This window comes from Borreliella mayonii (genome assembly GCF_001945665.1).
Classification (GTDB): domain Bacteria; phylum Spirochaetota; class Spirochaetia; order Borreliales; family Borreliaceae; genus Borreliella; species Borreliella mayonii.
The window spans coordinates 346,029-461,371 of record NZ_CP015780.1; the positions used below are offsets into that span (position 1 = coordinate 346,029).

The window sequence follows — 115,343 nt, forward strand, 5'->3', positions numbered from 1 at the left end:
TAAGTCTGTATATATGGGAAAAGGAGTTTTAAAAGCAGTCGAAAATATAAAAAACATAATTGCCCCAGAACTTGAAGGCATGAGCGCCTTAAATCAGGTTGCAATCGACAGAAAAATGCTTGAACTTGATGGCACCCCTACAAAAGAAAAGCTTGGCGCTAATGCAATCTTAGCAGTTTCAATGGCTACAGCTAAAGCTGCTGCAAAGTACCTTGGACTTAAACTTTATCAATATCTTGGGGCGTACAAAGCCAACATTTTGCCTACCCCTATGTGTAATATTATTAATGGCGGCGCACACTCTGATAACTCTGTTGACTTTCAGGAGTTCATGATAATGCCAATAGGAGCAAAAACATTCAGCGAAGCAATAAGAATGGCAGCAGAAGTTTTTCATACGCTAAAGGGCATTCTAAGTTGTAAAGGGTATGCAACTTCTGTTGGAGATGAAGGAGGATTTGCTCCAAATTTAAAATCAAATGAAGAAGCTTGTGAGGTGATTATAGAGGCAATAAAGAAGGCAGGATATGAGCCTGGAAAAGACATTGCAATAGCCCTTGATCCAGCAACATCTGAGCTTTACGATCCAAAAACAAAAAAATATGTACTTAAATGGTCAACAAAAGAAGAACTTACTTCCGAACAAATGGTTGAATATTGGGCAAAGTGGGTAGAAAAATATCCAATTATTTCAATTGAAGATGGCATGGCAGAAGAAGATTGGGATGGATGGAAAAAACTTACAGACAAAATTGGGAACAAAATACAACTTGTTGGGGACGATTTGTTTGTAACAAATACCTCATTTCTTAAAAAAGGAATTGAAATGAAGGTTGCTAATTCAATTCTTATTAAGGTTAATCAAATTGGAACACTAACAGAAACATTTGAAGCTGTAGAAATGGCCAAAAAAGCAGGATACACAGCAATAGTCTCCCACAGATCAGGAGAAACAGAAGATACAACAATAGCTGATCTTGTAGTAGCTCTTGGAACAGGACAAATCAAAACTGGCTCACTCTCAAGAACAGACAGAATAGCAAAATACAATCAGCTTATACGAATAGAAGAAGAATTGGAAACAACTGCTGAATACCACGGCAAAAACGTCTTTTATTCTATTAAACAAAATTAAAAAAATCCCTTCAAAAGGGATTTTTTTAATTAAATAAAAATGTAAAATGTATAAAAAAGTAAAATTATCTTTTGGAAAATTGAAAACTTTTTCGTGCTTTTTTCTGTCCAAATTTTTTACGTTCAACCTTCCTTGAATCTCTTGTTAAAAACCCATTAGATCTCAAAATCATCTTATTAGATTCATCTAGTTCAAAAAGAGCCCTTGAGATACCATGCCTTATTGCCCCTGATTGACCTGAAATTCCTCCCCCATAAACATTAATATAAAGATCATATTTACCAAGTGTATTTGTCAAAACCAAAGGCGATAGCGCCATTGTTCTTAAATTTTCAAGTTGGATGTAAGAGTCAAAGTCTCTATTATTTACTTTGATATTGCCACTACCCTCTCTAATATAAACTCTAGCAACAGAAGATTTCCTCCTACCAGTTCCCATTGATAAATTAATATTGCTAAAATTTGATTTTTTCATTTTACCCCTCTTAAATTAGCTTCCAGCTTTATAGGATTTTGAGCTTGAAGAGTATGCTCTGAACCAGGAAAGACTTTTAAATTTCTAAAAAGATCCCGCCCCAAAGGCCCTTTTGGCAACATCCCCTTAATAGCAATCTCAAGAGGCGCACAAGGCTTTCTCTCTGACAATGTTCTAAAAGTGTCAGAATAAAGACCCCCTGGATATCTTGAATGTCTATAATAAAGTTTTTGTTGATATTTTTTCCCCGTCAGCCTAACTTTAGAAGCATTAATAATAATAACATTGTCACCTAAATCTTGATGGGGAGTATAATAAGCTTTATGTTTACCTCTTAAAATTTTAACAACATCCACAGCAACTTTACCTAAAATTCTATCTGCTGCATCAATTACATACCATTTTTTTTCAACAGTCTTTGGCTTGATCCAAATCGTAACATTATTCGTTATTTTATTCATAATAGCGCATTACCCTTACTATAATTTTATGCATAAATCTCATTCATTGTATTATTTGTAAGGCTCACTGTCAAGTCTGTCAATAAACTTATTTTTAAGAGCAAAGCAAATTTTTTTGAAATTATCCAGATCTCCTTTAGAAAACTTCAAGGGAACAATAGAGGGAATACTAAAATTTGGACTAATTAAATAACCAAATTTTAGAAATTCATTAAAAATTTCAACATGATAACAAGCATCATAAAGAGGAAACATATACCTATCAGTTACTCTAAATAAAGATGTGGCAAAAGAATTAAAATCAACATCGATATTTTTTCTATAAAATAAAAGTTTGCTTAATGTATGTCTAGCTAAAGATAAAGTTACAGCATCAAAATTATCTTTAAATTCTATTTTTCTGGAAAGATTATCCATAACAACAATACTAACAGACATAAAATCGGGCAAAGGAATGTTGAAAATCATAGGATATTTAATGTTACTAAATCCTACTTTAAACTCATATATTCCCTCTTCTTTTTCCCAAGGCATAAAAAATTTATTCTTACCAGTTAAAGATAATAAAAATTCTTTTGCATCTTTTTCTAGCTTAAAAATATAAACAGACCCAGCCTCTTTAAAAAAAGTAAATACCAAATTGACAAACTGATTTTTAAAAACAGAAGGATAAGGAGATATCAAGCCCCTTGACACAGTTTGCTTAAAAAGGCGATTTAAACCTTGAGCCCTATAACCTAAAAAATTCTTTCCACCATTTAAATATAAATCCAAATATCTCTTACCGTGAATATCATAAAGATAAAAAAATCTTGCCCTTTTAATTACTGGCAAGTTGTCTATTAAGGACAAATTATGCATTTGATAAACTTTCTAAAAGAATTTCATTTGCAAGTATAGGATTAATCTTTCCTGAAGATTTTTTCATTATTTGCCCCATCATAAATTTGATAGCATGATCTTTGCCCTTTTTGTAAAGTTCAATTGATTTAGGATTTTCATCTAAAACTTCAAGCACAATCTGCTTGATAAAAAACTTATCACTTATTTGTTCTAATTGATTTTCGTTTATAACAACAGAAGCAGAAACTCCTCTAGCCATCATATCTGAAAACACCCTTTTTGCCATTTTACCACTTATTTTGCCAGAAACAATAAATTCAACAAGCTCTGTAATATGGCTTGGGGGCAAATTAAATTCAAGAACACTAATTCCTTTGTCATTAAGAACGCCTAAAACTTCGGACAATATCCAATTGGCTACTTTTTTAGGATCGCTTGAATTAATAACAGCCTCTTCAAAATATCTAAGCAGGTGCTTATCTGCTGTTAAAGTAATAACATCAAAATCGCTTAGCCCATATTGGTCTTTAAGCCTAACTCTTGCATCAAATGGAAGTTCAATTAACTTTAAATTTTTAATATTATCAATATAAGAATCATCAATCTCTATTAAAGGCAAATCAGGTTCTTGAAAATAACGATAATCAGATACTGTCTCTTTGTTTCTTTGAATCACTGTTATCCCACTCTTATCATCAAATCCTCTAGTATGCTTACCGCAACTATTAAGAGTCTTCCTAAATTGAACCCATTCCTGTTGCTGTCTTAATTCTTCATATTCAATGGCAGCTTTAATAGATTTAAAAGAATTTAAATTCTTTATTTCAGCTATAGGAGTTTTATACTCAACACTACTCTCTTTAACAATCAAATTAACATTTACATCACATCTAAAAGAACCATTCTCCATATTGCATTCGGACAAATCAAGATACCTAAAAATTTCTCTTAAAGAACTTAAAAAAGCAACTGCCTCATCCCCACTACTAATATCTGGAGCAGAAACAATCTCAAGCAAAGGAGCACCCGAACGATTAAAATCAATATAACTTTGATTTTCACTATCTAACAAATGCAGACTCTTACCAGAATCTTCTTCCATATGAATTCTAATAATGTTAATTTTTTTAGACCCAGAAGAGGTTTCAATTAATAAGCTTCCCCCCTCACAAATCGGCTTATCATTTTGCGAGATTTGATATCCTTTTGGCAAATCTGGATAATAATAATGTTTTCTATCAAATTTAACAACATTTCTAATCTTTGAATTTGTGGCATGCCCTGCTAAAATTGCACTATTAATAAGCTCTACATTCACACTTGGCAATGAACCAGGCAACCCAAGGCAAATTGGACAAACACGAGAATTGGGAACTCCTCCAAACTCATTCTTGCATCCACAAAAAGCCTTTGTTTTTAAGCCTAACTGAATATGAATTTCTAATCCAATAACTAATTTATATTCCATTAAATCCTAATTCCCTAATCAAATTTTTTGAAAAACTTAAAAGTTCAAAATCTTTCTTGTTGCGCCCAATAATTTGCATTCCTATTGACAATCCTTCTTCATCCTTAGAATACGGAAGCGAAATAGCAGGAGCTCCAATAAGATTTGCAATCACAGTACAAATATCTGAATAATACATTTTAACAGGATCATCAAAATCCAAACCAACTCTAAAAGGTTTAACAAAACTTGTTGGGGTAATAATAAAATCATAGTTTTCAAAAAGATTATTAAACTTAGGAATAATCAAATTTTGAAGAATTTCACAAGCTTTTGAATAATATTTAACATCATATCCTTTTGATAATAAATAATTTCCAAGAACAATTCGCCTTTTAACTTCTTCTGACAAGAAATTGCTCCTATGTTTAAAATAAAAATCATTAAGATTTAAGCTTTCTGACATTCTCTTTCCATAACAAATTCCAGTATAACGAGCAAGATTGGAGGATGCTTCAACAGGAGAAATTGCATAATAAATTGATAAAATAAAATTAATCTCTTCTATTGAAACTTCTTTTATATTAATACCTTTTGACAAAAGATCTAATTTGAATTTGGCAAAACTACTTGCAACATTTTTATCCATTAGATCTTCGCTAAGTTCTTTAATTACAGCTAAATTTTTACCTTGCAACGACTCAATTTTTAAAGGATAAAAATCATCAAATATATCTACACTAGTAGAATCCATTTTATCAGCTCCACAAGTATGCTTTAAAATTAAAGCAATATCTTCAATAGAATGAGAAAAAAATCCTATTTGATCAAAAGACGAAGCATAAGATGCAAGCCCATAACGAGAAAGACCTCCATAAGAAGGCTTGAAGCCTAAAATTCCTGAAAAAGATGCAGGAAGCCTAACAGAGCCCCCAGTATCACTACCAAGCGAAAAAGGTGCTTGAAAAGCTGCAACTACAGCTGCAGAGCCCCCAGAACTACCACCTATAACATATTCTCTATTTAAAGGATTTAAAGTTGCACCATAATAAGAAAATTCACAGGTAGAACCCATGGCAAATTCATCCATATTGGTTCTACCAATTAAAATTGCCCCTTTATTCTTAAGTCTTTTAATCACAGTCGCATCATAAGGAGAAATATAGCCTTTTAAAATTTCAGAAGCACAAGTTAAAGATTTATCTTGAATTGAAATATTATCTTTAACTGCAATAAGCATACCAATTAAAGGCAAATCTTCTAATTCACAATTTCTTAAACAGTCGTCATACCTTTTTGCAATTTCCAAAGAATCATCAAAAAATTCAATATATCCATTAATATCTTTATTTAATTCATAATTACTTTTATAAGCAAGTAAAATATCATAAATTTTACATTTTTTAGTTAAAATTAATTCTTGAATTTTGGTTAAAGTTAAATTGCTTAAGTCCAATGCCTTATCCTTATTCCAATATTTTAGGAGATGAAAAATATCCATCTAAAAAAGAGTTACTAAGCTTTTTAATTGATTCAATAGGAAGAGAAAATCTTACTTTATCCTCACGCAATGTAGAAATCTTTTTCTTATTAGCATTAAAATTAATTTGAACTTCAAAATTTGAAATTTCATTAACTAACCTAATAACTTTCTCAAATTTCGAAATAAATTTATCTTCACTATCTCTACTAAGAGTCACCAAACTTAATTTTAAACTATTTTCTAAATGTATATCTTTCAAAACAAACCTCTAAACTTTGACAATTTTTTTAACATACTCAGGACTCAAAATAGCCTTCTTCCCATTTCTCAAACTAATTTTAACAAACTGCAGGTTGCTTTGGTACCAGCTATCAACAACTATTCCCTTTTCTCCATTATAAATTATATAGTCTCCAATATTAAATCTAATATCCCTTTTACTATCAATAAAAAAATTATTAAAATTCTCTTTTAAATACTCGGGAATAAAGATAATATCATAAGAGCTTTTGTCAATATCTTGGAAAAAAACGGAAGGCAAAGTGCCTTTATAAGAACCCCTAAAAGCTCGCCTTAAATTTAAGGTAATAATAAGCTCTGATTTAGCTCTTGTAATTGCAACATAAAAAAGCCTTCTCTCCTCTTCAAGTCTATCTTTTGTTAATTCTTCAATTTCAGCCGGTAAAAGACCTTTCTCAAGTCCAGAAATTATGACTCTATCAAATTCAAGCCCCTTAACACCATGAATTGAAGACAAAAGTATATTGGACTTAAAATCTCCAGAAATCAAAGGAGAAAGTGAAGAATTTTCTAAAAATATAGCAAGACCTTCAAATGTACCTGAATATTCAATTCCACTATTAATAAGTTCATCAATATTTCTTAATTTCTCGTCCTTATCAAATTTTTTATAATAATCTAAAAGACCAAACTTAATTACAACATTCTCAATAAAAGCAGATAAATTAATATAATTATCCTCAAAAAGTTTTTTACCCAACTCATCATAAACATTTAAAAACAACAAAAGAGACTCTTTGGATCTATTTTTAAGCGAACTCAAAACCTTTTTGCTCGCACAAAACAAATTAGAATTAACATCATCATCGTTTAAAGCACTAATTATTTTATCTATAGCAGTTTTTCCAATTCCCCTAGAAGGCTTGTTTATCATCCTTAAAAAAGCTATTTTATCTTTCTTGTTTATAAAAAGCCTAAGCAAACAAATAATATCCTTTATTTCCTCTCTATCATAAAATTTAATTGATCCTAAAACCTTGTATGGGATATTCTTCTTTAAAAAAGATGTTTCAAAATGAAAAGATTGAGAATTAAATCTATAAAGTATTGCTGTCTGAATATCATTGGGAATAAGCAAATTAGAAAAATATTCAGCCTCATCTGAAGTGCTTTGAAAAACTAAAAATTTCATCCTTTTATCAGAACTATTTTGAGTTGTTATTTGTTTTTCGTATCTATTTTTATTTTTTGAGATAACCTCATTTGCAATGCCCACTATATTTGAATTTGAGCGATAATTTTGCACTAAATAAAATTTAATAACATTATCGAAAGTTTTTTCAAATTCAAGAATATTTTCAATTCTGGCTCCTCTAAAAGAATATATCGACTGATCTTCATCTCCTACGACCATAAAATACATACCATCTAAATAAAGTTCTTTCAAAAATAAAAATTGCGAATAATTTGTATCTTGATATTCATCCACAAAAATAACTTTAAATCTAGATTGAATAAATTCTTTTAGAGATTTAGACTGCCTAAGCATTAAAATAGGCTTAATAATAAGATCTGAAAAATCAAAAGCATTATTTTTGGCTTTCTCTTCCTCATAAATTTTGATATACTCATGTTCCTTTTCTGTAAATTTAATAAATTTTTCTAAGAAAAAATTTTCTTTGTCTTTTAAAATCAAAGCTGCAATATGTTTCGCCATTTCAAGACTTGGAGCAAGAGCAATTTGTTTAACAAATTTAACAACATCATTAGTATCCCAAATTGTAAAATTTGAATCGTAATTTTTGTCAAAATCCTTATAGTAAGCTCTCAAAAGCCAAGATCCAAAAGAATGAAAAGTTTGAATATGAAGTTTTTTGTCAAATTTTAAAAGATCATTTACCCTATCATTCATTTCATTTGCAGCTTTGTTAGTAAAAGTTAAAGCCAAAATTTCATTAGGATCTATATTCATATGCTTGATTAAATACACAATTTTTGCAATTATAACTCTTGTTTTACCACTTCCAGGCCCCGCTAAAACAAGCATTGGATTTTTACTTTTACTAAAAACAATTTTTTCTTGAGAAGTATTTAAGCTAGAAAAAAATTTTTTTATTTTATCCATTACTAATAAACTTCAGAAACCTTAAGATCAAACCCTGAAGGTGTCTTCACCCAAAAGAATTGAACAGCAAAAATTTCTTTTCCCTGCTCTTTTAAAAAAGGAGTAATGTCTCTGTCATTAAGAATAATATTAACATCAGAAAGTCTTGAAAAAAATAGTATCAAAGATTTTTCAAAAGCTAAATTAATAGGAACGCCCTTGGATGCAAAAAAAGACTTGCCATGAAGATTATTTTCATCAGCATATCTAAAAAACGTATCATTTAAAAAATCTATTTTTAAATCAACATTTGAAAGTTTTTGAGAAGAATATAAGGTAAGATAATCGCTACTTGGTAATTTTTCAGTTCCCTTAACATCAAACTGCCAATTTAAAATATTAAATCTATTATCGATATTAGTTTCAGATACATATTTAACATTTAAAGCAAAAGACTCTAAACTTATATGAGCTATTTTCAACTTATCATAATAATAATTCTCATAAATAATTTTGACTCTAATATTATCATCAAGGTTTATCTCTTTGAACTCTCCTAAATTTAAAATATTTTTACTTTTTTTATACTCATCAACAATAACTAAATCGTCGCTAATAAACGATGCCCTATATTTTACAATATCATCGCCATATGCTAAAGATAAAAAATCTCCCTCTTTAAGAGAAACATTCCAAAAATTCTTTTTATCAAAAGAAACTTCATGAACATTTGAAATTATCTTTTCATCCTGACTAAGCTTGAAAAATTTTTTAAAATAAACTTCCACTTCTCTAAAATAAAAAAACACAAATAATAAAATAACGCCAACAATTCCTAACAGGATTTTTAACGTGCTTAAAGATTCTAAGCTAAAAAAAAACAATTTTTTGTCTGGGACTTTATTGTCAACTAAAAATCCTAAATTTGAAATTTTATCTTCAGATCTAATCCCAATATAACTATTGTTAAGTCTGTTTTTATAATCCTTAAAAAGTGTTGATATCAATCTAGAATCAATATCTAAATATTCGCTATAAGTTCTTAAAAATCCAACAGCCAAAACTTCGTTTGGGAAAATTTCAATATTAGAATCCTCAAGAGCTTTAAGATACTTAACAGAAATTTTAATATCATCAGCTACCATTTCAAGAGTCAAATTTTTACCATTTCTAACTTTTCTCAAATAACTCCCAAATTTAATAAAATCATTTTCTTCCATAGATTTAAACCTTAATTTTTTTTAATATCATATAAAAAATTATCTACTTTATTTGAAGACTTTGGGGGATCATATTTAAATTTGCTATCAAGAATTCCAACATTAAACTTCACGGCGGTTAAATCAATAACTATTTCGCGCCCACCACTAGTAGGAAAAGCAGTAATTCTTCTAATTATTCCATCCGGAGCAAAAGCAATAATAAAAGAATTAATAGTAGCAGCCCCCTTGTAAAGCTTTCTAGAAAAGGTTAATTTAATATATTTTCCAGGCTCAGATGAATCTAAATCTTCTAGATTTGGAGAATTCGTATAAGACACACTGTACTCACTATTTAAAACTCTCATAAGCCCCCCCCCGCTACTACCTTTTACTAATTGCTGATTAAAAGAGGTCCCAAGAGACGGAACATAAACTGTCAAAAATTCACCATCGCTTACAAAAACTTGATTATTTGAATCTAGATTAATAATAAACTTGTCTGGAAACTTATAAAGCAAAACACCTGTTTGCTTTAATCCCTTTAAAGTGAAATTAATTGTTGCTTGCATATCCTCTATATTTTGATATTTAGCATAAATTCCTTCAAAATATTGATTTGCAGATATTTGAGTAAACGCAGCAACAGGATACAAAACTAATAAAAGCATTATTTTTATCATTCTATGAACTCTTATTATTATTAAGCTTAAGTTATTAACAAAACTACATCTAACTATTTATTGTCAATAAACTTTATTTCCATAATACTACATATCCTGGAAATAAACTATTATTAATAGTAATAGTTTAATACATAAAATAAAAATTTAAAGTTTGGGTATAAACACCTTTAAAGAATTAGGATTTGATAACAATGTCTTTGAATTACGTTGAAATAAATACTTTGATTAAAGAAATTCCTCTCGCAAACTCTTTAATAAAAAAAATAATACAACCGGATTACAAAAGTTTGATTTTAGAGATTTACAATAAAATTGACAATAAAAAATTTAAAATACTAATCTCTTTAAATCCAAACACTACCAGATTCCATGTAACAAAAAAAAAATTAAAAAAGAATACTTTAAAATTAAGATTTTCTGACTTCTTAAAATCAAAAATTCAAAATGGTAAAATTATAAAAGCTTTCCAAATGAAAAATGAAAGAATCATTTCTATTGAGATTTTAAAAAAGGAAATAATTATCTTATTTATCAAATTGTGGCCATCTTCTCCAAATATAATAGCTACAAACTCAAACTTGAAAATACTAGATGCATATTACAGAAGGCCAAAAATAAAAGAAATAACAGGTGAAATCTTTTTTAAAGCCAAAGAAATACATGAAAACAATAAAATGTCTGATAAAAAAATCATGTATCTAAAAGAAGAATATAATAATACCAGCTATACATCTTATTCTGAATTTCTTGAAAATTACTACGAATCGCTTAGTAATCAAATTAAAAAAACTAATATAAAAGAATTGCTTATTGAAAAATATAAAAAAGAGTTAATTGTTTTAGAAAAAAGAATAGACTCTTTAAAACAACAAATTAAACTGATTGAAAATATCGAAAACGAAAAGGAAAAAGGCGAGTTGATTTTATTAAATATTAATAAAATACAAAAAGGGATCAAAGAAATAAACCTCTTAAATTACAAAGAGGAAAAAATAAAAATATCCTTAAACCAATCATTATCACCAAAAGAAAATGCCTTGCAATATTTTAAAGCATATAAAAAGGGTAAAAATTCTTTTAAAACTATACAAAATCAATTAAAAGACAATCTAGATAAATTTAATTTAATCCAATCAAAAATAAACATGTTAAAAGTCGAAAATTTCATTCCAGAAGAAGAATATAATCAAGAAGAAACTGCTATTAAAGAAAAAGAAAAAACGCCAAAAATAGGCTTACATTTTGCCTCTTGTGGATTTGAAATCATTGTTGGAAGAAACGCAAAAGAAAACGATGAACTTTTAAGACATTGCGTTAAAGGAAATGACTATTGGCTTCATACAAGAGATTATCCGGGAGCTTATGTTTTTATTAAAAGTCAAAAAAATAAAACTCCCTGCCTTGATGTCCTTTTGGCTGCTGGCAATTTATGCGTATTTTACACAAAATTAGCAAAAAAATCGGGAAAAGCAGATCTTTACTACACTCAAGTTAAAAATTTAAGAAAAGTTAAAAACAAAAAGCTAGGCCTTGTAATTCCAAAAGCAGAAAAGAATTTACATATTAAGCTAGATGAAAATCTAATAAAAAAATTAAAAAATCAAGTCTAAGAACTAATTATAAAAAAGTAAAGTTTTGATTTTTTTACAAAATATTGTTATTCAAAGACAAAAAGCATAAACTTTATAAAAGTGGAGGAAGAACTTTATGATTTCAAAGTTAACAAAAATTGTGGCAACAATATCTGATCTTAGATGCGAACCAGAACATATAAAAGATTTATACGATGCAGGAGTAAATGTTATAAGGCTAAATACTGCTCATCAATCACACGAAGATACAATAAAAGTAATAGAGAATGTTAGAAAAATTTCAAATAAAATAGCCCTAATGATTGATACAAAAGGGCCAGAAGTTAGAACAGCAAATATTGAAAATCCTATTATTGTAAAAACTGGAGACAAAGTAATTATCTCAACTTCGCCTATTAATGAGCCTAACAACTTTCAAACCAATTATGATGGATTTGTTAAAGAAGTGCCCGAAGGATCTAAAGTGTTAATTGATGACGGCGAGCTTGAAATGACCGTTGTTAACAAACTGCCTGACCGATTAATTTGTGAAATTAAAAACGATGGTCAAATTAAAAATAAAAAATCAATCAACACTCCAGGAATTTCTCTTAAACTACAATCAGTAACCGAAAAAGACAAAGGTTTTATTGAGCTTGCAGCAAAATATAATATTGATTTTATTGCCCATTCGTTTGTAAGACATTCCAAAGACGTTCAAGATGTTCAAAAAATTTTAAATGCTGCTGGAAATCCTGATGTAAAAATTATATCCAAAATAGAAAATCAAGAAGGAATTGACAATATTGAAGAAATTGCAAAAGCCTCTTACGGAATAATGGTTGCAAGAGGAGATATGGGAGTTGAAATTCCTGCAGAAGATGTACCCATTGCTCAACTTAAAATAACACAAACCTGCATACAATATGGAATACCCGTGATTACAGCAACTCAAATGCTTCATACAATGATTGAAAACCCAAGACCTACTAGAGCAGAAGTATCTGACATAGCTAACGCTATTTTAAACGGCACAGATGCAATTATGTTATCCGGAGAAACCGCATACGGGAAATATCCAATTGAAGCTGTAAAAATGATGACAAGCATTGCTAAAAAAGTTGAAAAACACAGAAAAAGGACTCTATATAAAGATGAACTTTTTTGCGATAAAAGCATTACAAGAAACTATATTATCAAATGTGCAATCGATGCCACAAAATTTATGGACGTAAAAGCAATTATTGTGGATTCTCTGAAAGGCAAAACAGCAAGAATAATGGCAACTTACAGAGCAAGTGTTCCATTATTCATTACAACAAATAGCGAGAGACTGGCAAGAGAATTAGCATTATCTTATGGGGTTTATTCTAATCTTGTAGACAATAATTTTAAAAGAACTACCGAATTTGTAGTAACTTCTCTTGAAATGTTAAAAGAACAAGGTATTGTTAATGATAAAGACACTGTAATAATTATTTCTGGCAACCCAAATAGAAATATTGAAAAAGGAACAGAATTTATGGAAATAAACACAGTAGAAGATGCAATCAAAGGACGAAATATATAAAACAAGTTAGAAATTCCTTGGTTGAAAACATATTTTATTCAAATAATACAAACAGCTTATCATTTAAGCTAAAAGAAAAAAAAACTCACAAAGCCATCCTAACAAGTTATGGAAGCTATGAGTTTTTTTTAAAAAATGAATGTCTATTTAAAAAAATAATATCAAATCAAACCAATAATGTATTTATAATTTCTGAAGCAAAAAGCAATTTTTTAATTAATATATCCAATCATCATGTGTGGAGAATTTTTAATAAAAATATTGAAGTAAACTTAAAGATATTAAAATCATTAAAAAATTTAAATTTTATTAATATAGACGATAAATTAATCGAAAATGATCATAAAATTGAACTTACATTAAATTTCATTAGCAACATGAAGGAAAATATAAAAATAATTCCAATAATTTTTGGGAAAACTTGCAATAAGCATTTACTAAAATTTTGCGAGTTTTTAAAACCTTTTATAAGCAAAAAAGAAAATTCATTTATTTTGCTATCTTACTTTATTTCAAAATCCACAAACATAAAAAAAGCCTTAAAGCTTGAAGAAAATTTAAAAAATATCTTACTTGAGGGAGAAACACCAACTTTTAATCTAATACTAGAAAACTATAAATCAAAAAAAATATTTCCGGAAAACATAAATGCAATCATGACTATTTCAAGCCTTTTTAAAAATTTTGAATTTACAGATTCAAAAATAACATTTAACTCCCCAGAATACTTAATATCAACCAGCATTCTAATAAAATAAAATTGTCAAAATTAAAATTTATAAAAAGTTTTCTATTCTTTTGCAGTTTTTCTTTAAAAAAGCATCAAGTCCTATCTTTGAAATACTTCTTAATGCATTAGCAGAAACCTTGACTTTAACACTTCTTCCAAGATTTGGAATAAAAAATTTTTTATTTATTAAATTGACCTTAAAGGTTCTTTTGGTTTTTACTCCAATATGTTGTCCAGCTCCTCCTTTTTTCTTGGCAAGCCCCTTCCTTGGAACATTGTTTCCAAACATAGTTTTTTTCCCTGTTATCTCGCACTTCCTAGCCATATTTAACACTCCTTCAAATTTATGATTTTTTCTCCAAATATAAATCCATTAACTTTAAAAATAAAGCCAAACTGCCTAAAATATTTTTCATTATACCTCCAAAGCTTAAATTGTTTCCATAGCTTTTAGCAAGATCCATATCAAGCTCTTTCCAATTATAAATCAACTCTCTTTCCAAAGATACCTTTGAATAATCTGAAAGACAATCTTGCAAACGCTGCTCAATAGAATAAATTTTGGAATAATATTCGCTTGATATAGTAAACGCCTTTTTATTAATATCTGCTATTATATTTAACAATAATTTTTCCGAAGATTTATCTCCCAAAGAAGCTCTATGCAATAATGCATTTATTCTATTGCCATAACCACCTTGCTCTCCCAAATTAGAATCAAAATCAATAAGACTTGCATAAATATTAATCAAAGCATGCATGTCATTAGACATTTCCCTTGAAAGCTCTATAAGCTTCCATTGTCCTTTGATAATAAGCAAATTAATAATATCATTAAGATCTTTTTTAACAAAATAAATAGTATATGTTCTCAAATAAACTAAAAGCTCACAATAAATATAGCCTGTGGTACTCATAATTTTAGATACGATCTTTTCATTCATTTTTTCATTATAATTATCTAAATTTAAAAGAGATATTCCTGGAAAAAGCTGTTCAGCTAATATTTTAGATTTGCTATTTTTTTGCAAAACTTTAATCTTTTCAATTTCAGTTGCAACATGCTTAGTAAGATCATTAAAAAATATTCTTGCTATTGGATTAGGTTTTTGCCCAATAGCAATAGGAAAATAATCTGGATCCCCACTAACATATCTTATTAGATATAAAATTTCTTTACTCTTATTTATATCCAAAATAGAAGAAATAATCTTAATCCAGGCATTCGATTTAATAGGAAAATCTTCTTTATTCCCATAAATTTCTAAAATAATATCATAAAGATTTTTCCAAATAGAAATATTCTTAATACAAGAAATACATTCTAACAAATCTTTAAGATCATCTATAATAACTCCGCAACCTATAGAGCTGAATCTAGGTCTATAGACAAAATCATCTTCTGGAAGCAAGTTGTCAAAATTTTTAAGAACCAAATGATATTGATATAAGACTAAATCAAAAAAAATATGCAAAGCTTCATAAGTTTCATCTATCAATTTAATTTGTTCTTGAGTTATGTTTTTAAACAAATAAGATAAATTATTATGCAAATTTTTAGGAAGATCTGAAGCAAAATTCATATTATCACTTGCAGAAAAAGAATAAATATAATCTAAAGACTTCTTCTGACTTTCATTTAAATATTTTTCAACAACAAAATGAACAATTTTATTAGAATTTTTATATCTTTGAGCAAATGGCCTTAAGGGAGAAAAAATTTTATAAAAATTATAAAGAAATCTAGAAAATTGAGGTAAAGCCTGAATTTTTGAAGCATTAAAAAAATTACTTACCCTGCTCAAACTAACTTTAACTTCTTTTAACCTTTTTTGCTTTATTTGTTCAGAAGTAAGTTCTTTATTAATACTAAACATAGAAAGTATAAAATCAAATAAACCCAAATTCATCATCCCCCTAAAAATCTTCAGTTCCCTTGCTCTATTTTCCAATTAAACATGGAAATTAATATAACTATAAAAATTATACATAATTTATTGTAAAATAAAAGAAAAAACTTGAATAATTTTATGAGAATAAAAAATTTAATATTAACGGCAATTTTGTCGATTAGCCCTAGCTGTTCAACAAATAAGAATATAGTTGTACTAACTGACAATAAAACAATACCATTTTATATAAATCAATTTAATATCGAAAATAAATTAAATTTTATAATTAAGTTTAGAAATAACATTGATTTGCAAACAATAGAAAAAGAAAATGCACAAATAATTATTTCTAAAAACATTGGTAACACAAATATCACCAACCATTTTAAATCTATAAAAATCAATTATAATCCAGATTATCCCATCTTAAAACACATTTCCAAACAATTTAACTATAAAATTATCCCATTAAGCTTTGACATTCCCATTTTAATCTATAAAAATACATACAACATTAAAAAATACATAAACAATAAATATTTAAAAGAAGAATACGAAAATTTCATTAAAGACGGGAAATTTTTTATATCCCCCTATGTTTCTGAAAATTTATTTTATGTGATTTCTCAAATAAATAATGTAAGATTTTCTTTTGAAAAGAATAAATTAAATTATAATGAAAATCAAATTTTAAAAATGCTAGAATATTTCTCATCATTTTTAAATACAAAACAAATGGATTTGCAAAAAGATTTCTTTAATAAATACGGCTACCTAAAGCTAAACAAAATATTGCTTAATAAAAAATCTCTTTTAATAGCAGGATTGAGTGATCTAACCTTCTATAATAGCCTAAGCGAACAAGAGAAAGCACAAATAAAATTTTCATACTTAATCAGCAATAACAATGAAATTATTATCTCAAACCCAAATTTTATTGGCATTTTAGAAACATCTGTTTTAACTAAAAAATTTATCAGCTGGATTTTAGATAAAAAAAACCAAAAAAACCTAATAGGATTTAATAATCAATCCCAATCAAATATATGTTTTGGATTTGCCAATGGCTTTACTCCTTATAAAGAATTAAATTTAAAAATAAAACATTCTATTGATGGAATATCTCCTTTTATTATTGACGAAACTCAAATCAATAGCCATTCTTATGTATTAAGCAAAAAAGCAATTGAAAAAGAAAACTTACTAATAAATGAATGGTTTTTCTCTAAAGTTAAGAATCTAAAAAAAAATAAAAATTAAATATGTCTTTCCCTGTAATTTAAAATAATTATTTTAAAAATAAGAAAAAACAATAGCGCAGAAAGAATAGCTAAAGATATGTAAACACTATTAAAAACATATATAAGAAGAGAGGCAAAAATAATTAGAAAATAATTTACAAAAAGACAAGTAATCCCTGAGAAAATAGCTATCATTAATGAAACTAGAAAAATCATAACTTTAGAATTGAAATTAAATTCTATTTTAGAAAATACAGAGATAAAAAACGCTCCCATTAAAACTAGCAAAATAGGAGAAATCAGTAAAATCAAACTTAAGGAAAAAACATTAATTAATTTCAAATTTAATATAGCAACCTTATGAAAAGCGCTTGACAAATTCTGAATTTTTAAAAAAAAGCCAAACTCAGTAAAATTTGAAAATAAAGCTAAATTTTCTACATTTTCATTAATTTTGACAACCTCTAAAACATTTGTATCAAAACTATCAATAGACACAAAGATTTTGGTAAGAGTAATTTCGCTCTGCTCATTGTCTTTATCTAAAACATTTTGATACACAAAATTACCCTTCAAAGTAGCAAATGGAATTTTAATATGCAATATAACATTTCCTGTCTTATTAAATCGAATAAGTTCAAAATTTTTTATTATTTTAGAATAATTGTTAAAGGAAACAACTTTTTGCATATAAATATAATCATAAAAACCTCCCTTAGAATCTGGCTGCAATAAAAATACATCATTTATTCCGTAATATTCAAAATATTTTTCAATCTCATCAAAAAAAAGATATCTTTTCCTAAGCTTTTCAAGAGATTTATTTTTATAATTCAAGATTTCATTATCACTGGGCAATAGTTTATGAAGATTCAAAAACCCGTAATAGGCTAATTTAAATTTTTCAGTATTAAGATATAAAAAATTTTTTTGTTTTTCTTCAGAAATCAGTTGCATTTTTTCTTTTTCAAAATTCCTGTTTTCATTAATAAACTTTAAAGTCAAATTTAAAAGCGCAACAAAATTATCGTCTTTTGTTGCAACATAAGCAATATAAGCAAAGTAATTGGCCGTATAATAATCATTTTGAGAAATAAATTCATTGACAATATTAAAAAAATCTTGCTTTTTAAGACTTTGCAAAGGATATTGTGAAAAGGTTTTTTTAACCTTTTCCAAATCAACGTCATAACTTGGAATTTTACTATATTCAGATTTCACTAAATAATAATTTGTTAAAAGCTCTTCATTATTTAAATAAATAATTCGCATTTTATCATATATTCTAATCAAATTTTCAAGATGTTTCCTCTTTTGCTTCATTGAATCTATCAAATCAGAAGATAAAAAAAATCTATTTGCAGACAAACTTATATCTATATTTTTAATTTTAAGAGATATTTCATTTGCCTCATTTTCAAGAAGATTATATCTGTCGTAACTAAACTTATACTCATTTCTCTGAGAAATTATATAAGGCAAAATTAAATTAAATATAAAAGTAAAAAAGAGCCCTATAATAAAAAATAATAGTAAAAATGCATAAAGCCTGGAAAATAAATATCCATTATACGATTTTAAATAAATCTTTACTTCTTGCTGAACAAAAAAGGCAAAGTAAATGCAAACAATGAAAATAAAAAATCCATAAAAATACTTATAAAAAAGCAAAATAGAATCAAAAAAAGTTGCTATTAATCTATGCTTTTCTAAAAAATTTTCTCCAAAAAAATATGAGTAACTAAAGAGCAGACCTAGGAAAAAACAAAGAAAAATAATAAAATTGCTCAAAAATGAATATATTTCTCTTTTCATAAGCTTTAAGAATTAACTATCCTTATATAAATCATTATCTAAATCTTTGCTAATTTTAATATATTCTGAAACAAAGCCAAATAAATAGGTAGAAAAAAAAGTTAAAACACAAAAAATAAAAGGAATAAAATCAGAGACTATACTCTTTCCTATTATTACATTGTAAATCTTAGGAAACTCAATCGAATAGACATTATAAATTTTTAAAAAAAGTATAATAAAAATAGGATAAAGAAATATTGCAAAACTATTTGAAAAAATAAGATTAAAAACATAAGAAAACCCAAATAACAATAAAGAAATTCCCAATATATTAAAAATTAAATTTAAATAATTAAGTGAGAGTAGAAAATTATTCAAAATTTTTAAATCCCTGAAAAGAAAATCAACAAAATTATTATAAATCTTTTGTTCTAAAAAATTATTTTCAATAAAATCAATCTTACTAGAATCAGAAAGATTTGCTTGATAAGAAAAGCCTTTATCCCCTTTGTCATTCTCTGAAACGATTAAAACTCCATTAAAACCATAAAACCTAGGTCTATTACTAGAAAATATTATTTTATCATTTAAAAAATGCACAACCTCATCTTTAAGTATAAAATTATAATTTCTATTACCATGAATATAGTAAGAATGAAAACTATGGCTAGCTAAAAATCCTAAATAAGAAAACAATAAAATAAGGGTAAAGATAATACAATAAAAATAGGAAGTCTCTCTAGATGATTTTAAAACCACCCCATAAAAAGGACAAGACATTCTCATAAAAGTAACAACAAGAGATAAAGGGAAAGCATAAATATAAGCATTGTAATAAAGACTATAGCTAAAAATAGAAAAATTAAAATACAAAAACTTATATTTTAAATAAAATGTACAGATAAGCATTAAGGAAAAAAGGCAAAATATTAAGATAAACCTATAAATTATTAAAAAGATAAATCTTAAAGAATTAAACACAGCAAATCCTCCCCCCCCTCGAAAATTGAAAAACCTTAAGCCTTTTTATTATCGACCAAAATATTTTTAATTTTCTTCTTAGCCTCTTCAAAGCTAATTTGCAAAGCTAAGCTAATCTCGTGCTCCAATATTAACTCAAAATCATTCAAAATCCTTTTTTCGTAAAAAGGAAGTTCTTTTTGAGTAGATTTTTTATATAAAAATTTATATAACTTTGCTGTATCCAAAATATCGCTTTTTTTATAAAATTCATGACCACCATCTTTTATTTTTTTTGAATCTATTTGACCTTCAAACTCTTTAATAACATCAAAAACTTCTTCTACTTTTTCCCTGCTAACCAAAGCTCTAATTCCAAAATCGTCAACTTTAGCAACAGGAACCATAAAAATCATATCATTAAATGGAAAATGTATTTCATAATAATCAATAATCTCACCATTAAATTCTTGAGTCCTAATATCCTTAATCGTGCCTACTCCATGCATTGGATAAACTACTGATTGATTTAGCAAAAATGCCATACTTACCTCATAAAATATAGATAGTTAAAATTTAAAAGCTCATAAAAAAACGCTTAAATTGGTTCTAATATTAAATTTATTTTCATAAAATAAATTTTCAAGATATCTATCATTACAAAAGCTTATTATCACACTAGGAGTAAGTTTATTAATATTTGCAAAAAACATTTCTTTATTTCTCTTTACAGCTTTTAAATCATAATACCCAATAAAATTAATTTCTTTATGAGATTCTTTTAACCTTAAAAACTTTTTCTTTGAAATCACTTTATCCCTATCAATAATATAGCATGTTTTATGGGCATTTTCTAGTATTTCCATTAAAATAAGAAGAACTATATTTGAATCATAACAGTCAATGTTAACTCTTTTAAAAATCTTACAAAAAAATCTTACAATCTTAGAATTTAAAAAAACAAGAGAAGAATTTCTAATGTGATTTCTAAACTTTTTAAAAATCAAAACCTTTAAAAAAGCTTTAAGCCCAATAAAAATTACTATTGAATGATAAGGATATCCTGAAAGATAGGCAAATCTGCTTATAAGCTTGCTGCGACTATCAAAAACATCTATGGGCACACCTAAAAAATAAAATCTGTCTGGTTTTGAATATATGTCTTTTAAATTAGCCATTATAATCCTCTAATAATGCCTTAAAATAAGCAAGCGAATAAACAATAGCCGTATCTGCTCGTAAAATTGGAGTATTAAACCTTACAAAATTAAAGTCTTTATCCTTGAAAAAGACAATTTCTGACTCCGAAAAGCAACCTTCAGGACCTATTATAATTCCAATTTTGCTAAAATTGTCAAAATTCTCATTCTTGCTTAAAATCATTCCGCTTGGATGAGCAACATAATATCTAGTAGTGCAAAAAGAATAAGGTAAATAAAAAAAATTATTATAAAAATTAATTTTAGGAACAATTTTATTACCACTTTGCTTTATTGCCTCATCTATTATTTTTGAAAATCTTAAAATTTTGGCAGAGGCGCTGCTTATATCTATTTTTGACACAGAACGATCCGCATTAATAATATTAATTTCTGAAACTCCAATCTCAACAACCTGTCTTAACACCAAGTCTATTTTTTTACCCTTTAAACTAGAAATAAAAATGCTTATCTCAAAATTATTTTTTTCAATTTTATCTATTTTATTGGTAGTAAACTTAATAAAGTTACTACCAATCTCCAATATTTCTGAAGCCCTTAATTCTTTATCTTTTAAAAGAATATTTAGCTTATCGCCCTTTTTAAGTCGTCTTACATTGACAAGATGATGATATGTTCTCATATCTTCAACAATAATAAAATCGCCCATTAAGCAATTCGCATCCAAAACAATTTGCTTCACGATTTAATCACCTAATTTAGACAAATACTCACAAGCTGCTTTTAAAGCCTTATCATAATGTAGATTATAAATTGGTAATTCTTTATTATTATCTTGATAGTAATTAAAAAACACATACTTGCCTAAAAATTCTTTATCAATTTTATATTTTGGATTTTCTTTAATAAGATTCTCAACAAAAAAATCAATCTCTTGTTCGGTAATGGATTTTTTACCCTTCAAAAAGCCTTCTATCAGCTTTTTGTCAAAAATTTCTTTATATATTAATGCTTCCTCCTCAGAAAAATCTGGAGATTTTATTTCCAAATCAGGCTCAATCCCAACCTTATGAATACTCTTTCCAGACGGAGTATAATACTTTGAGCTTGTAATTTTAAATCCACCAGTGTAAAAAGGAACTACATGCTGAATAAGCCCCTTGCCATAAGACTTTTCCCCTATAATATAAGCTCTTTTATTGTCTTTTAAGGCCCCTACAAAAACCTCTGATGCTGAGGCTGATGATCTGTCTATTAAAGCAACAATTTTTATATCTGAAGGCAAAACTTGTTTTGAGCTTGCCTTATAATCAACAGGCTTGCTAGAATTTCTTGATTTTGTAGAAACAATAGTTCCTTTAGATAAAATATCATCCGCCATTTTTATAGCTGCCTGAAAATATCCCCCAGTATTAAGTCTTAAATCTAAAATTAAAGATTTAATATTTTTATCCTTAAGATTGTCTAAAGCTTTTTTAAAATCTACAGAGGTGTGTGGATTGAAGCTCACTATTCTTATATAGCCAATATCTGAATTAATAACATCATACTTGATTGTTTGTATTTCTATCTTTTCTCTTGTAAGTTCAAAATCCAATGTTAAATTTTTTCCCCTAAGAATAGATACTTTAACCTTTGTACCTTCTTTACCTTTTAAAAGATCAACAACTTGATCTACTTCCATAGAATAAACACTCTTGCCATCAACAGCGGTAATACAATCTCCAGATTTAATTCCAGCTTTATAAGCTGGACCTCCTTCAAAAGGCGTGACAATAGAAACACAAGCAGTATTAGGATCAAGATCTTTTAACTTGTCTTGCTTATCTTGAGAATGCATTTTTTTTATTATAGAAATTCCAATGCCAACATAATCTCCTACTGTTGTTTTTGAAATTTCTTCTAAATCCTTTTTTGTCAAATATTGAGAATAAGGATCACCTAAGGCCTGAAATATTCCTTTTAAAGCGCCTTCAAAAATTACTTCATCGCTTACAGGATCAACATAATTTTCTTTTACAAATTCAAAAGCTTGAATCATCATCTGTTCATAATTTGATCTTGATAGCTTATTATTAGATTCATCAAAAGCAAAAATAGATTCAACAATTACTAAAGAGCTTATACCTAAAGTCAATAAAAAATACACACATATTAAAAATTTATTCTTCATTTATTTATTCCTAATGCAAAAATTAAAACTTGATTTTATTTCCATAATATAATATTTTAAAACTATGTTAAACTCACATCCTAAAAAAAAAGAAAGCCTTTATAGAGCAGGACTTATTGTTTTACAAATACTCGAAAGCCTTTTAATTTTGGCTTTATTATACCAAGCCATTAATAAATTAATTTTCATTAATAATTACTCCATAAAGTTTATGTTAACATTTATCTTATACTCACCTGAATTTTTCATGGCCAATTTAACAATCTATTACTTTATCTACGAAAAATTTAAAATTCTTCACAGCATTATAATAATAACTAAACTATTCCAAATAATATTAACATTGTTATTATTTATCTTAGGATTTACTTTTAAAATATACGTCTATCAATCCTCTCTAGCGATAATTTTAGGAATTACAGTAGTTTACTTAGTATTTAATGTAACAATATTAGCGCTAATTAAAGCAAAAATAAAAAATCTGGAGTAAAGCTTGATTACTATTCCTGTAGCCAGTGGTAAGGGAGGAGTTGGCAAATCCCTTTTCTCGACAAACATAGCAATTTGCCTGGCAAACGAAGGAAAAAGCGTATTACTTGTTGATCTTGACCTTGGAGCATCTAATTTGCATTCAATGCTAAACATTATCCCCAAAAAAAGTATAGGAACATTTTTAAAAACAAAGATTAATTTCTCAGACATTATTATTCAATCTGGAATTAAAAATCTAAACTTCATTGCAGGAGATTCTGACATTCCAGAACTTGCTAATATAGCTGCCTCTCAAAAAAAAACTATAATAAAAAATTTAAAATCCTTAAAATATGATTACTTAGTGATTGATCTTGGAGCAGGAACGGCTTTTAATATCATAGACTTTTTTTTAATGTCAAAAAGAGGAGTAATAATAACAACACCAACAGTAACAGCAACAATGAATGCATATTTATTTCTTAAAAATATAATATTTAGACTGTTATCAAGCGTGTTTAAAAGAGGTACAAAAGGAAATGAAATTCTCAGAACAATAAAACAAAATTCAATCGATCTTCAAAGGGTATATATACCTAATTTACTGTTAAAACTTGAAAGCGAAGATCCTGAAAATTATTTTAAATTTAACAAATTGTTTAAAACAATTAGTCCTTTTATGATATTTAATATGCTAAAAACTCCTAAAGACATTGAAAAAACCGAAAAAATAATAAAATCAGCAAAAAACTATTTAAGCATAAATTTACAAAGTATTGGAGCAATCTATAAAGATGAAATAGTTGATCAAGCTTTAAACAGTAAAATCCCCATAACTATATACAAACCTACAAGCTCAACCTCTAAAAGTATAAAAAAAATTGCAAAAAAATTGATCGAAATTGAAGATTTAACAAATGACGCCGAGCTTTTAAACGAAGAAGATTTAAATGAAAGTTATGATTTTATACTAAGAGAAGCTCAAGAAGAATATATTGAAAAAATTGAATACCTTGAATCGTTGATAAAAAATAAAACAATAGAAAGTAGCGAAATTATTGATATAATAAAATCTCAGAAAAGAGAAATCGAAACCTTAAGAAAGCAAAATATGTTATTTAAAAAAAAGCTTTTTGAAAAGCTTGAAAAGGCTAAGGAGGTCTAATGCCAAATTATATAAATTACCCAAGTTGGTTACATCCTGAAGTGATTCAAGGTATACCAATTACATGGTATAGCCTATCTTATATTTTAATCATATTAATCTCTTATAAGTTTATTTGGTATCAAATACAATCAGACAACATTGATATCAAAAAAGAAGACTATGAAACATTTATGTTCTCACTTGTACTTGGAGCAATTTTAGGAGGCAGATTGGCATCTACCTTGGTTTACGATAAATCGGGAATTTATTATTCTCATCCCTGGTTAATCCTTTTACCATTCGACCAACATTGGAATTTTACAGGTTTTAGAGGCATGGCCATCCATGGTGGTTTTTTAGGAGCAATAATCGCTCCTCTAATCATAATAAATACAAAGCTTAAAAATACAAATGTTCAAAAATATTTTCTAAAACTAACAGACTATGGATCAATAGCTTTTTCTTCTGGCTACATACTTGGAAGACTTGCTAATTTCGCAAATGCAGAACTTTATGGAAGAGTAATGAAAGGGGGAATAATATTTCCCAATGCAGAACCATTTGATACAAATATACCAGGTGTAAAAGAATTTGCATCATCGGTAGGACTTGAAATTTCGCCTCATGACTTGCTAATCAACCTCCCAAGAATACCTTCTCAACTTATTGAAGGATTTTTCGAAGGACCTGTAACTTTTCTGTTGCTATGGTTTTTATTTAGAAAAATCAAAAAATATGACGGATTTATTTTTGGTGTATATGTAATGCTTTATGCTTTTTTCAGATTTTTTATTGAATATTTAAGAGAACCGGATAAAGAGCTTGGATTTATAATAAACTACAGACCAATTAAAAGCCTGTCTGAATTTTCTTTTTTAAACATATCAATGGGACAAATTCTCTCACTAACACTAATGCTCTCAGGTTTAATCTGGATAATAGCCACTAAAAAAATTGAAGATAACAAAATAAAAAATAATACCAACTTGGCATACAAAAATTAAAATAAGAGCAAGCCAATAAAATGAATGGAGTTAATAATTATCAAAATATAAATTCTATTATAATCTCTAAAAACGAAATTAATGTTAGAGATCTTATAAAGCTTAAATCTATTTTTAACTTAATTCAAATCGTAAAATCTGAAAAAGCTTTATACAGTGAATATGTAAAACAAAATAATATTAAATTCGCTATTATTTATAACTATGAAAACCCAATAGATTTTTCAATAAACATTGCAAATGAACTAAAAAATAAAAACAAAATCCATTCTATTATAATTAGCAATCAAAAATTTGATGAGGAATATTTAAAATTTAATCACATAGAAATAATAAAAGATATAAGCGAATTAGAATATAAGCAAAGCTTAATACACCAAAAAAAACTATTTTGCGACAATAAAAACACAACTCTGGATTTCTTCTTAAATTTATCAGAACTCATAAAAGAAATAGTAATAATCACAAATACCAAAAATGAAATTATTTATATTAATGAAAAAGGTAGTAAAAATCTTAATATTCCAATGAAAACCTCTGGAAATATAATCAAAGTAACCGACATAGATATTAGAGATTTGGAAAAGTTAAAAAAAATAGATTTAAGTTATCATACAAATTCTATTCCTGAATTTAAAAATATATTAATAACCGATTGTCTTTTAACTTTAAAAAATAACAAAAAACTACATGTAGATATATTTATTAGCACAATCGCTCAAAATAATATTGACAAATTAATAACAATTAAAGAAATACCAAACTCCAATAAAATAGAAAACTATAAATACCTAGAAATTATTGATTCGCAAGACGAGATTCAAAATGTTTATCAAATTGAAAAATTACTAGTAAACAATATGGATATTTACAAAAAGAAAAGAATATATTTGCTTAATTTAGACGTATCCCTAACAACAGAATATGAATACAAAGAGGATAAAGAAAAGCTTAATGTAAAAATACTTAAAATAATGTATTCAAAAATAATGTCGCTGTACTCTGAATATATTTTTAAGCTAAAACACAACAATTTAATAGTAATCATATGCACAAGTGGCGGTGAAAAACAAATAATCTCAATTGCCCAAAAAATCAAAAAAACAATTGCGCTGGCATTTAAAAAAGAAGATATTATTATATTCAAATTCAATATTGGAATAATAGAGGTAAATTTAAAAGAAAACTTAGAATTCAAAATCCCCAAATTAATGATGGCTACAAAAATATCATCAGAATATAAAGAATCTAATCCTACTATATACAAAGAAGAACTGCCAGAAGCATTGATTTTAAAAAATCAAAACAAAATCTTTCAATATATACTCAAAGCAATAAAAAATGATTTTTTCACTCTTTATTATCAAAAAATAAATCCTCTTAAAAAAAACTTAAAGCCCAAAATAGAAATCTTGACAAGACTTTTTGACCATATGGGCAGACCAATTCCAAACGATCAAATTTTTAACTTAATAGACAAATACAATTTAACCGTTGAAGTTGACAAATTAGTGGTTAAAAAAGCTTTAAGAGAATATAAAAGTTTTGTATCAAAAAATGGAGTTCACATTTTCTCAATCAACATATCTCCTTATTCACTAAAATCCCAAAACTTTCGAATCTTTTTAAGAGATACTTTATTGAAAAGCCAAATCCCACTTCAAAATATATGCTTAGAAATAACAGAAAATGGAATTCTTGAAAATTTTGAGATAATAAATAAATATTTTCAAGAATTAAAAAGTTTTGGAATCAAACTAGCACTTGATGACTTTGGAAGCGGACATACATCACTCTCATATATTAAAACACTACCAATAGACTTGCTTAAAATAGACGGATCTTTCATAAAAGCAATAAACTCCAGTGAAATAGATTTTGTAATAATAAAATCTATTAAAAAAATAGCAGATACAAAAAATATAAAAATTATTGCCGAATTTGTGTATAATGAGGAAATATTAAAAAAAATAAATGAACTAGAAATAGACTACGGACAAGGATTTTTATGGCACAAACCAGAACCAATATAAATTCTAAAAAACAGTGAAATCTAAAAATATACTTATGACTAAGTTTTATTAAACTTCAACAAAAATTATTTTACATTGGAAAAGGAACAAAATTAATGGAAAAAAAAATAGCATTAATCGCGCATGATAAAAAAAAGGATGATTTGGTAAATTTTGTCAAACAAAACTATCTCTTCTTATCTAAATTCAAGCTTATTGCAACAGGAACAACAGGATCCAGAATCCAACAAGCTACTGATCTTACAATTATTAAATATAAATCAGGCCCTATGGGAGGAGATCAGCAAATTGGAGCTGAAGTAGCTGAAGGGAATATATTAGCTATATTTTTCTTTAGAGATCCCCTAACAAGCCAGCCCCACGAGCCAGATGTATCAGCTCTTATTAGGCTTTGCGATGTACATAAAATACCGCTTGCAACCAACGTAAAAACAGCAGAAATTTTAATAAAAGGACTTGAAAGCTTGATTTTTTAGGCTTTAATTTAAATTAAAGCCTAAAAAATCGCAAATATGAATTAATTCGTTAACATAGATGAAATTTTTTCAACACCGTCGATAATATAATTAACAGATTCAAGGAAAGTCTTGGCATCTGAATTATTTTCATCAACTGTTATTTCCAATTTTGAATTTTTAATATTAAGATCTTTAAAAGTACCAATAAGATCGCTTCGCACACCATGTAAATTACTATTTATAATCTTTTTTAAATCAGAGGTAATCCCAACAAAAATAAAGGCCTCTTTTCCAGAAATATTAATCGGAGCTTCTCCTGCATAAATATTGTCATAAAAATAAACTATTAACTTTGCATCCTCTTTTGAGGGTACTGTTTGAAAGTGTCCATCTTGTTCAGAAAAATAAAAAACCTTTATATTTTTACCCAAACTTTTTCGATCCTTTTTTGAATGAACTACTCCCATAGCATGAAAAACATGCCCAATAGTATGTTCATCTATTTTAGAATCATCAAGCTTAGAAGAGCTATCCGCCTCTTGCTCCTCAACATATTCATTTGAGCTGTCTTTTGAAGTACAAGCAATTATTAAAAATAAAAAAAACAATAGTAAATAGTTTTTAAAAAAACCATTTTTATACATAAAAATTCTCCCTTATATTTTTTTAATCATATTAAAATTAAAAGTAAGTTTACAATAAATAATTTATTTTGTACACACTTTAAAAGCAATTAAAATGTTAAAATGAAAAAGGAGGCATATTAATGAAAAAACAAAATCCATGGATATTTTTAAATGAAGAAGAAAAAAATCAAATTTTCAATTTTTCCGAAGGTTATAAAAAATTTATAAGTAAATTTAAAACAGAAAGAGAAGTTACAGCCTATGCCCTAAATAAAGCAAAAAAATTAGGGTTTATTAACGCTGAAGAGAAAAAAAATTTAATGCCGGGTGATAAAATTTTTTACACCTGTAGAGAAAAATCTGTTGCTTTTGCTATTATTGGCAAAAATCCTATTGAAGATGGAATGAATTTCATCGTTTCTCACACAGATTCACCAAGACTTGATGCAAAACCTTCGCCAATCTCTGAAGAAAACGAACTTACATTTATTAAAACCAACTATTATGGGGGAATAAAAAAGTATCAGTGGCTATCTATACCCCTTTCAATAAGAGGCGTGGTATTTTTAAAAAATGGAGAAAAGGTTGAAATCAACATTGGAGACAATGAAAACGATCCTATATTTGTAATTCCCGACATTTTGCCCCATCTTGATAGAAAAATACAAAGAAATAAAAAATCAGATGAAATTATTGAGGGAGAAAATCTAAAAATTTTAATTGGAAGCTTACCAATCGAAACAAAAGAAAAAGATAAAGTTAAACTAGCAACTTTGCAACTAATAAAAGAAAAATATAAAATAGAAGAAGAAGATTTCGTATCATCAGAAATTGAAATAGTGCCTGCAGGAACAGCAAAAGACGTTGGATTTGACAAAGCTTTAATTGGCGCTTACGGACAAGATGACAAAATATGCGCTTACACTTCACTAGAATCCATATTTGATCTTGAAGAAACTCCAAACAAAACAGCCATTTGCTTTCTTGTAGATAAAGAAGAAATTGGTTCAACAGGTTCAACAGGACTAGACTCAAGATATCTTGAATATTTTGTTTCTGACATGATCTTTAAAATTAAAAAATCAGAATACAACAATCTTCAAGTCCAAAAAGCTTTGTGGAATTCAAAAAGCATTTCTGCTGATGTTTGCGCAGCAATAAACCCACTATTTAGTTCAGTTCATGACGAACAAAATGCTCCACAACTTGGCTATGGAATACCTATAATGAAATACACAGGACATGGTGGGAAAAGTATGGCCAGCGATGCTGATGCTGAACTTGTTTATTACATTAGACAATTATTAAATAAAAACAATATAGCCTGGCAAGTAGCAACACTTGGAAAAGTAGAAGAAGGAGGAGGAGGAACTGTTGCTAAATTCTTAGCTAGCTACGGAATAAGAACAATAGACATGGGACCTGCTGTTATAAGCATGCATTCTCCAATGGAAATAACTTCTAAATTTGATTTATACAATGCTTACTTAGCATATAAAGCTTTCTACAAGGAATAAAATTACTATGGCAGATTTAGAAAAAACAAATAAAATCAAAGCAGCAGAGCATATTGTGGAATGTTTTGGGGGAATTAAAAATATTAAAAACATACACAAAGACCTCACAAGAATAAAAATTTTAGTAGACAGCAATTCTTTAGTCAAAAGAGACGATTTAACAAAAAATGACAACATAATAGGAACTATTAAATCTAATGAACTTACAGAAGTTGTAATGAATTTTGAAATAATTGAAGATGTTTACAATAAAATTTTATATATGATGAATGAACAAAAACAATAAAGCCTCTAAAGAGGCTTTATTTTATTGTATAACATCTCTCATATACTCAATAACAGATTCAGGCTCCAACTCTTTATTCAAAATTTTATATATAACACTTAATAAGCTATTAGGATTAAAATCACGATTTAATTGTTTAAAAAAAGAAAAAATTGATTTAGCAGCTAAAACTCCCTCTGGCAAATATCCAATTTTTTCAATATTACTTATCAAATCATCTATATCAAAAAAGCTTTCTAAAATGTTTTTACTAACAATTTCATTACCAAATCGTCTATTTCTTCCAAACATGCTTCTACAAGTAACATCCAAATCGCCAGAACCAGACAAAAATAAAAACGTTTCAATATTTTTCCCCCCAAGCTCAATTGCAATATCTTTTATATTATTCAAGGATACTGAAAATAAAAATGATTCTGTATTACTACCTATCAAATTAGGATAATTTAATTTATAAGCATCCAAAATTCCAAATGCAATTGCAAACACATTTTTTAAAGCTGCTGCTATTTGCACTCCAAAAACATCGTTGCTATAAAATAAAGAAATTGAAGTTTTGCTAAATAAATTAATAAACAAATATGCATTTTCTCTGTTATTACTAGCCGCAACAAGTCCTGTTATCACACCAAGCCCAACTTCCTCAGCATGACTTGGGCCAACAATATAAGTAATCTCATCTTTATATCTTTTCATAACTCTCTCAGCAGCTTCAATAACTGTCTGAGTTTTACCACCAAAAGTAATAAATCCTTTTGTAAGTATTGCTATCTTTGGCTTTATCTCCAAAGATAGCAAAAATTGATCCAATTTTTTTAAAATATCAACAGTAAAAAGAGAGGGCGTTACAATAAAAATATAATCAGACATTGATACAACTTCCAACAAATCTGAACTTGCAACTAAATTTTTTGGCAATTTAATTCCCTTTAAATATTTGGAATTAACATTATCATTATTGATACCATTCTTAACATCTTCTTCAAAAGACCATAAAAAAATATTAAAATCAAATTTATCTGCCAAAGACTTCGCGATAGCCGTTCCCCAAGCACCTGCTCCTATTACTGATATTTTCATAAATACTCCCTATAACCTTATAAAAACTCATATTTTATTGTTTTATCTAAATAGATTTTTATTTTACCAGAATTTTCAATTTTCTTAAAAAGAATTTCATCTATTAAAAGCTTTCCTAACTCTTTGAATATAAACTTTTTAACACTTTTTAAGCTGTAACCCTTTCCATAGATCTTTTCTCGAATATAATCAACAACACTTTTTTCAAAAAAAACATCGAATTTTCTATCTCTTAATATCCTTGCAAAACAATTAAGTTCATTAAAAATGATTTTTTCAAAATCTAGCTCATCAATAGATTTAAATACAAACACATGATCTATTAACTCTAAAAACTCATTAGGGAATCTCTTCTCTAATATAAGGTTAAAATCATTTCCCTCTGCCATTTTATTTTTAAAACCAATACTATTAAGCTCTTTGTTCTTAGCATTAATACTTATTATTATTAAGCTTTCCGATAAACTTACCTTTTTCCCAAGACCATCAAAAAGCTTACCTGTTTTAAACCCCTCCAAAAAAAAATCTAAAACCCTTTTACTACATTTATCAAAATCTGATAGGAAAATAATAGAATTAGAAGATTTGTTTAAAAATTTGAAAAATCTAGTAGATTCATAATACCCTTCATTACTTAAAACAGGCCCAATCAATCTATCAAGAGAATTAAAATCACTATACTCACCCATATTAAGAGTAAATTTCGGAATTCCAAACTCTTCTGATAAAATATCTGTTAATTTACATTTTCCTGCTCCAGAAGCACCAATAAAAGCAAATATGCCAATAGTACTTCTGTTGGCAAGCAAATTAAATTTTAACAATTTAATATTTAATATCAAATCAAATATCAAGCCATCATGTACAATAAGTTCTTTTTTTATTCTATTTTCTAAATTAATTAGCAATTCACTATTATACTCTTCAAAATTAAAAATGTTAGAACCAACAATAGATTTAATCAGATCACAAACATCATCTTTTGTTATGATCCTTTTTATATTTTCAAGTTTAAACTTAGAGCCTAATTCATCTAAAATATCAAAAGCTTTGTCTGGAAGAAATCTATCTTTAATATATTTTTTAGACATTACAATGCAAGCTTGTATTGCCTCGTCTGTATATTCCACATTATGATATCTCTCATAATCTCTTTTAATCTCCTGCAAAATATTATAGGTGTCTTCAAAATTAGGCTCTTTGAGCTCTATACTCTGAAACCTTCTCATTAAAGCCTTATCTTTTAAAAAAAATTTTCTATATTCATATTCTGTAGTAGCTCCAATAAATTTAATCTTCCCCAAAGTAAGAATAGGCTTCAACAAATTAGAAATATCCATGCTACCAAATGACGTAGCTCCTGCCCCTACTATCATATGGATTTCATCAATAAAAAGCATAACTTTTTTTCTTGAGTTTAAAAAATCTAAAACCCTGTTCACTCTACTCTCAAGATCCCCCCTATACTTAGTGCTCGAAACAAGCCTACCAATATCAAGAGAATAAATTTCATACCCTATTAAATCCCTTGGAACATTCTCTATTTTTATTTTATATGCAAGACCTTGAATTAATACTGTTTTTCCAACCCCAGGTTCTCCAAATAAAATAGGATTACTTTTATGCTTCCTAAGTATCACCTGAATTAACCGAGATAATTCTTGCTTTCTGCCAATTAAAGGATTGTATTTTAAATCCAAAGTATCAATAACATTTGTTAAAAAATTATCAATAGAGTCTTTACTTTCTAATAAAATATTATCTTGATCCAACTTATTACGCTTATCATCAAAAATATGAAAGCCTCCTTTCTTTTTTAGCACATTATTATGAATATATTCTGTAATTAATTCACTATCATAGCCTGAGTCAGATTTAGCATTTACAGCCAAATAATCATGAACTTCAATAAGTTTGTCAAAAATAGTCAAATTAAAACCCGAATTAAGCAGTGCATCTAAAATACTGTTTTTTCTTTTTTTGACAAGCACCCATAATAAATCTTTTTCTTGTATTTTATAAGGTTTTTTATAAAAAAAAAGAGCATTAATTATATCGTCATACAAATAATCCATACTAGAAACATGGTCTGGGATATAATTGTCTCTTAAAGGAAGTTTACTGAAAAATTCTTCTAGTTGTTTATTAAGCTTATAAAAGTCAATTGCACACAAATTAAGCAGTTCTTTAACTTTATCGCTTTTAATAAGCCCATAAAAAATGTGCTCTTCTGTAAACACAAGATGTTTAGATTCCATGAAAAACAAAAAAGTGTTAAAAAACAAACAATTTAAAGCTCTTCTATCATACATCCAAAATCAACTATAAAACAATTCGTAAAAATTTTTTTTTACCTAATCTTAATTCAACTTCATTATTATTAAAATCCTTTTTAGTAAGACAGTGGTTCTGATTTTCTACCCTTTTACCATTAATATAAACCCCTCCAGAATTAATCAATCTTCTGCCTTCTGATTTGCTAGGCACAATTTTTGAATCTAGCATTAAATCAATCAAAAATACCTCTTCTTCTAAATTAGAAAAGCTAAATTTAAAAAATGGAATATTATTTCTATCTCCGATTCCCCTAAATGCAGCAAAAGATGCCTCTTGAACTTTCAAAGCTTCCGCTTCTCCGTGAACAATTTTAGTTATCTCAAAAGCTAAAATCTCTTTAGCTTTATTTAAAGAATTTCCCTTAAAATTTGAAATTAATTCGATCTCATCTTCTTCTAAAAAAGTAAAAAGATATAAAAAAGTTTTCACATCAGAATCTGAAGTATTTCTAAAATATTGATAAAAATCATAAATACTGTAAAGATTAGAATCAAGATAAACGGCACCCTTTTCTGATTTACCCATCTTTTTCCCATCACTTCTTGTAATTAATGGAAACGTAAGCCCAAAAGCTTCTGTTCCAATTTTTTTTCTAATCAGGTCAACACCTGCGATAATATTCCCCCATTGATCATCACCACCAATTTGAAGTCGACAATTTTTAATTTTATTAAGCATATAATAATCATAAGACTGTAAAAGCTGATAATTAAACTCAATAAATGAAAGTCCAAAATCCAACCTTCTTTTATAAGTTTCAAAGCTTAACATGCGATTAACAGAAAAATGCATGCCAATATCTCTTAAAAATTCAATATAATTGAGATTGTCTAACCAATTTGAATTATAAATAAAGCACTCTGAACTAAACTTAGTTATTCTTTGAAGTTGATTTTTTATCAACAAGGCATTTTTTCTAATCTCTTCTGAAGATAAAATCTTTCTCATCTCACTTTTTCCAGAAGGATCACCTATTTTTGCTGTAGAATCGCCAATCAAAACAATTGGTATGTGACCATGTTGTCTAAGATGCATCATTGCTAAAAAAGGGATCAAATGACCAATATGAAGAGAGCTAAATGTTGCATCAACTCCTGCATAAAAAACTATTTTTTCTATATCCATTAAATCACTTAAAACTTTTAAAGATGTACATTGCTTTAAAAATCCGCGTTTATGTAAAAGACTTAAAGCAAGATTCATTTATTAAAATCCTCTTTGTAATTTAAAATCTCTGTTTTAATGTATGAATATAAATCATTAATAAAAATTCTCTTCTGAGTCATACTATTTCTTTCCCTAACAGTAACTGTTTCATCCTCAATAGTATTGTAGTCTATTGTTACACAATAAGGAGTTCCTATTTCGTCTTGACGTCTATACCTTTTACCTATTGTTCCACTATCGTCGTAAAATATATGAAAATCATCGCAAAGCTCTATATAAATCCTTCTAGCAACCTCAATAAGCTCAACTTTTTTAACAAGCGGGAATATAGCAATCTTGTAAGGAGCCAACTTAGGGTTTAAGCGCAGAACAATACGCCTGTCTCCATCTGAGAGCTCCTCCTCAGAATAAGCATCACAAAGGGTCATTAAAACAGCTCTTGTAAGACCAGCAGAAGTTTCAATAACATAAGGTACATATCTCTCTTTTGTTAACAAATCATGATACTCAAATATTTTGGGCTTGTTAGAAAATTTAGAATGCTGAGTCAAATCATAATCACCTCTGTTGTGAATGCCTTCTATTTCCTGAAATCCAAACGGAAATTCATACTCAATATCAAATGCAGCTTTTGCATAATGAGCAAGCTGAGTTGAATCATGCGCCTTAAATCTTAATCTATCAGGCCTAATTTTAAGAGTTTCTATAAAAAAATTCATTCTATTTTGCTGCCAATAACAAAACCATTCATCTATTTGCTTGGGATGAACAAAAAACTGCATTTCCATTTGCTCAAACTCGCAAGTTCTAAATATAAAATTTTTAGTAACTATCTCATTTCTAAACGCTTTACCTACCTGAGCAATTCCAAAGGGAATCTTAAGCCTTGAAGAATCTAAAACATTTCTAAAATTAACAAAAATTCCTTGTGCCGTCTCAGGTCTTAAATAAACCTCACTAGAACTATCCTCAACTACTCCAATATGGGTCTTAAACATTAAATTAAAACCTCTTGGAGAAGTAAAATTATTTCCAACTTTACAATTTGGGCAATTTTTTGACAAATCAACTAAATCAGCTCTAAATCTACTTTTACAATCTTTACAATCAACCATAGAATCAGAAAAACCATCAACATGGCCAGATGCTCTCCAAATTTCAGGGCGCATAAAAATAGCACTATCTAAACCTACGATATTTTCATGCAAATACACCATGCTCTTCCACCACTCTTTTTTTATATTTTTCTTAAGTTCAACTCCCAAAGGACCATAGTCCCAAGCTCCTGAAAGGCCTCCATAAACCTCTGAAGACTGAAATACAAACCCTTTTCTTTTCGCAAGAGAAATAATATCTTCCATTCTAACCATAAAAATATCCTTAATAGCTATTCGTTTATTCTTAAAAATTCCTGTGCTAATTTTATTCTTTCAAAAACTTTAAATTTGCCTATCAATTTTAAAGAATCAAAAAGCGGCGGAGAAACTTTGCTGCCAAGCACTGCAATTCTAATAGGAAGAAGAATTTCCCCCAATTTAAAATTATTGCTCTCAGCAAAATCATAAAAAATTTTATCATTTTCCTCTGCCGATCTTTTTTCAAATCCTTCTAAAATAGGCTTTATTAATTCTAAAATAGAACAAACCTCTTTAGCTGTTTTTTTTCTGCTTAAAAACTCATCTAAATTCCAAGATTTAATGTCTTCATAAAAAAATTTAGTCATATTTAAAGCATCACTTAATTTTTTAATTCTACTTTTTATAAGAGGAATTAATAACTTTAATTTTTGATTCTCTTCTAAAGTACTAGGCTTAGAAACATATCCTTTTTTTTGAAAAAAAGGAAGTAAAAGATTAAATAAATCTTCATCTTTTTTTTCTCTAATATAGTAACTATTGAAAAAATCCAGCTTATGATAATCAAAAATTGCAGGAGATTTATTGATCTTCTCAATTGAAAAAAATTGCTCAAGGTCATTTTTTGAAAAAAATTCTCTCTTATCGTCGTAAGACCAGCCAAGCAAAGTAACATAATTAATAATAGCTTCTGGAAGATATCCATCTTCAATAAACTGCCTTAAAGCTGTTGATCCATGTCTTTTGCTTAATTTTTGACCATCATTTCCCATAACCATTGGAAGATGACAATAAATAGGCGGCTTCCATTTAAAAGCCTTATAAAGAAGCACGTGCAATGGACCTGAGGAAACCCATTCTTGAGCCCTTAATACATGGGTAATTTTCATTAAATAATCATCAACAACATTAGCAAGATGATAAGTTGGAAGTCCATCTGACTTAAGAATTACAGGATCAGGACTAATGTCTTTATTTGCCCATGTAATTTTTCCAAGCAAAATATCATCAAAGCTAGTGTCTCCTTCTAAAGGAATTTTAAATCTAACAACAGGCTTGATTTTTTTAATTAGCGCATTCTCAACTTCGTCATTACTTAAATTCCTACAATGCCTATCATATCCAGGTGGCATTTTATTAATATTTTGGATTTTCTTAATCCTTTCCAACCTTTCAGGGCTGCAATAACAATAATAAGCATGCCCAGATTCAATTAAATATTTAGCATATTGCTCATATATTACACTTCTTTGAGACTGAACATAAGGTGCATAATCACCTCCTACAACAGGGCCTTCATCAAAAGAAATACCAAGCCATTTAAGACTTGAATAAAGATCATTTTCGGCTTCTGGAGAATACCTACTCTGATCTGTATCCTCAATCCTAAGTAAAAATTTACCTCCACAAGACTTTGCAAAAAAATAATTAAACAAAGCTGTTCTAATCCCACCAATATGTTGCAAACCCGTTGGAGAAGGCGCATAACGAACTCTTATACTCAAAACACAACTCCTTTAATAAAAAACATCTTTTTTAGAAAAATCATAAATATAATAAAAAACAACAAAAAATAAATTCGAACCAAGTAGCTTTGTATGCTTAGAATCTATCCTGTTTTTAAATTTATAGTATCGATTTCTAATTTCAATTTTCTTGCTTTCAAGCAAATCAAAAGATGTTTTTGATTTTCGCAATAAGTAATAGAAATAAATAGTAAAAATATCATTTTTCAAAAAAAACTTATCTAAAAAATTTACCAACTCTTTTAGCTTTGAATACTCTTCAAATGACAACATACTAAGAGCCTCACAATATTTCACCCACTTATTTCTACTGCACCTGTAATTTAAAATCAAACTAGAAGCCTTTGCTTTTTCTCTAAAACTAATAAGAACAGAATAAAGTTCTACTATTGTCTTATGTCTTAATCTACTGTCTTTTAAGTAAAAATAAAGCTCATCAAGACTTTTTTTATCTTGTTTTATTAAAATAAACCTAAGAAGAATAGATATTTCAAAAACACTTTTAAGCTTTTTACGAACCATTTTAAGCTTTAAAAAAGTAAATGTATCTTCTATTCCATTTAAAATAAAATATAATCTTGAAAAAAAATACTGGGAATAAATAACATTAAAAACAATCACTAATAAAAAATAAATTACAATAAATTGGTAATTAAACAAAATGAAGCTTAATTTCATTTGAAATCTTAAAATTGCCAGAAAATAAACAAACAATCCAAGAAAAATAATATTAAAACCTAAGCGTATTTTTTCTACCATAAAAATCTCTTCAAAAAAGCTTAATTCAAAAATTGAGATATAATAAATACATTATACTAATAGATAGACAATTAATAAATAATATGATATACATGGTTAATAGAGCTTAATTTCAAGGAAATAAATGCAAAATTTTGAAAGCATTATCAAAAATATAAAAAATTCATCATATTTAATAGACAGGGAATTCTTAGTTTGGCCTGAGAATGCATTTATTGGAGACAAAAATATTGAGCTTATTGAAAAATGGAATCTAAAGTCATACATTAAAGAGAGAAAAAATTTTTTCAGTGACGATTCTGTTAAAAGAGAATATGAAGAAATACACAAAAAATTTAACGAAGAGGCTATTTCTAGTTATCATGTAATAATAAGCAATTTAGAAGAAATTTATGAAAATTGCAAAAGAAATAAAAAAATATATTACCAAGATATTATGCCTACCGTAAAAAAAGTAATAGAATTTTACAAAAAACAGAAAAAAAATTTTATCAAATATTTTAGAATTCCCAAGCTTTCTGCAAACTATCATATTATTCACTCAGTAAATACAGCTATCCTAACAGTAGCCCTTGGCAATGAAATGGGACTAAATAACTACAAAACAGTAGAACTTTGTAGTATTGCTCTTTTGCATAAAATAGGATTTTTATTTATCCCATCAAAAATAAGCGAAAAAAAAGAAGAATTAACTGAGGAAGAACTAGAAACAATAAAAAAATATCCCATAATAAGCTATAAAATAGCTTCAACAAGCAATTTGTCACGATCAATATGTTTGACGCTTTTAACACATAAAGAAAATCTAGACGGAACTGGTTACCCTAAAGGACTAACAAGTGAAAACATCAGCATAGAATCAAATATAATAGGCGCTGCTAGCGCCTATTCTGCTATCATTTTAGATAAGGCATACAAAAAATCTTTTAATTCTGGAGCATCTATTATTGAATTAATTAAAGATGCAGACAAAAAATTTGACAAAAGAGTTCTAAAGTTAATAATCAATGCAATATCTTCTTGTCCTTTAGACTTTATTATAGAACTTAATGACAATTCTATAGCCAAAATAGTAGATATAGATGATTCTAACCCAAATCTTCCATACATAAACTACATAATAAAAAATGGAAAAGTTGTAGACAGAAATGAGCAATCTAATGTTCAGTCTATACCAAACACAAACACAGGAATAAAAAAAATACTCAATCAAAATGAAATAGAACTAATTAAAAATAAATATTCTTTAATAGACATTATATAAGGCACTTTAAAGGAGAAAAAACATGATTTTGATAATATCAGCCATGCAAGAAGAATCAGAAGAAATAAATAAAATACTTGACAACAAAGAAGAAATTATATTAAACGACTACTTGGAAAATAAAAAAATTTATAAAGGAAAAATTTTAGGAAAAGATGTAATATCTTTAACTACAGGAATTGGAAAGGTTAACGCATCAGCTTGGAGCAGTCAAATTATCTCTAAATATAAAATCACTCATATAATAAACTCTGGAAGTTCTGGAGGAATAAAAGAAAACTCTAATCTTAAAATATCAGATATCATAGTATCCTCAGAAGCAGCATACTATGACTTTGACTTAACCAAGTTTGGACACAAAATAGGACAAGTCCCCAATTTGCCACAAAAGTTTAAAGCAGATGAAGAGCTATTGAAAAAAGTAGTCAATATTATTGACAATAAACTTTTAAACATTGATATCCATATTGGCTTAATACTAACAGGAGATCAATTTGTTGACAATGAAAAAAATCTTGAAACAATTAAAAAAAATTTCAAAGATGCCTTAGCTGTAGATATGGAAGGAGCTGCAATAGCTCAAGTAGCACACATATTTAAAATACCATTCATAATCATTCGCTCAATTTCTGATCTACCAAACAATAAAGACAACCATATAGACTTTAATAAATTTTTAAAAGAATCATCAATAAATTCAAGCAAAATGACAAAGGAACTTATTAGGCTAATATGAATAAAACAATAGTAGCTAACCAAACTTTAACTTCTGAAGCTGTATCTGAAGGACATCCAGATAAAATTGCAGATCAAATCTCTGACGCCATCCTTGATGAGATACTAAAAGAAGATAAAAATGCAAAAGTAGCTTGCGAAGTCATAATTGCACAAAATTTAGTAGTAATAGCAGGAGAAATCAATAGTCCTGTTAAAAAAAACATAGATATAAAAGAAATTGCTAAAAATATCATTAAAGATATAGGCTATACAAATATTGATTATGGACTTGATTACAAAACAATAACGGTAATAGACGCTATTGGCAATCAATCACGTGACATTATAAACGCAATTGAAAAAAAAGAATCTAATAGCCTTGGAGCAGGCGATCAGGGAATAATATTTGGATACGCCTGCGATGAAACAGAAAATTTTTTACCTGCTCCTTATGAACTCGCCAATTCAATTCTAAAAAAAGCCAGCAATCTTAGAAAATCAGGAGCAATAAAATGGTTGCGGCCCGACTCAAAATCTCAAGTTACTATAGAATACGATAAAAATAGAAACCCTGTAAAAATAAAAAATATTATAGTCTCTCATCAACACCATCCAAACATCTCCCAAAAACTAATAAGACAAACAATAATTGAAGAAATTATCAAGCCCACCATTCAAGACAAATCAATAATTGATGAAAATACTATTTATTGCATTAATCCTTCTGGAAATTTTGTAATTGGTGGGCCTACCGGAGATACTGGCCTTACAGGAAGAAAAATTATTGCCGATAGTTATGGAGGATTTGCAAGACATGGAGGAGGAGCATACAGCGGAAAAGATGCCACAAAAGTAGACAGATCGGCTGCCTACATGGCAAGATATATAGCAAAAAATATGGTGGCAGCTGGAATTTCTAAAGAATTTGAACTACAACTCGCATATGCAATTGGAATTGAAAACCCAATATCTATTCAAATAACCGCAGGAATAAATGATCCCAAATATGCAAACAAAATATTAAATTTTATTATCAATAACTTTGATTTAACTCCCAAAGGTATAATTGAAAAATTAAAACTAAAACAACCCATATATCTCAAAACTTGTACTTATGGTCATTTTGGAAAAAATGATTTTGAATGGGAAAAATTAGATTTTGTAAAAAAAATACAAACAGTGCTAAAAAAATGAAAAAAATAACAAGCTTTACAATAGATCATACAAAATTAAACCCCGGCATATATGTCTCAAGAAAAGATACTTTTGAAAATGTAATGTTTACTACAATAGACATTAGAATCAAAGCTCCCAACATTGAACCAATAATTGAAAATGCAGCAATACACACAATAGAGCACATAGGAGCTACTTTGCTTAGAAATAATGAGGTCTGGGCCGAAAAAATAGTATATTTTGGTCCTATGGGATGCAGAACTGGCTTTTACTTAATAATTTTTGGAGACTATGAAAGTAAAGATCTTATTGATTTAATATCATGGCTTTTTTCTGAAATCTTAAATTTTTCAGAGCCTATTCCAGGCGCAAGCGATAAAGAATGCGGAAATTATAAGGAACACAATCTTGATATGGCTAAATATGAATCTTCTAAATACTTGCAAATATTAAACAATATCAAAGAAGAAAATTTAAAATATCCCTAGATCATAAAATTTACAAAATAGAAAGTATTTCGCTGTCATTTTTTGTTGCTACGTCAAACTGAAAAATAAAGCCCAGGGTTATTTTATGCATTTGATTTAAAAGTAAAGATTTGTTGTAAAAAATTGGAGAAGCTGTATATTCCAAAAAAATAAAATCTATATTAATCCTAGCTCCAATGTCTACTACCAAAACAAAATTACTCATCAATATCCAATCACTTGAGCCTATAAAACAAATTTTTGCACCAATATATGAAAATTTTAAACCTGTAAAAAAGGTTAAACTAAACATTGGGGTATAAGGCAAAAAGAAATAATTACCATACATTCTCAATGAGAATGTAACATCTTTTACTATGGAATAATTTAGAAAATGCTTCAAATATGCTTGATCATCCAACATAAATATAATCTCTTTAGTATAAGGAGTGTGACTTGGCAAAAATTTAATATCTAAATTAAATTCTCCACCAAATGCAAAATTTTGAGAAACATTAACACCAAGCCCACTGAAAAATTGATACTTAAGTCTTTCATAGAAGAATAAATCTCGAGTAAAATTATCAACACCAATCCCAATTCCACTGTAGACATTAAGATAACCAGGAATTCCTGAATAAATTCTCAATGTATTAAACATAAAAACAAAAAAGAATAAAAAGTTTCTTCTCACAAAGAATCCTTTTTGGCAAAATAAAATTAAATATTCATACTTATTTTCATAGACAACTCTTTGAATTTTTCAACTTCAAGATTAAGTTTATTACCCCTCTTAAGACCAAAACCATCATTTTTAAATCTTGGAATTATATGAAAATGAGTATGAAAAACTTCTTGCCCTGCACCAGCCCCCAAAGCAGAATAAATATTTATTCCATCATAAATACTTGGGTTTATTCTCTTTAAAGCATTTGAAATTTTTTTACATACTCTTAAAACTCTCTCATTAAATTTATCATCCATGTTTAATAAATTCTCACTATGTTCTTTGGGAATAACAAGAGTATGCCCAACAGTTAAAGGATTAATATCCAAAAATGCTAAAACTAAATCATCCTCATAAACTTTATAACTAGGAAGCTCTTTGTTTACTATTTTACAAAAAATACAATCATACATTAAAAATATCCTATTATAAAAAAATAACAATCAACATGTTTAAATGAAATTTAAACAGCATAACTAACTAAAACCCATTTTGCTATATTAAAATAAGCTATTAAAGTAATAGCATCTGCAATCGTAGTGATTAAAGGGCCTGCCATAAGCGCTGGATCCAACTTCAAAATTTTAGCAACAATTGGCAAAAGACCTCCCAATATCTTAGCTACTGTTAAACTTACCATCAAGCAAGATGAAACTACAAAGGCTATTTTCAACTTATCAGAATGGTGTGGAGCTACAAAAAATACAATTCTTAAAAAATTAACACTAGCAAGAATTATTCCCACTAGAATACTAACACATATTTCCTTTAAAAACACTTTAAAAAAATCTTTTACCTTAACAGTGCCAAGAGCAAGCTCACGAATTATTAAAGCAGATGCCTGAGAACCAGCATTGCCTGAAGTATCCATTAAAAGGGGAATAAAACTAGCCAAAACCACTAAAGACAACATTAAATTTTGATAATTTGAAATGATTGTTGCTGTAAAAGTAGAAGATATCATAAGAACTAAAAGCCAAATTATCCTATTTTTTGTCATAACCAAAATAGAAGTATCAAGATAAGATGTGTCTAGAGGCTTAACAGCCGCAATCATTTGAAAATCTTCAGTATTCACAGATTGAATAACCTCTAAAATATCATCGATAATAATAACCCCTATCATTCTTCCTTCATTATCAACAACAGGAACACTGGTAATATCATGTTTTTGAAAAAGAAGTGCAACATCTTCTTTCTCATCATTGACCCCCACAATATAAAACCCGCTACTTCTCATTATTGACGACAGAATGACATCATCTTTAGCTAATATTAAATCCTCAATTTTTACAACTCCTTTTAAATGCTTTTCATCATCTGTAATATAATAGGTGTAAATATCTTCTTTAGTTTTAGCTACCTTTCTAATATAGTCAAGAGCTTTACCAACGGTAAAATCTTCTTTAAGTTCAACATATTCAATTGTTACAATCGAACCTGCAGAGTCATCGCTGTAAGACAAAAATTTATTAATAATTTCTCTATTCTCTTCTGTAGAACTTGCTAAAAATCTCTGAACAACATTTGCAGGAACCTCTTCTAAAAGATCAATAACGTCATCAAGATTTAGCTCATCAATCATTTCGCTTATTTCTTTATTAGTAAAAGAATTTGCTAATTTGTTTTTTGTAGATTGGTCAAAATTATAAAAAGTTTCAACTGCTATTTTTTTGGGCAAAAATCTGTAAAGCAAAATCAATTCAGATCCATTAAGCCTTTTAAGAGCTTCAGCAATGTCAAAGGAATCATGCTTTAAAAATTTTTCTTTAATTTTAGAATAACTCTTCTCTTTAAGAAAAATTCTCAATTCATCAATATCTATCATTAAAAGGCCTCCAAAAATTTAAATTTTACAAGACATTTAATGAATCTAATTCATCAAAGCTTATCCAAAAGCATAGAACATCTTCCTGAAGGAATAGGAAGGGTTTTTTCTTTTTTGTTTAATATATTTATTGTAAAATAATAAAGTTTTTCAGATTCCATTTTTATTTCCCAGCCTCTTTTCCCTTTATTGCAAATTATTGTAGTTTGATTTTTTTTAAGAGATAAGCTTTCTATCCCCATAATCTCAAGAGTGGGTATGTTCCAATATACAGTTTTATCAGGTAAACTAATTGTAAGTCCAATAATATTTTCTATCATTAAACTAATGCTAAAAAGCGCAAGATAACAAATAAGACCTTTCTCAGTATAAGTTTTTTTATTAGAATCAAAATACGCAGGTCCTTCTTGCATAGGTTTATAAGCTTCCCAAATGTGCCCTTTAATTTTATTAAAAGGCATTAAAGTGTCTAATATATAATACAAATGTCTTATAGTAAATTCTCTTGCAATATTTGCACGACCACAATATTCAAGACCTTTGATCACAAAAAAATTCATATAAGTATACACTGAACCATAATATCCATTGCCATCCTCGCTAAAACCTGGCTCACTAACAGAAAGTGTTGGAAAAGGATTTGGAGTCCCAAAATGCTTAGCGCTTTTTAAATAAAAAATCATTCTTTCTATTCTGTCCTCACTAGGAATCTCGGAAAGCATTGGGAAAAAGCCTACTATTGTCTTAATTTCAAGAATATTTTCATTAACATCAAGATCATAATAAAATCCATCTTTTTCGCTCCACATTAAAGAATTAATTTTGACCTTAAGGGAAAAAAATCGTTTTTTGTATTCAAGTGATAAGTTTTTATCATTTAAAATGTCTGCTAATTTAGAAATACAATATGCACTATGAACTTGTAATGAATTAAAATCTACAGGATAATATGCATCTACTCTTGGGGAGTTTTTATAAAAAATTTTATTTACATCAATTGAATAAAGACCATTTTCCTTTAAAAATTTCCTCTCTATCCATTTATAATACTTATCAAGAATTGGCAAAACTTCAGAAATTCTCTTTTTATTTCCTGTTTTATGATATAAGTTATATTCAGCCCATGCAAAAATAGGAAATCCAATATTCTCTTCATTATCATCAAGATCAATAATAGCATTGTTATTGTCATATCTAGCTCTGATTGCACCAGATTCTTCCTGCAATTGATAAAATTTATCAATTGCAGATGTAGATGAATATTCCCCATTACTATAGACAAGAAAAAAGCTTGAAATACAAGCTTGCATTTGATCTATATAATCGCAATTCTCAGAATAATAATTTTTATCTTTTTTACCCCTATCTGCAACTTTTTGTAAAATAACCTTATCTTGAATCCAAGATAAACTTTTATTATAAATATCAATAAAGTCTTGATCATAATAGTAAATTTTGGGAAACATTTTTTTATTCAATGCCAAATCCTCTAAAACAATAGAAATATACTTCTATTTATTATAACACAATAAATACAACATAATTAAAAAATTAAAAACTGGAAAATTAAAATCTTTTTATTTAAAAAGTTTATAACTTTAATATTTGTTTTATAAAAATTTCATATCCTTCCTGATTGCAAGGAACAATAATCTCTTTATTGATTATTTTTCTTTCAAGAGCTTTTATGTATTCAAATTCATCCGCATTAGACAAACCAACAACACCATCTCTTAATCCCATTTGAACAATTTTCCCACCTTCCCAAACATTATTATTTTTAATATATTCGCTGGTAATCAAATACAATGCGTCTCCAACGTTTTTTATAACAGAAGTAATAAAATTTTTGGGAGCAAGATGTGACTGGTCTTGATCAGCTCCAATAACATAATAACCATCACCAAGCTTTTTTGCTGCCTCAATAACACCAACTCCTGCTAAACCAGCCGCAAAATGAATTACATCTATCCCTTTAGAATACATTTTATTAGCCATAACTCTACCAATATCAACATCGGAAAAAGAATTGGAATATTCACTTATAATCTCTATATCTTTATTTGCATACTTTGCACCAGCTTCGTAACCATAACGAAATGCATCTACTATATCTCCCTTCACTCCTCCTATAAAACCTATTTTTCCAGAAAAGCTTTTTTTAGCTGCAATATAGCCAGCCAAAAAAGCGCCTTGCTCTACTCTAAAAACAACAGCAATTAAATTTTTAGGAATCTGAACATCCTCTCCATAAATAGGATCTATTATTCCATAGCTAATTTTTGGATTCTCTAATGAAGCCGACAAAGAAGAATCTGTAAGCATATATCCTACAAGCCAAATCAAGGCTGAGCCATTCGTTTTTAAATTATCAAGATCTGAAACATAACTAGAATAAACTCCAGAGATAGCACTAGAAAAAATTTTTTCAATACTTTCTGGAAAATCTTTTTTCAACTGCAATAAAGCCTCATTAGCACTAGAATTAAAAGATTTGTCATCAAGAACACCATCTACCAACATGGATATCTTAATTTTTCTTGAACCAGATTCCATTCCATTTCTACTAAAGCAAGAAGCCAACAAAATACCAAATATAAAAATTGCAATCCTCATATAGAAAATTTCTCCATTTCAATCATTCAAACAAAGCCAACGTGTTTCTTATACTTAAAAATAAAACCTATAAATTGATTCTTTATTTAAATAAATTCTTTAAGAAATTTTTCATAACTTTCCTTATTATATGGAACAATAATTTCTTTGTTGATTATTTTGCTAGAAAGACTATCAATTTCTTTTTCAAGTTCAAAGGGAATCATCTTAGGATTTCTTACAAACCCCACAACTCCTTCTTTAAGGCCATAATTTATTAATTTTCCACCTTCGAAAGTATTAGTTTTTAAATAGTTAGATGTAAAAATATTTAAAGATCTGCCAACATCTTTAGTTGTAGATGTAATAACGTTATTGGGAGCAAGATATGATTGATCCTCATCAACTCCAATAATATAATGCCCAGAACCAAGTTCTTTTGCAACCTCAATAGCCCCAATTCCTCCAAGACCTGCAGCATGATGAATAATGTCTATCCCATCGGAATACATTTTAGTTGCAACACTTCTACCAGCTTCAAGGTCAGCAAAACTACCAATATACTGAGTAGATATCTTTATATCTTTATTAGCATATTTAGCGCCAGCCTCATACCCATACCTGAAAGCATCTACTATCGCACCCTCTATTCCTCCTAAAAATCCAATTTTGCCTGTTTTAGAAATTTTTGCAGCAATATAACCTGTTAAAAATGCACCCTCTTGAGATCTAAAGGTCATACCCACCAAATTCGCAGGAATAGTATCGTTAGAATAAACAGGATCAATAATTGCATATTTCATCTCGGGATTTTGCAAAGAGACAGCCTTAGCCACATCGCTAAATCTATACCCAATAAGCCAAATTAAATTTGAACCCGCATCTTTAAGTGCTTCAAGATCAGATAAATAAGAATTTGATGAAGATTCTTTTAAAACAAGATCAATCTTAAATTCCTCTTTAACTTTTTTTACGCCATTGAAAGCACTCTCATTAAAAGATTTATCATCAAAAGTTCCATCAATTATTAAAGATACCTTGGGAATTTCACTCTCAAGACTACTCCTACCACTACAAGATAAAAAAATAATACTTTCAAACAAAATCAACAACAATAATTTATTCATAAACTTCCTCCTTTTACAAATAAAGCTATACCTAAGTAGTTTATAACTTTGATTTAAATAAATCAAATGCATATTCACTATCAGGAACAATAATTTCTCCACTTATTATTTTATTTTCCAGATCAACAACTTCATCGATTAATCTATTATTTAAAACATCAGGATCTTTAACAATTTCTATTACTCCTTCCTTTAGCCCCCTATCAATAACAATCCCGCCTTTAAAAACCCCATTATTAATATACTCTGATGAAATAGAATAAATAACCTTTCCAATATCCTTAAGTATTGAAGTAATAACATTTTGAGGCGCAATATATGATTGATCTTGATTTAAACCAATAACATAATATTTAGGTCCAAGCTCCTTAGCAGCGTCATAAACTCCAAGACCAGTTATGCCAGCTATTGGGAAAATAACGCCTACTTTATCCTCTTTATACATGAATAGAGCCATTGCTTTGCCTTTCTCCTTATCAAAAAGAGAAGGTGCTTTTTTTGAAACTAATCTTAATTTAGGATTAGCATAAAAAATTCCAGCCTTAAAACCAAATTTAAAATCATTTAAATATTCACTCACAGGGCCTGTTAAAATTCCAATCTTTTCTTTTCTGCTCATCTTGGCAGCAATATACCCAGCCAAAAATGCAGCCTCTTCATTTCTGAACTTAATAGCCAGAGAATTCTTAGGAACATGTATATCACCATAATCAAAAGCATCTATAATACCATAACAAATATCTGGGCGTTCGTACGAAAGCCTAACTGACAAACCAGAAAATTGGTATCCAATCAGCCAAAAAAGATTTAAAGGATTTTTTTGAACCTCATAAGCATCCTCTGCCATTGCTTCATCAACAGTAAGAAGTCTTTTACCCTCAATAGGGTAAGGCCTTAAAGATTTAGTTATAAGTTTTACTCCAAAATTATCTCTAAGTTTTACAACACCACTATGAACGCTTTGATTATAGCCTTTATCATAAAAGCTACCATTAGCCAAAACACCTACAACAACTTTGTCAGATTTAACAGAGTCTTTATTAGATTTAAAACAAGCAAATTCTAATAAAGATAAAGAAATAAAAATAAACTTTTTAAACAAAATTAATCCCCTCCTTACAAAATTTATTTAAAAAATTCTAAACTTTAAAAATTAAAATATTAACTTTATTCTGCTAATAAGTAGTAATCTTTATTTATAAAATTTATTTATAAAATAAAAATTTCAATAAACCTTTTTTTAAAAAATACCTCTAGCATTAATAAAAACACGGCAGTAGAAAAAATAATTTTTCTTACATCACCATAAAATTTAAATTTAAACCCTTTTGTAAGTTTTAATTTAAATTAAAACTTACAACAATTAAAAGACTCTCTGAAATATCTTTAAAGAATTAAAAAGATTTTTCACAAACCAAATCTATAAAAATCAAGTTAATTTTCTATTTAAAAAACAAAGCTATCATAAGATACCTTGTCATAAGGCGCTCTTATTATACCATTAATTATACTTTGCCCGATTTTCAATGATTTGTTATAAATCTCAGAATAATTTGATTTTAAGTTTTCATTTAAAACCAAACCAAGCCCATCTTCTTTAAGCCCAAAAAACATGGTCTTGCCCCCATCCAAAACTCCAGTTTCTAAATACTTTTTTGTTAAACTATACATCAATGAATCAACTTTCTTTACAGCAGAAACAATAACATTATTGGGAGCAAGATAAGATTGATCCTGATCGACTCCAATAATATAATGATCAGGCCCTAATTCTTTTGCAGCCTCAATTGCTCCTATACCAGAAAGTCCTGCAGCTGCAAATATAATATCAACCCCATCTCGATACATATTAGATGCTGTTGAGCGACCAAGTCCAAAGTCCCCAAATGTGCCAACATATTGAGAGATCACTTTAATATTGGAGTTTGCATACTTAGCACCAGCTTCGTATCCATACATAAAAGATTCTAAAACTTTTCCCTTAACTCCTCCAATAAATCCGATCTTACCCGTTTTAGAAGCCTTTGACGCAAAATATCCTGCTAAAAAAGCCACCTCTTCGGATTTAAAATTAATATTAAGAAGATTTTTGGGTATTTGAATTTCATTATAAACCCCTTCTATGATTGCATAACTAGTAGAAACATTCTCACTGGCCCTTTGAAAAAGAATATCTGAAAATTTAAATCCAACTCCCCAAATCAAATTTGAATTACCATCTTCTAAGTTTGCAATATCTCCTAAATAAGAATTACTTGTAGATGCTTTTTCAATTATATTTATATTAAAATCTGCCTTTAATTTTCTTATCGCCTTAGAAGAACTTTCATTAAATCCTTTATCATCAAAAGCACCATCAACTATAAGCGAAACTGTTTTTGCCTCCGACCTACTATCATCAGAGCCATAACAAGCAACAATAAATAAAAAAATTAAAAAATAATAAACTTTTTTTAACACAAAAATGCCCTCCTTACTTGCATATAAACAAAAAAAGACACCTTCTTTAAGGTGTCTTTTTACCATCTATAATGAGTAAAAGCTTTATTTGCTTCAGCCATTCTATGGGTATCTTCTTTCTTTTTAAAAGCAGCCCCAGTAGAATTATATGCATTTAAAAGTTCGTTTGACAACTTCTCCTTCATAGACCTACCACTAGAATTTCTAGCAGCAAAAATAATCCACTTCATGGCCAAAGCTTCTCTTCTCTCTTCTCTAACTTCAACAGGAACTTGATATGTAGCACCTCCCACTCGTCTACTTCTTACTTCTACTAATGGCTTAATATTGTCTAAAGCTTTATAAAAAACAGCCATCTTATCACTATCTTCAAGCTTATCAGCAAGTAAATCGATTGAACTATAAAGTATACTCTCGCTTATTGATTTTTTTCCATCATACATCATTCTGTTTGCAAATTTTGCAACAATTCTAGAATTATACCTAGTATCAACAAAAACTTTCTTTTTGATTTTTTTATTTTTTCTTGACATATTTAATATTAACCCACCTTTCAGTTAAGCTTTAGGCTTTTTTGTTCCATACTTAGATCTACCTTTTTTTCTATTGTTAACACCAAGGGTATCCTTAGCTCCTCTAACAATATGGTACCTTACTCCAGGCAAATCTTTAACTCGGCCACCTCTAATCAGAACCACAGAGTGTTCTTGTAAATTATGACCAATTCCTGGAATATATGCTGTTACTTCAAATCCATTTGAAAGTCTAACACGTGCTACTTTTCTTAAGGCTGAATTAGGCTTTTTAGGAGTTACAGTCATTACACGTGTACAAATTCCTCTTCTTTGAGGACAATTTTGAAGCGCAGGAGATGCTGTCTTCTCCGTTTGACTTTTTCTAGGCTTTCTAATTAACTGATTAATTGTAGGCATTTATAAACGCTCCCCTTTTCTTGAAACTATTAATAAAATGGTAGCAAATATATCACTTATTTTCAAGCTAAACTTCAGAATCTATATTTTCGCTAACTTTAATTTTTTTATAAAGCCCCATACCAGTTCCAGTAGGAATTAAATGCCCAATTACAACATTTTCTTTCAATCCCCTAAGATCATCTATTTTTCCAGCAATAGAAGCATCTGTTAATACTTTTGTTGTTTCCTGGAAAGAAGCTGCAGAAATAAAAGAATCTATATTAAGAGAAGTCTTAGTTACTCCTATAAGAATTGGACTTGCTATTGCTGGTTCACCACCTTGTTCGATTACTTTTCTATTTTGCTCATAAAAAGTGTGCTTATCTACCTTTTGCCCATAAACAAAATTAGTATCGCCAACTGCTACAATCTTAACCTTTTTCATCATTTGCTTAATTATCACACCAATATGTTTGTCATTAATGCTAACACCTTGTTTTCGATAAACATCCTGAATTTCTGCCAACAGAAATTCTTGCAAACTAATCCCACCTAAAATTTCAAGCACATCATGAGGATTAATTCTACCATCACAAAGCATGTCTCCTGCTTTAACAATATCTCCATCTCTAACCAAAAGATGTTTGCCGGCTGGAATATAATGTTTATGCTCAACTCCATACTCATCTAAAATATTAATAAGCCTTTTACCTTTTTGAATTGATTTAAATTGCACAATTCCACTTACTTTGGCCATTTCAGTTAAATTCTTAGGAATTCTTGTTTCAAAAAGATCATTAACACGAGGCAATCCCCCTGTAATATCTTGAGTTTTTTCAGAGCCTTTAGAGAGTTTAGCAATAATATCTCCTATATTAATATTCTGACCATCTTCAACTTGAAGATACGCATCACCTGGTAATACATAAGATGCAACCTCCATGCCACTACTATCAATAATAAAAATTCTAGGATCAAGAGATTCAAAAACATTATCTGTAATTCTTTTTTCAACATTGCCTGTTTCAGTATTTATCTCCTCTTTAAGAGTGGTTCCTAAAATAATATCCTTAAATTTAATTTTACCCTTAACCTCTGCAATAATGGGCTCTGCAAATGGATCAAATGTACCAATAACTTTGCCCGATTCAACATAATCACCAACCTCTATTTCAAGCCTTGTACCAGCTTTCAAAGCAACTTCTTGCTCTTCTGATACTATGAAAAAATTATCGTCTCTTAATTTAACATAACCAATATAAGAAGAGAGAATCTCTACACCCTTATTATCAACAAACAAAGGAATTCCTTTGATTACTCTTTGAGAATCTAAAACTTTAATCTCTTTTATATTCTTAATTTTTTCCTCATAAAAAACATTAATTATTTTTAAAGTTCCTTTTCTTGTGAAAAGAATTCCATTGTCAACCCTAACATTAAAACCTTCTATGCCATTAAGTATAAAGGCATTCTTTAAAGATATTTTATCATCCTCACTACCAGCCTGAGCAACTCCACCAATATGAAAAGTTCTCATAGTTAATTGAGTACCCGGTTGACCTATGGACTGAGCAGCAATTATTCCTACAGCCTCGCCAATGTTAACAGGTTTGTTCTTAGAAAAGTCTCTACCATAACATTTTTGACAAACGCCGTGCTCAGCTTCACACGTTAAAACAGATCTAATCACAAGTTTTTCAATACCAATTTTCTCTAATAACTCTATTTTAGCTTCTGAGATTTCTTCATTTGCATCTAAAACAATCTCGCCAGTAATTGGATTTTTTATTCTTTCAATAGAATAACTTCCAACAGCTTTTTCTTTTAAAGATTCTAATATTTCTTCACCATTTTTTACAGTTTCAACTTTTATTCCGTTTATAGTCCCACAATCTTCTATTCTAACAACAACATCTTGAGCAATGTCTACTAATCTTCGAGTTAAATATCCAGCATCGGCTGTCTTAAGAGCAGTATCTGCTAAACCCTTTCTTGCTCCATTTGTAGATATAAAAAACTCTATCACAGAAAGACCTTCTTTAAAGTTAGAAATAATTGGAAGCTCAATAATATCTCCAGAAGTTTTTGCCATCAATCCTCTCATGCCAGCAAGTTGCCTTATTTGATTTCTACTACCTCTAGCACCAGAATCTGCCATCATATATATAACATTAAATCCATCTCTGTCTCTCTTTAAAATTTCCATCATCTTATTAGTAAGCTCTTCGTTGGTCTTTAGCCAAACAGAAACTACATTATTATATCGTTCTTCACCAGTAATAACACCTTTAGCATAATCATTTTGAATTTTAGCAATCTCTTTATTGGCCCTTTCTACATACGTTCTTTTTTCATCAGGAACAATAATATCGCTCATACTAATTGTGCACCCAAACTTAGTAGCATACCTAAAACCAAGCTCTTTGATAATGTCAAGCATTTCAATTACGATAGAAGAACCATGAACTACATAAACTTTTGATATTAAAATTTGTAGCTCCAAATCACTAAGAGTTTTATTTACAAATTCAATTCCATTAGGCAAAGCCTCATTAAATATAACCCTACCGGCTGTGGTTTTTTTGTATTCGCCAGCAATTTTTACATAAATAGAAGCATTATAATCTAGACTTCTATTATTTATGGCAAGAATAACATTATTAAAGTTTAAAAACTTTTTACCTTCTCCAACAACATTCTTTTTTTCCATCGTTAAATAATATAGGCCCAAAACAATATCTTGAGATGGAAAAACAATAGGATGCCCATTAGCAGGATTTAAAAGATTATTTGTTGAAAGCATCAAAGCCCAACTTTCAGCTTGTGCTGCTGGAGTAAGAGGCACATGCACTGCCATTTGATCACCATCAAAATCAGCATTATATGCATGACAAACAAGAGGATGCAATTTTATTGCCTTACCTTCAACCAACACAGGCTCAAAAGCCTGAATTCCAAGCCTATGAAGAGTGGGCGCCCTATTTAAAAGAATAGGATGCTCTTTGATAACAAGATCTAAAATTTGCCATACCTCGTCAACTTCTTGTTCGATTAAATTCTTTGCTCTTTTGATATTAAAAACAGCTTCACTCTCAATTAACCTTCTTATAACAAAAGGTTTAAACAGTTCAAGAGCCATTTTCGCAGGCAATCCACATTGATGTAGCTTCAGCTCAGGCCCAACAACAATCACAGAACGACCAGAATAATCTACTCTTTTACCAAGAAGATTTTGCCTAAACCTTCCCTGCTTACCTTTTAATGCGTCGGAAAGCGACTTAAGAGGCCTACTAGATGAGCCTTTGACAACCTTTCTTTTATGAGAATTATCAAAAAGAGAGTCTACCGATTCTTGAAGCATTCTTTTTTCGTTTCTCACAATAATCTCTGGCGCATTAAGAAGAAGTAACTTCCTTAAACGATTATTTCTATTTATAACTCTTCTGTAAAGATCATTAAGATCAGATGTTGCAAAGCGCCCTCCATCAAGCTGAACCATTGGCCTAATCTCTGGAGGAATAACAGGAAGAACTTCCATAATCATCCATTCTGGCTTATTCCCAGAAATTTTAAAATTCTCAATAATTTCAAGACGTCTTAAGAGTTTCTTATCGGTTTTATCATCTTTATCTATCATTTGAATCCTAAGCTTAGATGAAAGCTCATCAAGATCAAGATTTTCAAGAAGAGTTTTAATAGCCTCAGCTCCCATAGAAGCATTAAAAGACATACCATATCGTTCTCTAGCCTCTATATACTCATCTTCATTTAAAAGCTGCATTTTTTTAAGATCAGTATCACCCGGCTCAATTACTACATATTTTTCATAATAAAGAATAGAATTTAAACTAGATGCCGTAATATCAAGCAAAAGCCCAATCCTAGAGGGTATATATTTGTAATACCAAATATGAGCAACTGGAGCTGCTAGCTCAATATGCCCCATTCTTTCACGTCTAACCTTAAAATGGGTAACCTCTACATTACAACGATCACAAATAATACCCTTATATCTAACCGATTTAAATTTACCGCAATAACATTCCCATTCCTTTGTAGTCCCAAAAATCCTTTCACAAAAAAGCCCATCCTTTTCGGGTCTTAAAGTTCTATAATTAATAGTCTCGGACTTTTTAACCTCTCCATAAGACCAATTTCTAATTTGGTCAGGAGATGCTATTTTAATTTTTATTCTTTCAAAATCTTTTATCTCTTTCATAAAAACTCCAAAAACCTAGCTTTTATTAATCAATTCTTCTTCTTTTTCTGTCAAAGGAACCTGATTCCCAGCATCATCATAAATTGATAAATCAAGTCCAAGCCCTCTAAGCTCTTGCATTAGCACATTAAAAGATTCAGGAATCCCCGATACATTAGTAGGAACACCTTTTACTATGTTTTCATATATCTTAACTCTGCCTGACATATCATCAGATTTAACTGTTAAAAGTTCTTGAAGGGTGTGCGCCGCACCATAAGCTTCAAGAGCCCAAACCTCCATTTCTCCAAGTCTTTGCCCACCAAATTGAGCTTTTCCTCCAAGAGGTTGTTGAGAAACAAGAGAATATGGACCTGTTGATCTTGCATGCATTTTATCATCAACAAGGTGGTGTAGTTTGAGCATATAAATCACCCCAACCATTACTTCATTTTCGAAAGGCTCGCCTGTATAACCATCATATAAAATTTCTTTAGAAGTTGGATTAAATCCAGCTTTTTTTAATTTTTCCTGAATTTGTTCATTTGTAGCAGATTCAAAAACAGGAACATTATAAGATTCACCAAGATATTTACCAGCAAGACCTAATTGAGATTCCATTAACTGTCCGATATTCATTCTAGATGGAACCCCCAAAGGATTCAAGCATATATCAAGAGGGGTTCCGTCTGCAAGATAAGGCATATCTTCAACAGGAAGAATCTTTGCAACAACACCCTTATTTCCATGTCGTCCAGCCATTTTATCACCCTCTTTAAGCTTCCTTTTTTTGGCAACATAAACTTTAAGTATCTCCTCAACTCCAGGAGAAAGATTGCCAACATCCTCTTTAGTAATCCTTTGAACATCAATAACTGTACCCTCAGTACCATGAGGAACTTTTAATGAATTATTTTTAACATCTTTTGCTTTTTCTCCAAAAATGGAAGTTAAAAGTCTAAATTCAGGAGTAATGTCTCCTTCTGACTTTGGAGTAACTTTACCAACCAGAATATCACCAGGCTTTACATAAGTTCCTATCCGTATAATCCCATTTTCATCTAATTTGTTTAATATCTTTTCGCTAACATTCGGTATATCTCCTGTAACTTTCTCAGGACCAAGTTTAGTTTCTCTTACTTCTATGCTAAATTCTTTGATATGAATAGACGTATAAAGATCTTCCTTTACAATTCTATCAGAAATTAATATAGCATCCTCATAATTAAATCCATTCCAAGGAATAACTCCTAGCAACAAATTATTGCCAAGAGCAAGCTCCCCACATCTAGTAGCAGGACCATCAGCTATTATCTCTCCTTTGTCAACCTTTTGACCCTCTTTAACTAAAACAGATTGATTAAAACAAGTATCTTGATTTGTCCTTTCATACTTAACAATATGATATTCATCTAAATCTTTGGCATTCTCTGCTTCAAAAGGTTTAATAACTATCTTACTACTTGTTGCAAGAATAACTTCTCCACTTCTTTTAGCCTTAACAACTACTCCTGAATCTTTTGCAACAACACTTTCCATACCAGTACCAACAATAGGAGGCTTAGGAAAAAGCAGGGGTACTGCTTGTCTTTGCATGTTAGAACCCATAAGAGCTCGATTTGCATCATTGTGCTCAAGAAAAGGAATTAGCGCCGAAGATACTGAAATCAACTGTCTAGGAGAAACATCCATATAGTCTATGTTTTTAGGGCTTGTTGTAGTATAATCACCAGAAATTCTAACAGAAACTAAATCTTCAAGATACTTTCCATCAGAATTAAAAGCAGCATTAGCCTGAGCAATGCACTTTTTCTCTTCGTCAATAGCAGATAAATATTCCAATTCGTCAGTCACCTCTCCATTAATAACTTTCCTATAAGGAGTTTCTAAAAAACCATAATCATTAACTCTGGAATAAGTAGCCAAAGAAACAATAAGCCCGATATTTGGCCCTTCAGGAGTTTCAATAGGACACATTCTGCCATAATGAGTATAATGTACGTCTCTTACTTCAAATCCTGCCCTATCTCTTGAAAGCCCCCCTGGACCAAGAGCATTAAGACGTCTTTTGTGAGTAAGCTCAGCTAAAGGATTGACCTGATCCATAAACTGTGAGAGCTGGCTGGTTGCAAAAAATTCTTTAACAGCAGATACAATAGGTTTAACGCTTATTAATTCTTGAGGCTTTAGATTAAAAACTTCTTTGTTAGACATTCTATCTTTAGCAATTTTTTCAACTCTTGACATTGCGCCTTTATATATATTAGTAAGAAGCTCCCCAACAGAACGAACTCTTCTATTTCCTAAATGGTCAATATCATCAAGAATATCATGGCCTTCATATATTCTCAAAAGATGAGATATGGTGTTAACAATATCATCCATAGTTAAAACCGATGTACTTAAATCATCTAATCCAAATTTTTTAGAAAGTTTATAGCGACCTACACTTCCAAGATCATATCTTCTTTCAGAAAAGAATATAGTTTTTAAATCGTTTTCAGCATTATCAATTGATATTGGCTCGCCAGGAAAAAGAGAGCCATAAACAGCCAGCATAACTGATTCTTTTGGAAGCTCTTTAGAGCCATCCTTTAAAGCAAAAAAAGCATCTTCTTTTTCAAGACAATTTAAAATAACATTCGAACTTACAAAGCACTTTCCAGGAATAGCATTATAACCATCAAAATCAACAAGCTCTATTTCATTTACTCCATTTTGTAAAAAATCTTCAACATCTTGCAGAGTAATTTTATCTCCTGCCCGATAATACATATTCTCTCTTATGTTAATACTCTTGGCTAAATATTGCCCCGGAAGATCTCTTTTTGTACCATCTTCAACTTTAATTTTTTTAATGTTGTAAAAAGTTTCTATTATTTTTTCTCTCGTATCAAACCCCAAAGCTCTTAAAAAAAGAGTTATGAGTATTCTTTTTTTTCTATCTATTTTTACATAAAGATAATCTTTTTTAGAATCAATCTCAAATTCCAACCAAGAACCACGATAAGGAATTATTCTAGCAGAATACAAATCTTTTTCTTTATAAAAAACAACTCCTGGAGATCTGTGAATCTGAGAAACAACAACCCTCTCAGCCCCATTAATAATAAAAGTGCCCCTTTCTGTCATTAAAGGAATAGTTCCCATGTACACGTCTTTTTGCCTTATTTCCCCAGTAGTCAAAAATTGCAAATTCAGTCTTACTTTTAAAACAGCCTCATAACTTTGACCCTTTCTTTTACATTCTTTTTCTGTAAAATTAAGAGCATCATTTTCTATATAATATCTTTCATACTCAAGAGCAACATCACCATTTCCACTTTTAATGGGAAATATATTTCTAAAAACAGACTCAAGGCCTTCATTAAGTAAAGGTTTTTTATTTTTTAATTTATCAAGTTGTAAAAATTTTTCATAAGAATTTAATTGTATTTCTATCAGGTTAGGTAGGTCTAAAATCTCATCAGCTCTTCCTTGTCCCAGATGAACTCTTTTTATCATTAAAAGACTCCTTTTTTAAGACATAACAAGCCGCATATCATAAAGACATGCGGAATAACAACTTTGATATATTTTTAATTTTTTATTTAACTTCAACTTTTGCGCCAACTGCCTCAAGTTTCTTTTTTAATTCCTCAGCATCTGACTTAGAAAGACCTTCTTTAATAGCTTTAGGAGCAGCTTCAACTAGCGCCTTAGCTTCTCCAAGACCAAGTCCTGTAATAGCTCTAACCTCTTTTATAACATTTATCTTGCTATCACCAAAAGACATAAGAATTACATCAAATTCAGTTTGTTCTTCAGAATCAGCTGAGCCTGCCGAAACAGTGCCCCCTACAACAGCAGAAACAGTAGCAGTTACTCCAAATTTTTCCTCAATAGCTGTTACAAGGTCAACAACTTCCACAGTTTTTGCACCCTCAAGCCAGGTTAAAATATCTTCTTTACTTAGTGCCATATTAACTCCTTATATATTTTCATTTTACAGTGATAGCATGCACTCAAAAATTAAGACTAACACTGCCATGTTAATTTTTAACATCAGCCAAAGCTTTCAATGTTCTTGCAAGCTTAGAAACTGGCGCTTTTAACACGCTAGCAAATAAAGAAATAGACTCTTTTTTGGTGGGAAGTTTACTGTAAGCTTGAACTTTAGCCTCATCATAAAACTCTCCCAATACAAAACCACCCTTTACTTTTAAAGTACTGCTTTTTACAAAATCATAAAAAATTTTTGCTACTACATTAGCCTCTTCTAATGCAGTAACAACAACTGTAGGGCCAACCAAACAAGAATCAACAACATTAATATTCTTTTCTTTTAAAACCATCCTCATTATATTATTTTTAACAACTTTTAATGCCCCATGTTCACCTTCTATTTTATTGCGAAGTTCTGTCAACTGAGCCACATTCAAACCTCTATAATCTAAGAAAAAAAGATTTTGCTTACTATCTACAAATTGTTTTAATAAATCAAACATTTCCAACTTTTTAGAATTTATCTTTGCGATCATAATGTCACCTCCAAACAAAATTAACTTTTATAGAAGGCCCCATAGTAGATGAAATGTAAATACTATCTATAAAAGCTCCTTTTAAGTCACTCGGCCTTTTTTTAACAACTTCCTTAATAAATTCTTCATAATTTTCTTTTATCTTTTCATTGTCCATAGAGAATTTACCAAAAGAAAAGCTTATTACACCATTTTTATTTGCTCTAAATTCTGTTCGACCCTTTTTAAGACTATTGATTGCATCTTTAAGATTATTTGTGACTGTTTGGGTCTTTGGATTAGGCATTAAACCCTTTTTACCTAAAATAGGTCCAAGTCTCCCAACATCTTTCATCATATCAGGAGTTGCGACAACAATATCAAATTCATCCCAACCACTTTTAATCTTATTTATAAGATCATCATCTCCAACATAAGTTGCACCAAAAGCTCTAGCTTCATCTGCTCGATCACCTTTTGCAAAAACAAGTATTCTTTTTGGCTTCATAAACTGATTTGGCAAAACTATAGTGTCTCTAACAGTATGATTCTTTTTTAAATTAAGGTTAACAGATATATCTATAGTTTCATCAAATTTAGCAAATTTAATTTCTTTCAACAGTGAAATTGCATCTTCAATGTTATAAAATTTATCTTTATCTACTTTAGAAAAAGCTTCAATATATTTTTTACCCCTTTTTGACATTATTTCTCCACCTCAACACCCATTGAACGTGCACTTCCTGCAATAATTTTAAACGCTGCTGATTCTGATTTTGCATTTAAATCAGGCATTTTAATTCTTGCTATCTCCATCAACTTTTCTTTTGATATAGTTCCAACTTTATCTGTATTGGATTTTTTAGATCCTGATTCTATCCCAATAGCTTTTTTAATCAAAATCGAAGCCGGCGGGGTCTTTACAATAAAAGAAAAACTTTTGTCACTATAAACAGTAATAATAACAGGAACTACAATGCCGGGATCCATCTTTGCGGTTCTCTCATTAAATTCCTTTACAAACTGCGGACCACTAACTCCATGAGGTCCAAGCGCTTGTCCTATTTTAGCTCCTGGAGCTGCTTGAGCAGCTGGAACCTGCAATTTAATCCAAGAAATTGCTTTTTTTTTTGCCATATCATCTCCTTATGGTAATAACGCCTTAAAAGCTCCCATTAGTATTAAATTTTAAATCTTCTCTATATGTTGGAAATCAACTTCAACAGGTGTTGACCTTCCAAAAATTTGAACTGCAACTTTTAATTTCTTTCTTTCGTAATCAATAGAACTAATAAGCCCCTCAAAGGAATCAAAAGGTCCGCCTTTAATTCTAACCCTTTCTCCTTCTTCAAAGTCATAAAGCATAAAAATAGATTTATTTGCTTTAATCTCACCAGTAAGCATAAAAACACTTTTTACTTCTTCATCATTAATAGGAATGGGTCTTTGCCCCTTACTAACACCAACAAAATTAATAACGCCTTGAACTTTGATAATATTGGCAACAACATCTTTCCAGCCTACTTCTGGAAGATCTAGCTCAATAAGAATATAACCTGGCCAAATTTTTCTCTCTCTTATTCTTTTCTTGCCATTTCTTATCTCTTCTACTTTTTCAATAGGAGCCTTAACATCTAATACCACGCCCCCAAAAACACCTTCACTTATTAAAAGTCTTATGTCTTGCTCTATCTTTTTCTCATATTGAGAATAAGTTTGAACTACATACCAGGCTCTAGACATAATTTACCCTTCTTACAATAAAACTAAAATACATAAGTTACAACAAGAAACATAAGATAATCGACTATACCTAAGAAAATTGAAACAAATAATACCAACCAAAAAACTTGCTTTCCATTTCCAACTACTTCATTATACTTAGGCCACGTTACCTTCTTAAGCTCCAAGATACTATCTTTGATAAACCTAAACACTTTAAAGCCTCACTTTAATTCTAACAACAGGTCAGGAGGGATTCGAACCCCCATCATACAGTTTTGGAGACTGTCGTTCTACCGTTGGAACTACTGACCTATTATTTATTATTTTATTTTTCCTTCCTTATGAAGAGTATGTTTTCGCAATTTTGGACAATATTTCATCAATTCTAACTTTTCTTGCTTATTGCGTCTATTCTTAGTAGTGGTATAATTTCTAATTCCTGTCTCTTCACAAATCAAAGATATAAGCTCAACAGCCCCTTTGCCCTTCTTTTTACCCATATAACAAAACTCCTAACTGCCAAAAAAAGCCCTCAATCGGACTTGAACCGACGACCCCCACCTTACCATGGTGGTGCTCTACCAACTGAGCTATAAGGGCACTAATTCCCTATAAAACTCTTTATTATCTTAGTTGATTATTTGGAAAAAAACAAGTACTAAGTTTGATTTTCTTACTTTATTACAACAAGCTTTCCATCTTGTAAGAGTTTAACATTATTGCTATTTGAAAACAACTTATTAATAGAATACTCATCAAGTATAATATCTGTATTATTTTTACCATAAATACTTTTGGCAACTAGCTTTAAAGGACGATGTCCAACCCTATTTTTATTATTATAAAGAACATCATTACTATACTCAAGCATTCCCCATTTTTTCAAAGCCTCTGAAGAAACCATTCTCTTATCAAAATATGGCCTAATGTTTTCATCATAAATTTTGATAAAAAAAGAGTCTTCTAATTTTTTAGAACCAGAAGTATTATTATAGACTTCGCCTACATAAATCACAATTCCTGTATAATCGGTTTTATCAACATCAGAATTTACCAATGGATAAAAAGCTTTATAAGGCGTTTCATGTGAAAAAAATAAATTTATAAAATCAGGAAAAAGACTAAGTTCATACCTAACGGTCAGACTTCTTAAATCTTCTGAATATTTTATATAAGATCTTTTCAAAATACTATTAGGACCTGAAAAATTAAGTATTAAGCTGGGATTCAGGTCAAAATAATTCTTAAAAGTATTTTCAGAGTCCATAATTATCTTAAAAAGAGATTCTCTTATTAATGTGTCTTTAAAATCATTAATGGTTGCTATTAATTTAGACGCTGTATTTAAACCTACTGGTCTAAATTCATTTTCATTAATTTCCTTAACAATGTCAAAACAAATAACCTTTCTGTCCCAATCAATTATTCTGTGCACACTTGTCTCGGCAGCTTCATCTTTTATTATGGAAACATTAGAATAAAGTAGAAATAAACAACTAAAAAGAAACTCAAGAAAATGCATTATCTCCTTCCTATTATTTTTTACCTAAATACACGCCTATCCAAGTCCAACCATTATTAATTTCTGGATCTTTAGGATAAACAATTCTTTTAAAAACAAAATACCATTCACGAATATGATCCCAGCCGCTTGATTCAAGATAAGATATATCGTCGCTAGAATCTGCTTCAAGATGCTTTGCAAATTGTATTCCGTTTTTCCTTCTCCCTCCAAGCCTAATCATCGTGGTTAAAAAGCTGTTAGTATTAATGGAATTGCTCTTTCCGCCCTTTTGATCCCAGCTTTGAATAAAAAAATTATTTTTATCTCTTATATTAAGTAATTTAGCAGTATCCCCAGAAAGAACAAAATTTTTAACATCCTGGATTAAATCTCCTAAATTTCTATAAACAACAAACTCTGGATTATTAAAGTAATTAATTTTTGTAACGACATTAAAATAATCTCTAGAATCTATTTTTAAATGTGCCCTTGGAATTGAAAGAAATTTTTTATAGTAAAAATAAGATTCATCGTAATCTTGAACATCTTCCAAACTTAACGCAAGATTATAGAAATAATTACCCTTTTCCTCATTATTTAAATTATCAATCCCTGTATTTAATATAAATTTATAATAATTAATTTTATCAATTGAATCAATATTCAAATTGACAATCTTTTTAGCTACTCTTGTTTTCACTGAACAGTTTTCATAAATATAATCATCAAAATTATCAACAACACTCTTGTAAATAGTAAAAGCTACAAAATCTTCTCCCATGGAATCATAAATATTGCCCATTAAATAAAGATATAAGGGATAATATTCTCTAGATTCATCATCAATAATTCCGCTATTTACAATTTCTAAAGCGTCTTCATAATTTTTATTTGCAATATATATATTAACAACCCTATCAATAATAAGAAATTTATCTAATCTATCCTTATTAGAATATTTTAAAAGATGAGTAAGATTTTGAATCTCGCTTTGTTTTTGTTTGCAAGAAGTAAATAAAAACAAAATCAAAATAAATTTAGCAATTTCAGTCAATAGATTCATAAGAACATTTTACAATATAAACTATACATAATAAAATGAACACCTCAATTTAAAAAATCATCAAAATTTTTATAAATATTAACTTAACATGACCACATTTTATATTAATACCAATACAAAAACATCAAAAGAACAAAGCTAAAGCTTAAATTTAAAACTTAGTATAAAACTCCAATATTTAAAAAATAGTATAAAATCATTTATAATTGACAATCATGACCACAAAAACGTTGCAAAATAATCTTATAATAACCTATAATAAATGTTAATTTAATGCCTATTTAAAAAAGCAATTGTCTAAAATTAAACACTTTATTAAAGGAATATAAAACTCACAAAACATGAAAAAAGAATTCATTATACCTTTACTGTTATTGCAAACAATAATGAATTTAAATTCAACAAATACTAATACAAGCGCTTCAATAGTAAAAGAATTGCAAAAAAATTTATATGTTTTCAATAGCAAGGAATATCAAAACGATAAAGACATTTTAAATGAATTTATAAATTCAATAAACATAAACGACAAAGAAATCTTACAAAGTTTAGAAAAAATTAAAAATGAGCTTTTTATAATATCTGTTTTTTACAACAATAAAAAAGGGGTTTTGATTGCACTAAATCTTGGAGCAGAAATAAATTTTAAATATAAAATATCTCCAATTTCAATTTCAATAATAAACAATGAATTTGAAATCATAAAAATATTGGTAGATTATGGAATAGGTCTTAATCAAATAGATGATACTGGTTATTCTCCAATATTTTGGGCAATATATACTAATAACGAAAAAGTATTTGAATTTTTAAAAGAAAGCGGAGCTGATTTAAGCTCCATACTTAAAAACAGAAAAACACCAATGCAAGCCGCAATAGAAACAGAAAACATAAAACTAATTAAATCTCTGGAAAAGAAAAAAATTTACATTGATGACAATTATAAAAAAGAACTTAAAACGCTTAAAAACAAAGAAATAGTCCGAATTTTAGTAAAATAGAAAATAAATTTAATACCCATCAGATAATTGGATATTTTTATCTTTATCAATAAGGTCTTTGTATATAAAAGATTTTTTAGCAAGTGTCTCTTTTAAATTTTTAGAAAAGGGTAAATTTCTCCACATTATGCCACGTACCAATTTCTCAAGCTTTTGAATTCCTTTGCTTTCTTTTTCTATCCAAAGAAAATAATCTTCTAGAAAAAAATTTTTAACATTTCCTTTTTTAATAAATTTAACATAATAATCGTAATATTGGCCCGTAATTCCTGTTTCCATCCATCTAAAAGAAGCTTGTTCTTTTGCAAGCTCCCAAACAAAATCGCCAATACCCAAAATAACCGCTTTTCTTAAGTTTTTAGCATACATAGGTATTAATATTTTACCCCTACCATTTGCTCTGTTTTTAACATCAATTGATTCCCAGCAAATCCCTTTGTCACCATAAGAAGGTATTAATATAAAATAAGGAACCACTCTAAGCAAATCTCCTCTATACGCTTTTTGAAAAAGTCTAGGCTGAATATCTTCAATTTCCCAAACAAGCTGCATAATTCTTTCTCTGCTTCCAAAAAATTGAGGGTTAGCAACTACATTATTTTTCAAAAGAATTGGAAAATGATTGCCTCTTGGCCCTATTGCAAGTTTATTAGCACTTCTAATAACCTCAACTTCATCATGTGCAATATTTGATTCAACAGACATCCCAATATTATTAATTTTATTTTGAATCTCAAAAAGCTCTCTGTTAGTATCTTCAATTTTATTGATAAAAACATTGATATCTCGATTTGATTTAATAAGATCATCAACATAATTACTAGCAAAATTCAAAGGCTTTAAAATCGAATTAGGATAAGAACTTTGCACTCCGTATTCAGTCATATAAGTTAAATCGTTTTGACTATTATTTGAAAATAAAAATTCAAACATACCCCTTAACCTGCTAAGAGCCTCTTCCCTAATCTTATCAGTTCTCTTAAGGCTGCTTTTTGCAAAATCAATATTTGCCAAAAGTTTTTCTTTCTTATTAAGTAAAATTTTTTCCATATCTTCTTCTTTAAGATTATCTGTTGGCAAATCGGTTGCTAATCTACTAAGCTTAAAACTATTAACCCCATAAAGCCATTCATCAAAATAAATAAAAGACTCATTATAATGATTGTCCCAAATAGTTTTTGAAATTAATAGCTGAATTTCAGATCCAAGTGCATTTGGAATAAGGGCAGCAAATCTAAATAAAATTTTCTGCTCAATAGTCAATTTTGAAATGTTTTTTGCAATCGATCTGAGAAAAGACCAATAAATGTTAATCACTTGATTATATTTTAAAACTCTATCAATCTCTTCTGACTGCGGATTTAAATAATCTACTAAAACTTTATGAAGCTTAAAACCAATTTCTTTACTACTTGAAATAAGATTTTTATAAAAATCTTTAGTAAAAAAATTCTTATCATGCTCCTCTAAAGTTAAAATACTTGGCAATCTTGAATCTAAATCTGTATCTACAGAATCAGGATATTTATACAAAAACCCCCCAAAAACACCCACAACCAATATAACAACACAAGTACAATTGTAACTCTAAAGTTTATATTTACAAAAAAATTTAGTACTATTTATTATACACAGTGTACCTTAAATCTCTGAAAGGAGAAGTCGTATGAATATAAAAATCAATTTCTTTTTTACTCTGCCTATTGGAATCTTTTTGGGATTATTTTTCCCTCTTGGGATTTATAGCTCTTTATCTCATGCTTTTATAAGATTATCATACTTATCTCTTATTCCCTTTTTAATATTTTCAATTCCATTAGGAATTGAAAATATTATTGAAAATAAAAACTTTAAAAAGCTCTTTGGTAAAACAATTTATTATGGAATTTTAACCAACCTATTTGGAGTTGCTATATCAATAATAGCTGCGACAATATATCTTCCACAAAGAATTCCAATACTAGAAAAAACAATACAAAATACATATTTTTTTGAAAAAGAAGCTTTATTAGAAACATTTTTCCCAAAAAATATTTTCAAAATTTTTACATCTAGCAATCCAAATCTACTAAGCATCTATATGATTTCAATAATAATAGGCACCAGCTTTTATTATGCAAAACAAAAAGGCAGAATAGCTAGAGAACTGATGCTAAGCGCATCCAATCTTTTTTACCATGCAAATGGGTTTATTGTAAATATATTAAATATAGGAACCATTTTTATAACAGCAGATTACACTGCAAACTTAAAAAACTTCAAGGATTATCAAAATTACATAAATAGCATAACATTCTTTTTAACATGGACAATTATAATTTTATTTGTAATATTGCCAACAATTAGTTATAGATTGACAAGAAGCTTTAAAATGATATACAAAGGAATATTTGTATCATTTCAAAACATAATATTTTCAGGACTTGCAAAAGATTCTTATTCCCCTTACGTGATACTAATAGAAGATATTAAAAATGAAAGAATAAATATAAAAAAATCCATAATTATAAACATACCTTTAATAAATTTTGTATCGAAATTTGGCACTATTTTTGTTTCAGTAATATCATTTTTTATAATTTTAAAATCATATTCTAGCTTACCCATTTCTGTCTATGAAATAAGCTATATGAGTACTTTATCATTTTTTTTTGTATTAGCATTTCCTCATATACCAAATAGCTTAATTTATATAATTACAATGCTTTGCTCCACCTATACAAAAGGAATAGAATTAAATGTTTCCAACATAACACCAATGCTACCAATATTAATCTCTTTGGCTTTACTAATCGACTTTGCTTTTAACATTGCAATCATTCATATAATAAACTTCAAAGAATTAAAAGATCAAGAAAAAATAAATCAAAGCTAAATAGCCAAATAAATTAATAAGATTTGGCAAATAAAACAAAATATTTGGCCCTAGAAGAACAATAAATACAAGTCATATCTGCTAAATCTCTGGCTTTGAAATCATCAGGAATACATCTTATTGTAGCTTTAGTTTCATTTTTAATAATATTTTCGCAATTCAAGCCGCCACACCAACAAGAAAGCACAAATCCAGAATAATCATTCATATAAGATTTGAATACCTCATAACTATCCTTGCCGCTTCTAAAAATCTCCTTAGTATTTAAGGTCCTAAAATTCAATGCTTTTTTAAATAAATCTTTTTGCATCAAATCAAGTTCCACCTTAACCTTGCTTACAAGAGAATCAAGCGATATTTGATACTTAAATTTTCTATCTTTATCTCTTCTTGAAATAGTAACAGAATTCAAAAGGACATCATTTATCCCTACTTCAAGGCGTATTGGAATTCCTTTAAACTCGGCAGATGAAAATCTAAATCCTGGAGAACTTCTAATATCCTTATCAATTTCAACCCTAAATTCTGCTTTTTTTAAAGTACTCACAACACAATCAGAATAATCCAAAATTTTTTTATTAATCTCATCTTCTTTTTTAAAAATAGGAATAACAATAATTTCTATTGGAGCAATTCGAGGCGGCAAAACTAAACCTTTCTCATCAGAATGAACCATAATCAAAGCACCAATCAATCTAGTAGAAACACCCCAGCTACTAGCAAATACATGCCTCATCTTACCATCTTTATCTTGAAATTTTACATCAAATGCCTTTGCAAAATTTAAACCTAAATAATGAGATGTAGCAGCTTGAAGCGCTTTTTTATCTTGCATCAATGCCTCAATTGAATAAGTAGAAACAGCTCCAGCAAATTTTTCCTTTTCAGATTTTTTACCACAAAAAACCGGAATAGCTAAATAGTCTTCTATGAATCTTTTATATACATCCAAAATAAGCAAAGTTTCTTCTAATGCCTCCTCTTCAGTAGCATGGGCAGTATGCCCTTCTTGCCATAGAAACTCGGTAGTGCGCAAAAAAGGCCTTGTTCTCTTTTCCCAGCGAACAACATTTGCCCATTGATTAATTTTAAGAGGAAGATCTCTGTAAGACTTAATCCACTTGCTATACATATTCCAAATAATTGTCTCAGAAGTAGGCCTTAAAACTAAAGGCTCTGCCAAACTCTCCCCACCAGCATCCTTAATAATAGCAAACTCAGGTGAAAATCCATCAATATGATCCCTTTCTCTTTCTAAAAAACTATAAGGAATAAGCATAGGAAAATATGCATTATTATGTCCTGTCTCTTTAAATTTTTTATCAAGTATGCTCTGAATTTTACTCCAAATAGAATATCCATAAGGCATAATTACCATACATCCTTTTACAGGACTGTAATCAGCAAGTTTTGCTTTCTGAACTATATCTAAATACCATTTAGAATAATCATCTTCTTTTGATGCTATAAAATCACTCATACATTATCCTTAATAAAGCATTACACTTCTTAAAAAACTAAATAATTATATTCAATTATATTCAATATTTTTTAACTTCAACCATAAACCGCTTATACTTATTCCCATAAGAATTTAACATGATTTTTTCCAAAACAAAAACAATTCCATCTTCATTGGGGAATAAAACAATCTCTCTTATTTTGTAATCAATAACATTCTTTCTATAGTAACTTCCTCTTCCAACAGTTAAATGTTTTTCTCGAGTTGAATCACAATGCCTGACAGATAAAAAAATATTAAAAGAAGAAGAAAGTTCTTGAGAATTAATATCCTTATTTACAAAAACTTGATATTCGTTTCCTGTTTTAAAATCAACAAAATTTAAAAAATCTGTTTCTGGAATTTCACTCTTTACATAAAAATAAATTTCGCGCCCTCTTCTTAAATGATTAATTTTAAATTCCTTAACCTTGAAATTAATCATCTTCAAAAGCTCATAAAGACTTTTATCATAACTGTCTGAATACTCAATATGCTCTTTAAAAATCTTAGAATGTACTCCAGAGTTTGCAAAATTATTTTTAACAACATCAACAAAGTATGCAGCAGAGTAATAATACCCATTTTCAAAACCATATTCGCCAAACATAAAATATTTATCATTATTAGAAAATCCTAAATTTTTAAAAAAAATATTTTCTGGAAACCCCAATAAAAAAGAAAAAAAATAAAAAAAAACGATATACAGTTTAATCATAAGCTTTACATAAGTTTAATAACAATAAATTATGTACTAAACTTATTTATAAATTAATTTAGTCTTACTTAAAATAATATCAAACAGCATTTCAAATTCAAAACTTTGATATACTATTTGTTTATAGATTAAAAACTTAATATTCAAATTTTTGGGATAAATTTTTGAAAAAAAGAATTAGTGGGCTAAAATTAACCTCCAAAGCCTTGGAGCAAATAAAATTTTATTGCAAGAGTTTAAAAATAAAACATCACAATAAAACTTGCTTATTAAAATTTCATAAATTTACATTTTTTTCAAAAGCTAAAAAATCAATTCAAAAATATATTTCCAAAAATCCTATACAAACAAACAAGATTAACATCAATATGCAGTCAAGTAGTATAATAATACCTGTATTTGTGATTAAAAATTTTTTGATAAACAAAACAATAAAAAATTTAACAATAAAGTTTTGCTATCAAAATAAGCAAATAAATATCAATATTTTTAATTTTTTATGCTTTATTAAAAATATTGTAAAAATAATATCTAAAATTAGAGATAAAAAAGGAGAATTTCAATGAGAATGCTATTAGCAACAATAATACTTATATTAACAACAGGTTTATTAGCTGCCCAATCAAAAAGCAAAAGTATAACTGAAGATGACTTTGATTTTGAAAAACTTCTTGCAAAAGAAGAGTCTGTACGCCGTTTATTTGGCATAGGTTTTGGGGTTGGATATCCACTTACAAACATTACAATATCTGTCCCATATGTAGACATAGACCTTGGCTACGGAGGATTCGTAGGGCTTAAACCCAACAATTTCTTACCCTATGTTGTAATGGGAGTAGATCTTTTATTTAAAGATGAAATACATAAAAATACTATGATTTCTGGCGGCATTGGAATAGGCGCAGATTGGTCAAAAGGAAGTCCTGAAAAATCTGATGAAGAGGAAGAAAATGAAGCACAACAATCAGCTTCTCTTCAGAATAGAATAGGGGTTGTAATAAGACTCCCTTTGGTAATAGAGTATAGCTTTCTTAAAAATATTGTGATTGGATTTAAAGCTGTTGCTACTATTGGAACAACTATGTTATTTGGTAGCCCAATGTCATTTGAAGGAGCTAGATTTAATTTCTTAGGCACAGGCTTTATAAAAATATATATATAATGGAGAATAAATGATAAAAAATTTTAAAAAAATACATATTTTAACATTAGTATTAGGTGTGGTACACCTTTCTTTTGCATCTGACAATTATATGGTCAGATGCAGCAAAGAAGAAGATTCAACCACCTGCATTGCAAAGCTTAAAGAAATAAAAGAAAAAAAAAGTTATGACTTATTTTCAATGGGCATTGGAATAGGCGATCCTATTGCAAACATTATAATTACAATTCCTTATGTAAATATTGATTTTGGATATGGAGGTTTTATTGGCCTTAAGTCAAACAATTTCGAAAATTATCTAAATGGCGGAATAGATATTATTTTTAAAAAGCAAATTGGACAATATATGAAAATCGGCGGCGGCATTGGAATAGGCGCAGATTGGTCAAAAACATCCCTTATACCTCCTGAAGAAGAGGAAGAAACTGAATACGAGAGAATAGGCGCTGTTGTAAGAATTCCTTTTGTAATGGAATATAACTTTGCAAAAAATTTATCCATAGGATTCAAAATTTATCCTGCACTAGGACCAACAATATTGCTAACAAAGCCAAGCATTTTATTTGAAGGAATTAAATTTAATTTTTTTGGATTTGGATTCATAAAATTTGCATTTAATTAACCAAATAATTAATTGGCAATTAAAATTAAGCTCACATAAGCAAGCTTAATTTTAATTAAAACCAGCAATAAAAGCTTGACCATCCCCATCAATAAACAAGTTTTCAGCTTTTCTACCTATAAATATGCTCTCTCCTTTTTTAAGATCTAAGGATTTATTTATACTCACACACCCATTTAAAACTAGCAATACCATTGCACTATTTCTATCAATGCAAATGCTCTCATTTATTTTTTTTTGAATCAGTTTCAAATTAGTATTTGGAAGTCTAAATACACTAAAATTATTTTGAAAATCGGGATTTAAAAATGATAACTTTCCTTCTTCAAATTTACCAACTCTTAACATCTCTTCTTTATCAATATACTTAGTAGTAAGCCCAGCTCTAATAACATTATCGGAATTGGTCATAAGCTCAATGCAGTCTCCCTTAAGATATGCATGTACCTCCTGACTATTTGTATAAACAACTTCTCCTGGTTTTAACTTTAAAATATTCATGCCTAAAAACACTAAAAGGCCCACATCTATACCATAAATATTGTAAATTTCATTAAACCAATAGCCCCTAAAATTATCAATAAGGTCCAAATTTTTTAAAATTTTTTCAATAATCTTCTCAAGTTCATTCGTTTGTAAATCAAAAATGGTTTTTACAAAGTCTCTATGTGATTGAAAATCGAAATTTAATTTCAAAATTTCACAAATTTTTTTAATCTCATCCAAAGGCAAAAAGCCTTTAAGAGCATAAAAATCACTCAAGGCATATATAAGTTCAATTTTAGGGTTTTTATCTTTATATATCCTTTTAGGGTCATCAATGTCTATCCCTTTATTACTCTCTGATTCATACCCTTTTAAAGCAATATCTTTAGAAGGATGAATTTGAATAGATAAAGGTTTATTCGCAGACAATACCTTAAATAAAAAAGGAAATTCGTCATTACAGCCTAAAAGCTCTTTATGGTCTTCTAAAAAATCGCTTAAAAGCACATATTCATTTTTATATAAAATCTTACTAGAAAATGTCTTGTGTGCTCCAAGCCACATTTCAGCCTTAGGTCTTCCATCAATCTTATCACCCAAAAGATTAGGAATAAAATTAATCCCTCCCCAATCATATTCTTTAATATTATTTTTCATTAAAAAAATATTATTTTCATTCATTCACTCAGATTCCTTTAATTTTAAAGATTTCAAAAAAATTACCAAAGCTGTTGCAACTGCAACTCCAACAGCAATTGCAATAATAAACTCAAATTTATTATCAATAACAGGAAACACTATTGGCCCTCCATGTGGAGCATGATTAGCAACACCTAAAAAAGCAGCAATAATGCTTGACACAGCTCCTCCTACCACTATTGAAGGAATTACCCGCCCAGGATCACTAGCAGCAAAAGGAATGGCTCCCTCGCTAATGCCGATAAATGAAATTAAAAAGGCTATTTTACCGGATTCTCTTTCTTCATTTTCAAATAATTTAGGCGCCAAAAAAGTTGCAAGCCCCATAGCCATAGGAGGAACAGGAATAGCTGCTGCTACCATTCCCATTATTTCTGGCACTTGAGGAATTAGCCCTACACCAAAAAGAAATGCTACCTTATTAAAAGGCCCGCCCATATCAATGGTGATCATTGAACCTAGCACCAAGCCTAAGAAAATTTTACCCAACACACCAAACGTTTCTGAATTGCTCTGTAAAGATTTAAGTCCACTCTCAAGCACCCCCATAAATTCTCCAATATAAACACCAACGTACAGCATAAAAAAACCAACAATAATGGTGCTTATTAACGGAATTACAAATATGGGCATCACAGGCCTTAGCCACTCAGGAACAGATCTCTTTGCTAAAAACCTTGCAACATAGCCTGCAAGAAACCCCGCAAATATTGCGCCTAAAAAACCTGCTTTTACATTTCCAGACATTACTCCACCAACAAGACCAGGCGCAAGACCAGGCTTATCAGCAATTGCCATTGAAATAAAACCAGCAAGCACAGGAAGCATCATTCCAAAAGCAACAGAACCAATATCTGCAATCTGCTTATAAAATGGATGCTCGGAAAAATTAGGCCCATCAGGTCCAATCCCAACAAAAGCAATACTAAGAGCAATTAAAATTCCCCCACTTGCAACAACAGGAATCATTGGAGATACTCCACTCATTAAATATTTATAAAAATTACCTTTGCCTGTTGCAATCGAAGCTTTAGGAGTGCCATTAACACCAGAGTCTTTACTTTTAAATACTGGAGCATTAAAAGATTCCTTAATAATATTTTCTGTATTGTTTATTGCTTTTACAGTTGAAACTTTATAAACTCTCTTGCCTTCAAATCTCTTTTCATCAATATCCTTATCAACAGCAAGTATTACAACAGCTGCATTCCTAATTTCTTCTTCAGTTAAGGCATTTTCAATACCAATAGATCCTTGAGTTTCAACCCTAATGTTATAACCCTGCTTTTTAGCTTCATTTTCAATCTTCTTTGCTGCAATATATGTATGAGCAACTCCAACAGGACAAGCAGTTACAGCCACTATTTTTTCTGCTTTTGTATCTCTAAAAACCTCTTCTTTCGCTTTTCTTTGAACATTTTCTATATAATAATAAATGTCATCAGTAGTAATAAACCCACTTAAAGCATTTTGGAAAGTATCATCCTCAAACAGTTTAGCTATAAACGCAATTGCTTTAAGATGCTCATTGCCCTGTTGCTTTTTTGACATACAAATCAAAAATATTAAATTAACAGGAGGATTTTCTTCAGACCACTTAACCCCAGCACCTTTAATGTAAAGCAATGAAATAAAACTGGTCTTAACAACATCTCCTATAAAATGAGGAATTGCAACCCCATTTTCCCAAGAAGTGTCACCTATATTCTCTCTATCAAGAATTCCTTGAAGAAACTCTCTTTTATTATCTATATATCCCTTATCATTGATTTTTTCAACTAAAAAATCAATTACATCTTCTTTTGAATTTACCTCTGGCAAAATAAATACAAGATCTTTTTTCAAAAAATTAAAAAACATAACTGTGGTCTCCTAGCAATTAAACATATTGTATAATATACAATAAAATAGCATACCACAGCCACCTAATATAAAAAATATTTTTTAATCTAAACAGGAAAATTCTCTCTAAATACATATCATAATATTGAAAAGACAAAACAATTTTTATATCATTTAAAATAATCTGTTTATGAAAAAAACTCCAAACACTTATATTTTCTTAACATTGCTCATCATTCCCACTTTAAATGCACTTGCAAATGAAGAAGGCAATACTAATGAAAAAAATAATCAACCCAAACAAAGCTCTAATTTTTTTAACCCAGAAAGAGGATTTAAATATTCAACAGGAATTGGCGCTGGAATTGGATTTTTCCTAAATTCAAACATTAAACACCTTATTTTTAGACCTTATTATATATTCTCTAACAATACTTTTGATTTTTTAATAGTTGCCATGATATTAACAAGAGAAAGTCTTAATATCCCTAAAAAAATGCAATACTTTAAATCTTATATTGGAGGAGGAATAAACTGGCACATTGCAAACTTAATTAAAAAAACAAAATATTTTTCTGCTACTATTGGTATAGGTGGTCGTTTTTACTTATCTACAAACTTTATAGGAGATATTCAATTCTACGAAAAATTGCCTTATGTGATAGAGCCTTATATGTTTATTGAAATTTCTTCTAAAAAGGCAATTCCTTTAATAGGAGTGGACTTTAAAATTGATTTATTGTTTTTAGATACATTTAACATTTCTTTTAATTTTACTATTAGATATAATTTTAAAGACGAAAAAGAGATGGAAACATGAAAAAAAGGTCAAAATTTTTCCTTTACTGCTATATTTTATGCCTAACGGGATTTTTATTTTTTTCCTTAAATCCAAAAGCCCTAAAACAAATTAAACACAAAATTTATAACTATTTAGAGATAATAGAAAATAAATACATTAACATTACAAAATCTATTCCCATAAAAGAATCCCAATTAATACCAAAAGGATATCTTACTACCCAAATAATAAGCAAAAAACACTATACCTTAGGATATGCTGAAAGCGCAAGACAATCCGAATGGGCTGCTTATCCGCTTAAAAGAGAAATGGTAGAACTAGCATTAACTTTGTTAAAATCAAAAAAAATTAAAAGGAGCACCAAATTCTTTGAAGACACCAACTTCAAGGGCACTTTTCCAAAACTCGAAGATTACTTTAAAAGCGGTTATGACAGAGGGCACATAGTCAGTTCTGCAGACATGTCTTTTTCTGAAAATGCAATGAAAGATACATATTTTTTATCAAATATGTCACCTCAAAAAAGCGAATTTAATTCTGGAATTTGGCTAAAACTTGAAAAATTAGTAAGAGAATGGGCAATCTCAAAAGGATATATATACATCATTAGTGCTGGAATTTTAACAGAAAATAAAGGATTTATTGGTAAAAACAAAATTTTGATACCTAAAAATTTTTATAAAATAGTGCTAGCAATTAATAATAGCAATTATTACGACATAATCTCTTTTATTATCCCAAATGAAAAAGCAAAAGACTTAGATTTGAAAAATTATGTTGTTAGCGTCGATTCAATTGAAAAAAAAACAAAGATAGATTTTTTTGAAAAACTTGATTCAAAAATTAAAAAAAATATTAAAAAAATAAAAAATACGCATTCTTGGAAATTTAAATGAAATCAATATTTACAAAGTTAAACGCTTCCATTAATCTCTTTCTTTTTATAATTTCTATTTTAGCAACAATGGTTATACTAATTTTCTCTTATAAAATAAAATATAATGAAAATTATCAAAATTATGTTCTAGAAATTTACAATAATAATTTTATAATATTGGTTAATAAATTCGCCATCTTTATTGCTGGAATCATAGGCTCACTGTGGTCATATATTAACTATAAAAGAACCAATAATATACAATTTATACTTTTCTATTGCTTTATTAGCTCATATACACTAGAACCTATTTTGATCTCCGAAGATTTTTTTTTAAATAATAACCTAAATTCAAGTTATTATTTATTTACAAAATTTATCCTTTTTGTAAATACTTTTTCATTATTAAATTTATTTTTTTTAAGTTTATATATATGCGATTTCAAAATAAAATCAATACATTATACAATTTATATTATTTTAACTTTTGCCTGCATATATAGCTATACAATACCTATTAATTCGTATGAAAATAGTCAAAACTATGGCATTCTTAAAATTGAAAGTACAAAATTTTACATAGACGCATTCTTGTTGCTTATTTTAACAAACTTTATAGTGGCCTTTTTAAGAAAAAAAAGCTTTGACTATTTTTTTCTTTTTGTTTCAATGCTTTTAATTTTAAGTGGAATTTACTTGAATTTGTTAAAAATGCCTTATGCCTTTATCCCAATATTAATTGGTATACCAATCTACTTAAAAAAATCGGGAAAAATCTTCTTTTATTGGCTATAAAAAAAGGAAGTTAAAAAATAGGACGAAGTTGAAATAACAAGTGGTAAAAATAAATTGTCATAATTAGCAGCATCAAAAAGCTCTACCAATGCTGCTAAATTCCAAGAATTAAGGCTATTGTTAAATAAGGGAAAAAATAATAATATGAAAAAGGTAATAAAAATACAACAAGGCTGCCAGAAGTTGTTTTATCATTTACAAGCTTAAAAGAAGGAATTAACTTTCCAGCAAGGCTTGCAAATCCATAGCCAAGGCATACTGAGAATATTCCAATATAATTAAAGGGCTGTATAGCTAAGCAATATGATATCAATATGCCTAAAAACAATAAAACAGGCGAAAAAGATACTTTATTGGGCAATATTTTTCTTGATTTTAACGTTATGTCTGAAATATTTTTAAAGAAAAGTATTTTTTTTAGTAATTCTAAAAACTTCAGAACTTAAGTATAAAATCATAAAAAGTATATTAGAAACAAGTCCTATCCAAAAATTTATTCCATAAAAAACCAAAACTATTAAGCTAAAAATATGAAAAAATTTTCTAAAAATTTCATACTTAATATCTTCTCTAAGAATTGTTCTTTTAAACCCATTAAACATCATTAGATCTTTTTAAATGAATATTAAATCGACATTTGTAATATTTTTTTCAACACCCATTAAATTCCTCATTTATTACTGCAAATAAATTAAAACAAACAAAAACCTTTTTATAAGCCCATATCTTATTATAAAATTACTTATATTAATTTTATAATTTTTTTTCAAAAAAAATATTCTTATCTAGATATTTATTATAAATAGGCAATACTTATTTATAAAGATAAGAATTAAGCAGGTTCCCAAAAATGCTAGAAATTGAAGATAAACTATTTTTAAAGTTTTGCGATTTTATATATAACAACAGCGGAATTCGTTTTGATGAAAAAAATAAATTTGTTCTTCAAAGCAGAGTTAATGACGCAGTACGAGATCTTGCTCTTGAAAACCCATCACAACTTTATAATTTAATAATTAGTGAAAAATTAAAAAAAGAATATTTCTTGGATTTAGTCACAACTAATTTAACAAGATTTTTTAGAAATTCACTACATTTTCAAACTTTTGAAAAATTTGTAATTCCCAATTTAATTAAGATTAAAAACATAGAAGAAAAAAATAGGATTATTATTTGGTCAGCAGGATGTTCAACAGGAGAAGAACCTTATTCATTAGCATTTGTACTCAAATCAAAGCTTCCAAAAGAAATGGATTTTGTCATTATCGCCTCTGATTTAAGCTTAAAATCTTTGATGATAGCAAAAGAAGGATATTATTCATCAAATAAATGTGAAAATATTCCTAAAGAATACCGACACTATATATATTCTCATTCAAACGGATATAAAATTAAAAATGAAATTAAAAATCATATAAGATTTGATTATCATAACCTAAACTTTGAAAGTAATTTTTCACAAATTGATGTTATTTTTTGTAGAAATGTATTAATATACTTTGATGAAAAATCAAAAATCAAAGTACTTAAAAAATTTTACAACAATATGTCTAAAAACAGCTACTTATTCATAGGGCACTCAGAATCACTTTTTGGGCTCAACCTTCCTTTTAAATTTTTAAAAACACCTTGGGCAATAATATATGAGAAAAAAGATACTAGCTGTCAAAAAGAAAAATTTAAATCACAAAATAAATATAAGTTATAATTTAACAAGAATAAAATAGGGAAAAAGTAACGGTGGAAACAAAAATTTCTGTACTTATCATAGAATACTTTGCTGTAAAAAGAAAACTTATATCAGACCTTATCAATTCGTCTCCAAAACTCCAAGTCATTGCAACTGCTTCTAATGGAAAATTTGCAACAAATAAACTTAAAAAACACAACCCCGAAGTAATATTAATGAATTTAGAAGAAAACAATATTAAAGATATTTTATTTTTGGAGAAAAAAAACAATATAAATAAAACAATACCAATTGTCGTCACATCTTCAAATCAAGACCTAATAAACATTGCTGCTTTAAAGGGCGCTGATGACCTTATATTAGTATCTAAAAATAAAAAATCACATGAAATCAAAAAAGAACAAATTATTAATTCTCTTTTGACCTATGGATCAATATCTATAAAAAACAAAATTGTCTGCAATAAGGATATGAAAACAAAAAACTATGAAAGAGCTAATTTTTTTTTAAATCACAAAAATGACATTTCTTCATTAACTCAGCTTGAAGAACATACAAAAGAAAAAATATTAAATGAAAAAGAAATAAAAAAACTTAAGCTGAGGAAATTTGACATAATAGCAATTGGAGTATCAGCAGGGGGACCTGTAGCCTTGAAATCAATATTACCAGAAATACCTGAAAGCTTTCCACCAATAATAATTGTTCAACACATGCCTAAAGGATTTACAGAAGAATTTGCAAAAAATCTTAATAATCTTTGCAAAATAAGCGTAAAAGAAACCACCAATAACGAAATATTAAAGCAAGGACATGCATACATAAGCTCAGGCGGATATCATACAAAAATCAAAAAAATTGATGGAAACTATCAAATACAAACTCTCGATGGTAAACATATAAATGGGCATAAACCATCTATTGGAGTATTATTTCAATCTATTGCAGAGATTGCAAAAGATAAAGCAATTGCCATAATAATGACTGGAATGGGAAATGACGGATCAAGAGAAATTGGAGACATAAAAAAAGCTGGGGGACTAACTATTGCGCAAGATAAAGAAAGTTCTATGGTTTTTGGAATGCCAAAAATAGCAATAAAGGAAAACAATATAGACTATATAGTTCCACTAAACCATATGGTAAAATTATTAAAAGCTATACTAATTAATAGCTAAATTTTTTAAACAAGGAATATTTTTTGGACAATAAAAAAGAAAACACCGAGACAGAAGACTGTTTTTCTCATGTAAGTAAATTTAATATACACAATAAAACAATATATATACTTGGAACTGCTCACGTGTCAAAAAAAAGCTCAGAAGATACTGCAAATTTAATAGAAATCTTAAAGCCAGACTATATTGCCGTTGAACTTGATGAAGCTCGCTATCATTCGATCTTAAACACCAATGAAAATGAAAAATGGAGAAACTTAGACATAGATAAAGCACTAAAACAAGGAAAAGCCTTCTTTCTCATAATAAACATAATTCTTAGTAACTTTCAAAAAAAATTGGCAAAAGAACAGGGAATAAAACCCGGTGAAGAAATGAAAACAGCTATTTTAAAAGCTAAAAAACACAATATTCCACTAATTCTTGCTGACAGAAAAATTGAAACAACTCTAAAAAGAGCTTGGATATCTATTCCAATATTTGAAAAAGCAAAAATAATCTCAAGCCTTTTTTCCCTAGTAGATACAAAAATTACAAAAGATGAAATTGAAAAACTCAAAGAACAGGATGCTCTTTCAAAAATAATGGAAGAACTTTCTAAAGAAATACCCAAAGTAAAAAAAGCTTTAATTGATGAAAGAGACGAATTTATTACAAACAAAATACTTGAAGGAACAGGCATTATTCTTGCCGTTGTGGGCGCAGGTCATGTAAGCGGAATAATGAGAACTCTAAAAAAAATAAGCCAAAACAAAAAAATAATAAACATTGAAGAACTCGAGAGAATACCTAAAAAACATTTTTCATTTAGTAAAGTGCTATCTTACTTGATTGCAATTTCAATCATTTTACTAATAGCAAGCTCTTTTTACTTTAAAGGATTTGATTTTGCTTACAAAAATTTAAAACTTTGGATAATCTCTAACTCTATTTTTTCAGGCATTGCAGCTATTTTATTAAAATCTCATCCTTTAACAATTTTAACAGCTATTATAGGTTCTCCAATATTCTCCTTAATACCATTCATAGGAACAGGCATGGTAGCAGGACTTGTTGAAGCTTATATAAACAAACCAAAGGTCAAAGATTTTGAAGATCTACAAGAAGAATTATCGACAATAAAAGGATATTTTAAAAACAAAGTTACAAGAATTTTATTAATAGTACTTTTTGTAAACCTTGGATCTACAATTGGAACAATTGTAGGACTTAAATTTTTATTAAATGTTTTCAAATAAACCCTTAAAATAATAAATATTTACACGGGAGTATATATGGGACTTGTATTTTTAGGTCCTCCAGGTTCTGGAAAGGGGACTATTTCAAAAATTATTTCTAATGAATTTAAATACCAGCACATTTCAACAGGAGATTTGTTTAGAGAAAATATTTTAAACTCTACAGCTCTTGGAAAAGAAATTAAAAAAATTGTTGAAAAAGGAGAGCTGGTTCCTGACCTAATTACAATCAAAATAGTAGAAGACAAAATTAAAACTATTAAAAAGAACAAAGATTTTATTTTAGATGGATTTCCGCGCAATATTTGTCAAGCCGAAGCTCTTGATAAATTTTTGCCAAATGTAAAAATAATAAACTTTTTAATTGATGAAGAGTTGGTAATAAAAAGACTCTCGGGAAGAAGAATTTGCAAATCTTGCAATAATATTTTCAATATATATACCTTAACCACAAAAAACATTGGTATTTGCGACGCTTGCGGAGGAGATCTTTACCAACGAGAAGATGATAAAGAAGAATGCTTAAAAACAAGACTTAAAGAATATAAATTACAAACAAAACCATTAATAGAATTTTACTCAAAATGCTCTAGACTTAACAATATTGATGCATCTGTTAAGATTGACGAAATGAGAAAAAAAATAATTAAAATAATGCTAAAAAAAAATTAAATGGGAAAGGTATTCAAAATAAAAATGTTAAAAAAAATTTGCTTTTGCTTGTTACTTTTGCAAGCAAAAATAATTCTTGCTCAAGATCAAGAGAACTTAGAATTCAATAATGAATATTTTTACTTTAATTTTCAATCCGCTTATTATCCTCCCCACGAGTTGGGCACAAATGGAAGTAGATTTTCACAAAGCTTTAAACATCCTAATTTCCAAAATATTGAACCAAGTTTAAAAATTCCAGTCAATTATTGGGGAGGAATAAAATTAATATCATATTTGGGCTACTATAAAAATTTTAAAGCTTTGCACAATCCCAATTCCATATTTTTTAAAAATAATGGCATAGACATAGATTTGAATATCGGATTTTCTCCTGTAAGTGTCTCGTTTAAAAGCACGGCAAGCTTTACTCCTATTGCTTTTTTAAATTTATATGCATCAAATGAGCTTGGTATAGGTTGGGAAGCTTTTGGATTTAAGGGAGTTGGTGTACACATTAAAAATGGAAAATATTCAAGTGATGTTGAATTTTATTCAGAAATAACAACAGGAGGACGATTCCAATTTGATTTAAACGCTATTTTTCAAGGAGAATGGACACACATTATTACAGTTATTGGTAATGATTTTACATACTTAATCAATCCCCATGCAAAAAAAGATCAACTTTGGAAATATAAAGCAGATGATGGTAAAAATATAAATGGCATACTAATAAAGCCTTACGCTCTTTTAGCTTACAAGATGCCAATACCTCTTAACACTATAGGCCTACTTTATGAAGGAAAAACACAAATTGGAAAAGAAAGAAACATAAGCTCTTGGAAAAACAAAGGCTGGGGAAGTGACATTTTTTATCACAATATTTCTATTGTTGCTAATTTTGAAATTATCAAACCTTTAACAATTGGGCTTCAATTTAAATTATCTACAAATCCCACATACACAACTAACACAGCCGGGCTATCTGATGTTTCAAAAAGAATAGCAACTGGTAATTCTTATTTTTATTACGATTCTATTGGAATCTCTATAACTTATAAATACTAAAAATAAATATAAATTTAATATCTAAACTGATTCCTCCCGAAAACTTTAGCCTCATAAAGCTTGCGATCAGCAAGCTTTATGATATTGGTAAAATTGTTATCAATAGGAATTTCTTGAGCAAGACCAATTGAAACAGTAACAATGCTAGAAACACTACTATGCTCATGAACTATTTTTAAACACTTTATGTCATTAATCATTGTTTTAATAATGATAATCATTTCATTTAAACTCTTATTGACAGAAAAAAAAATAAATTCTTCCCCCCCATATCTAGCAACATCTATTTTATATTTTAAAGAAACCTTATATAAAGTTTTAGCAATCAATTTAAGGCATTCATCACCATTGGTGTGACCATAATTATCATTGTAATTTTTAAAATTATCAATATCCAACATCCCAACAATTATTATTTCCTTATTTTCTAAAGCTTTCATCCACGACTTAGAAAATTTATCCATAAAAAATCTTCTGTTTGGAATTTGAGTAAGTCCATCAATTCTAGATAAGCTTTTAAAATAATCTCTTAACCTCTTTAATTCAAGATGCGTCTTAACCCTAGCATCAATTATTCGACTATTAAAAGGCTTTAAAATATAATCTACTCCACCAACGTTAAATCCCTCAAGCTGATCATCTGTGGAACTTCTTGAACTAATGAAAATTACGGGAATCTCTTTAGTATCAGGATCACTTTTTAGCTTTCTACATACCTCATAGCCATTAATATCTGGAAGACCTATGTCAAGAAGTACAAGATCCGGACTATCTTTTTCAACTTGCTTTAAAGCATCAAGCCCATTTGTTGCAACCTCAATCTCATAAGCATCTTGCAAGATATTTACCAATAAATCTAAATTGGTGGAAGAATCATCCACAATTAAAAGCTTCTGATTTTCTGCTTCAAAAGCCTTATCTTTAATTATCATTTCCACTACTAGTATCTCTTATTATTAAGCATTTTAATAATCTCTTCAAGAATTTTAGAACTCTCATCAAATCTATATAATCTTAAATTCCTGCGAAGATCACTAAATAATACCTGAATATTATCGTCTAAAGCATACTTGTCAATGCTCTCAAGAATTTCTTTGTATTCTCTTGGCTTTCTGGTCTTAATACCAATTAAAAGTTTATTAAGAAGGCTTAAAAATTGATCTTTGTTTTTAAAGTATAGCTTGTTCTCACTAACAATCTCAGACTCAAACAAAACATTCTCCTTTATGTCGCTTATTAGTCGAAATAAATCATCTTTTACAAAAGAATACATTTTTTTCAACTCATAAATTGAATCTTTACTTGTTTCAATTTTTTGAAAATCTTTATACAATTCGCTACGCATATTAGAAAGAGCTCCGGATATTGAATGAGATATGTCCCTAATTAAAGACAAATTTTCTTCATCAAAAGCTTTTTCTAAATCAATAATATTAATAGAGATAAAATCAACAAGTCCTCTACATAATTCAGAATATGATGCATATGAAAGATTTAATTCTTTTAAAGCCTTATTAACATCTAAATTAGGAAACTTAACAAGTTGATTCAAATCTTCATTCTCCAAAATATCATCAACTTCAAACTGTAAATATTTTTTTAATATGGTTTTAATTAAACTTATATGTATTGGTTTTGAGATATAATCATTCATACCGCTTGCAAGGCACTTGTCTTTATACTCTTGCAAAGCATGCGCTGTTACAGCAACTAAAACACATGGATTTAAATTCTTTGCCTTTTCAAATTTTCTAATTTCCTTAGCCACTGAAAATCCATCATATCTTGGCATTCGTATATCAATAAAAGAGATGGCATATTTTTTCTCTTTTAAAGATTTTAAAGCCTTTACTCCATCATCTACAATATCAATAAAATTTTCATTAATGCCTATTACAACAAGAATATCTCTCAACACTTTTTGATTTACCTGATTATCTTCAGCTATTAAAATATTAATGGGTTCTTTTATCTTAAAAGCACTATCTATTGGAGCCAAATCCTCAAAATCAATTTCTGATTTAAACTTTTTTTTAGAAAGAACAGAACATATACTAAGCCCCATTAAAGGCTTTTTAACATACATATATTTTAAATTTTTTAGGGCTTTATTATCTAAATAATAAAATAAAAAAACAATTCGTACATCAGAACTTAGTCTTTCAATATTATTGGCAAATCGAATACTCTCTTGAATATTATCGTTATTTACATTTACATAAACAAAATTATAAAAAGGGCATTCCTTGAAGACTTTATAAGCATCTTCAAAAGACGCTACATAGTGCACATTAGAAGAGCATTCTAATAAAATCGAACAGTGTTCAAAAACTTTAATAGATTTTTGACTTAAAAGAACATTTAATACTTTATTATCACCATTTATTGATTGAAATCTATTGATTGACAAATTTTTACTTTTAAGCTCACCGCCCAATAAAAAGGGCAACATAAATGAAAAAGTTGTGCCCTCTCCCACCTTACTATCAACAGCAATGCCAAGACCACCCATTAGTCTTATAAGCTCTCTAGATATTGATAACCCCAATCCTGCACCCTCATGAACCCTGGAAGAAGAATCATCTTCTTGTTTGAATATTTCAAATATCTTAGAAAAATTCTCTTTTTCAATCCCTTTACCCGTATCTATTACTTTAAATTCAACTGTAACTAAAGCCCTATTATCATCGACCCTTGTTCTACATACTTCTTCATAGTTTAAAACAATAACACCATCATCTGTAAACTTAAAAGCATTTCCTATTAAATTAATTAAAACTTGTTTAATTTTTACAATATCACCTCTCACATAATTCTTAAAAACAGATTTAGAATAAGAGAATAAATCAATATTTTTCTTTGCACATTGAGATTGAAAAGTTTTTAAAACCATTTCCATTTCACTCTCTAAATCAATCTCTTGACTCTCAACATGTAATTCATTGACATCTATTTTAGATAAATACAATATATCATCAATTAAAGAAAGCAAAGAATCAGATGAATAATTTATCATCCTAACATAATCTTTTTGAACATCCGTAAGAATAGTTGTATCCAAAAGCTCAGTAGCTGCCATTATTCCGTTAATAGGGGTGCGAATATCATGACTGACGTTCGCTATAAAAATGGTTTTAGCAGCATTAGCAGCTTCTGCAATCTTTTTTTCATTCATTACAAAAGAATATCTTCTTTTCTGCTCAAATGATAATCTGAACATAAAAATTATTACAAATCCTAAAAAAGTAAAATAAAATATAACGAATGTTACCACTAGAAATTTAAAATTTTTAAACCTGCTACCTTTAGATTTATAATAAATATCAAATTTCCAATCATTTAAATACATCTGACTGTCAACATTAGAACGCATAACAACTTTTTGAATAATTTCTTTCAAGATATAATCCTGATTATAAATAGCAAGGCTCAAATCAAAAGCTAAATCTCTAAAAGTAGGAAGTTTTTCAACATCAACAATATTGAATTCTTCGAAAACAGCAGCAGCTGTATACTCATCGCTAATAATCCCATCTACCTTTCCCTTATAAAGAAGAAGAAGAGCCTCTTTAAAGTTGCTTACCAGAATAAGCTTCGATTTAATATTATAAGCCAAATTTTTACTATATAAAAAATCAAGTACAGCAAATCTCTCCAAAGATCTAGATGGAAGCACCCTTTTTTTATTTGAAAAAATATAAAGCGGAATTCGAGAATTTAATTTTATATTGAAAACATTCTCTAAATTTGAATCTACTGCATTAGTATTTAGCATATCGATTTTTCCAGATTTGATTAATTTTTTAAGATCTAAACTATTGTGTGCTTCAATTATGTTAAATCCTAAACCTGAAAACATTCTAATCTTATCAAGCAGAAATTGATTTATTCCTTTATAACTATTTGCTTCAACATAATCTATTGGATACCAATTTTTAACAGCAAGATTTAATTTATTATTTTTTGATAACCAAATTTTTTCTTCTATATTAAATTTAACCTTATTCATAATTTTATAACTATTTATTCTAGAACTATTAATCTCTTCTTTATCCAACCAATTTTTATCTATTTGAAGTAAAGATTCAAATGAAATATCATCAAATATAGCATTGAGAATATATTTAATAACCTTATAAATCCTGTTATCAATAGCTAATACTAAAAATCTATTTTTATTAAAAATAGAATCGTAAGATTTTAATCTACCGTTATATCCATTTAATTTTAATAAATATTTTGTTGTTATTGAATTTTCTATAAACCCATATGAATTATTAACAATATCTATAAAGTTATTAACAATATCTTTATTCTTATTTAATTGAATGTTATTAAAATTAAAATCAATAAACTGAGAATTTATTGGACCAGTATCATTGTTTAGGTCTTTAGAATAAAATTTAAAATTAAGAGGATATATTGGCTTACTTACCACATAATTAACATTTTCAAATACACTATCATTACTAATAATTCCTCCAAAAATGCCTACTGACTTTCCATCTAATGATTTCTTAATATCCTCTTTGGGAAACCCCTTAAAAATAGGCTTAAAGATATGTTGCCTTGAAAGAAGATTCCATAAATCCACTAAAATGCCAGACAATTTTCTCTGTGAATTAATAAAACTTAAAGGAGGATAATCGTTATATAAACCAACATCAACAAAATTTCCCTTAGAAGTAGTATCTAAAAAAGAAACAACAAGTTCTTCGGGCATTTTCATCAAATATGAAAACAAATCTAAATTCAAATTCTTTATTATCTCAGGAGCATTTCTACTAATAGCTACTCTATTTTTAATACTATAAAAAACATCTCCGGTAAAAATCACAAGATCTTCACGTAAAAAACGCTTTGCAATATAATGTAAAGTCTTACAATCACCATATATATAATCGACTTTATCATTTTTTAAAGCCAATATTAACTCTTGTACATTATCAGCCAAAAAAATAGTGCTAGCACTTTTTAGCCTTAAGATATCTTCATATATTGTATTTTTAATAACCCCTATATTAAAATTGGATAAAAATGTTGAATGGGTATTTTTATATTCTTTATTAGAGCTTTTAGAAAATAAAATTGAAATACTCCTAGCAAGTTCGCTTTTAAAATAAAAAAAATCATTTAATTTTGTATTATAGGTCAATCCCAAATATATTGCTTCATCTTCAATTTCACTTTCATTTAAATTGTCAATATGCTCAACGCTAATATCAACATTATTATCTTCTGCCCATTTATCTAAAATAGAAAAAATAAGTCCCTCATATTCTCCCTTATTATTCTTATAGTAAAAAGGAAAATATTGATCTATAAGCTTAAACTTAAAAATATTCTTAGGAAATAAATTGACGTTGACAAAGCAAACCAAAAGTAAAATTAAAAAATTTGCTTTTTTCATATTATTTTAAAATTTCCTTATTAAAATACAACAGCTTTATTACTATGTAAAAATAAATATACACAATAAATCCAAGGGTTAAAATATAAAATAAAAACCCTGGCAATAACTTAATCTCCCGCGAACTCGCAGTACCATCAGCGAATAAGAGCTTAACTTCTGTGTTCGGAATGATAACAGGTGTTTCCTCTTTTCTTTAACCACCAGGGTTTTTAAAAGGAAGACAAAAACATGGCCAAAGATACGGGTAATTAGTATTAGTCAGCTTAATATATTACTATACTTACACTTCTAACCTATCAACCTGGTATTCTTCCAGGACCCTTAAAGGATATCTCATCTTGAGGAAGGCTTCCCACTTAGATGCTTTCAGCGGTTATCCTTTCCGAACGTAGCTACCCAGCACTTACCCTTGGCAGGATAACTGGTACACTAGAGGTTCGTCCATCTCGGTCCTCTCGTACTAAAGATAGCTCCTCTCAAATATCCAACGCTTGTGGCAGATAGGGACCAAACTGTCTCACGACGTTCTGAACCCAGCTCGCGTACCGCTTTAAATGGCGAACAGCCATACCCTTAGGACCTGCTCCAGCCCTAGGATGCGATGAGCCGACATCGAGGTGCCAAACCCTTCCGTCGATGTGAACTCTTGGGAAGGATAAGCCTGTTATCCCCGGAGTACCTTTTATTCGTTAAGTGACGGCGCTTCCACTTGCCACCGCCAGATCACTAAGACCTACTTTCGTATCTGTTCGACTTGTCAGTCTTACAGTTAAGCTACCTTATGCCTTTACACTTACAAAGTGATTTCCAACCACTTTAAGGTAACCTTTGCGCACCTCCGTTACTCTTTAGGAGGCGACCGCCCCAGTCAAACTACCCACCTGGCACTCTCCTCATATTTCTATAAGTTAGAAACCTAATTAAACAAGGGTGGTATTTCAAGATTGACTCCACTACCCCTAACGAGATAGCTTCAAAGTCTCCCACCTATCCTACACATATTTAATCAAATCTCAATACCAGGCTATAGTAAAGGTTCACGGGGTCTTTCCGTCTAACCACAAGTAATCGGCATCTTCACCGATACTTCAATTTCACCGAGCTCCACGTTGAGACAGCGTCCAAATCGTTACACCATTCGTGCGGGTCGGAACTTACCCGACAAGGAATTTCGCTACCTTAGGACCGTTATAGTTACGGCCGCCGTTTACTGGGGCTTAAATTCAATGCTTCGAATAAACTAACATCTCCTCTTAACCTTCCAGCACCGGGCAGGTGTCAGTCCCTATACTTCTCTTTACAGATTTGCAGAGACCTGTGTTTTTGGTAAACAGTCGTTTGGACCATTTTTATGTTACCTAATTGCTTAGGTCGTACTTATCCCGAAGTTACGTACGTATTTTGCAGAGTTCCTTAACGTGGATTCTCTCGCGCGCCTTAGAATTTTCATCCCACCTACCTGTGTCGGTTTGCGGTACGGTCCCTTATAGCCTAACCTTAGAAGCTGTTTCTTGGCACCTTGACTACCTACATTTCATGCTACCTAAATAGCACTCATCATCACATCTTAGCTCTCTTAACGGATTTTCCTATTAAAATCATCACCTTAATGCTTAAACTAGGACAACCATCGCCTAGCAGTAGTTAACCTCATGCGTCACTCCATCGAAACTATAAGAGGTACGGGAATATTAACCCGTTTCCCATCGACTACACTTTTCAGCTTTGCCTTAGGGGCCGACTAACCCTGGGAAGACGACCTTTACCCAGGAAACCTTAGGTTTTCGGCGAATGGGGATCTCACCCATTTTTTCGTTACTCATACCTGCATTCTCACTTCTGATACCTCCATCAAACTTTTCAGTTTAACTTCTCAGGCTTACAGAACGCTCCCCTACCATCTTAACTTTAGTTAAGATCCAAAGCTTCGGTAATGTGTTTAGCCCCGTTACATTATCGGCACTTAAGTACTCGACCAGTGAGCTATTACGCACTCTTTAAAGGTATGGCTGCTTCTAAGCCAACCTCCTGGCTGTTTACGTACCTAAACCTCCTTTTCCACTTAACACATTTTTGAGACCTTAGCTGTTGGTCTGGGTTGTTTCCCTCTCGACTATGAACCTTATCGCCCATAGTCTCACTCCTATTCATCATTTAATAGCATTCGGAGTTTAACTGAGTTTGGTACCCTTTGACAGGCCCTAGCTCAATTAGTGCTCTACCTCTATTAAACTAAAATAAGGCTGAACTTAAATCCATTTCGGGGAGAACCAGCTATCTCCGAGTTTGTTTAGCCTTTCACTCCTATTCACAGCTCATCCCTGCCTTTTTAAACAGACTAGAGTTCGGCCCTCCACTTGGTTTTACCCAAGCTTCAGCCTGGCCATAAATAGATCACTCGGCTTCGGGTCTACCACATCTAACTAAATCGCCCTTTTAAGACTCGCTTTCGCTTCGACTCCAACACTTCTATGCTTTAATCTTGCTAGATATGATAACTCGCAGGTTCATTATGCAAAAGGCACGCCATCACCGCAATAAATTACGGCTTTGACTGCTTGTAAGTCTACGGTTTCAGTTCTATTTCACTCCCCTCCCGGGGTTCTTTTCACCTTTCCCTCACGGTACTCTTCTCTATCGGTAGCTTTTTAGTATTTAGCCTTGGAGAGTGGTCTCCCCAGCTTCAAACAAGGTTTCTCGTGCCTCGTCCTACTCAGGAACATTTTAAAAAGATATTTACATTTAAATTACAGGACTATCACCTTCTTTGGTTAAACTTTCCAGATTATTCTTCTATATAAATATTTTGTAACTTTTTTGCTTATCACAGACTAAGCCTAAACGTCCTACAACCCCCTAAATGCAACGCTCTGCGGCTTGACACATTTAAAGTTTGGGCTACTCCCTTTTCGCTCGCCACTACTAAGGGAATCTCTTTGATTTCTTTTCCTCAGGGTACTTAGATGGTTCACTTCCCCTGGTATCGCCTCTATTATTTAAATAATAGATAGCTAGCATCTTACTAGCTGGATTACTCCATTCGGTAATCTTGGGATCAATAAATGTTTGCTTCTCCCCCAAGCTTTTCGCAGCTTACCACGACCTTCTTCGCCTTAAAGCTCCTAGGCATTCACCATAGACTCTTATTACTTTGACCATATTTTTATCTTCCATCTCTATTTTGCCAATTTGTTTATGCAACATAAAATAATATATATCTTTGTTTAATACATGTCAATATATATTTTATTTTTTATGCTATTTAAATAACACATTCAAAAACACTAATATTGAAAAAACTAAAAACAAATCCAAGGGTTAAAGTATAAAATAAAAACCCTGGCAATAACTTACTCTCCCACGAACTCGCAGTACCATCAGCGAATAAGAGCTTAACTTCTGTGTTCGGAATGATAACAGGTGTTTCCTCTTTTCTTTAACCACCAGGGTTTTTAAAAGGAAGACAAAAATATGGCCAAAGATACGGGTAATTAGTATTAGTCAGCTTAATATATTACTATACTTACACTTCTAACCTATCAACCTGGTATTCTTCCAGGACCCTTAAAGGATATCTCATCTTGAGGAAGGCTTCCCACTTAGATGCTTTCAGCGGTTATCCTTTCCGAACGTAGCTACCCAGCACTTACCCTTGGCAGGATAACTGGTACACTAGAGGTTCGTCCATCTCGGTCCTCTCGTACTAAAGATAGCTCCTCTCAAATATCCAACGCTTGTGGCAGATAGGGACCAAACTGTCTCACGACGTTCTGAACCCAGCTCGCGTACCGCTTTAAATGGCGAACAGCCATACCCTTAGGACCTGCTCCAGCCCTAGGATGCGATGAGCCGACATCGAGGTGCCAAACCCTTCCGTCGATGTGAACTCTTGGGAAGGATAAGCCTGTTATCCCCGGAGTACCTTTTATTCGTTAAGTGACGGCGCTTCCACTTGCCACCGCCAGATCACTAAGACCTACTTTCGTATCTGTTCGACTTGTCAGTCTTACAGTTAAGCTACCTTATGCCTTTACACTTACAAAGTGATTTCCAACCACTTTAAGGTAACCTTTGCGCACCTCCGTTACTCTTTAGGAGGCGACCGCCCCAGTCAAACTACCCACCTGGCACTCTCCTCATATTTCTATAAGTTAGAAACCTAATTAAACAAGGGTGGTATTTCAAGATTGACTCCACTACCCCTAACGAGATAGCTTCAAAGTCTCCCACCTATCCTACACATATTTAATCAAATCTCAATACCAGGCTATAGTAAAGGTTCACGGGGTCTTTCCGTCTAACCACAAGTAATCGGCATCTTCACCGATACTTCAATTTCACCGAGCTCCACGTTGAGACAGCGTCCAAATCGTTACACCATTCGTGCGGGTCGGAACTTACCCGACAAGGAATTTCGCTACCTTAGGACCGTTATAGTTACGGCCGCCGTTTACTGGGGCTTAAATTCAATGCTTCGAATAAACTAACATCTCCTCTTAACCTTCCAGCACCGGGCAGGTGTCAGTCCCTATACCTCTCTTTACAGATTTGCAGAGACCTGTGTTTTTGGTAAACAGTCGTTTGGACCATTTTTATGCTACCTAATTGCTTAGGTCGTACTTATCCCGAAGTTACGTACGTATTTTGCAGAGTTCCTTAACGTGGATTCTCTCGCGCGCCTTAGAATTTTCATCCCACCTACCTGTGTCGGTTTGCGGTACGGTCCCTTATAGCCTAACCTTAGAAGCTGTTTCTTGGCACCTTGACTACCTACATTTCATGCTACCTAAATAGCACTCATCATCACATCTTAGCTCTCTTAACGGATTTTCCTATTAAGATCATCACCTTAATGCTTAAACTAGGACAACCATCGCCTAGCAGTAGTTAACCTCATGCGTCACTCCATCGAAACTATAAGAGGTACGGGAATATTAACCCGTTTCCCATCGACTACACTTTTCAGCTTTGCCTTAGGGGCCGACTAACCCTGGGAAGACGACCTTTACCCAGGAAACCTTAGGTTTTCGGCGAATGGGGATCTCACCCATTTTTTCGTTACTCATACCTGCATTCTCACTTCTGATACCTCCATCAAACTTTTCAGTTTAACTTCTCAGGCTTACAGAACGCTCCCCTACCATCTTAACTTTAGTTAAGATCCAAAGCTTCGGTAATGTGTTTAGCCCCGTTACATTATCGGCGCTTAAGTACTCGACCAGTGAGCTATTACGCACTCTTTAAAGGTATGGCTGCTTCTAAGCCAACCTCCTGGCTGTTTACGTACCTAAACCTCCTTTTCCACTTAACACATTTTTGAGACCTTAGCTGTTGGTCTGGGTTGTTTCCCTCTCGACTATGAACCTTATCGCCCATAGTCTCACTCCTATTCATCATTTAATAGCATTCGGAGTTTAACTGAGTTTGGTACCCTTTGACAGGCCCTAGCTCAATTAGTGCTCTACCTCTATTAAACTAAAATAAGGCTGAACTTAAATCCATTTCGGGGAGAACCAGCTATCTCCGAGTTTGTTTAGCCTTTCACTCCTATTCACAGCTCATCTCTGCCTTTTTAAACAGACTAGAGTTCGGCCCTCCACTTGGTTTTACCCAAGCTTCAGCCTGGCCATAAATAGATCACTCGGCTTCGGGTCTACCACATCTAACTAAATCGCCCTTTTAAGACTCGCTTTCGCTTCGACTCCAGCACTTCTATGCTTTAATCTTGCTAGATATGATAACTCGCAGGTTCATTATGCAAAAGGCACGCCATCACCGCAATAAATTACGGCTTTGACTGCTTGTAAGTCTACGGTTTCAGTTCTATTTCACTCCCCTCCCGGGGTTCTTTTCACCTTTCCCTCACGGTACTCTTCTCTATCGGTAGCTTTTTAGTATTTAGCCTTGGAGAGTGGTCTCCCCAGCTTCAAACAAGGTTTCTCGTGCCTCGTCCTACTCAGGAACATTTTAAAAAGATATTTACATTTAAATTACAGGACTATCACCTTCTTTGGTTAAACTTTCCAGATTATTCTTCTATATAAATATTTTATAACTTTTTTGCTTATCACAGACTAAGCCTAAACGTCCTACAACCCCCTAAATGCAACGCTCTGCGACTTGACACATTTAAAGTTTGGGCTACTCCCTTTTCGCTCGCCACTACTAAGGGAATCTCTTTGATTTCTTTTCCTCAGGGTACTTAGATGGTTCACTTCCCCTGGTATCGCCTCTATTATTTAGATAATAGATAGCTAGCATCTTACTAGCTGGATTACTCCATTCGGTAATCTTGGGATCAATAAATGTTTGCTTCTACCCCAAGCTTTTCGCAGCTTACCACGACCTTCTTCGCCTTAAAGCTCCTAGGCATTCACCATAGACTCTTATTACTTTGACCATATTTTTATCTTCCATCTCTATTTTGCCAATTTGTTTATGCAACATAAAATAATATATATCTTTGTTTAATACATGTCAATACTTATTACAATATTTTAATAAATAAATTTACAAAAATAAATTATAAGTAAAAAATTTATATTTTAAATAGAAAATTCTGCTAAAAATAAACCAAATACATTAAACATTTGAATCCAAATTATTCATATTTAATATCAAGCTCAAAAAAATCAATTAAAAACCTAGCAACACCATCCTCATTATTGCTAAATTTTGTTATTTCATTATTTGTTAAATTAATTTTAAGAAACTCATTAGCATTTTTCATTAAAACCCCTTTACCAAGATTTTTGAGCATCTCATAATCATTATTATTATCTCCAAAAGCCAAAACATCACACAATGGAATGCTTTCAAGAAAAGCAATATTTTTAATAGCATTATATTTATTAGCATTAATATTGGTAACCTCTAATAAATCCTTAGAAGAAAAAAACACCCTTATGTCTTGAAAACTCTTACTCCTAATTTCATTGTCAAGTTTATTAAGAATTGCCAAATCCTCACAATAATAAACAATCTTAGAAACAGAATCAACATTTAGTTTAGTCAAATCTCTAATGATAACATTTAACCCCAAATCTCTAATAAAATGTTTCATAATAGGACTTTTAACATCTGTATTAGAATACCAAGTATCAAAAGTGTAAAGATTAACATCAATATTATCTGTATGTATATTGAGAATTTCTTTTACTAAGCCATAACTCATTGCGTATCTAAAAATTAAATTTTCTTGCAAAAACACTTCAGCCCCATTCGCCGTTACAAGATAATTTTCATTAATACCAATTTCTTTTAATTGACTCCTAATATTTTTAATTTCACTCAATCTTCTACCGGTTGCAACAATTATTTTAAAATCTTTCCCCAAAGTCAAAAGAACCTTAAGAGTTAAAAAAGTAATCTCATGATTATCATTTAATAAAGTGCCATCAAGATCAAAAACCAGCATTTTATATCTTTTATAATTAGAATTCATATATAAATCTCTCTTATAAAATATGCTATCACAAATAATTTATTCTCAATAAATCACTCTTAAAGCATGAAATAATCAAATTTAATAATATTATATTTTTTTAAAATTTTTTAAAAAAATATTTAAATAAAAATCAACGCCTTGAAACAAATTTGTTATCTTTGATATAAAATCTCCAAAGCTTGTTTATATCACTCTCTTTTGCATAATCAATATTGATTCTTTTTGAACAAACTATATTAAAATCTAAATTCAAACCTCTTTGTAAAAAAAGCTCATTATTCCCAATAAGATCAACTTTATTAAAAGTTAAATCAATGTTTAAAAATTTTGTAAGTTTTCCAGGGCCATTAGTAAGAATGCTTTTTCCCCCCAATAATGGAGAAATGGGCTCTACGCTTCTAATTAAAACAGCTTGAGGATTATTTTTATCAGCAGTCACAATATTAAACATATAATGCATGCCATATATCATATACACATAAGAATATCCTCCTATGCTATACATAGCATTTGTGCGATTTGTTCTTTTGCCACCATAAGAATGACAAGCACTATCTGTTATTCCCATATAAGCTTCCGTTTCAACGATTCTGGTAACTATTTCCTCTTTGTTGATCTTTCTGATCAACAAATTGCCAAGCAATAACTTTGCAACAGTAGCAGCATCTTGTATAAAAAAATATCGATCCATAAACTCAAGTTTAAAACAAGATAATAATAAAAAATTATTACCTAAACACACACGCAAAACATAAGAATATATTATTCACAATAATAATAAAAACTAAAATAATTTAATTATACAATAAGTACATATTTTAATAAATTCTTGAAAAATCTCAATTAGCAATATAAAATTAGTAAAAAAGTCTAAACACTATGCTATCACTAATGAAAATTAATTTTTGAAGCAGATATTTATGGATTTTCCCAATTATAAATGCCTGTTAATATAATATTTTGCATTTGATTAAAAAATCAAAAATCGATCATACGCAATGAATCAATTATAGCGCTTTTTAGAATGCCCCTTAATCTATACTTCTAAAGCAATAAAAAAATTTAAAAATTTGAAATAATACAGCTTAAATCAGTTTATATAAAAATATTAATCTAAAATATCGAACATTAATAAATATATAAAAAATTATAAACTATACGCAATATCTCTTATGCCTTTTTAAGATATAAGAGATATTGACAAAGTCAGAAGATTTAAATAAAATTTGTAAAGAATTAATATGCTTAAGGGATCATAGCTCAGGTGGTTAGAGCGCAGGTCTGATAAACCTGAGGTCGGATGTTCAACTCATCCTGGTCCCAATTTAGTCCATTGTTTCAAAATCCAATCATAACTACAAAAAATGTTTACTTAATTTCGATATTGATGATTATACTGTATTACAATATAATCTCAATTTTTAAAATTGATAATTACCATTCCATTAGATTTAAAATCATACTTACTATTAATAAAATTTAATATAAAGTTATGCAATATTAAATAATTGCTAAAAATTTATTTTTTATAAATTTCAAACCAAAAATTTACCTTGACTTCAAAAACTTTTTAATCAAAATAAAAATACAGAGAAGAGTTAATAAAATTGGCCTTAATTTATCTTTCTATTATAAAGGGGTTGACCCAGATATACTATAATATCTTGTTATGACTTCACCCCCTACTAAACATACCTTAAATACCTTCCTCCCTTGCGGGTTAGAATAATAGCTTCGGGTATCCCCAACTCGGGTAGTGTGTACAAAGCCCGAGAACGTATTCACCATATCATTCTGATATACGATTACTAGCGATTCCAACTTCATGAAGTCGAGTTCAGACTTCAATCCGGACTGAGACCTGATTTATGGGCCTTGCCAACATTACTGTTTTGCTTCGCACAGGCCCATTGTAGCACGTGTGTAGCCCAGGACATAAGGGCCATGATGATTTGACGTCATCCCCACCTTCCTACGACTTATCACCGACAGTCTTATCTGAGTCCCCACCATTACACATACCGATAACGACAAAAAGAATTGCTGCTCGTTACAAGACTTGCCCAACCCAGGCATCAAGCTTAACGATCTTTATTATTAGCTTTTAGTTGGAAATTAATGCAGACCGTTTATAAAATAGGCTTTCTGAAAAATATAATCCTACCCAATCCTTGTGCCTTAGTAAAACAACGTTGACCCTTATAAGAAACTTGTCCTCATTTCTAAACATTTTACTTAATATAAACAGGTTCTAACTTCCTATATCTTATCTTACAATAATTATTTTAGCATTTATCTAATTTGTTTGACAACATATTTAATCACAATCTAAGGCACATACCCAATGGAGGTTAAGGGACTCGAACCCTTGACCCTCGGCTTGCAAAGCCGATGCTCTAGCCAACTGAGCTAAACCCCCAAAATGATCTAAATATAAGTTTAATAAAGCTCTTTAATATCAACAATAAAAAATTTAATATACAAACTTCTATTAAACCTACAGAAGCAACAATGGTTTTAAAACTCTTTTATCAAAAGAAAAGAGCAGGGAAGAGTTAATGGAATTAGCCTTAGTTTATCTTTCTCTTAGAAAGGAGGTGATCCAGCCGCACTTTCCAGTACGGCTACCTTGTTACGACTTCACCCCCCTCACTAAACATACCTTAAATACCTTCCTCCCTTGCGGGTTAGAATAATAGCTTCGGGTATCCTCAACTCGGGTGGTGTGACGGGCGGTGTGTACAAGGCCCGAGAACGTATTCACCGTATCATTCTGATATACGATTACTAGCGATTCCAACTTCATGAAGTCGAGTTTCAGACTTCAATCCGGACTGAGACCTGCTTTATGCGTTTTGCTTCACATCACTGCTTCGCTTCGCTTTGTACAGGCCATTGTAGCACGTGTGTAGCCCAGGACATAAGGGCCATGATGATTTGACGTCATCCTCACCTTCCTCCGACTTATCACCGGCAGTCTTATCTGAGTCCCCACCATTACATGCTGGTAACAGATAACAAGGGTTGCGCTCGTTGCGGGACTTAACCCAACACCTCACAGCACGAGCTGACGACAACCATGCAGCACCTGTATATAGACCCCAAACGGGGAATAATTATCTCTAACTATATCCTATATATGTCAAGCCCTGGTAAGGTTCCTCGCGTATCATCGAATTAAACCACATGCTCCACCGCTTGTGCGGGCCCCCGTCAATTCCTTTGAGTTTCACTCTTGCGAGCATACTCCCCAGGCGGCACACTTAACGCGTTAGCTTCGGTACTAACTTTTAGTTAACACCAAGTGTGCATCGTTTACAGCGTAGACTACCAGGGTATCTAATCCTGTTTGCTCCCTACGCTTTCGTGACTCAGCGTCAGTCTTGACCCAGAAGTTCGCCTTCGCCTCCGGTATTCTTCCTGATATCAACAGATTCCACCCTTACACCAGAAATTCTAACTTCCTCTATCAGACTCTAGACATATAGTTTCCAACATAGCTCCACAGTTGAGCTGTGGTATTTTATGCATAGACTTATATATCCGCCTACTCACCCTTTACGCCCAATAATCCCGAACAACGCTCGCCCCTTACGTATTACCGCGGCTGCTGGCACGTAATTAGCCGGGGCTTATTCATAAATTAACGTCATCACTTTGTCATTTCCTACAAAGCTTATTCCTCATTTATAAAAGAATTTTACAATCTTTCGACCTTCTTCATTCACGCAGTGTCGCTCCGTCAGGCTTTCGCCCATTGCGGAAGATTCTTAGCTGCTGCCTCCCGTAGGAGTCTGGACCGTATCTCAGTTCCAGTGTGACCGTTCACCCTCTCAGGCCGGTTACTTATCATCGCCTTGGTAGGCATTTACCCCACCAACTAGCTAATAAGACGCAGACTCATCTACAAGCGAAGCTTTAAAGGCTTCCTTTCATCAATTAACAAATTAATTGACCTTATTCGGTATTAGCTACTATTTCTAATAGTTATCCCCATCTCATAGGTAGATCATCCACGCGTTACTCACCCGTTCGCCACTGAATGTATTGCTACATCCCGTTTGACTTGCATGCTTAAGACGCACTGCCAGCGTTAGTTCTAAGCCAGGATCAAACTCTTCGTTATTCTTATTTTTTATTTAAAAAAATTAACAGGTTTTGCTTATTCTTTTGGCTTTTAACCTTACTTAACTCTTCCCTTCTCTCATCTTCCAATAATCATTTCAACCTTTAATACTTTAACAAAAGAAGAATCATATTGTCAATACCTTTGCATTATTTTATTAATATAAAATGCAAAAAAATAAATTTTTATTAAAAACCATGATAAAAGCATTAACAACCACATTTTTCATTAACAGGTAAGGTTGTAAAAATTTTTTTCAATTTATTTCCTAATTTAGCTTTTAAATAATCAAAAAAAGTTCTGAAATTCTCATTATCTCCTTTAAACTTAATCCACAGTTCTTTAAAAGTCAAAATTCCTTCCCTAAGATCCTTGTAATTAGAAAAAGCCGCAGTACAATCACTATACATTAAATTATAAAAATCAGAATCTTGCTTATCTTTAAAAAAATCTATACTTGGTATTTTTTTAGCAAAGGCAAATCCTCTCTCATAGGCCGTACCCGAATCAACATAATTAACCAAAGCTAAAACAATATCGCTACTAACTAGCTCTTTTAAATCTATCTCTCTTATCTTCTCTCTTATATCTCTATTTGCAAACTTATAATCAACCTTTTCAAGCAATCCCATCTTTTTGACAGCATGATGCTCTGGAGAAAATACATCTAAATTAAACTCTTCAAGAAATTTCAAAACCTCATCCCTTAGCTTAATTTCCTCTTCCTTAAAAAATGGAGAAGCTAAATAAATTTTCATAAAAACCCCTATTAAAATTCAAGTATAACACAATAAATCAATCGGGTAAAATCAATAATAAATAAATTTTTGACATCTAAGCAAAAAACATTTATTATGAATGACTCCTGCTGACTAAAATAGTAAATTCTCCTTTAACCCTCTCCTTGCTCGATTCAAAATATTTTTTTAATTCTAAAGGCTTACCAATTTGATATTCTTCATAAATTTTTGTCATCTCGCGACCAATAAGAATCTTCGCATCTAAACTAACAGAAGAAATTTCAACAAGCAATTTCAAAATTCTATGACCAGATTCAAGCAGAACAAATGCATCACCCCTTTTATATAACTCAGCAATTCTTTTAAATCTTTTAAGACCTTTGTTAGGCAAAAACCCCTCAAAAAGCACTGATTTATCTCTAAAAGGATTAACACTTACAATTGTATTAAAAGAGCTTACTCCAGGAATTGGATAAACTTTGTACCCCTCTCTAAAAGCAGCAGCAACTAACAAACTGCCAGGATCACTAAGCCCTGGAGTACCAGCGTCACTAACAAAAGCAACAGAATCTCCTTTTGCCAAATAATCCAATAGTAAATTTATCTTCTTATTTTCTGTTATGGCATTACAAGAAATCATTTTTTTATTAATTTTATATCGCAATAAAAGTTTACTAGTAACCCTCGTATCTTCTGCAAATATGACATTTACCGATTTTAAAACATCAATTGCTCTATAAGTAATATCTTCTAAATTGCCTATTGGCGTACCAACAATATATAACATAGCTCCTTTTAATTCCTCCAAAAACCAAAAATAAATATATTAAAAGCATCTTTTTTTTAAATGATAAAAATCTAAAATCCTTTACTTACTAAATACAAGAATAAGATATAAGCTATATTTTATATATCTATCAAAATACTTGCTTTTGTATTACATTTAGTTATATCATTAAGTATTAGTGATTAAAAAGTTAAAAGAAAGGGAAAATTTATGTTTGCATTAATTAGAAAAATATTTATGATTTATTTTCTATGCATTACTCTTGTAGGTTTTGCCATGATTTTTATTGATAGCAAATTTACCGAACAGCGTGATGCTAAAGAAAATCAAAACAAAATTAATCAACATACAATCAAACCTAATTTAATTATGTTTACATCTTCTATAGGAGGATTTTTGGGTGTTTATGCTGGAATTTGGATCTTCAACTATGATAAAAGCAATTTTTACCTAAATTGGGGAAATTTAATAATATTAATATACAATATAGCTCTCATTATCACTGTATACTCAAAATCACATAGTTAGATAAAACATAGCCCAATTATTTTCATAATTTATAAATTATTGACTATAATTCCTCTTTTAATCATATATTTATAAACCTCTTCAGGATTTTCCAAGCTTTCAATCAAGCTTTCTGCTCTATCATTTATTTTTTCCACCAATTTTTTATAAGCCACTTTTATTCCTCTGCTTTCTAAAAAATCCTTTGCAGGTTGAGAAACAACCCCAGCTTGAACATTTTGAAGCCCTATATTATAAATAATAACGGCTGCCGCCTTGCCCACAACTTTATCATAAATTTCAAGTCCCTCTTTATTCTGGATATATTTATTGATAAAATTATCTACTTCTAAAAGGGGCTTTAATCCCCTTTCCATATTAGAATAAAGTATTTTATGATCTTTGAACAACCTTAATGTTGGATTCAAGCCTGATATCATTTTTACCTCTTTTCTGGATATTTACAACAATCAATAATAAAAACAAACACTATTAATAATATACATAAACAATAAATACTGCAATATCTAAAAAGATAGTATACTTACGTTATATGATATTCGTGCCAAAAACTAATAGTAATTCTAAAATCGAAATAAAAAAATCTATATTTGTTTCATATATTTTTAATATTGAAAAAAAAGACGACATAAATAAAACTATTAAAAAATATAAAATAAAATTTAAAAATGCTACGCATGTGGTTTATGGATTTAGAATTGGAAACAAGAACTCATTCCTAAATGGAATGAGTGATGACAGAGAGCCTAATTTAACAGCTGGAAAACCCACATTGGATGCCATAATACATAATAATTTAACTGATACCTTAATAATCACATTACGATATTTTGGGGGCACTTTGCTTGGCAGAGGAGGATTAATCAAAGCATATTACAAGTCTGCCAAAGAAGCTATCAAGAATACACCTATAATAGAAAAAGAGGAATTAGAAATTTTAAGCTTAAATTTAAATTACAACCAATACAATTCACTATTGAAAATGAAAAATAAACTTGAAATAGAAATCTTAGATTCAAACTTTTCAAACAAAATAAAAACTTCAATTACATTCAAAACAAAAAATAAACAAAAAATATCAGAATTTTTTATAGAAAATGGCTTAATTTAAGAAATTTTAAAGTTTCATAAAGAATAATATATATATGTCAAACAATCAAATATTTAAAAACTAATTTAAAGTATTATTATTTTTACCATTTATGTTTTAAAATATAAAAACAAAACCAAATAAAAAGAGAAAATTTATATGAAAATAATATCTGTAATCAATCAAAAAGGAGGCGTAGGAAAAACCACAAGCGCCATTAATATTTCTTATTCAATGACCCTACTTGATAAAAAAATTCTTTTAATAGATATTGATTCACAAGGAAACTCTACTAGCGGCACAAACATCTCAGAGCATATAGCCGAAAACTCAAGTTATGAGCTTATTAATAAAAAAATAAAGGTCAAACCTTTAAATCATTTTAAATTAGATATAATTCCTTCTAGCATTAAATTAGCTTTGCTCGAAAAAGAATTAATAAATGAACTTTCAAGAGAAACTTTTTTAAAAAATGCATTAACGCTGTATAAAAAAGATAAATATGATTTTATTATTATTGATTGCCCTCCTACGCTTTCAATATTAACTATAAACGCTCTTATTGCAAGCAATTATTTATTAATACCAATTGAAACAGAATTTTTTGCATTTGAAGGCATAAATCAACTAATAGATACAATAAATACAGTAAAGCAAATAAATAAAAATTTAGAGATTGCGGGCGTTTTTATAAATAAATACGATATAAGAAACAAAAGTAAAGAAAAATATATAAGCTCGTTAAAAAAAGTTTTTAAAGAAAAACTTTTAAATACAAAAATAAGGAAAAATATAACCATTTCAAAATCTCAAGAAGCAAAAATGCCCGTATATGAATATGACAGAGAAAGCAATGCTGCAAAAGATTTCTTAGAGCTCTCAAAAGAGATAATAAATAAAATTAAGGAATAGCTATGTCTGACAATTTAGAAACTTTAATGTTCTTAATGGGGAAAAAATTAGAAACATCTTCAAATAATTCAGAAAATATCGAAAAAAAAGAAATTATTTCAATTGAAAGAAAAAGCTTTGACTACAATAAGCTAGATAAAGATATTTCTGATTTTTTAAAAACAAAGCAATATGAAATTTTCAATATTTTCAATAACACTTATACAAAAATTGGAAAGATACTCAAAGATGCTCAAGACAAATTAAAAGGAAACAATCAATATAACGGACTTTTTTATCAGTGGTTCAAAAGTATGGGATTTAAAAAAGACAAGGTTTATGCTTTAATATCAAGATACAATCTGCTTATCGAAAATTCCGACAAGCAGCTCACTATAGAAAAATTACCCTTATCATTATCATATGAAATATCTAAAAAATCTTGTCCATCTATTTTAAAAACCGAAGTTCTAAATGGTAAAATAAATTCTTTAAAAGAATTTAAAATTGTTTATAAAAAAAGTTTTGATTTAAAGGATACACACAAATCACTACTCAAAAAAAATGAAAAATATGAAAACGACATAAAAGAAGCATTAGATTTTATATTAAAAAATATAAAAGAATTTAAAAATATCGAATTTAACAAATTAAAGCAAGAAAACTTAAAATTATTTTTTCATTCTATTTTGGAAATAAAGAAAAAAATAAAATATATTAAAAACAATTCTATCTAAATTTACAACTAAGCTAATAAGAATATATTTTATATATTCTTATTGTTCATTTTTTAAATATTAGATTATTTTTTACTTTTAAATTTAACTATAAATAACAAAATATAAACTTTAACCTTCATTTAAATCCCGATATTTCTTTATAAAAACTAAAAAATTTTAAAAACAAACTTAAAAAATTTATGTATTGCGACAAATTCCTAAAAAATAAAAACTATCATAAAATTAAGAAAAGATATTTTACATTCTTTAAATTATAAAAACAATTTAGCTAATATGACCAAAAAAGGAAACAATTCTTCTTAAATCACCCGAAGTAAAATACTCTATCTCTATTTTGCCTTTATTTTGATTACCTTTAATATCTATTTTTGTTTGGATTTTATCAAATAAAAATTCTTTTATATTGCTTAAAAAAGGATCTTGGTCTAGTTCCTTTTTTTTAACTGTGGATTTGTAAAAATTTTTAACATATTTTTCTGCATCTCTTACAGAAAATTTTTTTTTCAGCATCATTAAATAAAGATTATACCTGTCTTGCTTGTCTTTTAAGGATAAAATAACTTTAGCATGCCCAAAAGAAATTTCTTTCCTATGCACTGCATTTAATATTTCTTGCTCAAGATCTAAAATCCTAACTAAATTTGAAATATAGGTCCTACTTTTACCAATTTTTTCAGATAAATCCTTTTGAGTTAAAGAATATTTATTCATTACATTTTTATAGGCATAAGCCTCCTCAACAGGCGTAAAATTTTCTCTTTGAATATTTTCAACCAAAGGCATAAAATCCCTACAAGATTCTTTTATGTCAACCTCAATAACAGGAATATTTGTCATCTGAATCAGTTTAGCAGCCCTAAATCTTCTTTCTCCTACTATTATTTTATATCTATCATCTGCTTTACAAACAATTATGGGTTGTAAAATTCCATTTTCTTTTATGGAAATGCTTAATTCTTCTAATTCAACAAGACTAAAAGATTTCCTTGGCTGATCATTATCAATATCTAAAAGTTGAATATCTATCATTTTAAAAACTCCATCCATATTATCAGGACCTCCTACAACAAAAAATTTTACCAGGTTATAATATTGAATTACAATTTAAGAATAAAAAAAAAGAATGTTCCACGTGGAACATTCTTAAATAAGAAAAACCAATTCTTTATTTAATAAATTTTGAAACAGAAATCAAACTATCATTATCAAGAGATAATACTTGAATCCCTCTAGCATCCTTACCTTGTTCAGATACTTTTCCAGCTACTGTTCTTAAAGCTTTTGAACGTTTACTTACAAGCAAAATTTCATCATCCTCTGAAACTGGTATAGCATCAACAACACTACCTGCTTTTTTATCAGATTTTTTATAACTAGTATAACCAGTGGCTCCTCTTTTAAGCTCAGATATTTTAGACATATCTAATCTTTTCCCATACCCATTTTCAGAAATAATCAAAAGATAAGGATTTTCTCTAACCGCCAAAACTTTAACAAACAAATCACCTTCTTTTAATTTCATCCCACAAACACCTTGGGTCCCTCTATTAGTAAGCCTAACGTCCCTTGAATTAAATATAAATGCACTACCCTTTTTAGAAAGACAAATTACTTTTTCATCTTTAAAAACAATCTCTGCACTTGTAACAAAATCTTTATCATTAAGTTTAATAACAATAACACCTCGTGACTTTACTGCTTTAAAATCTGTAGATTCAAATCTAGCTATCTTTCCACTTGCAGTTGTAAGCAATAAATAAGCATCATCGGTAAAATCCTTACTATTCTTAATAGTTAATATTTCTTCTTGATCTCCCAAATTAATAAGCTCACTAATATTTTGGCCTTTTGAAGCTCTTGAAGAATCTTTTATTTCATAAGCATTGATTAAATAAAGCTTTCCTTCATTTGAAATCATAAATAAATAATCATGAGTATTGACACACAAAGCAATAACAATCTCATCTCCATCATTTAGATCAAAAGAACTTAGACCTTTTCCCCCCGTACCTTGCAACTTATACTCATTTTGTGAAAGTCTTTTAAGGAAACCTTTCTTTGTAAGCATAACAACAATATTTTCTTTTTGCATTAAATCCGACATACTAGTTTTTAAAACCTCCTCATCATAAATTATTTTAGTTCGACGTTCATCGCCAAATTTCAAACCTAAATTAATAGTTTCTTCTCTTATAATATTAATAATCCTTGCTGGATTCAAGAGAATATCTTCATAATCTTTTATTAAGCTTAAAAGTATATTAAGCTCCTCTTCAAGCTTAAAAATCTCAAGAGCTGTAAGTTTTTGTAACTTCATATCAAGAACTGAATTGGCCTGAATCTCTGAAAGACCAAAATTTGAAACAAGCCTTTCCTTTGCATCTTTTGCTAATTTAGATGATTTAATAATCTTAATAACCTCATCTATATTATTTAAAGCAATATCTAATCCTTCAAGAACATGTGCCTTCTCTTTTGCCTTTCTCAAGTCAAATTCAATACGTCTTTCGATAATATTTTTTCTATGATCAATAAATTCAAATAATAATTCTTCCAAATTTAACTGCTTGGGAATACCATTAACAAGAGCTAAATTATTTATACTAAAATGCTTCTTAAATTCAGTATATTCATAAAGCAAATTCATAATAACATGAGGATCAAATCCTCTTTTAACTTCAAGAACTATTCTAATGCCCTCTCTATCAGACTCATCTCTTATATCTAAAAGTCCTTCTAGCTTTTCTTCTTTTGCTAAAAACGCAACTTTCATAAGAAGTGCAGATTTATTTACCGTATAAGGTATTTCTGTAACAATTATAGCATTTCTATCTTCTGCTCTTTCTTCAATATGATATCTTGCCCTAATAACAACACTTCCCTTGCCAGTTTTGTATGCTTTAATTAAATTATCATTATAAACAATCTCTCCAAAAGTTGGAAAATCAGGACCTTTGACTATCTTGAGCAAATCAAATATAGAAACATTCTCATTATCCAACATATAAACAATAGCATCACAAATTTCCCTTAGGTTGTGAGGCGCCATATTAGTAGCCATTCCAACAGCAATTCCACTAGAGCCATTTACCAAAAGAAATGGAAATGATGAAGGCATAATCTCAGGCTCACTTAAAGAATCGTCATAATTAGACTTAAAATTAACAGTCTCTTTATCTATATCTTTAACAATATATTCAGTTATTCTTTCCATTTTAGCTTCAGTATATCGCATAGCAGCAGGAGGATCTCCGTCAATAGATCCAAAATTTCCCTGTCCCCGTATTACAGGATATCTAAGTGAAAAATCTTGAGCAAGTCTTACAAGAGCATCATAAATTGATTGATCTCCATGAGGATGATATTTTCCAAGAACATCCCCCACTATTCTACCAGCTTTTTTAAAAGCTTTATCAGAACGAAGTCCCATCTCATACATAGAATAAAGTATTCTCCTGTGAACTGGCTTAAGACCATCTCTTACATCTGGAAGAGCTCTGGAAACAATAACTGACATTGCATAATTTAAATAAGACGTTTTTATTTCATCTTCTATCTTAACATTTAATATTTGTTCTTTATTTTCTCCAACTGCCATTAACACTCCAATTACACATCAAGATTAATTACATTAAGTGCATTCTGTTCAATAAATTCTTTTCTAGGCTCAACTAAATCTCCCATAAGAGTAACAAAAATTTTTTCAGCCTCAACAGCATCGTCTATATTCATCAATCTCATTTTTCTTCTAGCAGGATCCATAGTCGTTTCCCAAAGCTGAGTTGGATTCATCTCCCCAAGCCCTTTATATCTCTGAATAGAAATACTATTACGATTTTTAGTTTCAATAGAATCTAAAAATATTTCTTTTTCTTTCTCATTATAAAAATAATAAATACGATTGTCATGCTTTATTTTATAAAGAGGCGGCATAGCTATATATATATAGCCGTTTTCAATTAAATCTCTCATATATCTAAAGAAAAAAGCTAAAAGCAAAGTTCTAATATGAGATCCATCAACATCAGCATCTGCCATAATAATGACCTTGTGATAACGAAGTTTTGTAATGTCAAAAGTTTTACCAACTCCTGCACCAAGAGATGCAATTATGGGAATAAGCTTATCATTTGTAATTACCTTATCTTCTCTTGTTTTCTCAACATTAAGCATTTTCCCCCATAATGGCAAAATGGCCTGAAAATATCTATTTCTACCCATTTTAGCACTTCCTCCAGCAGAATCACCTTCTACAATATAGATCTCTCTTTCTAAAGGATTTTTAGAAGCACAATCAGCTAATTTTCCAGGCAACGCTAAGCTTTCAAATGCATTTTTTTTTCTTTCTGATTCTCTTGCTTTTCTTGCAGCCTCACGAGCACGAGCAGCTTTTATTGCTTTTCCAAGAATAGTGTCTATCTCTAAAGGATTTAAATTAATAATTTCCAATAAATGCTCATATACAACAACCTCAACTATTTTTCTTATCTCAGAATTACCAAGCTTACTCTTTGTTTGACCTTCAAATTGAGGTTCTGGAACTTTAACAGAAATAACAGCTGTAAGCCCCTCTTTAAAATCATCTCCTGTAAGATTTGGAACATCTTTTTTACTTATTTTTGAATTTTTAAAAGCTTCGTTCATAGCCTTAGTAAGTCCACTTCTAAAGCCCATAACATGAGTCCCGCCTTCTCTTGTATTAATGTTATTAACAAAAGAAAGAATATTGTCAGAATAGCTTTCAGTCCATTTAAGCCCTACATTAACAATAACATCATTAATAAAACCATCAATATAATAAGGTTCTAATTGAAAAGCTTTACTGTCATTAGTTAAATAATCTACAAAAGATTTTATCCCACCTTCAAAATAAAATTTTGAAGATTTTTCTTTACCAGATCTTTTATCTTCAATTGAAATGCATATTTTATCGTTTAAAAAAGCAAGCTCTTTAAGCCTTTTTTCGAGAACATCATAATTATAATCTAGAGTTTCAAAAATTTCAGAATCTGCTAAAAAAGTAACCTTGGTTCCTGTAATAGAAGATTCCCCCACAACTTCTACTTTAGAAGTTGGAATGCCTTTTGAAAAAGTTTGCCTAAAAATTTTTCCATCTCTATTAACATAAACCTCTAAAAACGAAGACAAAGCATTTACAACCGAAATTCCAACACCATGAAGCCCTCCAGAAACTTTATAGGTGCCTTTATTAAACTTACCACCAGAATGTAGTTTTGTTAAAACAAGCTCAAGAGCACTAATGCCTTCCTCTTCATGAATATCGGTAGGAATCCCTCTCCCATTATCAATTACAGTTATGGTATTATCTAAATTAATAACAACATCTATTCTATCACAAAACCCAGCTAAAGCTTCATCAATACTGTTGTCAACTATCTCATAAACCAAATGGTGCAACCCATTAACAGAAACAGAGCCTATATACATGCCAGGCCTTTTCCTAACAGCCTCAAGTCCTTTTAAGACCTGAATGTTACTAGCAACATAATTCATAAACCTTCCATTCATTTAATCAAAATCTAGACACAGATAAATTCTACATTAAAAAAAAAATAATATCTATTACACACACAATACCAAAAACTTTTAAAAACTCACAAATAATTTAGATAGAATCCTAATTTAACATTATACTATATAATATTAAAAGTATACTACTAAAACCAACAAGGACAAAAAATGGAAAAATCAAAAAATATATGGAGCTTGATTTTAACGGAAATAAAAAAAGAATTATCAGAAGAAGAGTTTTATGTTTGGTTTGAAAATTTGTGCTTTTTAGAATCAATAGGCGACAATATTAAAATATCTACTCCAAACTTATTTCATAAAAATCAAATAGAAAAAAGATTTACAAAAAAAATTAAAGAAATCCTCATAAACAATGGCTACAATAACGTAGTCATTGTATTTACAAATCAACCACCTAAAACCCATTCTAACAAACAGGAAAGCAAAAAAACAATATTTAACGAAACTTTTCCAAATTTTGACAAGCTCAAAGAAAACACACTTTCTAAAGAACCAATTCAAAGCATTCAAGATCGTATAAAAATGTATATCAAAAAAGAAGAAGAGCCTACAAATTTTAAAAATCCTTTTCTTAAAAAAAGATATACATTTGAAAATTTTATCATAGGGCCAAATAATAAACTTGCATACAGCGCCAGCTTGTCAATCTCAAAAAATCCTGGAAAAAAATATAATCCATGTTTAATTTACGGTGGAGTTGGACTTGGAAAAACACATTTGCTTCAAAGCATAGGAAACAAAACAGAAGAATTGCATCATAACCTCAAAATATTATACGTTACTGCTGAAAATTTTTTAAATGAATTTGTAGAAAGTATAAAGACACACGAAACAAAAAAATTTAAAAAAAAGTACAGATACTTAGATATGCTGCTTATAGACGATATCCATGACTTGCAAAAAAAAGAAGGTATACAAGAAGAGCTTTTTCACACATTTAATGCCCTTTACGAAGACAATAAACAATTAGTATTTACATGTGACCGACCTCCTTCTGAGCTTACAAATTTTACAGATCGACTAAAAAGCAGATTCACAAGGGGACTAAATGTTGATATATCAAAACCTAATTTTGAACTCAGAGTAGCTATTGTTGAAAAAAAAGCAGAAGAGGACGGCATAAGGGTTCCTAAAAATATACTAAATCTGGTTGCTCAAAAAGTTACAACAAATGTAAGAGACCTAGAAGCTGCTGTAACAAAACTAAAAGCATATATAGATTTAGACAATATAGAAATTGACATTGATATTGTTGAAAAAATAATCAAAGAAATAATAATTTACGAAAAAGAAACAACCAATGAACCAAGCAATAAAATTAATATAGAAAATATAAAAAAAATACTCTTAAGAGAACTAAAAATTACACACAAAGATATTGAAGGTCATAGTAAAAAACCAGAAATAACAAAAGCTAGACATATTTATGCGTACCTTTTGAGAAATTTTACAGGGCTATCAACAGTTGAAATTGGAAAAATTATTGGAGGAAAAACCCATTCAACAGTACTTTATTCGATAAATAAAATAGATAGAGACAGAAATAATGACAAAGAAATTAACAATTTAATCACAGAACTTATGAACAAAATAAAAAAAAATTAAACTTAATTGAAAAATTGGAAATTCTTTTAAACAATTGGAACAAATAATTTATCAAAAATACAACAAAAAACAACTTATAATTCTACAAGATATTTCTTTATGTTACAAAACATTAAGCACAATTGAACAATCAAACATAGAATTACTACTATTACTACTATATATATCTATAAAAACTAAAAATAAAAAGACTATAAAATCTTATAAAGATAAAATGTAATAAAATATATTAGGAGGTATCATGCTAAATAACACATTTTTTATCTGCGAAACAAATCAAATTATAAATGAGATAGAAAAAGCAAAGGGAATAATCTTGAACAGGAACATGAATGACATTTGGAGTGCATTACTAATCGAGGTAAAAGAATCTAAGCTCATAATCAAATCAACAGACAGAAATATATTTTTTGAAAGCACAATTTCAATTGTTTCAGAAACAGATTTCAAGGTATTAATCAATGCTTCGAATTTTTATGACGCAGTAAAGGCATTCAGTTTTTATAAGAAAATTAAAATAGTTTTTAATGAAAATAATAGTAAATTGGAAATTATGGGAGAATTAAAAGATGAAAAAGAAGAACATGAAGATCATTTAAAAGAACCCACCTTTTCATACGAAGAAATAGAAAATTACAATTATGATATGGTTAATGAAGATTACACTTTTGAAATTGAAATAAAACAAAAATCTTTTAAAAAAGCAATAAATAGAATAGCTTTTTCAGCACACTTTGATGAGTCCAAAAATGTATTAAATGGTGTGTATTTTACAAAAGATGAAGATTCTAAATTATTACTTGTTTCTACAAATGGTCACAGAATGTCCATTTGTAAAACAGAAGTCATAGTTGAAGAAGATGTGAATTTTATAGTTCCTGTAAAAATATTTAATTTTTTAAAACATCTTATGTCAGGAGAAGGTATGGTTAAAATAAAGTCTTCAGATAAAAAATTTTATGTTGAATTTGATAATTATAAAATAGCTTGCAGTTTAATTAATGGTAATTATCCGGATTACAAGAGCATTGTACCTAAAGAGCAGAAAAACAAATCTTTGGTTTCACTAGGCATTCTAAAAGATAGACTTGCAAGAGTAAATTTATATGTTGATAAGTCAAAAAAGTTGGTTTTAACTTTTTCTGAGTTTCAATTAAGACTTCTTGGAGAAGATTTGATTACTGGAAGAAAAGGTGAATTTTTTATCAAAGATCCGAACTATCTATATGACGGAACAGATGAGGTTATGGCTATTAATATTTCATATTTTGTTGAAGCTATTAGTGTTTTTGAAACTTCAAAGATAGAAATACAATTTAATTCAGGCAATGTATTAAAATTAAGTGAACCTGAAAATTTTAATTTTATACACTTGATAATGCCGATGTCTTTAGGTTAAAGTGAATTATTAATGCTATTTTGAATATTGAAATAAGTTTTTCTAAGTTTATTAATGTTGTTTTTGCATTGTGGTATAAGAAATTGCTATGAATGATTCTGCTTTTAAAAAAATAGGCAATGTTATTAAAGATTATTTAGAATCTAATTTGCTTGTTAATAAAAAAATAAGTTCAAAATTATTGATTGCTGATAAATGGAATCAGATCTTTAAGGCTTTGTCAGATGATGTAAAATTTTTAGATTTTAAAAATGAGCAGGTTCTTTTTCTAGAGGCAAGCAATTCAAGTATTTTATATAGTATATTAATTAATAAGGCAAAGATAATAAATTTAATAAAAGAATTAACAGGGATCAAAATAATAGATATAAAGGTTTTGGTAAAGTAATTATTATTGACAATCGTATTTATATGCTATACCATGGTAGTGTTCAATTTGTAGCTTAGTAGCTGGAAATTATTTTTAATGGAGGAGCATTTTGAAAAGGACTTATCAGCCCAGTCGTGTTAAAAGAAATAGAAGATTTGGGTTTAGAGCTAGAATGAAAACTAAAGGTGGAAGACTTATTCTTTCAAGGCGAAGGGCTAAAGGAAGGATAAAATTAACTGTTTCTGATGA

General features: G+C 29.5%; 98 protein-coding genes, 4 tRNA genes, 5 rRNA genes and 1 pseudogene (3 of these 108 running past the window's edge). 39 read left to right on the top strand and 69 right to left on the bottom strand.

Annotated elements, in window-relative coordinates; genetic code table 11:
- A protein-coding gene (gene eno / locus Bmayo_RS01670; RefSeq protein WP_075552032.1) for a phosphopyruvate hydratase crosses the window boundary here: on the top strand, positions 1 to 1,135 show its 3' portion. The gene continues 167 nt to the left of window position 1, outside the view; the window shows 1,135 of its 1,302 coding nt (coding positions 168-1,302); its start codon lies beyond the left edge, outside the window; the stop codon is at positions 1,133 to 1,135.
- Positions 1,136 to 1,199: 64 nt separating this feature from the next.
- Here eno and rpsI read toward each other — a convergent pair whose 3' ends face one another.
- From rpsI to Bmayo_RS01715, 9 genes are read right to left on the bottom strand one after another with little or no spacing between them, the layout of a single operon-like run.
- On the bottom strand, positions 1,200 to 1,610 hold the full coding sequence (rpsI, locus tag Bmayo_RS01675) for a 30S ribosomal protein S9 (protein WP_075552033.1): 411 nt from the start codon (positions 1,608 to 1,610) through the stop codon (positions 1,200 to 1,202).
- Positions 1,607 to 2,071 carry a 50S ribosomal protein L13 gene (gene rplM, locus Bmayo_RS01680; protein WP_075552034.1) on the bottom strand — a complete coding sequence of 155 codons (465 nt, stop codon included), beginning with the start codon at positions 2,069 to 2,071 and terminating at the stop codon, positions 1,607 to 1,609. The genes rpsI and rplM overlap by 4 nt, the downstream gene beginning before the upstream one ends.
- Positions 2,072 to 2,122: 51 nt before the next feature.
- Positions 2,123 to 2,932, bottom strand: coding sequence for a hypothetical protein (locus tag Bmayo_RS01685; protein ID WP_075552035.1), 810 nt, complete (start codon positions 2,930 to 2,932; stop codon positions 2,123 to 2,125).
- A complete protein-coding gene (gatB, locus tag Bmayo_RS01690; RefSeq protein WP_075552036.1) occupies positions 2,925 to 4,382 on the bottom strand; it encodes an Asp-tRNA(Asn)/Glu-tRNA(Gln) amidotransferase subunit GatB in 1,458 nt (485 codons plus the stop codon). The genes Bmayo_RS01685 and gatB overlap by 8 nt, the downstream gene beginning before the upstream one ends.
- On the bottom strand, positions 4,372 to 5,817 hold the full coding sequence (gene gatA / locus Bmayo_RS01695) for an Asp-tRNA(Asn)/Glu-tRNA(Gln) amidotransferase subunit GatA (RefSeq protein WP_075552037.1): 1,446 nt from the start codon (positions 5,815 to 5,817) through the stop codon (positions 4,372 to 4,374). The genes gatB and gatA overlap by 11 nt, the downstream gene beginning before the upstream one ends.
- Before the next feature lie 10 nt (positions 5,818 to 5,827).
- Positions 5,828 to 6,103 carry an Asp-tRNA(Asn)/Glu-tRNA(Gln) amidotransferase subunit GatC gene (gatC, locus tag Bmayo_RS01700; protein ID WP_075552038.1) on the bottom strand — a complete coding sequence of 92 codons (276 nt, stop codon included), beginning with the start codon at positions 6,101 to 6,103 and terminating at the stop codon, positions 5,828 to 5,830.
- 9 nt (positions 6,104 to 6,112) lie between these two features.
- Positions 6,113 to 8,209, bottom strand: a complete 2,097-nt coding sequence (locus tag Bmayo_RS01705; RefSeq protein ID WP_075552039.1) for an ATP-dependent helicase — start codon at positions 8,207 to 8,209, stop codon at positions 6,113 to 6,115.
- Between the two features lie 2 nt (positions 8,210 to 8,211).
- Positions 8,212 to 9,408 carry a BB_0345 family helix-turn-helix protein gene (locus Bmayo_RS01710; protein ID WP_075552040.1) on the bottom strand — a complete coding sequence of 399 codons (1,197 nt, stop codon included), beginning with the start codon at positions 9,406 to 9,408 and terminating at the stop codon, positions 8,212 to 8,214.
- 11 nt (positions 9,409 to 9,419) lie between these two features.
- Positions 9,420 to 10,070, bottom strand: coding sequence for a LolA family protein (locus tag Bmayo_RS01715; protein ID WP_075552041.1), 651 nt, complete (start codon positions 10,068 to 10,070; stop codon positions 9,420 to 9,422).
- Between the two features lie 194 nt (positions 10,071 to 10,264).
- Here Bmayo_RS01715 and Bmayo_RS01720 point away from each other — a divergent pair, with 194 nt between their 5' ends.
- From Bmayo_RS01720 to amrB, 3 genes are all read left to right on the top strand, one after another.
- A complete protein-coding gene (locus tag Bmayo_RS01720; protein ID WP_075552042.1) occupies positions 10,265 to 11,683 on the top strand; it encodes an NFACT RNA binding domain-containing protein in 1,419 nt (472 codons plus the stop codon).
- A gap of 97 nt (positions 11,684 to 11,780) precedes the next feature.
- Positions 11,781 to 13,214: a pyruvate kinase gene (gene pyk, locus Bmayo_RS01725; protein WP_075552043.1), complete on the top strand. Its 1,434-nt coding sequence runs from the start codon at positions 11,781 to 11,783 to the stop codon at positions 13,212 to 13,214.
- A gap of 17 nt (positions 13,215 to 13,231) precedes the next feature.
- Positions 13,232 to 13,972, top strand: coding sequence for an AmmeMemoRadiSam system protein B (amrB, locus tag Bmayo_RS01730; RefSeq protein WP_075552044.1), 741 nt, complete (start codon positions 13,232 to 13,234; stop codon positions 13,970 to 13,972).
- Between the two features lie 18 nt (positions 13,973 to 13,990).
- On the opposite strand, the gene rpmB is transcribed toward amrB, so the two are convergent.
- Positions 13,991 to 14,269, bottom strand: a complete 279-nt coding sequence (gene rpmB, locus Bmayo_RS01735; RefSeq protein ID WP_075552045.1) for a 50S ribosomal protein L28 — start codon at positions 14,267 to 14,269, stop codon at positions 13,991 to 13,993.
- 19 nt (positions 14,270 to 14,288) lie between these two features.
- Positions 14,289 to 15,854: a DUF5312 family protein gene (locus Bmayo_RS01740; RefSeq protein ID WP_075552046.1), complete on the bottom strand. Its 1,566-nt coding sequence runs from the start codon at positions 15,852 to 15,854 to the stop codon at positions 14,289 to 14,291.
- Between the two features lie 108 nt (positions 15,855 to 15,962).
- On the opposite strand from Bmayo_RS01740, the gene Bmayo_RS01745 reads away from it, so the two are divergent.
- On the top strand, positions 15,963 to 17,096 hold the full coding sequence (locus Bmayo_RS01745) for a hypothetical protein (protein WP_075552047.1): 1,134 nt from the start codon (positions 15,963 to 15,965) through the stop codon (positions 17,094 to 17,096).
- On the opposite strand, the gene Bmayo_RS01750 is transcribed toward Bmayo_RS01745, so the two are convergent.
- From Bmayo_RS01750 to Bmayo_RS01775, 6 genes are read right to left on the bottom strand one after another with little or no spacing between them, the layout of a single operon-like run.
- Positions 17,093 to 18,892 (bottom strand): hypothetical protein, encoded by a 1,800-nt coding sequence (locus tag Bmayo_RS01750; protein WP_075552048.1) that lies wholly within the window; start codon positions 18,890 to 18,892, stop codon positions 17,093 to 17,095. The genes Bmayo_RS01745 and Bmayo_RS01750 overlap by 4 nt on opposite strands.
- Positions 18,893 to 18,904: 12 nt before the next feature.
- Positions 18,905 to 19,855, bottom strand: a complete 951-nt coding sequence (locus tag Bmayo_RS01755) for a hypothetical protein (protein WP_075552049.1) — start codon at positions 19,853 to 19,855, stop codon at positions 18,905 to 18,907.
- 35 nt (positions 19,856 to 19,890) lie between these two features.
- Positions 19,891 to 20,379 (bottom strand): CarD family transcriptional regulator, encoded by a 489-nt coding sequence (locus Bmayo_RS01760; RefSeq protein WP_075552050.1) that lies wholly within the window; start codon positions 20,377 to 20,379, stop codon positions 19,891 to 19,893.
- Positions 20,380 to 20,418: 39 nt separating this feature from the next.
- Entirely contained in the window at positions 20,419 to 21,012 is a 594-nt protein-coding gene (locus Bmayo_RS01765; RefSeq protein WP_075552051.1) for a hypothetical protein, read from the bottom strand.
- Positions 21,005 to 21,736: a 16S rRNA (uracil(1498)-N(3))-methyltransferase gene (locus tag Bmayo_RS01770; protein WP_075552052.1), complete on the bottom strand. Its 732-nt coding sequence runs from the start codon at positions 21,734 to 21,736 to the stop codon at positions 21,005 to 21,007. The genes Bmayo_RS01765 and Bmayo_RS01770 overlap by 8 nt, the downstream gene beginning before the upstream one ends.
- A 3-nt stretch (positions 21,737 to 21,739) precedes the next feature.
- On the bottom strand, positions 21,740 to 23,167 hold the full coding sequence (locus Bmayo_RS01775; protein WP_075552053.1) for a S41 family peptidase: 1,428 nt from the start codon (positions 23,165 to 23,167) through the stop codon (positions 21,740 to 21,742).
- A gap of 64 nt (positions 23,168 to 23,231) precedes the next feature.
- Between Bmayo_RS01775 and Bmayo_RS07490 the strand changes: the two genes are divergently transcribed.
- The 5 genes from Bmayo_RS07490 to mgsA all read left to right on the top strand — a co-directional run bounded on the left by Bmayo_RS07490 (position 23,232) and on the right by mgsA (position 28,298).
- Positions 23,232 to 23,657, top strand: a complete 426-nt coding sequence (locus Bmayo_RS07490; protein ID WP_075552054.1) for a hypothetical protein — start codon at positions 23,232 to 23,234, stop codon at positions 23,655 to 23,657.
- Positions 23,658 to 23,660: 3 nt separating this feature from the next.
- Positions 23,661 to 24,803, top strand: coding sequence for a MinD/ParA family protein (locus Bmayo_RS01785; RefSeq protein WP_075552055.1), 1,143 nt, complete (start codon positions 23,661 to 23,663; stop codon positions 24,801 to 24,803).
- Positions 24,803 to 25,789, top strand: a complete 987-nt coding sequence (gene lgt, locus Bmayo_RS01790) for a prolipoprotein diacylglyceryl transferase (RefSeq protein ID WP_075552056.1) — start codon at positions 24,803 to 24,805, stop codon at positions 25,787 to 25,789. Before Bmayo_RS01785 ends, lgt begins: the two co-directional genes overlap by 1 nt.
- 20 nt (positions 25,790 to 25,809) lie before the next feature.
- Positions 25,810 to 27,822 (top strand): cyclic di-GMP phosphodiesterase PdeA, encoded by a 2,013-nt coding sequence (gene pdeA / locus Bmayo_RS01795; RefSeq protein WP_075552057.1) that lies wholly within the window; start codon positions 25,810 to 25,812, stop codon positions 27,820 to 27,822.
- Between the two features lie 95 nt (positions 27,823 to 27,917).
- Positions 27,918 to 28,298 carry a methylglyoxal synthase gene (gene mgsA, locus Bmayo_RS01800; RefSeq protein WP_075552058.1) on the top strand — a complete coding sequence of 127 codons (381 nt, stop codon included), beginning with the start codon at positions 27,918 to 27,920 and terminating at the stop codon, positions 28,296 to 28,298.
- A gap of 41 nt (positions 28,299 to 28,339) precedes the next feature.
- Here the strand turns inward: mgsA and p22 are convergent, their stop codons facing one another.
- Positions 28,340 to 28,924 carry a lipoprotein P22 gene (gene p22 / locus Bmayo_RS01805; RefSeq protein ID WP_075552059.1) on the bottom strand — a complete coding sequence of 195 codons (585 nt, stop codon included), beginning with the start codon at positions 28,922 to 28,924 and terminating at the stop codon, positions 28,340 to 28,342.
- A 122-nt stretch (positions 28,925 to 29,046) separates the two neighbouring features.
- Between p22 and Bmayo_RS01810 the strand changes: the two genes are divergently transcribed.
- Together Bmayo_RS01810 and Bmayo_RS01815 are read left to right on the top strand one after the other, a co-directional pair.
- A complete protein-coding gene (locus Bmayo_RS01810; RefSeq protein WP_075552060.1) occupies positions 29,047 to 30,423 on the top strand; it encodes an aminopeptidase in 1,377 nt (458 codons plus the stop codon).
- A gap of 7 nt (positions 30,424 to 30,430) precedes the next feature.
- Complete coding sequence (locus Bmayo_RS01815) at positions 30,431 to 30,709, top strand: PTS sugar transporter subunit IIB (protein ID WP_075552061.1); 279 nt, start codon at positions 30,431 to 30,433, stop codon at positions 30,707 to 30,709.
- Between the two features lie 21 nt (positions 30,710 to 30,730).
- Here Bmayo_RS01815 and Bmayo_RS01820 read toward each other — a convergent pair whose 3' ends face one another.
- Genes Bmayo_RS01820 through Bmayo_RS01845 form a run of 6 tightly spaced genes read right to left on the bottom strand, consistent with a single transcriptional unit; the run spans position 30,731 to position 38,933 of the window.
- A complete protein-coding gene (locus Bmayo_RS01820) occupies positions 30,731 to 31,789 on the bottom strand; it encodes an NAD(P)H-dependent glycerol-3-phosphate dehydrogenase (RefSeq protein WP_075552062.1) in 1,059 nt (352 codons plus the stop codon).
- 17 nt (positions 31,790 to 31,806) lie between these two features.
- The gene (locus Bmayo_RS01825; RefSeq protein WP_075552063.1) at positions 31,807 to 34,101 is read right to left on the bottom strand and encodes an AAA family ATPase; all 2,295 of its coding nucleotides are present in this window, start codon (positions 34,099 to 34,101) and stop codon (positions 31,807 to 31,809) included.
- Positions 34,102 to 34,111: 10 nt separating this feature from the next.
- A complete protein-coding gene (tyrS, locus tag Bmayo_RS01830; protein WP_075552064.1) occupies positions 34,112 to 35,329 on the bottom strand; it encodes a tyrosine--tRNA ligase in 1,218 nt (405 codons plus the stop codon).
- The gene (locus Bmayo_RS01835) at positions 35,326 to 36,663 is read right to left on the bottom strand and encodes a glycine--tRNA ligase (RefSeq protein ID WP_075552065.1); all 1,338 of its coding nucleotides are present in this window, start codon (positions 36,661 to 36,663) and stop codon (positions 35,326 to 35,328) included. Before Bmayo_RS01835 ends, tyrS begins: the two co-directional genes overlap by 4 nt.
- A gap of 17 nt (positions 36,664 to 36,680) precedes the next feature.
- Complete coding sequence (gltX, locus tag Bmayo_RS01840) at positions 36,681 to 38,153, bottom strand: glutamate--tRNA ligase (RefSeq protein WP_075552066.1); 1,473 nt, start codon at positions 38,151 to 38,153, stop codon at positions 36,681 to 36,683.
- A 12-nt stretch (positions 38,154 to 38,165) separates the two neighbouring features.
- Positions 38,166 to 38,933: a hypothetical protein gene (locus tag Bmayo_RS01845; RefSeq protein WP_075552067.1), complete on the bottom strand. Its 768-nt coding sequence runs from the start codon at positions 38,931 to 38,933 to the stop codon at positions 38,166 to 38,168.
- A 124-nt stretch (positions 38,934 to 39,057) separates the two neighbouring features.
- On the opposite strand from Bmayo_RS01845, the gene pdeB reads away from it, so the two are divergent.
- The 4 genes from pdeB to Bmayo_RS01865 are packed head-to-tail and all read left to right on the top strand — an operon-like array spanning position 39,058 to position 42,578.
- Positions 39,058 to 40,197, top strand: a complete 1,140-nt coding sequence (pdeB, locus tag Bmayo_RS01850; RefSeq protein WP_075552068.1) for a cyclic di-GMP phosphodiesterase PdeB — start codon at positions 39,058 to 39,060, stop codon at positions 40,195 to 40,197.
- A 22-nt stretch (positions 40,198 to 40,219) separates the two neighbouring features.
- The gene (locus Bmayo_RS01855; protein WP_075552069.1) at positions 40,220 to 40,933 is read left to right on the top strand and encodes a 5'-methylthioadenosine/adenosylhomocysteine nucleosidase; all 714 of its coding nucleotides are present in this window, start codon (positions 40,220 to 40,222) and stop codon (positions 40,931 to 40,933) included.
- Positions 40,930 to 42,108: a methionine adenosyltransferase gene (gene metK, locus Bmayo_RS01860; RefSeq protein ID WP_075552070.1), complete on the top strand. Its 1,179-nt coding sequence runs from the start codon at positions 40,930 to 40,932 to the stop codon at positions 42,106 to 42,108. Before Bmayo_RS01855 ends, metK begins: the two co-directional genes overlap by 4 nt.
- Positions 42,105 to 42,578: an S-ribosylhomocysteine lyase gene (locus tag Bmayo_RS01865; RefSeq protein ID WP_075552494.1), complete on the top strand. Its 474-nt coding sequence runs from the start codon at positions 42,105 to 42,107 to the stop codon at positions 42,576 to 42,578. The genes metK and Bmayo_RS01865 overlap by 4 nt, the downstream gene beginning before the upstream one ends.
- A 10-nt stretch (positions 42,579 to 42,588) precedes the next feature.
- Here Bmayo_RS01865 and Bmayo_RS01870 read toward each other — a convergent pair whose 3' ends face one another.
- From Bmayo_RS01870 to Bmayo_RS01980, 23 genes are all read right to left on the bottom strand, one after another.
- Entirely contained in the window at positions 42,589 to 43,251 is a 663-nt protein-coding gene (locus Bmayo_RS01870; RefSeq protein WP_075552071.1) for a hypothetical protein, read from the bottom strand.
- Positions 43,252 to 43,277: 26 nt separating this feature from the next.
- Complete coding sequence (locus Bmayo_RS01875) at positions 43,278 to 43,697, bottom strand: HIT family protein (protein ID WP_075552072.1); 420 nt, start codon at positions 43,695 to 43,697, stop codon at positions 43,278 to 43,280.
- A gap of 50 nt (positions 43,698 to 43,747) precedes the next feature.
- Positions 43,748 to 45,112, bottom strand: a complete 1,365-nt coding sequence (mgtE, locus tag Bmayo_RS01880) for a magnesium transporter (protein WP_075552073.1) — start codon at positions 45,110 to 45,112, stop codon at positions 43,748 to 43,750.
- Between the two features lie 53 nt (positions 45,113 to 45,165).
- The gene (locus Bmayo_RS01885) at positions 45,166 to 46,590 is read right to left on the bottom strand and encodes an MGH1-like glycoside hydrolase domain-containing protein (RefSeq protein WP_075552074.1); all 1,425 of its coding nucleotides are present in this window, start codon (positions 46,588 to 46,590) and stop codon (positions 45,166 to 45,168) included.
- A gap of 112 nt (positions 46,591 to 46,702) precedes the next feature.
- Positions 46,703 to 47,728 carry a nucleoside ABC transporter substrate-binding protein BmpB gene (gene bmpB, locus Bmayo_RS01890; RefSeq protein ID WP_075552075.1) on the bottom strand — a complete coding sequence of 342 codons (1,026 nt, stop codon included), beginning with the start codon at positions 47,726 to 47,728 and terminating at the stop codon, positions 46,703 to 46,705.
- Between the two features lie 86 nt (positions 47,729 to 47,814).
- Positions 47,815 to 48,834, bottom strand: coding sequence for a nucleoside ABC transporter substrate-binding protein BmpA (gene bmpA, locus Bmayo_RS01895; protein ID WP_075552076.1), 1,020 nt, complete (start codon positions 48,832 to 48,834; stop codon positions 47,815 to 47,817).
- Between the two features lie 40 nt (positions 48,835 to 48,874).
- Complete coding sequence (bmpC, locus tag Bmayo_RS01900; protein ID WP_075552077.1) at positions 48,875 to 49,936, bottom strand: nucleoside ABC transporter substrate-binding protein BmpC; 1,062 nt, start codon at positions 49,934 to 49,936, stop codon at positions 48,875 to 48,877.
- Positions 49,937 to 50,280: 344 nt separating this feature from the next.
- On the bottom strand, positions 50,281 to 51,294 hold the full coding sequence (gene bmpD / locus Bmayo_RS01905) for a nucleoside ABC transporter substrate-binding protein BmpD (protein WP_075552078.1): 1,014 nt from the start codon (positions 51,292 to 51,294) through the stop codon (positions 50,281 to 50,283).
- A gap of 59 nt (positions 51,295 to 51,353) precedes the next feature.
- Positions 51,354 to 51,827, bottom strand: a complete 474-nt coding sequence (gene rpsG, locus Bmayo_RS01910) for a 30S ribosomal protein S7 (protein WP_075552079.1) — start codon at positions 51,825 to 51,827, stop codon at positions 51,354 to 51,356.
- A gap of 24 nt (positions 51,828 to 51,851) precedes the next feature.
- Positions 51,852 to 52,226, bottom strand: a complete 375-nt coding sequence (gene rpsL, locus Bmayo_RS01915) for a 30S ribosomal protein S12 (protein ID WP_002656492.1) — start codon at positions 52,224 to 52,226, stop codon at positions 51,852 to 51,854.
- 67 nt (positions 52,227 to 52,293) lie between these two features.
- Positions 52,294 to 56,427, bottom strand: coding sequence for a DNA-directed RNA polymerase subunit beta' (rpoC, locus tag Bmayo_RS01920; RefSeq protein WP_075552080.1), 4,134 nt, complete (start codon positions 56,425 to 56,427; stop codon positions 52,294 to 52,296).
- Between the two features lie 15 nt (positions 56,428 to 56,442).
- Positions 56,443 to 59,910 carry a DNA-directed RNA polymerase subunit beta gene (rpoB, locus tag Bmayo_RS01925; protein WP_075552081.1) on the bottom strand — a complete coding sequence of 1,156 codons (3,468 nt, stop codon included), beginning with the start codon at positions 59,908 to 59,910 and terminating at the stop codon, positions 56,443 to 56,445.
- A gap of 82 nt (positions 59,911 to 59,992) precedes the next feature.
- Positions 59,993 to 60,367: a 50S ribosomal protein L7/L12 gene (gene rplL, locus Bmayo_RS01930; protein ID WP_075552082.1), complete on the bottom strand. Its 375-nt coding sequence runs from the start codon at positions 60,365 to 60,367 to the stop codon at positions 59,993 to 59,995.
- Positions 60,368 to 60,437: 70 nt separating this feature from the next.
- On the bottom strand, positions 60,438 to 60,926 hold the full coding sequence (rplJ, locus tag Bmayo_RS01935; RefSeq protein ID WP_075552083.1) for a 50S ribosomal protein L10: 489 nt from the start codon (positions 60,924 to 60,926) through the stop codon (positions 60,438 to 60,440).
- 4 nt (positions 60,927 to 60,930) lie between these two features.
- Positions 60,931 to 61,611 carry a 50S ribosomal protein L1 gene (rplA, locus tag Bmayo_RS01940; protein WP_075552084.1) on the bottom strand — a complete coding sequence of 227 codons (681 nt, stop codon included), beginning with the start codon at positions 61,609 to 61,611 and terminating at the stop codon, positions 60,931 to 60,933.
- Complete coding sequence (gene rplK, locus Bmayo_RS01945; protein ID WP_002556988.1) at positions 61,611 to 62,042, bottom strand: 50S ribosomal protein L11; 432 nt, start codon at positions 62,040 to 62,042, stop codon at positions 61,611 to 61,613. Before rplK ends, rplA begins: the two co-directional genes overlap by 1 nt.
- A 51-nt stretch (positions 62,043 to 62,093) precedes the next feature.
- Positions 62,094 to 62,648 carry a transcription termination/antitermination protein NusG gene (gene nusG, locus Bmayo_RS01950; RefSeq protein ID WP_075552085.1) on the bottom strand — a complete coding sequence of 185 codons (555 nt, stop codon included), beginning with the start codon at positions 62,646 to 62,648 and terminating at the stop codon, positions 62,094 to 62,096.
- 23 nt (positions 62,649 to 62,671) lie between these two features.
- The gene (secE, locus tag Bmayo_RS01955; RefSeq protein WP_002556990.1) at positions 62,672 to 62,842 is read right to left on the bottom strand and encodes a preprotein translocase subunit SecE; all 171 of its coding nucleotides are present in this window, start codon (positions 62,840 to 62,842) and stop codon (positions 62,672 to 62,674) included.
- Between the two features lie 27 nt (positions 62,843 to 62,869).
- Positions 62,870 to 62,942, bottom strand: a tRNA-Trp gene (locus Bmayo_RS01960).
- Between the two features lie 8 nt (positions 62,943 to 62,950).
- Positions 62,951 to 63,130, bottom strand: coding sequence for a 50S ribosomal protein L33 (gene rpmG / locus Bmayo_RS01965; RefSeq protein WP_002556991.1), 180 nt, complete (start codon positions 63,128 to 63,130; stop codon positions 62,951 to 62,953).
- A 27-nt stretch (positions 63,131 to 63,157) separates the two neighbouring features.
- Positions 63,158 to 63,230 (bottom strand) — tRNA-Thr (locus Bmayo_RS01970).
- A gap of 73 nt (positions 63,231 to 63,303) precedes the next feature.
- Positions 63,304 to 64,152 carry a TP0624 family protein gene (locus Bmayo_RS01975; protein WP_075552086.1) on the bottom strand — a complete coding sequence of 283 codons (849 nt, stop codon included), beginning with the start codon at positions 64,150 to 64,152 and terminating at the stop codon, positions 63,304 to 63,306.
- Positions 64,153 to 64,165: 13 nt separating this feature from the next.
- Positions 64,166 to 65,197, bottom strand: a complete 1,032-nt coding sequence (locus tag Bmayo_RS01980) for a tetratricopeptide repeat protein (RefSeq protein WP_075552087.1) — start codon at positions 65,195 to 65,197, stop codon at positions 64,166 to 64,168.
- Positions 65,198 to 65,538: 341 nt separating this feature from the next.
- Between Bmayo_RS01980 and Bmayo_RS01985 the strand changes: the two genes are divergently transcribed.
- Positions 65,539 to 66,198: an ankyrin repeat domain-containing protein gene (locus Bmayo_RS01985; protein WP_145924583.1), complete on the top strand. Its 660-nt coding sequence runs from the start codon at positions 65,539 to 65,541 to the stop codon at positions 66,196 to 66,198.
- A gap of 9 nt (positions 66,199 to 66,207) precedes the next feature.
- Here the strand turns inward: Bmayo_RS01985 and Bmayo_RS01990 are convergent, their stop codons facing one another.
- Entirely contained in the window at positions 66,208 to 67,758 is a 1,551-nt protein-coding gene (locus tag Bmayo_RS01990) for a DUF8510 domain-containing protein (protein ID WP_145924584.1), read from the bottom strand.
- A gap of 106 nt (positions 67,759 to 67,864) precedes the next feature.
- Between Bmayo_RS01990 and Bmayo_RS01995 the strand changes: the two genes are divergently transcribed.
- Entirely contained in the window at positions 67,865 to 69,073 is a 1,209-nt protein-coding gene (locus Bmayo_RS01995) for a dicarboxylate/amino acid:cation symporter (RefSeq protein WP_075552089.1), read from the top strand.
- A gap of 13 nt (positions 69,074 to 69,086) precedes the next feature.
- Here the strand turns inward: Bmayo_RS01995 and proS are convergent, their stop codons facing one another.
- Both proS and Bmayo_RS02005 read right to left on the bottom strand, forming a co-directional pair.
- A complete protein-coding gene (gene proS, locus Bmayo_RS02000; protein WP_075552090.1) occupies positions 69,087 to 70,553 on the bottom strand; it encodes a proline--tRNA ligase in 1,467 nt (488 codons plus the stop codon).
- A gap of 61 nt (positions 70,554 to 70,614) precedes the next feature.
- Positions 70,615 to 71,292: a DUF2259 domain-containing protein gene (locus tag Bmayo_RS02005; protein WP_075552091.1), complete on the bottom strand. Its 678-nt coding sequence runs from the start codon at positions 71,290 to 71,292 to the stop codon at positions 70,615 to 70,617.
- A 164-nt stretch (positions 71,293 to 71,456) separates the two neighbouring features.
- Here Bmayo_RS02005 and Bmayo_RS07065 point away from each other — a divergent pair, with 164 nt between their 5' ends.
- Genes Bmayo_RS07065 through Bmayo_RS02020 form a run of 3 tightly spaced genes read left to right on the top strand, consistent with a single transcriptional unit; the run spans position 71,457 to position 73,076 of the window.
- The gene (locus Bmayo_RS07065; RefSeq protein ID WP_075552092.1) at positions 71,457 to 71,858 is read left to right on the top strand and encodes a hypothetical protein; all 402 of its coding nucleotides are present in this window, start codon (positions 71,457 to 71,459) and stop codon (positions 71,856 to 71,858) included.
- Entirely contained in the window at positions 71,855 to 72,454 is a 600-nt protein-coding gene (locus Bmayo_RS02015) for a DUF3996 domain-containing protein (protein ID WP_075552093.1), read from the top strand. The genes Bmayo_RS07065 and Bmayo_RS02015 overlap by 4 nt, the downstream gene beginning before the upstream one ends.
- Positions 72,455 to 72,464: 10 nt before the next feature.
- Positions 72,465 to 73,076: a DUF3996 domain-containing protein gene (locus Bmayo_RS02020; RefSeq protein WP_075552094.1), complete on the top strand. Its 612-nt coding sequence runs from the start codon at positions 72,465 to 72,467 to the stop codon at positions 73,074 to 73,076.
- A gap of 51 nt (positions 73,077 to 73,127) precedes the next feature.
- On the opposite strand, the gene manA is transcribed toward Bmayo_RS02020, so the two are convergent.
- Complete coding sequence (gene manA / locus Bmayo_RS02025) at positions 73,128 to 74,243, bottom strand: mannose-6-phosphate isomerase, class I (RefSeq protein WP_075552095.1); 1,116 nt, start codon at positions 74,241 to 74,243, stop codon at positions 73,128 to 73,130.
- Positions 74,244 to 76,121, bottom strand: a complete 1,878-nt coding sequence (locus tag Bmayo_RS02030) for a fructose-specific PTS transporter subunit EIIC (protein WP_075552096.1) — start codon at positions 76,119 to 76,121, stop codon at positions 74,244 to 74,246.
- 172 nt (positions 76,122 to 76,293) lie between these two features.
- Between Bmayo_RS02030 and Bmayo_RS02035 the strand changes: the two genes are divergently transcribed.
- From Bmayo_RS02035 to Bmayo_RS02045, 3 genes are read left to right on the top strand one after another with little or no spacing between them, the layout of a single operon-like run.
- Positions 76,294 to 76,923 carry a hypothetical protein gene (locus tag Bmayo_RS02035; protein ID WP_075552097.1) on the top strand — a complete coding sequence of 210 codons (630 nt, stop codon included), beginning with the start codon at positions 76,294 to 76,296 and terminating at the stop codon, positions 76,921 to 76,923.
- Positions 76,920 to 77,801 (top strand): DNA/RNA non-specific endonuclease, encoded by an 882-nt coding sequence (locus Bmayo_RS02040; protein WP_075552098.1) that lies wholly within the window; start codon positions 76,920 to 76,922, stop codon positions 77,799 to 77,801. The genes Bmayo_RS02035 and Bmayo_RS02040 overlap by 4 nt, the downstream gene beginning before the upstream one ends.
- Complete coding sequence (locus tag Bmayo_RS02045; protein WP_075552099.1) at positions 77,798 to 78,577, top strand: hypothetical protein; 780 nt, start codon at positions 77,798 to 77,800, stop codon at positions 78,575 to 78,577. Before Bmayo_RS02040 ends, Bmayo_RS02045 begins: the two co-directional genes overlap by 4 nt.
- On the opposite strand, the pseudogene Bmayo_RS02050 reads toward Bmayo_RS02045, so the two are convergent.
- Positions 78,565 to 79,179 (bottom strand): annotated as a pseudogene (locus Bmayo_RS02050) (diacylglycerol/polyprenol kinase family protein). The gene Bmayo_RS02045 and the pseudogene Bmayo_RS02050 sit on opposite strands and share 13 nt — an antisense overlap.
- 248 nt (positions 79,180 to 79,427) lie before the next feature.
- On the opposite strand from Bmayo_RS02050, the gene Bmayo_RS02055 reads away from it, so the two are divergent.
- From Bmayo_RS02055 to Bmayo_RS02075, 5 genes are read left to right on the top strand one after another with little or no spacing between them, the layout of a single operon-like run.
- Positions 79,428 to 80,285 (top strand): protein-glutamate O-methyltransferase, encoded by an 858-nt coding sequence (locus Bmayo_RS02055; RefSeq protein ID WP_075552100.1) that lies wholly within the window; start codon positions 79,428 to 79,430, stop codon positions 80,283 to 80,285.
- A gap of 32 nt (positions 80,286 to 80,317) precedes the next feature.
- A complete protein-coding gene (locus Bmayo_RS02060) occupies positions 80,318 to 81,445 on the top strand; it encodes a chemotaxis protein CheB (protein ID WP_075552101.1) in 1,128 nt (375 codons plus the stop codon).
- Between the two features lie 23 nt (positions 81,446 to 81,468).
- Positions 81,469 to 82,683, top strand: a complete 1,215-nt coding sequence (locus tag Bmayo_RS02065; RefSeq protein ID WP_075552102.1) for a TraB/GumN family protein — start codon at positions 81,469 to 81,471, stop codon at positions 82,681 to 82,683.
- Between the two features lie 36 nt (positions 82,684 to 82,719).
- Positions 82,720 to 83,355 carry an adenylate kinase gene (locus tag Bmayo_RS02070; protein WP_075552103.1) on the top strand — a complete coding sequence of 212 codons (636 nt, stop codon included), beginning with the start codon at positions 82,720 to 82,722 and terminating at the stop codon, positions 83,353 to 83,355.
- Complete coding sequence (locus Bmayo_RS02075; protein WP_193402198.1) at positions 83,356 to 84,405, top strand: hypothetical protein; 1,050 nt, start codon at positions 83,356 to 83,358, stop codon at positions 84,403 to 84,405.
- Between the two features lie 14 nt (positions 84,406 to 84,419).
- On the opposite strand, the gene rrp1 is transcribed toward Bmayo_RS02075, so the two are convergent.
- The 8 genes from rrp1 to Bmayo_RS02115 all read right to left on the bottom strand — a co-directional run bounded on the left by rrp1 (position 84,420) and on the right by Bmayo_RS02115 (position 97,956).
- Positions 84,420 to 85,343, bottom strand: coding sequence for a cyclic-di-GMP-producing response regulator Rrp1 (rrp1, locus tag Bmayo_RS02080; RefSeq protein WP_145924585.1), 924 nt, complete (start codon positions 85,341 to 85,343; stop codon positions 84,420 to 84,422).
- 2 nt (positions 85,344 to 85,345) lie between these two features.
- Positions 85,346 to 89,815, bottom strand: a complete 4,470-nt coding sequence (locus Bmayo_RS02085) for an ATP-binding protein (protein WP_075552104.1) — start codon at positions 89,813 to 89,815, stop codon at positions 85,346 to 85,348.
- Positions 89,816 to 89,912: 97 nt separating this feature from the next.
- Positions 89,913 to 90,023 (bottom strand): 5S ribosomal RNA (gene rrf, locus Bmayo_RS02090).
- A 23-nt stretch (positions 90,024 to 90,046) separates the two neighbouring features.
- Positions 90,047 to 92,975: ribosomal RNA gene (locus tag Bmayo_RS02095) — 23S ribosomal RNA — on the bottom strand.
- A gap of 180 nt (positions 92,976 to 93,155) precedes the next feature.
- A 5S ribosomal RNA gene (gene rrf, locus Bmayo_RS02100) occupies positions 93,156 to 93,266 on the bottom strand.
- Between the two features lie 23 nt (positions 93,267 to 93,289).
- Positions 93,290 to 96,218 (bottom strand): 23S ribosomal RNA (locus Bmayo_RS02105).
- Between the two features lie 201 nt (positions 96,219 to 96,419).
- Positions 96,420 to 97,262 (bottom strand): Cof-type HAD-IIB family hydrolase, encoded by an 843-nt coding sequence (locus Bmayo_RS02110; RefSeq protein WP_075552105.1) that lies wholly within the window; start codon positions 97,260 to 97,262, stop codon positions 96,420 to 96,422.
- 133 nt (positions 97,263 to 97,395) lie between these two features.
- Entirely contained in the window at positions 97,396 to 97,956 is a 561-nt protein-coding gene (locus Bmayo_RS02115; RefSeq protein WP_075552106.1) for a DNA-3-methyladenine glycosylase, read from the bottom strand.
- A gap of 558 nt (positions 97,957 to 98,514) precedes the next feature.
- Here Bmayo_RS02115 and Bmayo_RS02120 point away from each other — a divergent pair.
- Positions 98,515 to 98,588 (top strand) — tRNA-Ile (locus Bmayo_RS02120).
- 1,022 nt (positions 98,589 to 99,610) lie between these two features.
- Here Bmayo_RS02120 and Bmayo_RS02125 read toward each other — a convergent pair.
- From Bmayo_RS02125 to rsmI, 4 genes are all read right to left on the bottom strand, one after another.
- Positions 99,611 to 99,684, bottom strand: a tRNA-Ala gene (locus Bmayo_RS02125).
- Between the two features lie 171 nt (positions 99,685 to 99,855).
- Positions 99,856 to 101,391 (bottom strand): 16S ribosomal RNA (locus Bmayo_RS02130).
- A 209-nt stretch (positions 101,392 to 101,600) separates the two neighbouring features.
- Positions 101,601 to 102,149 (bottom strand): 2'-deoxyribosyltransferase, encoded by a 549-nt coding sequence (locus Bmayo_RS02135; RefSeq protein WP_075552107.1) that lies wholly within the window; start codon positions 102,147 to 102,149, stop codon positions 101,601 to 101,603.
- Positions 102,150 to 102,243: 94 nt separating this feature from the next.
- Complete coding sequence (rsmI, locus tag Bmayo_RS02140) at positions 102,244 to 102,918, bottom strand: 16S rRNA (cytidine(1402)-2'-O)-methyltransferase (RefSeq protein ID WP_075552108.1); 675 nt, start codon at positions 102,916 to 102,918, stop codon at positions 102,244 to 102,246.
- A gap of 210 nt (positions 102,919 to 103,128) precedes the next feature.
- On the opposite strand from rsmI, the gene Bmayo_RS02145 reads away from it, so the two are divergent.
- Entirely contained in the window at positions 103,129 to 103,446 is a 318-nt protein-coding gene (locus tag Bmayo_RS02145) for a hypothetical protein (RefSeq protein WP_075552109.1), read from the top strand.
- 29 nt (positions 103,447 to 103,475) lie between these two features.
- Here the strand turns inward: Bmayo_RS02145 and Bmayo_RS02150 are convergent, their stop codons facing one another.
- Positions 103,476 to 103,865, bottom strand: a complete 390-nt coding sequence (locus Bmayo_RS02150) for a DUF1893 domain-containing protein (protein ID WP_002557021.1) — start codon at positions 103,863 to 103,865, stop codon at positions 103,476 to 103,478.
- Between the two features lie 113 nt (positions 103,866 to 103,978).
- Here Bmayo_RS02150 and Bmayo_RS02155 point away from each other — a divergent pair, with 113 nt between their 5' ends.
- The 3 genes from Bmayo_RS02155 to Bmayo_RS02165 all read left to right on the top strand — a co-directional run bounded on the left by Bmayo_RS02155 (position 103,979) and on the right by Bmayo_RS02165 (position 106,164).
- Positions 103,979 to 104,557, top strand: coding sequence for a YigZ family protein (locus Bmayo_RS02155; protein WP_075552110.1), 579 nt, complete (start codon positions 103,979 to 103,981; stop codon positions 104,555 to 104,557).
- Positions 104,558 to 104,695: 138 nt separating this feature from the next.
- Positions 104,696 to 105,448: a ParA family protein gene (locus Bmayo_RS02160; protein ID WP_075552111.1), complete on the top strand. Its 753-nt coding sequence runs from the start codon at positions 104,696 to 104,698 to the stop codon at positions 105,446 to 105,448.
- A 2-nt stretch (positions 105,449 to 105,450) separates the two neighbouring features.
- On the top strand, positions 105,451 to 106,164 hold the full coding sequence (locus Bmayo_RS02165) for a hypothetical protein (RefSeq protein ID WP_075552112.1): 714 nt from the start codon (positions 105,451 to 105,453) through the stop codon (positions 106,162 to 106,164).
- 267 nt (positions 106,165 to 106,431) lie between these two features.
- Here the strand turns inward: Bmayo_RS02165 and Bmayo_RS02170 are convergent, their stop codons facing one another.
- The 3 genes from Bmayo_RS02170 to gyrB form a co-directional block, all read right to left on the bottom strand.
- Positions 106,432 to 107,214, bottom strand: coding sequence for a ParB/RepB/Spo0J family partition protein (locus Bmayo_RS02170; protein ID WP_075552113.1), 783 nt, complete (start codon positions 107,212 to 107,214; stop codon positions 106,432 to 106,434).
- A gap of 118 nt (positions 107,215 to 107,332) precedes the next feature.
- Entirely contained in the window at positions 107,333 to 109,765 is a 2,433-nt protein-coding gene (gene gyrA / locus Bmayo_RS02175) for a DNA topoisomerase (ATP-hydrolyzing) subunit A (protein WP_075552114.1), read from the bottom strand.
- Between the two features lie 11 nt (positions 109,766 to 109,776).
- Positions 109,777 to 111,681 (bottom strand): DNA topoisomerase (ATP-hydrolyzing) subunit B, encoded by a 1,905-nt coding sequence (gene gyrB, locus Bmayo_RS02180; RefSeq protein ID WP_075552115.1) that lies wholly within the window; start codon positions 111,679 to 111,681, stop codon positions 109,777 to 109,779.
- Positions 111,682 to 111,867: 186 nt separating this feature from the next.
- Between gyrB and dnaA the strand changes: the two genes are divergently transcribed.
- On the top strand, positions 111,868 to 113,325 hold the full coding sequence (gene dnaA / locus Bmayo_RS02185; protein WP_075552116.1) for a chromosomal replication initiator protein DnaA: 1,458 nt from the start codon (positions 111,868 to 111,870) through the stop codon (positions 113,323 to 113,325).
- Positions 113,326 to 113,566: 241 nt separating this feature from the next.
- A complete protein-coding gene (gene dnaN, locus Bmayo_RS02190; RefSeq protein ID WP_075552117.1) occupies positions 113,567 to 114,724 on the top strand; it encodes a DNA polymerase III subunit beta in 1,158 nt (385 codons plus the stop codon).
- Positions 114,725 to 114,812: 88 nt separating this feature from the next.
- Positions 114,813 to 115,112, top strand: a complete 300-nt coding sequence (locus Bmayo_RS02195) for a hypothetical protein (protein WP_075552118.1) — start codon at positions 114,813 to 114,815, stop codon at positions 115,110 to 115,112.
- Between the two features lie 91 nt (positions 115,113 to 115,203).
- Positions 115,204 to 115,343: the 5' portion of a 50S ribosomal protein L34 gene (rpmH, locus tag Bmayo_RS02200; protein WP_075552119.1), read on the top strand. 16 nt of this gene lie beyond the right edge of the window; only the first 140 of its 156 coding nucleotides appear in the window; it begins with the start codon at positions 115,204 to 115,206; the stop codon falls past the right edge of the window.
- Positions 115,340 to 115,343, top strand: partial view of a ribonuclease P protein component gene (rnpA, locus tag Bmayo_RS02205; RefSeq protein ID WP_075552120.1) — the 5' end (the start) only. The gene runs 362 nt beyond the window's last position; only the first 4 of its 366 coding nucleotides appear in the window; its start codon is at positions 115,340 to 115,342; its stop codon lies beyond the right edge, outside the window. Before rpmH ends, rnpA begins: the two co-directional genes overlap by 20 nt.

Excerpts from the sequence above, each read along its gene's own strand:
- rpsI (WP_075552033.1), bottom strand. The coding sequence starts at position 1,610 with ATGAAAAAATCAAATTTTAGCAATATTAATTTATCAATGGGAACTGGT.
- rplM (WP_075552034.1), bottom strand. The coding sequence starts at position 2,071 with ATGAATAAAATAACGAATAATGTTACGATTTGGATCAAGCCAAAGACT.
- Bmayo_RS01685 (WP_075552035.1), bottom strand. The coding sequence starts at position 2,932 with ATGCATAATTTGTCCTTAATAGACAACTTGCCAGTAATTAAAAGGGCA.
- gatB (WP_075552036.1), bottom strand. The coding sequence starts at position 4,382 with ATGGAATATAAATTAGTTATTGGATTAGAAATTCATATTCAGTTAGGC.
- Bmayo_RS01705 (WP_075552039.1), bottom strand. The coding sequence starts at position 8,209 with ATGGATAAAATAAAAAAATTTTTTTCTAGCTTAAATACTTCTCAAGAA.
- Bmayo_RS01710 (WP_075552040.1), bottom strand. The coding sequence starts at position 9,408 with ATGGAAGAAAATGATTTTATTAAATTTGGGAGTTATTTGAGAAAAGTT.
- Bmayo_RS01715 (WP_075552041.1), bottom strand. The coding sequence starts at position 10,070 with ATGATAAAAATAATGCTTTTATTAGTTTTGTATCCTGTTGCTGCGTTT.
- Bmayo_RS01720 (WP_075552042.1), top strand. The coding sequence starts at position 10,265 with ATGTCTTTGAATTACGTTGAAATAAATACTTTGATTAAAGAAATTCCT.
- pyk (WP_075552043.1), top strand. The coding sequence starts at position 11,781 with ATGATTTCAAAGTTAACAAAAATTGTGGCAACAATATCTGATCTTAGA.
- rpmB (WP_075552045.1), bottom strand. The coding sequence starts at position 14,269 with ATGGCTAGGAAGTGCGAGATAACAGGGAAAAAAACTATGTTTGGAAAC.
- Bmayo_RS01740 (WP_075552046.1), bottom strand. The coding sequence starts at position 15,854 with ATGAATTTGGGTTTATTTGATTTTATACTTTCTATGTTTAGTATTAAT.
- Bmayo_RS01750 (WP_075552048.1), bottom strand. The coding sequence starts at position 18,892 with ATGAAAAGAGAAATATATTCATTTTTGAGCAATTTTATTATTTTTCTT.
- Bmayo_RS01760 (WP_075552050.1), bottom strand. The coding sequence starts at position 20,379 with ATGGCATTTTTGCTAAATCAATCAGTAGTTTATCCAATGCATGGAGTA.
- Bmayo_RS01765 (WP_075552051.1), bottom strand. The coding sequence starts at position 21,012 with ATGGCTAATTTAAAAGACATATATTCAAAACCAGACAGATTTTATTTT.
- Bmayo_RS01775 (WP_075552053.1), bottom strand. The coding sequence starts at position 23,167 with ATGAAGAATAAATTTTTAATATGTGTGTATTTTTTATTGACTTTAGGT.
- Bmayo_RS07490 (WP_075552054.1), top strand. The coding sequence starts at position 23,232 with ATGTTAAACTCACATCCTAAAAAAAAAGAAAGCCTTTATAGAGCAGGA.
- lgt (WP_075552056.1), top strand. The coding sequence starts at position 24,803 with ATGCCAAATTATATAAATTACCCAAGTTGGTTACATCCTGAAGTGATT.
- pdeA (WP_075552057.1), top strand. The coding sequence starts at position 25,810 with ATGAATGGAGTTAATAATTATCAAAATATAAATTCTATTATAATCTCT.
- mgsA (WP_075552058.1), top strand. The coding sequence starts at position 27,918 with ATGGAAAAAAAAATAGCATTAATCGCGCATGATAAAAAAAAGGATGAT.
- p22 (WP_075552059.1), bottom strand. The coding sequence starts at position 28,924 with ATGTATAAAAATGGTTTTTTTAAAAACTATTTACTATTGTTTTTTTTA.
- Bmayo_RS01810 (WP_075552060.1), top strand. The coding sequence starts at position 29,047 with ATGAAAAAACAAAATCCATGGATATTTTTAAATGAAGAAGAAAAAAAT.
- Bmayo_RS01815 (WP_075552061.1), top strand. The coding sequence starts at position 30,431 with ATGGCAGATTTAGAAAAAACAAATAAAATCAAAGCAGCAGAGCATATT.
- Bmayo_RS01820 (WP_075552062.1), bottom strand. The coding sequence starts at position 31,789 with ATGAAAATATCAGTAATAGGAGCAGGTGCTTGGGGAACGGCTATCGCG.
- Bmayo_RS01825 (WP_075552063.1), bottom strand. The coding sequence starts at position 34,101 with ATGTATGATAGAAGAGCTTTAAATTGTTTGTTTTTTAACACTTTTTTG.
- tyrS (WP_075552064.1), bottom strand. The coding sequence starts at position 35,329 with ATGAATCTTGCTTTAAGTCTTTTACATAAACGCGGATTTTTAAAGCAA.
- Bmayo_RS01835 (WP_075552065.1), bottom strand. The coding sequence starts at position 36,663 with ATGGTTAGAATGGAAGATATTATTTCTCTTGCGAAAAGAAAAGGGTTT.
- Bmayo_RS01845 (WP_075552067.1), bottom strand. The coding sequence starts at position 38,933 with ATGGTAGAAAAAATACGCTTAGGTTTTAATATTATTTTTCTTGGATTG.
- pdeB (WP_075552068.1), top strand. The coding sequence starts at position 39,058 with ATGCAAAATTTTGAAAGCATTATCAAAAATATAAAAAATTCATCATAT.
- Bmayo_RS01855 (WP_075552069.1), top strand. The coding sequence starts at position 40,220 with ATGATTTTGATAATATCAGCCATGCAAGAAGAATCAGAAGAAATAAAT.
- metK (WP_075552070.1), top strand. The coding sequence starts at position 40,930 with ATGAATAAAACAATAGTAGCTAACCAAACTTTAACTTCTGAAGCTGTA.
- Bmayo_RS01865 (WP_075552494.1), top strand. The coding sequence starts at position 42,105 with ATGAAAAAAATAACAAGCTTTACAATAGATCATACAAAATTAAACCCC.
- Bmayo_RS01875 (WP_075552072.1), bottom strand. The coding sequence starts at position 43,697 with ATGTATGATTGTATTTTTTGTAAAATAGTAAACAAAGAGCTTCCTAGT.
- mgtE (WP_075552073.1), bottom strand. The coding sequence starts at position 45,112 with ATGATAGATATTGATGAATTGAGAATTTTTCTTAAAGAGAAGAGTTAT.
- bmpB (WP_075552075.1), bottom strand. The coding sequence starts at position 47,728 with ATGAGGATTGCAATTTTTATATTTGGTATTTTGTTGGCTTCTTGCTTT.
- bmpA (WP_075552076.1), bottom strand. The coding sequence starts at position 48,834 with ATGAATAAATTATTGTTGTTGATTTTGTTTGAAAGTATTATTTTTTTA.
- rpsG (WP_075552079.1), bottom strand. The coding sequence starts at position 51,827 with ATGTCAAGAAAAAATAAAAAAATCAAAAAGAAAGTTTTTGTTGATACT.
- rpsL (WP_002656492.1), bottom strand. The coding sequence starts at position 52,226 with ATGCCTACAATTAATCAGTTAATTAGAAAGCCTAGAAAAAGTCAAACG.
- rpoC (WP_075552080.1), bottom strand. The coding sequence starts at position 56,427 with ATGAAAGAGATAAAAGATTTTGAAAGAATAAAAATTAAAATAGCATCT.
- rpoB (WP_075552081.1), bottom strand. The coding sequence starts at position 59,910 with ATGATAAAAAGAGTTCATCTGGGACAAGGAAGAGCTGATGAGATTTTA.
- rplL (WP_075552082.1), bottom strand. The coding sequence starts at position 60,367 with ATGGCACTAAGTAAAGAAGATATTTTAACCTGGCTTGAGGGTGCAAAA.
- rplJ (WP_075552083.1), bottom strand. The coding sequence starts at position 60,926 with ATGATCGCAAAGATAAATTCTAAAAAGTTGGAAATGTTTGATTTATTA.
- rplA (WP_075552084.1), bottom strand. The coding sequence starts at position 61,611 with ATGTCAAAAAGGGGTAAAAAATATATTGAAGCTTTTTCTAAAGTAGAT.
- rplK (WP_002556988.1), bottom strand. The coding sequence starts at position 62,042 with ATGGCAAAAAAAAAAGCAATTTCTTGGATTAAATTGCAGGTTCCAGCT.
- nusG (WP_075552085.1), bottom strand. The coding sequence starts at position 62,648 with ATGTCTAGAGCCTGGTATGTAGTTCAAACTTATTCTCAATATGAGAAA.
- rpmG (WP_002556991.1), bottom strand. The coding sequence starts at position 63,130 with ATGGGTAAAAAGAAGGGCAAAGGGGCTGTTGAGCTTATATCTTTGATT.
- Bmayo_RS01975 (WP_075552086.1), bottom strand. The coding sequence starts at position 64,152 with ATGCATTTTCTTGAGTTTCTTTTTAGTTGTTTATTTCTACTTTATTCT.
- Bmayo_RS01980 (WP_075552087.1), bottom strand. The coding sequence starts at position 65,197 with ATGAATCTATTGACTGAAATTGCTAAATTTATTTTGATTTTGTTTTTA.
- Bmayo_RS01985 (WP_145924583.1), top strand. The coding sequence starts at position 65,539 with ATGAAAAAAGAATTCATTATACCTTTACTGTTATTGCAAACAATAATG.
- Bmayo_RS01995 (WP_075552089.1), top strand. The coding sequence starts at position 67,865 with ATGAATATAAAAATCAATTTCTTTTTTACTCTGCCTATTGGAATCTTT.
- proS (WP_075552090.1), bottom strand. The coding sequence starts at position 70,553 with ATGAGTGATTTTATAGCATCAAAAGAAGATGATTATTCTAAATGGTAT.
- Bmayo_RS02005 (WP_075552091.1), bottom strand. The coding sequence starts at position 71,292 with ATGATTAAACTGTATATCGTTTTTTTTTATTTTTTTTCTTTTTTATTG.
- Bmayo_RS02015 (WP_075552093.1), top strand. The coding sequence starts at position 71,855 with ATGAGAATGCTATTAGCAACAATAATACTTATATTAACAACAGGTTTA.
- Bmayo_RS02020 (WP_075552094.1), top strand. The coding sequence starts at position 72,465 with ATGATAAAAAATTTTAAAAAAATACATATTTTAACATTAGTATTAGGT.
- manA (WP_075552095.1), bottom strand. The coding sequence starts at position 74,243 with ATGAATGAAAATAATATTTTTTTAATGAAAAATAATATTAAAGAATAT.
- Bmayo_RS02030 (WP_075552096.1), bottom strand. The coding sequence starts at position 76,121 with ATGTTTTTTAATTTTTTGAAAAAAGATCTTGTATTTATTTTGCCAGAG.
- Bmayo_RS02035 (WP_075552097.1), top strand. The coding sequence starts at position 76,294 with ATGAAAAAAACTCCAAACACTTATATTTTCTTAACATTGCTCATCATT.
- Bmayo_RS02040 (WP_075552098.1), top strand. The coding sequence starts at position 76,920 with ATGAAAAAAAGGTCAAAATTTTTCCTTTACTGCTATATTTTATGCCTA.
- Bmayo_RS02045 (WP_075552099.1), top strand. The coding sequence starts at position 77,798 with ATGAAATCAATATTTACAAAGTTAAACGCTTCCATTAATCTCTTTCTT.
- Bmayo_RS02055 (WP_075552100.1), top strand. The coding sequence starts at position 79,428 with ATGCTAGAAATTGAAGATAAACTATTTTTAAAGTTTTGCGATTTTATA.
- Bmayo_RS02070 (WP_075552103.1), top strand. The coding sequence starts at position 82,720 with ATGGGACTTGTATTTTTAGGTCCTCCAGGTTCTGGAAAGGGGACTATT.
- Bmayo_RS02075 (WP_193402198.1), top strand. The coding sequence starts at position 83,356 with ATGGGAAAGGTATTCAAAATAAAAATGTTAAAAAAAATTTGCTTTTGC.
- Bmayo_RS02085 (WP_075552104.1), bottom strand. The coding sequence starts at position 89,815 with ATGAAAAAAGCAAATTTTTTAATTTTACTTTTGGTTTGCTTTGTCAAC.
- Bmayo_RS02110 (WP_075552105.1), bottom strand. The coding sequence starts at position 97,262 with ATGAATTCTAATTATAAAAGATATAAAATGCTGGTTTTTGATCTTGAT.
- Bmayo_RS02115 (WP_075552106.1), bottom strand. The coding sequence starts at position 97,956 with ATGGATCGATATTTTTTTATACAAGATGCTGCTACTGTTGCAAAGTTA.
- Bmayo_RS02135 (WP_075552107.1), bottom strand. The coding sequence starts at position 102,149 with ATGAAAATTTATTTAGCTTCTCCATTTTTTAAGGAAGAGGAAATTAAG.
- rsmI (WP_075552108.1), bottom strand. The coding sequence starts at position 102,918 with ATGTTATATATTGTTGGTACGCCAATAGGCAATTTAGAAGATATTACT.
- Bmayo_RS02145 (WP_075552109.1), top strand. The coding sequence starts at position 103,129 with ATGTTTGCATTAATTAGAAAAATATTTATGATTTATTTTCTATGCATT.
- Bmayo_RS02150 (WP_002557021.1), bottom strand. The coding sequence starts at position 103,865 with ATGATATCAGGCTTGAATCCAACATTAAGGTTGTTCAAAGATCATAAA.
- Bmayo_RS02155 (WP_075552110.1), top strand. The coding sequence starts at position 103,979 with ATGATATTCGTGCCAAAAACTAATAGTAATTCTAAAATCGAAATAAAA.
- Bmayo_RS02160 (WP_075552111.1), top strand. The coding sequence starts at position 104,696 with ATGAAAATAATATCTGTAATCAATCAAAAAGGAGGCGTAGGAAAAACC.
- Bmayo_RS02165 (WP_075552112.1), top strand. The coding sequence starts at position 105,451 with ATGTCTGACAATTTAGAAACTTTAATGTTCTTAATGGGGAAAAAATTA.
- Bmayo_RS02170 (WP_075552113.1), bottom strand. The coding sequence starts at position 107,214 with ATGGATGGAGTTTTTAAAATGATAGATATTCAACTTTTAGATATTGAT.
- gyrA (WP_075552114.1), bottom strand. The coding sequence starts at position 109,765 with ATGGCAGTTGGAGAAAATAAAGAACAAATATTAAATGTTAAGATAGAA.
- gyrB (WP_075552115.1), bottom strand. The coding sequence starts at position 111,681 with ATGAATTATGTTGCTAGTAACATTCAGGTCTTAAAAGGACTTGAGGCT.
- dnaA (WP_075552116.1), top strand. The coding sequence starts at position 111,868 with ATGGAAAAATCAAAAAATATATGGAGCTTGATTTTAACGGAAATAAAA.
- dnaN (WP_075552117.1), top strand. The coding sequence starts at position 113,567 with ATGCTAAATAACACATTTTTTATCTGCGAAACAAATCAAATTATAAAT.
- Bmayo_RS02195 (WP_075552118.1), top strand. The coding sequence starts at position 114,813 with ATGAATGATTCTGCTTTTAAAAAAATAGGCAATGTTATTAAAGATTAT.